102 protein-coding genes, 1 tRNA gene and 1 pseudogene (2 of these 104 running past the window's edge) are annotated in these 113,902 nt (G+C 72.6%); 62 read left to right on the forward strand and 42 right to left on the reverse strand.

The window, feature by feature from the left end; translation table 11 throughout:
• A protein-coding gene (locus AC230_RS26080; protein ID WP_422125641.1) for an AfsR/SARP family transcriptional regulator crosses the window boundary here: on the forward strand, nt 1-2,478 show its 3' portion. It extends 510 nt beyond the left edge of the window; only the last 2,478 of its 2,988 coding nucleotides appear in the window; its start codon lies off the left edge, out of view; the stop codon is at nt 2,476-2,478.
• A 75-nt stretch (nt 2,479-2,553) separates the two neighbouring features.
• Here the strand turns inward: AC230_RS26080 and AC230_RS26085 are convergent, their stop codons facing one another.
• The 3 genes from AC230_RS26085 to afsR all read right to left on the reverse strand — a co-directional run bounded on the left by AC230_RS26085 (nt 2,554) and on the right by afsR (nt 6,367).
• On the reverse strand, nt 2,554-2,766 hold the full coding sequence (locus AC230_RS26085; protein WP_049718730.1) for a hypothetical protein: 213 nt from the start codon (nt 2,764-2,766) through the stop codon (nt 2,554-2,556).
• A gap of 250 nt (nt 2,767-3,016) precedes the next feature.
• Entirely contained in the window at nt 3,017-3,202 is a 186-nt protein-coding gene (locus AC230_RS26090; protein ID WP_049718731.1) for a hypothetical protein, read from the reverse strand.
• Nucleotides 3,203-3,436: 234 nt separating this feature from the next.
• Complete coding sequence (gene afsR / locus AC230_RS26095) at nt 3,437-6,367, reverse strand: SARP-family global regulator AfsR (protein ID WP_049718732.1); 2,931 nt, start codon at nt 6,365-6,367, stop codon at nt 3,437-3,439.
• Between the two features lie 653 nt (nt 6,368-7,020).
• On the opposite strand from afsR, the gene AC230_RS26100 reads away from it, so the two are divergent.
• Entirely contained in the window at nt 7,021-8,568 is a 1,548-nt protein-coding gene (locus AC230_RS26100) for an APC family permease (protein WP_078871566.1), read from the forward strand.
• Here the strand turns inward: AC230_RS26100 and AC230_RS26105 are convergent.
• Complete coding sequence (locus AC230_RS26105; RefSeq protein ID WP_049718733.1) at nt 8,556-8,930, reverse strand: hypothetical protein; 375 nt, start codon at nt 8,928-8,930, stop codon at nt 8,556-8,558. The genes AC230_RS26100 and AC230_RS26105 overlap by 13 nt on opposite strands.
• Before the next feature lie 143 nt (nt 8,931-9,073).
• Here AC230_RS26105 and AC230_RS26110 point away from each other — a divergent pair, with 143 nt between their 5' ends.
• Nucleotides 9,074-9,850: a MerR family transcriptional regulator gene (locus tag AC230_RS26110; RefSeq protein WP_241833365.1), complete on the forward strand. Its 777-nt coding sequence runs from the start codon at nt 9,074-9,076 to the stop codon at nt 9,848-9,850.
• Complete coding sequence (locus tag AC230_RS32780) at nt 9,847-10,005, forward strand: hypothetical protein (RefSeq protein ID WP_157868663.1); 159 nt, start codon at nt 9,847-9,849, stop codon at nt 10,003-10,005. Before AC230_RS26110 ends, AC230_RS32780 begins: the two co-directional genes overlap by 4 nt.
• A 103-nt stretch (nt 10,006-10,108) precedes the next feature.
• Here the strand turns inward: AC230_RS32780 and AC230_RS34100 are convergent.
• A pseudogene (locus tag AC230_RS34100) lies at nt 10,109-10,252 on the reverse strand (transcriptional regulator); the annotation flags it as partial.
• Nucleotides 10,253-10,426: 174 nt separating this feature from the next.
• The gene (locus tag AC230_RS26120; protein WP_198535608.1) at nt 10,427-11,893 is read right to left on the reverse strand and encodes a CehA/McbA family metallohydrolase; all 1,467 of its coding nucleotides are present in this window, start codon (nt 11,891-11,893) and stop codon (nt 10,427-10,429) included.
• 228 nt (nt 11,894-12,121) lie between these two features.
• Here AC230_RS26120 and AC230_RS26125 point away from each other — a divergent pair, with 228 nt between their 5' ends.
• From AC230_RS26125 to AC230_RS26140, 4 genes are all read left to right on the forward strand, one after another.
• On the forward strand, nt 12,122-12,979 hold the full coding sequence (locus tag AC230_RS26125; protein WP_049718736.1) for a TIGR03619 family F420-dependent LLM class oxidoreductase: 858 nt from the start codon (nt 12,122-12,124) through the stop codon (nt 12,977-12,979).
• A gap of 112 nt (nt 12,980-13,091) precedes the next feature.
• Nucleotides 13,092-15,689 carry a bifunctional FO biosynthesis protein CofGH gene (locus tag AC230_RS26130; protein WP_049718737.1) on the forward strand — a complete coding sequence of 866 codons (2,598 nt, stop codon included), beginning with the start codon at nt 13,092-13,094 and terminating at the stop codon, nt 15,687-15,689.
• A gap of 204 nt (nt 15,690-15,893) precedes the next feature.
• The gene (locus tag AC230_RS34105; protein ID WP_241833366.1) at nt 15,894-17,237 is read left to right on the forward strand and encodes a DUF8017 domain-containing protein; all 1,344 of its coding nucleotides are present in this window, start codon (nt 15,894-15,896) and stop codon (nt 17,235-17,237) included.
• An 84-nt stretch (nt 17,238-17,321) separates the two neighbouring features.
• Nucleotides 17,322-18,440, forward strand: coding sequence for an ADP-ribosylglycohydrolase family protein (locus AC230_RS26140; RefSeq protein ID WP_049718738.1), 1,119 nt, complete (start codon nt 17,322-17,324; stop codon nt 18,438-18,440).
• Nucleotides 18,441-18,513: 73 nt separating this feature from the next.
• On the opposite strand, the gene AC230_RS26145 is transcribed toward AC230_RS26140, so the two are convergent.
• The 3 genes from AC230_RS26145 to AC230_RS26155 form a co-directional block, all read right to left on the reverse strand.
• On the reverse strand, nt 18,514-18,708 hold the full coding sequence (locus AC230_RS26145) for a DUF397 domain-containing protein (RefSeq protein ID WP_049718739.1): 195 nt from the start codon (nt 18,706-18,708) through the stop codon (nt 18,514-18,516).
• A gap of 206 nt (nt 18,709-18,914) precedes the next feature.
• On the reverse strand, nt 18,915-19,772 hold the full coding sequence (locus tag AC230_RS26150) for a helix-turn-helix domain-containing protein (protein ID WP_078871596.1): 858 nt from the start codon (nt 19,770-19,772) through the stop codon (nt 18,915-18,917).
• 421 nt (nt 19,773-20,193) lie between these two features.
• On the reverse strand, nt 20,194-20,970 hold the full coding sequence (locus AC230_RS26155; protein WP_049718741.1) for a GOLPH3/VPS74 family protein: 777 nt from the start codon (nt 20,968-20,970) through the stop codon (nt 20,194-20,196).
• A 192-nt stretch (nt 20,971-21,162) separates the two neighbouring features.
• On the opposite strand from AC230_RS26155, the gene AC230_RS26160 reads away from it, so the two are divergent.
• Both AC230_RS26160 and AC230_RS26165 read left to right on the forward strand, forming a co-directional pair.
• Nucleotides 21,163-23,571, forward strand: a complete 2,409-nt coding sequence (locus AC230_RS26160; RefSeq protein ID WP_241833367.1) for a D-alanyl-D-alanine carboxypeptidase — start codon at nt 21,163-21,165, stop codon at nt 23,569-23,571.
• A gap of 134 nt (nt 23,572-23,705) precedes the next feature.
• Nucleotides 23,706-25,580 (forward strand): MFS transporter, encoded by a 1,875-nt coding sequence (locus AC230_RS26165; RefSeq protein WP_422125636.1) that lies wholly within the window; start codon nt 23,706-23,708, stop codon nt 25,578-25,580.
• On the opposite strand, the gene AC230_RS34410 is transcribed toward AC230_RS26165, so the two are convergent.
• Entirely contained in the window at nt 25,577-25,708 is a 132-nt protein-coding gene (locus AC230_RS34410; protein WP_277816931.1) for a hypothetical protein, read from the reverse strand. The two genes, AC230_RS26165 and AC230_RS34410, sit on opposite strands and share 4 nt — an antisense overlap.
• 118 nt (nt 25,709-25,826) lie before the next feature.
• On the opposite strand from AC230_RS34410, the gene AC230_RS26170 reads away from it, so the two are divergent.
• Nucleotides 25,827-26,387, forward strand: coding sequence for a hypothetical protein (locus AC230_RS26170; protein WP_049718744.1), 561 nt, complete (start codon nt 25,827-25,829; stop codon nt 26,385-26,387).
• A 64-nt stretch (nt 26,388-26,451) separates the two neighbouring features.
• Nucleotides 26,452-27,114 carry a class F sortase gene (locus tag AC230_RS26175; protein ID WP_049718745.1) on the forward strand — a complete coding sequence of 221 codons (663 nt, stop codon included), beginning with the start codon at nt 26,452-26,454 and terminating at the stop codon, nt 27,112-27,114.
• Nucleotides 27,115-27,163: 49 nt separating this feature from the next.
• Here the strand turns inward: AC230_RS26175 and recQ are convergent, their stop codons facing one another.
• The 8 genes from recQ to AC230_RS26215 all read right to left on the reverse strand — a co-directional run bounded on the left by recQ (nt 27,164) and on the right by AC230_RS26215 (nt 36,829).
• Entirely contained in the window at nt 27,164-29,038 is a 1,875-nt protein-coding gene (gene recQ / locus AC230_RS26180) for a DNA helicase RecQ (RefSeq protein WP_049718746.1), read from the reverse strand.
• A 76-nt stretch (nt 29,039-29,114) separates the two neighbouring features.
• Nucleotides 29,115-31,169, reverse strand: coding sequence for a restriction endonuclease (locus AC230_RS26185; RefSeq protein ID WP_198535609.1), 2,055 nt, complete (start codon nt 31,167-31,169; stop codon nt 29,115-29,117).
• A 137-nt stretch (nt 31,170-31,306) separates the two neighbouring features.
• Entirely contained in the window at nt 31,307-32,518 is a 1,212-nt protein-coding gene (locus AC230_RS26190) for a cytochrome P450 family protein (protein ID WP_049718924.1), read from the reverse strand.
• Entirely contained in the window at nt 32,518-33,750 is a 1,233-nt protein-coding gene (locus AC230_RS26195; protein WP_053161384.1) for a cytochrome P450, read from the reverse strand. The genes AC230_RS26190 and AC230_RS26195 overlap by 1 nt, the downstream gene beginning before the upstream one ends.
• Entirely contained in the window at nt 33,747-34,349 is a 603-nt protein-coding gene (locus AC230_RS26200) for a GTP-binding protein (RefSeq protein ID WP_049718747.1), read from the reverse strand. The genes AC230_RS26195 and AC230_RS26200 overlap by 4 nt, the downstream gene beginning before the upstream one ends.
• Complete coding sequence (locus AC230_RS26205) at nt 34,330-34,680, reverse strand: DUF742 domain-containing protein (protein WP_049718748.1); 351 nt, start codon at nt 34,678-34,680, stop codon at nt 34,330-34,332. Before AC230_RS26205 ends, AC230_RS26200 begins: the two co-directional genes overlap by 20 nt.
• Nucleotides 34,677-35,096, reverse strand: a complete 420-nt coding sequence (locus AC230_RS26210; RefSeq protein WP_049718749.1) for a roadblock/LC7 domain-containing protein — start codon at nt 35,094-35,096, stop codon at nt 34,677-34,679. The genes AC230_RS26205 and AC230_RS26210 overlap by 4 nt, the downstream gene beginning before the upstream one ends.
• Nucleotides 35,093-36,829, reverse strand: a complete 1,737-nt coding sequence (locus tag AC230_RS26215) for an ATP-binding protein (protein WP_049718750.1) — start codon at nt 36,827-36,829, stop codon at nt 35,093-35,095. The genes AC230_RS26210 and AC230_RS26215 overlap by 4 nt, the downstream gene beginning before the upstream one ends.
• 288 nt (nt 36,830-37,117) lie before the next feature.
• Here AC230_RS26215 and AC230_RS26220 point away from each other — a divergent pair, with 288 nt between their 5' ends.
• Nucleotides 37,118-37,837: a Crp/Fnr family transcriptional regulator gene (locus tag AC230_RS26220; protein WP_049718751.1), complete on the forward strand. Its 720-nt coding sequence runs from the start codon at nt 37,118-37,120 to the stop codon at nt 37,835-37,837.
• A 120-nt stretch (nt 37,838-37,957) separates the two neighbouring features.
• Here AC230_RS26220 and AC230_RS26225 read toward each other — a convergent pair whose 3' ends face one another.
• Complete coding sequence (locus AC230_RS26225; RefSeq protein WP_049718752.1) at nt 37,958-38,452, reverse strand: Pycsar system effector family protein; 495 nt, start codon at nt 38,450-38,452, stop codon at nt 37,958-37,960.
• Between the two features lie 349 nt (nt 38,453-38,801).
• On the opposite strand from AC230_RS26225, the gene AC230_RS26230 reads away from it, so the two are divergent.
• Genes AC230_RS26230 through AC230_RS26245 form a run of 4 tightly spaced genes read left to right on the forward strand, consistent with a single transcriptional unit; the run spans nt 38,802 to nt 44,836 of the window.
• Nucleotides 38,802-39,551 (forward strand): hypothetical protein, encoded by a 750-nt coding sequence (locus tag AC230_RS26230; RefSeq protein ID WP_241833368.1) that lies wholly within the window; start codon nt 38,802-38,804, stop codon nt 39,549-39,551.
• Nucleotides 39,548-41,731 (forward strand): hypothetical protein, encoded by a 2,184-nt coding sequence (locus tag AC230_RS26235; protein WP_157868664.1) that lies wholly within the window; start codon nt 39,548-39,550, stop codon nt 41,729-41,731. Before AC230_RS26230 ends, AC230_RS26235 begins: the two co-directional genes overlap by 4 nt.
• Before the next feature lie 53 nt (nt 41,732-41,784).
• Nucleotides 41,785-43,509 carry a hypothetical protein gene (locus AC230_RS26240; RefSeq protein WP_049718754.1) on the forward strand — a complete coding sequence of 575 codons (1,725 nt, stop codon included), beginning with the start codon at nt 41,785-41,787 and terminating at the stop codon, nt 43,507-43,509.
• The gene (locus AC230_RS26245; protein WP_049718755.1) at nt 43,499-44,836 is read left to right on the forward strand and encodes a DUF4407 domain-containing protein; all 1,338 of its coding nucleotides are present in this window, start codon (nt 43,499-43,501) and stop codon (nt 44,834-44,836) included. Before AC230_RS26240 ends, AC230_RS26245 begins: the two co-directional genes overlap by 11 nt.
• Nucleotides 44,837-45,539: 703 nt before the next feature.
• Here AC230_RS26245 and AC230_RS26250 read toward each other — a convergent pair.
• Complete coding sequence (locus AC230_RS26250; RefSeq protein ID WP_049718756.1) at nt 45,540-46,298, reverse strand: GntR family transcriptional regulator; 759 nt, start codon at nt 46,296-46,298, stop codon at nt 45,540-45,542.
• A 192-nt stretch (nt 46,299-46,490) separates the two neighbouring features.
• Between AC230_RS26250 and AC230_RS26255 the strand changes: the two genes are divergently transcribed.
• The 15 genes from AC230_RS26255 to AC230_RS34110 all read left to right on the forward strand — a co-directional run bounded on the left by AC230_RS26255 (nt 46,491) and on the right by AC230_RS34110 (nt 56,444).
• Nucleotides 46,491-46,820 (forward strand): SCO3933 family regulatory protein, encoded by a 330-nt coding sequence (locus AC230_RS26255; protein WP_049718757.1) that lies wholly within the window; start codon nt 46,491-46,493, stop codon nt 46,818-46,820.
• Nucleotides 46,821-46,822: 2 nt separating this feature from the next.
• Complete coding sequence (locus AC230_RS26260; RefSeq protein ID WP_049718758.1) at nt 46,823-48,163, forward strand: FtsK/SpoIIIE domain-containing protein; 1,341 nt, start codon at nt 46,823-46,825, stop codon at nt 48,161-48,163.
• Between the two features lie 78 nt (nt 48,164-48,241).
• A complete protein-coding gene (locus tag AC230_RS26265; protein WP_049718759.1) occupies nt 48,242-48,433 on the forward strand; it encodes a hypothetical protein in 192 nt (63 codons plus the stop codon).
• A 5-nt stretch (nt 48,434-48,438) separates the two neighbouring features.
• Complete coding sequence (locus tag AC230_RS33190; protein WP_198535610.1) at nt 48,439-48,606, forward strand: hypothetical protein; 168 nt, start codon at nt 48,439-48,441, stop codon at nt 48,604-48,606.
• Nucleotides 48,607-48,685: 79 nt separating this feature from the next.
• Nucleotides 48,686-49,351: a DUF2637 domain-containing protein gene (locus AC230_RS26270; protein WP_049718760.1), complete on the forward strand. Its 666-nt coding sequence runs from the start codon at nt 48,686-48,688 to the stop codon at nt 49,349-49,351.
• Nucleotides 49,352-49,371: 20 nt separating this feature from the next.
• Nucleotides 49,372-49,560, forward strand: a complete 189-nt coding sequence (locus tag AC230_RS26275) for a mobile element transfer protein (protein WP_030067617.1) — start codon at nt 49,372-49,374, stop codon at nt 49,558-49,560.
• Nucleotides 49,561-49,574: 14 nt separating this feature from the next.
• Nucleotides 49,575-49,730, forward strand: a complete 156-nt coding sequence (locus AC230_RS32255; protein WP_086083352.1) for a hypothetical protein — start codon at nt 49,575-49,577, stop codon at nt 49,728-49,730.
• Between the two features lie 14 nt (nt 49,731-49,744).
• Entirely contained in the window at nt 49,745-50,056 is a 312-nt protein-coding gene (locus AC230_RS26280; protein ID WP_049718761.1) for a hypothetical protein, read from the forward strand.
• Nucleotides 50,057-50,147: 91 nt separating this feature from the next.
• Entirely contained in the window at nt 50,148-50,330 is a 183-nt protein-coding gene (locus AC230_RS26285; protein ID WP_049718762.1) for a hypothetical protein, read from the forward strand.
• Between the two features lie 5 nt (nt 50,331-50,335).
• Complete coding sequence (locus AC230_RS33195) at nt 50,336-50,506, forward strand: hypothetical protein (protein ID WP_198535611.1); 171 nt, start codon at nt 50,336-50,338, stop codon at nt 50,504-50,506.
• A gap of 11 nt (nt 50,507-50,517) precedes the next feature.
• A complete protein-coding gene (gene repSA / locus AC230_RS26295) occupies nt 50,518-51,894 on the forward strand; it encodes a replication initiator protein RepSA (RefSeq protein WP_049718926.1) in 1,377 nt (458 codons plus the stop codon).
• Nucleotides 51,894-52,106: an excisionase family DNA-binding protein gene (locus AC230_RS26300; RefSeq protein WP_030966898.1), complete on the forward strand. Its 213-nt coding sequence runs from the start codon at nt 51,894-51,896 to the stop codon at nt 52,104-52,106. The genes repSA and AC230_RS26300 overlap by 1 nt, the downstream gene beginning before the upstream one ends.
• The gene (locus tag AC230_RS26305) at nt 52,106-53,230 is read left to right on the forward strand and encodes a tyrosine-type recombinase/integrase (RefSeq protein WP_049718764.1); all 1,125 of its coding nucleotides are present in this window, start codon (nt 52,106-52,108) and stop codon (nt 53,228-53,230) included. The genes AC230_RS26300 and AC230_RS26305 overlap by 1 nt, the downstream gene beginning before the upstream one ends.
• A 709-nt stretch (nt 53,231-53,939) precedes the next feature.
• Nucleotides 53,940-55,034 (forward strand): SLATT domain-containing protein, encoded by a 1,095-nt coding sequence (locus AC230_RS32785; RefSeq protein WP_198535612.1) that lies wholly within the window; start codon nt 53,940-53,942, stop codon nt 55,032-55,034.
• Between the two features lie 525 nt (nt 55,035-55,559).
• Entirely contained in the window at nt 55,560-56,444 is an 885-nt protein-coding gene (locus tag AC230_RS34110; RefSeq protein ID WP_241833369.1) for a GIY-YIG nuclease family protein, read from the forward strand.
• Between the two features lie 186 nt (nt 56,445-56,630).
• Here AC230_RS34110 and AC230_RS31545 read toward each other — a convergent pair whose 3' ends face one another.
• Both AC230_RS31545 and AC230_RS26315 read right to left on the reverse strand, forming a co-directional pair.
• The gene (locus AC230_RS31545) at nt 56,631-56,861 is read right to left on the reverse strand and encodes a DUF397 domain-containing protein (RefSeq protein WP_078871568.1); all 231 of its coding nucleotides are present in this window, start codon (nt 56,859-56,861) and stop codon (nt 56,631-56,633) included.
• Nucleotides 56,858-57,727, reverse strand: a complete 870-nt coding sequence (locus tag AC230_RS26315; RefSeq protein ID WP_049718765.1) for a helix-turn-helix domain-containing protein — start codon at nt 57,725-57,727, stop codon at nt 56,858-56,860. Before AC230_RS26315 ends, AC230_RS31545 begins: the two co-directional genes overlap by 4 nt.
• Nucleotides 57,728-57,989: 262 nt before the next feature.
• Between AC230_RS26315 and AC230_RS26320 the strand changes: the two genes are divergently transcribed.
• The 8 genes from AC230_RS26320 (at nt 57,990) to AC230_RS26355 (ending at nt 65,300) form a co-directional block, all read left to right on the forward strand.
• Nucleotides 57,990-58,472: an ATP-binding protein gene (locus AC230_RS26320; protein WP_157868665.1), complete on the forward strand. Its 483-nt coding sequence runs from the start codon at nt 57,990-57,992 to the stop codon at nt 58,470-58,472.
• A 215-nt stretch (nt 58,473-58,687) separates the two neighbouring features.
• A complete protein-coding gene (locus AC230_RS26325; RefSeq protein WP_078871600.1) occupies nt 58,688-59,983 on the forward strand; it encodes a UDP-N-acetylglucosamine 1-carboxyvinyltransferase in 1,296 nt (431 codons plus the stop codon).
• Nucleotides 59,980-61,218 (forward strand): bifunctional UDP-sugar hydrolase/5'-nucleotidase, encoded by a 1,239-nt coding sequence (locus AC230_RS26330; RefSeq protein WP_049718766.1) that lies wholly within the window; start codon nt 59,980-59,982, stop codon nt 61,216-61,218. The genes AC230_RS26325 and AC230_RS26330 overlap by 4 nt, the downstream gene beginning before the upstream one ends.
• On the forward strand, nt 61,215-61,751 hold the full coding sequence (gene dcd, locus AC230_RS26335) for a dCTP deaminase (RefSeq protein WP_049718767.1): 537 nt from the start codon (nt 61,215-61,217) through the stop codon (nt 61,749-61,751). The genes AC230_RS26330 and dcd overlap by 4 nt, the downstream gene beginning before the upstream one ends.
• Nucleotides 61,748-62,284: a dCTP deaminase gene (locus tag AC230_RS26340; RefSeq protein WP_049718768.1), complete on the forward strand. Its 537-nt coding sequence runs from the start codon at nt 61,748-61,750 to the stop codon at nt 62,282-62,284. The genes dcd and AC230_RS26340 overlap by 4 nt, the downstream gene beginning before the upstream one ends.
• Nucleotides 62,281-63,390: a glycosyltransferase family 4 protein gene (locus tag AC230_RS26345; protein ID WP_049718769.1), complete on the forward strand. Its 1,110-nt coding sequence runs from the start codon at nt 62,281-62,283 to the stop codon at nt 63,388-63,390. The genes AC230_RS26340 and AC230_RS26345 overlap by 4 nt, the downstream gene beginning before the upstream one ends.
• An 83-nt stretch (nt 63,391-63,473) precedes the next feature.
• Nucleotides 63,474-64,517, forward strand: a complete 1,044-nt coding sequence (locus tag AC230_RS26350) for a serine hydrolase domain-containing protein (RefSeq protein WP_049718770.1) — start codon at nt 63,474-63,476, stop codon at nt 64,515-64,517.
• A gap of 114 nt (nt 64,518-64,631) precedes the next feature.
• Nucleotides 64,632-65,300, forward strand: coding sequence for a hypothetical protein (locus AC230_RS26355; protein ID WP_049718930.1), 669 nt, complete (start codon nt 64,632-64,634; stop codon nt 65,298-65,300).
• A gap of 115 nt (nt 65,301-65,415) precedes the next feature.
• Here AC230_RS26355 and AC230_RS26360 read toward each other — a convergent pair whose 3' ends face one another.
• The 5 genes from AC230_RS26360 to AC230_RS26380 all read right to left on the reverse strand — a co-directional run bounded on the left by AC230_RS26360 (nt 65,416) and on the right by AC230_RS26380 (nt 71,021).
• Nucleotides 65,416-67,125, reverse strand: coding sequence for a relaxase/mobilization nuclease domain-containing protein (locus AC230_RS26360; protein WP_049718771.1), 1,710 nt, complete (start codon nt 67,123-67,125; stop codon nt 65,416-65,418).
• The gene (locus tag AC230_RS26365) at nt 67,122-67,685 is read right to left on the reverse strand and encodes a MobC family plasmid mobilization relaxosome protein (protein WP_049718772.1); all 564 of its coding nucleotides are present in this window, start codon (nt 67,683-67,685) and stop codon (nt 67,122-67,124) included. The genes AC230_RS26360 and AC230_RS26365 overlap by 4 nt, the downstream gene beginning before the upstream one ends.
• A 345-nt stretch (nt 67,686-68,030) precedes the next feature.
• A complete protein-coding gene (locus tag AC230_RS26370; protein ID WP_049718773.1) occupies nt 68,031-68,888 on the reverse strand; it encodes a DUF2637 domain-containing protein in 858 nt (285 codons plus the stop codon).
• Between the two features lie 421 nt (nt 68,889-69,309).
• Nucleotides 69,310-70,596, reverse strand: coding sequence for a DUF3631 domain-containing protein (locus AC230_RS26375; RefSeq protein ID WP_049718774.1), 1,287 nt, complete (start codon nt 70,594-70,596; stop codon nt 69,310-69,312).
• Nucleotides 70,597-70,826: 230 nt separating this feature from the next.
• Nucleotides 70,827-71,021, reverse strand: coding sequence for a hypothetical protein (locus AC230_RS26380; RefSeq protein WP_049718931.1), 195 nt, complete (start codon nt 71,019-71,021; stop codon nt 70,827-70,829).
• A gap of 131 nt (nt 71,022-71,152) precedes the next feature.
• Here AC230_RS26380 and AC230_RS26385 point away from each other — a divergent pair, with 131 nt between their 5' ends.
• Both AC230_RS26385 and AC230_RS26390 read left to right on the forward strand, forming a co-directional pair.
• Entirely contained in the window at nt 71,153-71,830 is a 678-nt protein-coding gene (locus tag AC230_RS26385) for a helix-turn-helix domain-containing protein (RefSeq protein ID WP_049718775.1), read from the forward strand.
• Nucleotides 71,827-73,500 (forward strand): site-specific integrase, encoded by a 1,674-nt coding sequence (locus tag AC230_RS26390; protein WP_049718776.1) that lies wholly within the window; start codon nt 71,827-71,829, stop codon nt 73,498-73,500. The genes AC230_RS26385 and AC230_RS26390 overlap by 4 nt, the downstream gene beginning before the upstream one ends.
• Before the next feature lie 45 nt (nt 73,501-73,545).
• Here AC230_RS26390 and AC230_RS26395 read toward each other — a convergent pair.
• From AC230_RS26395 to asnB, 8 genes are all read right to left on the reverse strand, one after another.
• Nucleotides 73,546-73,618, reverse strand: a tRNA-Arg gene (locus tag AC230_RS26395).
• Between the two features lie 154 nt (nt 73,619-73,772).
• The gene (locus AC230_RS26400) at nt 73,773-75,212 is read right to left on the reverse strand and encodes a hypothetical protein (protein ID WP_049718777.1); all 1,440 of its coding nucleotides are present in this window, start codon (nt 75,210-75,212) and stop codon (nt 73,773-73,775) included.
• 2 nt (nt 75,213-75,214) lie between these two features.
• Nucleotides 75,215-76,156, reverse strand: a complete 942-nt coding sequence (locus AC230_RS26405) for a site-specific integrase (RefSeq protein ID WP_198535613.1) — start codon at nt 76,154-76,156, stop codon at nt 75,215-75,217.
• Between the two features lie 408 nt (nt 76,157-76,564).
• Nucleotides 76,565-77,290, reverse strand: coding sequence for a hypothetical protein (locus tag AC230_RS26410; protein WP_049718779.1), 726 nt, complete (start codon nt 77,288-77,290; stop codon nt 76,565-76,567).
• 236 nt (nt 77,291-77,526) lie between these two features.
• Complete coding sequence (locus AC230_RS26415) at nt 77,527-78,009, reverse strand: hypothetical protein (RefSeq protein ID WP_049718780.1); 483 nt, start codon at nt 78,007-78,009, stop codon at nt 77,527-77,529.
• A gap of 497 nt (nt 78,010-78,506) precedes the next feature.
• Nucleotides 78,507-79,724 carry an IS110 family RNA-guided transposase gene (locus AC230_RS26420; RefSeq protein WP_049718781.1) on the reverse strand — a complete coding sequence of 406 codons (1,218 nt, stop codon included), beginning with the start codon at nt 79,722-79,724 and terminating at the stop codon, nt 78,507-78,509.
• Nucleotides 79,725-80,218: 494 nt separating this feature from the next.
• Nucleotides 80,219-80,749, reverse strand: a complete 531-nt coding sequence (locus AC230_RS26425) for a MarR family winged helix-turn-helix transcriptional regulator (RefSeq protein WP_157868666.1) — start codon at nt 80,747-80,749, stop codon at nt 80,219-80,221.
• A 40-nt stretch (nt 80,750-80,789) separates the two neighbouring features.
• The gene (asnB, locus tag AC230_RS26430) at nt 80,790-82,625 is read right to left on the reverse strand and encodes an asparagine synthase (glutamine-hydrolyzing) (RefSeq protein ID WP_049718783.1); all 1,836 of its coding nucleotides are present in this window, start codon (nt 82,623-82,625) and stop codon (nt 80,790-80,792) included.
• A gap of 295 nt (nt 82,626-82,920) precedes the next feature.
• On the opposite strand from asnB, the gene AC230_RS26435 reads away from it, so the two are divergent.
• The 10 genes from AC230_RS26435 (at nt 82,921) to AC230_RS26480 (ending at nt 94,142) form a co-directional block, all read left to right on the forward strand.
• Nucleotides 82,921-84,231, forward strand: a complete 1,311-nt coding sequence (locus AC230_RS26435) for a phenylacetate--CoA ligase family protein (RefSeq protein WP_049718784.1) — start codon at nt 82,921-82,923, stop codon at nt 84,229-84,231.
• Nucleotides 84,231-85,982 carry a prenyltransferase/squalene oxidase repeat-containing protein gene (locus tag AC230_RS26440; protein ID WP_049718785.1) on the forward strand — a complete coding sequence of 584 codons (1,752 nt, stop codon included), beginning with the start codon at nt 84,231-84,233 and terminating at the stop codon, nt 85,980-85,982. Before AC230_RS26435 ends, AC230_RS26440 begins: the two co-directional genes overlap by 1 nt.
• A gap of 58 nt (nt 85,983-86,040) precedes the next feature.
• Nucleotides 86,041-86,454 carry a hypothetical protein gene (locus AC230_RS26445; RefSeq protein ID WP_049718786.1) on the forward strand — a complete coding sequence of 138 codons (414 nt, stop codon included), beginning with the start codon at nt 86,041-86,043 and terminating at the stop codon, nt 86,452-86,454.
• A 34-nt stretch (nt 86,455-86,488) separates the two neighbouring features.
• On the forward strand, nt 86,489-86,791 hold the full coding sequence (locus AC230_RS26450; RefSeq protein ID WP_049718787.1) for an acyl carrier protein: 303 nt from the start codon (nt 86,489-86,491) through the stop codon (nt 86,789-86,791).
• Entirely contained in the window at nt 86,788-87,816 is a 1,029-nt protein-coding gene (locus AC230_RS26455) for a class I adenylate-forming enzyme family protein (RefSeq protein ID WP_049718788.1), read from the forward strand. The genes AC230_RS26450 and AC230_RS26455 overlap by 4 nt, the downstream gene beginning before the upstream one ends.
• 11 nt (nt 87,817-87,827) lie before the next feature.
• Nucleotides 87,828-89,240 carry an amidase family protein gene (locus AC230_RS26460; RefSeq protein WP_049718789.1) on the forward strand — a complete coding sequence of 471 codons (1,413 nt, stop codon included), beginning with the start codon at nt 87,828-87,830 and terminating at the stop codon, nt 89,238-89,240.
• A 33-nt stretch (nt 89,241-89,273) separates the two neighbouring features.
• A complete protein-coding gene (locus AC230_RS26465; RefSeq protein WP_078871572.1) occupies nt 89,274-90,812 on the forward strand; it encodes an aromatic amino acid ammonia-lyase in 1,539 nt (512 codons plus the stop codon).
• 45 nt (nt 90,813-90,857) lie between these two features.
• Complete coding sequence (locus tag AC230_RS26470; RefSeq protein WP_049718790.1) at nt 90,858-92,048, forward strand: 3-deoxy-7-phosphoheptulonate synthase; 1,191 nt, start codon at nt 90,858-90,860, stop codon at nt 92,046-92,048.
• A 115-nt stretch (nt 92,049-92,163) separates the two neighbouring features.
• Nucleotides 92,164-93,156 carry an aldo/keto reductase family protein gene (locus AC230_RS26475; protein WP_049718791.1) on the forward strand — a complete coding sequence of 331 codons (993 nt, stop codon included), beginning with the start codon at nt 92,164-92,166 and terminating at the stop codon, nt 93,154-93,156.
• Nucleotides 93,157-93,347: 191 nt separating this feature from the next.
• Entirely contained in the window at nt 93,348-94,142 is a 795-nt protein-coding gene (locus AC230_RS26480) for an SDR family NAD(P)-dependent oxidoreductase (RefSeq protein ID WP_049718792.1), read from the forward strand.
• 22 nt (nt 94,143-94,164) lie between these two features.
• On the opposite strand, the gene AC230_RS26485 is transcribed toward AC230_RS26480, so the two are convergent.
• Nucleotides 94,165-94,701 (reverse strand): MarR family winged helix-turn-helix transcriptional regulator, encoded by a 537-nt coding sequence (locus AC230_RS26485; protein WP_049718793.1) that lies wholly within the window; start codon nt 94,699-94,701, stop codon nt 94,165-94,167.
• A gap of 83 nt (nt 94,702-94,784) precedes the next feature.
• Between AC230_RS26485 and AC230_RS26490 the strand changes: the two genes are divergently transcribed.
• From AC230_RS26490 to AC230_RS31555, 3 genes are all read left to right on the forward strand, one after another.
• Nucleotides 94,785-96,278, forward strand: coding sequence for an MFS transporter (locus tag AC230_RS26490; protein ID WP_422125637.1), 1,494 nt, complete (start codon nt 94,785-94,787; stop codon nt 96,276-96,278).
• 134 nt (nt 96,279-96,412) lie between these two features.
• A complete protein-coding gene (locus AC230_RS26495; protein ID WP_049718795.1) occupies nt 96,413-97,096 on the forward strand; it encodes an LLM class flavin-dependent oxidoreductase in 684 nt (227 codons plus the stop codon).
• Nucleotides 97,097-97,669: 573 nt separating this feature from the next.
• The gene (locus tag AC230_RS31555) at nt 97,670-98,017 is read left to right on the forward strand and encodes a helix-turn-helix domain-containing protein (protein ID WP_157868667.1); all 348 of its coding nucleotides are present in this window, start codon (nt 97,670-97,672) and stop codon (nt 98,015-98,017) included.
• A 699-nt stretch (nt 98,018-98,716) separates the two neighbouring features.
• Here AC230_RS31555 and AC230_RS26505 read toward each other — a convergent pair.
• Nucleotides 98,717-100,015, reverse strand: coding sequence for a hypothetical protein (locus tag AC230_RS26505; protein ID WP_049718797.1), 1,299 nt, complete (start codon nt 100,013-100,015; stop codon nt 98,717-98,719).
• 74 nt (nt 100,016-100,089) lie between these two features.
• Here AC230_RS26505 and AC230_RS26510 point away from each other — a divergent pair, with 74 nt between their 5' ends.
• On the forward strand, nt 100,090-100,872 hold the full coding sequence (locus AC230_RS26510) for a glycosyltransferase (RefSeq protein WP_049718933.1): 783 nt from the start codon (nt 100,090-100,092) through the stop codon (nt 100,870-100,872).
• A 169-nt stretch (nt 100,873-101,041) separates the two neighbouring features.
• A complete protein-coding gene (locus tag AC230_RS26515) occupies nt 101,042-103,369 on the forward strand; it encodes a tetratricopeptide repeat protein (protein ID WP_107082237.1) in 2,328 nt (775 codons plus the stop codon).
• A 23-nt stretch (nt 103,370-103,392) separates the two neighbouring features.
• On the opposite strand, the gene AC230_RS26520 is transcribed toward AC230_RS26515, so the two are convergent.
• Both AC230_RS26520 and AC230_RS26525 read right to left on the reverse strand, forming a co-directional pair.
• Nucleotides 103,393-104,742, reverse strand: coding sequence for a UDP-N-acetyl glucosamine 2-epimerase (locus AC230_RS26520; RefSeq protein WP_049718798.1), 1,350 nt, complete (start codon nt 104,740-104,742; stop codon nt 103,393-103,395).
• Nucleotides 104,743-105,269: 527 nt separating this feature from the next.
• A complete protein-coding gene (locus AC230_RS26525; protein WP_049718799.1) occupies nt 105,270-106,529 on the reverse strand; it encodes a M6 family metalloprotease domain-containing protein in 1,260 nt (419 codons plus the stop codon).
• A gap of 211 nt (nt 106,530-106,740) precedes the next feature.
• On the opposite strand from AC230_RS26525, the gene AC230_RS26530 reads away from it, so the two are divergent.
• On the forward strand, nt 106,741-107,406 hold the full coding sequence (locus AC230_RS26530) for a TetR/AcrR family transcriptional regulator (protein ID WP_049718800.1): 666 nt from the start codon (nt 106,741-106,743) through the stop codon (nt 107,404-107,406).
• A 139-nt stretch (nt 107,407-107,545) separates the two neighbouring features.
• On the forward strand, nt 107,546-109,054 hold the full coding sequence (locus AC230_RS26535) for an MFS transporter (RefSeq protein ID WP_049718801.1): 1,509 nt from the start codon (nt 107,546-107,548) through the stop codon (nt 109,052-109,054).
• 262 nt (nt 109,055-109,316) lie between these two features.
• Here the strand turns inward: AC230_RS26535 and AC230_RS26540 are convergent, their stop codons facing one another.
• A complete protein-coding gene (locus tag AC230_RS26540; protein ID WP_049718802.1) occupies nt 109,317-109,823 on the reverse strand; it encodes a MarR family winged helix-turn-helix transcriptional regulator in 507 nt (168 codons plus the stop codon).
• 165 nt (nt 109,824-109,988) lie between these two features.
• On the opposite strand from AC230_RS26540, the gene AC230_RS26545 reads away from it, so the two are divergent.
• Nucleotides 109,989-110,747, forward strand: a complete 759-nt coding sequence (locus AC230_RS26545; protein WP_049718934.1) for a dioxygenase family protein — start codon at nt 109,989-109,991, stop codon at nt 110,745-110,747.
• An 85-nt stretch (nt 110,748-110,832) separates the two neighbouring features.
• On the opposite strand, the gene AC230_RS26550 is transcribed toward AC230_RS26545, so the two are convergent.
• A complete protein-coding gene (locus AC230_RS26550) occupies nt 110,833-111,297 on the reverse strand; it encodes a hypothetical protein (protein ID WP_049718803.1) in 465 nt (154 codons plus the stop codon).
• Between the two features lie 414 nt (nt 111,298-111,711).
• On the opposite strand from AC230_RS26550, the gene AC230_RS26555 reads away from it, so the two are divergent.
• Nucleotides 111,712-112,710 carry a sigma-70 family RNA polymerase sigma factor gene (locus AC230_RS26555; protein WP_049718804.1) on the forward strand — a complete coding sequence of 333 codons (999 nt, stop codon included), beginning with the start codon at nt 111,712-111,714 and terminating at the stop codon, nt 112,708-112,710.
• A 48-nt stretch (nt 112,711-112,758) separates the two neighbouring features.
• Here the strand turns inward: AC230_RS26555 and AC230_RS26560 are convergent, their stop codons facing one another.
• On the reverse strand, nt 112,759-113,721 hold the full coding sequence (locus tag AC230_RS26560) for a helix-turn-helix transcriptional regulator (protein WP_049718805.1): 963 nt from the start codon (nt 113,719-113,721) through the stop codon (nt 112,759-112,761).
• A gap of 94 nt (nt 113,722-113,815) precedes the next feature.
• On the opposite strand from AC230_RS26560, the gene AC230_RS26565 reads away from it, so the two are divergent.
• Nucleotides 113,816-113,902, forward strand: partial view of an MFS transporter gene (locus AC230_RS26565; RefSeq protein WP_241833371.1) — the 5' portion only. 1,419 nt of this gene lie beyond the right edge of the window; 87 of the gene's 1,506 nt are visible here — the first part of the coding sequence; it begins with the start codon at nt 113,816-113,818; its stop codon lies off the right edge, out of view.

Consider the following 113,902-nt stretch of genomic DNA (forward strand, 5'->3'; position numbering starts at 1 on the left):
GGGATCCCCGGGCCGTACGCCGAGGCCCAGCGGGCCCGGCTGGAGGAGTGGCGGCTCGGCCTGCTGGAGACCCGCCTCGACCTCGACGTCCGCACCGGCCGGCACGCCGCGGCCGTCCCCGAGCTCACCCTGCTGACCGCCGCGCACCCGCTGCGCGAACGCCCCCGCGAGCTGCTGATGCTGGCCCTGCACCGCAGCGGGCGGCAGGCCGAGGCGCTCGCCGTCTACAGCGACGCGCGGCGCCTCCTCGCCGACGAACTCGGCATCGGCCCCGGCCCCGGCCTGACCGGCCTCCACCGGCGCATGCTCGCCGCCGATCCCTCGCTGGCGGAGCCGGACGCGCCCGACGCCGACGCCGCCGAACGCGTCCGCCCGGCCCAACTGCCGCCCGGCTCACCGAACTTCACCGGCCGCGAGAGCCTGGTCGCCGACCTCGGCGCCTGCCTGGCCGCGGCCGCCGACCGCGACACCGTCACCGTCGGGGCCGTCGCCGGCATCGGCGGCGTCGGCAAGACCACGCTCGCCGTGCACGTGGCGCGGGCCGCCGCCGGGCACTTCCCCGACGGGCAGCTCCACGCCGACCTCCAGGGCGCGGGCCCCGGCCCCGCCGCCCGGCCCGAGGCGGTCCTCGGCGCCTTCCTGCGCGCCCTCGGCATGGCCGACGCGGCGATCCCCGCCGGTACGGACGAACGCGCCGCGCTCTACCGCTCGTTGCTCGCCCGCCGCCGCGTCCTCGTCCTGCTCGACGACGCCCGCGACGCGGCGCAGGTGCGGCCGCTGCTGCCCGGGGCGGCGGGCTGCGCGGCCGTCGTCACCAGCCGCAACCGGCTGGTCGGCCTGGAGAGCGTGCACCTCGTCGACCTCGACGTGATGACGCCCGACGAGGCCCTCGCCCTCTTCACCCGCATCGTGGGGGAGCGGCGGGTGGCGGCCGAGCGCGCCGCCGCGCGCGACGTCGTCGCGGCGTGCGGCTTCCTGCCCCTCGCCCTGCGGATCGCGGCGGCGCGCCTGGCCGCGCGGCCCGCCTGGTCCGTCGCCACGATGGCCCGCCGGCTCGCGGACGAGCGCCGCCGCCTGGACGAACTCCACGCCGGGGACCTCGCCGTCACCGCCACCTTCGACCTCGGCTACGCCCACCTCGCCCCCGACCAGGCCCGCGCCTTCCGCCTCCTGGGCCTCCCCGACGGCCCCGACATCTCCGCCACCGCCGCGTCCGCCCTCCTGGACCTCCCCCTCCCCGCCGCGGAACCCCTCCTCGAATCCCTCGTCGACATCTCCCTCCTCGAGTCCCCCGCCCCCGGCCGCTACCGCTTCCACGACCTCATCCGCCTCCACGCCCGCGCCCGCGCGGAACGCGACGAGCCGGCGGGGGAGCGGGAGTCGGCGCTGGGGCGGCTGCTGGATTTCTACCTGGGGTCGGCGGCGGGGGCCTATGGGGTGGAGAGGCCGGGGGATCGGCTGGTGGAGCACCTGACGCCGGTGCCGGGGCCGGGGCTGGCCTTCGCGGACGGCGCGGAGGCGCGCGACTGGCTCTTCGGCGAGGCGGCCTGCGTCCTGGCGCTGGCCCGCGGGGCCGCGGGGCGGCGCGGGATGCTGCGGCGGGCGGCGGACCTGCTGGTCGCCGCGAAGGACGTGTCGGAGGCCGGAGCCGCCCACCAGCTCTACCGGGAGGTCGCCGGCGAGGTCCTGGAGGCGGCCCGGAAGGAGGGGGACCACAGGGCCGAGGGCCGCGCCCGCACCGTGCTCGCGACCAACCTCGGCCAGAGCGGCCGCCTGGACGAGGCGGCGGAGCACGCACGGGTCGCCGTGCGGCTCGGCGACCTCGCCGCCGATCCGCTGGTGCGCTGTCACGCGACCAACGTCGCGGGCATCGTCGCGACCTATCAGGGCCGGTACCAGGAGGCCGCGCGGTGGCACCTGCTCGCTCTGGAGGCGTTCCGGGCCGTCGGCGACCGGCCCGGGGAGGCCAGCGTCCTGAACAACCTCTCCAGTGTCCAGCAGGAGTTGGGGAACGCCGACGAGGCGCTGCGGCTCGCCGAACGGGCCCTGTCGATCCACCGGAACGCGAGCACGTCCTCCTGGAGGCAGGCCAACAGCCTCTATTCGCGGGGAAGGGCGCTGGCCGGTGCCGGGCGTTTCGACGAAGCGGTACGGGACTTCACCGCCGCGCTCGGGATCTTCCGCGAGAGGCGCCAGCTCCGCTGGACGGGCTGGACCGAGTGGCGGCTCGCCGCCGCGCATCTGTCCGGCGGCCGTCCCCTGGAAGCCGTCCGCCACGCGGAGCGCGCCCTGGCCGTCCTGCGCGGCCTGGGAGGGGACACCTACCTCGGCGCCACTCTCGCGGTGCTCGGCCGCGGCCTGTACGAGCTGGGGCACCCGGGGCGGGCGCGGGTGTGCTGGGAGGAGGCCCTGGCGTCCCCGGGGCGGTTGAGCGGCGTGGAACTCGCCGGAATCCGGGGCCTGCTCGGTCGGCGGTGAGCGGCGTTCCCGGCACCACGCACGCGCGGACCGGACCCTCGGCATCCCCGAGGGGCCGGTCCGCGTGGGGAACGGTCAGAGCTCCATGCCGTTCGCGTGGTTATCGTCGGCACCCATGGGGGTGCTGACGGCGTCGCCGGAGGCGGCCGTCACCACGGGAGCGGGGATGTTCGCCAGGCCGGAGTGATGGTCCGCGGCGGCGGGCACGGTGCCCAGGGCGGCCGCGGCGCCGGCGAGGGCGAGGACGGCTAAGCCCTTCTTGGCGCGGGCTGCGGTGTTGGGGGTCATGGAGGCTCCTTCTGCTCGGGGGCTTGCAGGGTGCTTCCCGTCCTGGGAAGCCGCTCGGGGTGGCGGGGCCAGCAGAAGGGCCGGCATCGGCGGCTCCCCCTCCGTGTCGCCGATGCCGGCCTCTGCTGTGCTGACCGGCGAAGCCCCCTGACGCCCCGCGCTCCAGGGCCTCACCGTGTCCGGCCGGCCGGGGAGCTCCCGGAGTGTGCCGGGAGCTCCAGCCGTGCGTGGACCGGACCGAACGGTCGGATCAGACCGGTTCGGAACCGGCGTGGTTGTCGTTCGGAGAATCACCCAGCTGCTGGGTCTTGGGCTTCAGCGGGGCGGTACCGACCCCCGTTGCGTTCGCGGTACCGATCCCGGCGGCGCCGTTCGCGATCTGGCCGTCCTGCTGTGGTGCGGGCAGAGTGGTGCTGAGCTGGTTCTCGTCGCTCATGGTCGTTCAACTCCATCGGAAAGTGCGAGTCGTGCAGTACGACGGGGATTGCGACACCCGCCCGGCGACTCCCCCGAAGGCCGCCGGACGGGTGTTTTCAGGGCTGTTCACCCTAGTGGTGGCGCACCACACGACCCGCCTGCCCCCCGACGCGACGGATCGACATGAATCAGGATGTCGGGCCGCGATAAACGAATGATGAACGGACGCATGACGCGGGCGCGGACGGGCGCCCTAGACGCCGGCCGGCCTCAGCAGACGCCGTACTTCGGCGGCTTCCTTCTCGTATCCCAGCTGCTGGTAGACGGACAGCGCGTCCGTCCAGCAGGCGTAGGCGCGCTGCCGTTGTCCGAGCCGGTCGAGGCAGTGGCCGAGCACGGCGAGGATGTCGCCCTTGCGCCATTCTCCACTGATGCCGCGCAGCCGGGCCAGTGCCTGCTCGGCGTGGGCGGCTCCCTGGGCGTGGTCGCCCATGGCGTGGTGGATCTCCGCCATGCGGTAGAGGCTCCAGCCTTCCCACATCTGCTGCCGGTTGCTCCGGAAAATGGACAGCGCCTCCGAGAACTGTGCCAGGGCCTGCTCGTGCTGCGCGGCCCCGGCCAGGGCCATGCCGTAGGCGTAGCGGCCGTTGGCCAGCCGCCAGGAGACGTTGAGTTCGCGGTAGATGTCGAGGCTCTCCTGGGCGAGGCGGACGGCGGAATCCGTTCGTCCGGTATGCCCGTGGACGCGGGAGAGGTTGCTGAGCGCGCTGGCCGTGCCGTTGCGGTTGCCGTCCTCGCGGAAGGAGTTCAGGGCCTGGACGCAATGCTGCTCGGCGTCCTCGTACCGCTGCTGGTAAATGCCGATGATGGCACGGAAGTTGGAGGCCACGCAGAGCGGGAAGACGTCCCCGGTCCCGTGCGCGAGGCGCACGGCCTCGGCGGCCTCTTCCTCCGCGTCCGCGAACCGCCCGGCGAGGCTGTGGACGTGTGCGAGGACGGTGCGCGCCCGCCCCTCCGCCCAGGTGTCCCCCGTGTCCCGGGCCGCGGCCAGCAGGTCGGTGGCCGCGCTCGCGTACATGCGCGAGTAGGCGCCCGACTCGATGAGGTCGTTGAGCGCCTGCAGCAGGTCCACGGCCTTCCTCAGCAGGTCGCCGCGGTCCCCCGCATGGCGGCGTGCACATGCCAACATGCAGCCTGCCTCGGTGTACAGCCAGTCCGCCCCCGCCTGGCGGTCCGTGAAGGTGAGCCCGGGATGCCGCGTGGGCGTCAGGTGTTTCAGTAATTGGTCACCCGGCCGCTCCAGCACATAGACCCCCGCCGCCGTCGCCAGATAGAAGTCCAGCAGCCGCGACATCGCCGCCTCCCGCTCCTCCGGCGGCTGTTCGTCGCGTTCGGCGCAGGAGCGGGCGTAGAGGCGGACGAGGTCGTGGTAGCGGTAGCGGCCGGGGGCGGCGGATTCGAGGAGGGAGGTGTCGACGAGGGTTTCGAGGAGTTCCTCGGTCTCGTCGAGGTCCAGGTCGAGGACGGCGGCCGCGGCGGCGAGGGAGATGTCGGGGCCGTCGGGCAGGCCGAGGAGGCGGAAGGCGCGGGCCTGGGCGGGTTCGAGCTGGCCGTAGCCGAGCTCGAAGGTCGCCTTGACGGCGAGGTCGCCGGCGCGGAGCTCGTCGAGGCGGCGCCGCTCGTCGCCGAGCTTGCGGGCGAGGACGGACACCGTCCACGTACGCCGCGCGGCGAGGCGCGACGCCGCGATGCGGATCGCGAGCGGCAGGAAGCCGCACGCCGCCACGACGTCCATCGCCGCGTCCCGCTCCGCCCCCACCCGCTCCTCGCCCACGATGCGCGTGAAGAGGACGAGCGCCTCCTCGGGGCTCATCACGTCGAGGTCGACGAGGTGGGCGCCGGCCAGGTCCACCATGCGCGTGCGGCTGGTGACGAGGGCGGCGCAGCCCTCCGTCCCGGGGAGCAGGGGGCGGACCTGGGCCGCGTCCCGGGCGTTGTCGAGCAGGGTCAGGATGCGGCGGCCGTCGAGCGTGGAGCGGAAGAGGGCCGACCGTTCCTGCAGGCCCTCCGGGATCGCGGAGTCGGGCGTGCCCAGCGCCCGCAGGAAGGCGCCCAGGACCGCCTCCGGGTCGGCGACGACCGGCCCCGTACCCTGGAGGTCGACGTACAGCTGCCCGTCGGGGAAGTGGTTGCGGGCGGCGTGCGCCACATGCACCGCGAGCGTCGTCTTGCCGACCCCGCCGATGCCGGCGACGGCGGACACGGCCATGATCCGGCCCTCGGCGGTGGCCAGTTGGTGGCTGAGCTCCTCGACGAAGGCGGCGCGGCCGGTGAAGTCCGAGACGGTGGCGGGCAGTTGCGCGGGGCGGATGAAGGCCGGGCCCGCGGAGCCGCGCTCGGCCGGCAGGTGCAGGTTGAGGTCCGCGTCGCCGTTGAGGATCCGCTGCTGGAGCTCGGCCAGTTCGGGGCAGGGGTCGACGCCCAGCTCGTCGGCGAGGAGGCGCCGCGTGTCGGTGTAGACGGCGAGCGCCTCCGCCTGCCGCCCGCTGCGGTAGAGGGCGAGCATCAGCAGTTCGCGCAGCCGCTCGCGGAGCGGGTGCGCGGCGGTCAGGGCGGTGAGTTCGGAGACGGCCTCGGCGTGGTGGCCGAGTTCCAGGTCGAGGTCGAGGCGGGTCTCCAGCAGGCCGAGCCGCCACTCCTCCAGCCGGGCGCGCTGCGTCTCGGCGTACGGGCCGGGGATCTGCGCCAGCGGCTCGCCGTCCCAGACGGCCAGGGCATCGTTGATCAGGGCGCGGGCGCCCCCGCGGTTGCCGTTCGCGCGGGCCTTGTCGGCCTCGGCGGCCAGCCGCTCGGCGGTGTCGATGTCCAGGCAGCCGACGCCGGCCCGCAGCGCGTAGCCGCCCGCCTCGCTGACCAGCACGTCCGCGTCGGGACCGAACGCCTTGCGCAGCCGCGAGGCGTAGGTGCGCAGCGCGGCCAGCGCCGCGTGCGGCGGTTCGTCGCCCCACAGGGCGTCCACCAGCTCGGCCGCGGTGGCCGTCCGTCCGCCGCGCAGCAGCAGGGCCGCGAGCAGGGCCCGCTGCTGGGGCGAACCGGTCCGCACTGTCTCGTCGCCGCGCCACGCGCGGACGGGTCCGAGCACGGCGAAGCGCAACCGCTGCTCGTGCCCTGTGTCCCCGGCCATCGTGACCCCCTGCTCGTCCCCTCGGTCGCACCGGTCAGTCTGCCCTGTTCCGCCCCCCGGCGTCAGCACCGGTCCGGCCCTCTCCGAGGGGGCCTCCGGGCCGTGCGGCGCCGGTGGAACGGCGCGGTGGGCGGGCCGCGCGGGGCGCCGGCGGAGCGGCGCCCTCCACCGGCCGCGGCGCGTGCCCGGTGGATCCCCGGCGTCCGGCTGAACAGGACCACCGGCCACAACTCGCCTTATTCGGACCGGGCATTGTACGGCTCCGGCGCCGTCCCGGAACGGTGCCGGGCGGCCGTTCCGCGCGACGGCCGGCCCCGCCGCGGGCGTGCGCCGCCGGTGGGTCCATGCCGATTTGTGCGGTGCGCGCGAACGGCCGGATAACGACGTTCCGGCCCGCCGCGGTGTGACGCGGACCTCTCCCGCGAACCCCGGCGCGGAAAATTTGGAACCGGGGCAAAAGGGGCGGTGCTGCGAATTCCGTACCTCCTCGAACGGCCCCTCCCACCTGGGCGTTACCTCCCGTAACCCGTATTGCCCCTTCAATTGCCAGGTGAACTCTTCGGTAAAGGCGCCAAGTTAAGGGGAGGTGACGGTGAAGGCGGCGGCGGTGCAATCCGTCCGTCGCGGAAACAGCAGGACCTAACGTCCCGGTCATGGTGGATGCAGCGGCGCGGGAGCGCCCTCCGCGCGGCGGGGAGACGACAGGCGGCGGTGCCGGCGGTGTCCGCGCCAAGGGACTCGGCCGCGGCTCCGTCGGCCTGCTCGGCAGCGCGGTCATCGGCGTCTCCACCGTCGCCCCGGTCTACTGCCTGACCTCCACCCTCGGCCCCACCGCCGCCCAGGTCGGCGTGCGGACGCCGGCCGTCTTCCTGGCGGGCTTCCTGCCCATGCTGCTGGTCGCCTTCGCCTACCGGGAGCTCAACCGGGCGGTCCCCGACTGCGGTACGTCCTTCACCTGGTCCGTACGCGCCTTCGGGCCGCGCGTCGGCTGGATGTGCGGCTGGGGGCTGGCCGTCGCCACGATCATCGTCCTCTCCAACCTCGCCGGCGTCGCCACCTCCTTCCTCTACCTCCTCCTCGGCCGGCTCACCGGCAGCGAGGCCGTCGCCGCCCTCGACGGCGACCGGACCGTGCACGTCGTGACGTGCCTCGCGCTCATCGCCGCGGCCACGGCCGTCAGTTACCGCGGGATGACGGCGACCAAGGGCGTGCAGTACGCGCTGGTGGGCCTCCAACTCGCCGTCCTCGCCGCCTTCGTGGCGATGGCGTGGACGACGTCGCCGCCCACGGCCCCCGGCTTCTCCTGGAGCTGGCTCAATCCGTTCGCCGTCCCCTCCTTCGCCTCCTTCACCGCCGGACTCTCGCTCTCCATCTTCATGTTCTGGGGCTGGGACGTGTGCCTGACCGTCAACGAGGAGACCGAGGGCAGCGACCGGACGCCCGGCCGGGCCGCCCTCCTCGCCCTGGCCGTCCTCATCGGCTCCTACCTGCTCACCGCCGTCGCCGCCCAGCGGTACGCCGGCGCGGGCCTCGGCGACCCGCGCACCGCCGACAACGTCTTCGCCGCGCTCGCCGAACCGGTCATGGGCCGGGCCCTCGGCGCCCTCCTCTTCGTCGCCGTCCTCGCCTCGGCCGCGGCCGGCCTCCAGACCACCTTCCTGCCCGTCGCCCGCACGGTCCTCGCCATGAGCACCTACGGTGCCCTTCCGCGCTCCTTCGCCGCCGTCCACCCCCGCTTCCGCTCCCCGGGCCGGGCGACGGTCGCGGCGGGCGTCGCCACCGGGGCCTTCTACGCCGTGATGAGCCTGCTCAGCGAGCACGTCCTCGTCGACACCATCTACGCGCTCGGCCTCATGATCTGCTTCTACTACGCCATCACGGCCTTCGCCTGCGCCCGCTTCTTCCGCGCCGACCTGCGCCGTTCACCGCGCGACGCGCTCCTCAAGGGCGTCCTGCCGGTGCTCGGCGGGCTCGCGCTGACGGCCGTCTTCGCCAAGACGCTCTACGACATGCGCGACCCGGCGTACGGGACGGGCAGCTCGGTCCTCGGCGTCGGCTCCGTCCTCGTCATCGGCGCCGGCCTGCTGCTGCTCGGCGCGGTCCTCATGGAGGTCATGCGCCGGCGCAGCCCCGCCTTCTTCCGGGACGGCTGCCCTCCGGGGGCGCCCGGAGGGCACTCCCGCCCTCCTCACCGGGTGTAGAGCCACCACCACCAGTGGTACTCGTCGTGGTCGTAGTGCTTCTGGCACTTGTACTCGCGCCACTTGTGCTGCTCCACGCCGGCCTTGCCCGCCTTCCGGCAGGACTGCTCACTGGGGTAGTGGCCGCGCTTCACCCAGTGCGCCTTCGCGAGCTGCTCGGTCTCCTGCTGCGCCTGCTGCTCCTCCTGCTGGCTCGGGGGGCTGCTCGTGTCACCGGCCGGTGATCCGCCGGACGCGCTCGTGCCGGACGGGCTCGGGGAATCGTCCGGCGGAGCCGCGGCGGCCGTGCCGGCCGTGCCGGCGAACAGCAGCCCCGCGGTGACCACCGCCACCGGTGCGAGGCGGAAGGCCCTCGACTTCATGAGGTTCCCTCTCTGTCGGTCATCTGCCCTGATAGTGGGCGCGGAACGGCGGCCCCGGAACGGGCGCGCGGGAGCGGGATCCGCCCGTCGCCCCGCGCGGGCGGGCTTGAACCTCACGCGGCGTGAGGAGGGAGGATCGGGCCGTGCACACCACCTGGAAGACGGGCGCGCTCGCCGAGGCGTCCGGCCTGACCGTGCGCACCCTGCACCACTGGGACGCCATCGGCCTGCTCACCCCGTCCCGCCGCACGGCCGCCGGCCACCGCGTGTACACCGGGAACGACCTCGCGCGCCTCTACCAGATCCTCGCCCTGCGCGGTCTGGGCCTCGACCTGGAGACGATCGGTGCCTGCCTCGACGCGGGCGTCGACCCCGTACGCCTGGTCCGCGACCACCTCGCGGAGGTCGACTCCGCCCTGGCGGCTCTGGAGACCCTGCGCACGCGCCTGTCCCGCCTCTCCGCCGAACTCGCCCAGGACGGCGCGGTGTCGGGCCCCGCGCTCCTGGACGCGCTCCACGCGACGGGGCGCGCCGCCGCGCAGGCCACCCTCCGCCGCCATCTGAACCCCGCCTCCGTACGGGAGTTGGCCGGCCGGGCCGCCTCCCTCGGCCCCGCCGCCCACTACCACCTGCACGTCGAATGGCCCGAGCTCTACCGCCGCGCCGCCCGGCTCCGCTCCGCCGGCACCCCGCCCTCCGACCCGGCGGTGCGGCGGCTGGTCGCCCGCATGGACGAGCTGGCCGCCCTGTTCACGGGCGGCGACGCCGGCATCTCGGCCGGTGTACGGGCCGCTTGGCGCGAGGCCCCGCACACGATGTCCGGCGACCCCGCCGCCGACCCGGCCGACTACCGCGAGCCGGCCGCCTACCTGGACGCGTCCCGCACCACCGCCCCGACACCGGAAGGACCCCACCCGTGATCACCCGAACCCTCCCCCTGCTCCTCCCCTACGCCCTCTGCTGCCTCCTGGCCTCCACCGGCACCCTCCCGACGGGTGTCCTGGTGGCGGTGCCGGTGGCGTGGGCGCTGTACGTCCTGGCGACGTCCGCGCGGCCGCGCGGACGGGGCAGGTGAGTCCTCATCAACCTGCATCGCGCGTGACCCGCCGGCGCTGGCGCGCAGGGGCGTCTGTCATGGTCGGGACTGTAGAAATCGTGGCGCCGGCGGAGCCAGGGACGCACACTCGGTAGTGGAGCACCGTTTCCTCCAGAAGCAAGGCGAACCGATGGTCGCCCTCCTGCACGACGCGGGAGCGGTCCAAGCGAGCCCGTACCGCGTCCGGCACATCGTCCGGTGTTCCTTGGAAGTCGGTGATGGACCCACACGGCAGGAGATCCGTGGTCCCCCCCCGACTCCGGGTCCTTCCCGATGAACCGCGAACCCGATGGAGGGGGACGCCGATGGGGCGTCACTGCAAGGAGCCCACGGTTCCCAGGCATGCCGTTCCGCGCCGTTCCCGGCGCCTGCCGGGGCTCCGGCCGCCTGAACCCCCGCGTCAGGCAGGCGCGTCGTCCAGGAAGACGGGGTTGGTCAGCGCCACCAGCGCCCCGCCCCGGCGCCGCACCTCCGCCCGGACGTAGGCCGAACGCGCGGGCGTCGTCCGCCACTCGACGCGGCCGTCCGCCGGGACGGGGACCGTCAGCATCGGGCCCTGGTCCGTGATCAGCGAGGCGGTGCAGCCGGACGGGAGGCCCCCGGTGGTGAGGCGGATCAGGGCGTCGGGGGATCTGAGGCGGCCGCCGATGCCCGCGTGGGCACCGTGCGATCCCTGGGCCTCGAAGGAGAGGCGGACGGAGGAGGATTCGGCGATCCAGCTGCGGCCGGCGCGGAGGGCGGAGAGGAGGGCGGGGCGGGAGAGGTCGTCGGCGAGGACGACGGTCTGGGGGAGGCCGACGGGCTGGGGTTCGCGGTGGGAGTCGCTGTTGCCCATGGCGGGGAGCCAACGGCCGCCGGTGCGGGGGAGCATGGCGTCCCAGGCGGCGACGGCCATGTCGTCGTCGGGGGTCCACGGGCCGTTCCAGACCTCGACCGCGTCCGCCGCGTCGTAGCCGAACTTCCAGTTGCACGCGGGGCAGGTGGCGAACGGGTGGGCGGGGACGACGAGTCCGCCGGCGCGGCGGACGGTGCGGGCGAAGCGGGGGAAGACGCCGTCGCGGGCGCGGTAGCGCCAGTCGACGAAGACGCCGGGGTCGGTGCCGAGGGCGAGGACGTGCCCGTTGCGGGTGGTGACCTCCTCGCCGGTGAGGACGAGCAGGTCGTCACCCCAGAGACCCTCCCAAGCGCCGTGCGCGGACGTCGTGTTGTGCTCGGTGCTGACGATCCAGTCGAGGCCGGCGGCCCGCGCCGCCGCCGCGATCTGCGCCGGCGTGCGGAGCCCGTCGGAGTGGACGCTGTGGAGGTGGCCGTCCCCCCGGTACCAGGCCCGCCCCCGCCCCCGGGTCCGCTGCGGCGGGAAGACGGGGACGGCCGGGGCGCCCGTCGGCCCGTACCGCAGCGTGACCGTCACCTCGTACGCCAGCCCCTGCGGCGCCACCGTGTACGGGCCGAGGACGACGTGCCAGGTGCCGGGGCGGACCGGGCCCGCCAGATAGCCGGGGGTCGCGCGCTCGGCGCCGACCGAGAACTCCGTCCGGGCGCCGCCCGACCAGCCCCGGAACCCGGCACCGCCCAGCCCGGTGCCGCGCTCGTCGAAGATGCCGATGTCGCAGGCGTTGCCGGGCACGCCGGCGGGGACGGCGGGTCTGTCGTACGCGTACGAGACGGCGATCTCCCGGACGCCGCGCGGGACTTCCACGGGGAGGTAGACGTAGTCCGGCGCGCCGGCCGGAAGCCGGCCGGTGATCCTGAGGGTCTCGCTGCCGCCGGCCCGGGCGGCGGTGGAGGGCACGCCTCCGAGACTAAGGGCGGCGGGCGCGCCCGTCGCCCCGGCGGCGGTCAGTTTCAGGACGTTCCGGCGGTCCATGCGGCCTCCTTCGGGGACCGTGCGTCGGGGACCGTTGTACGCCCGCCCGGCGGGCGGCGGAACCTACGCCGGCTGACGGTTGTGTGTCGGCTGTTCGACATGGGTCACGGGCGACCCTCCAGGGCTTACCGTGGGTAGCCTGCCGTGCCGCACGCGTCGCAGGCGCCACGCGACCGCACGGCGCGGCCCGTACGGCACATCCGCCCGCCCCGCCACGGAGGTTCTCGCATGCGCATCGCGACCACGGCCTTCCTCACGGACGAGACGATCACCCCGGTCCGGCTCGCCCGCGAGCTCGAACAGCGCGGTTTCTCCGGCCTCTACCTGCCCCAGCACACCCACATCCCCGTCAGCCGCGACACGCCCGCGCCGATGGGCGAGCCGCTGCCGCGCGAGTACGGCCGGGCGTACGACCCGGTGGTCGCGCTCGCCCAGGCCGCCGCCGTCACCCACCGGATCGCGATCGGCACCGGCGTCGCGCTCGTCGCCCAGCACGACCCCATCGTCCTGGCCAAGCAGGCGGCCTCCCTCGACCACCTCAGCGGCGGGCGCTTCACCCTCGGCATCGGCTACGGCTGGAACGTCGAGGAGGCCGCCGACCACGGCGTCGAGTGGCGCACCCGGCGCGCCCTGGTGCGTGACCGGATGGCGCTGATGCGGGCCCTGTGGGCGGCCGAACCGACCGCGTACGAGGGCGAGTTCGGCTCGGTGCGGGCGAGCTGGGCGTATCCCAAGCCGCTGCTGCCGCCGCGCGAGCGGGTGGGCGCGCCGCCGCTCGTCGGGCCGCGCACGCTGATCGGCGGGGCGGCCGGGCCGGGGCTGTTCGCCGCCGTGGCGGAGTACGCGGACGGGTGGCTGCCGATCGGCGGGGGCGGGCTGGGGGAGGCGCTGCCCGAGCTGCGGGCGGCGTGGGCGGAGGCGGGGCGGCCGGGCGAACCGCTCGTCATCCCGTACGCGGTGCACCCGTCGGCGGGGAAGCTGGCGCACCTGGCGGACCAGGGCGTCGAGGAGGTCGTGGTGGGGCTGCCGGCGGCGGGGGAGGGGGAGGTGCTGCGGGCGCTGGACGCGCTGGCCGAGTTCCTGTGACGCGGCGTCGGGAGACGGCGCCGGAGGGGGCCTCCGGATCGAGTGATCATACCCACACCAACCCGGCGCGATCTCCTCTGGTGCCCGGTGCGCCCGCTCGTATGCTCGGGGAATGACTTCGAGCGCACCACGTCCCGTACCGGAGGCACCGACCGCGAACGCCATGCGGAGAGCCCTCAAACGGGCCCGTGACGGCGTCGCGCTGGACGTCACGGAGGCGGCCGTCCTCCTGCGGGCGCGCGGCGACGACCTGGAGGACCTCTGCGCCTCGGCCGCCCGGGTGCGGGACGCGGGGCTGGAGGCCGCCGGCCGGCCCGGCGTCATCACCTACTCCAAGAGCGTCTTCATCCCGCTCACCCGCCTCTGCCGCGACAAGTGCCACTACTGCACCTTCGTCACCGTCCCCGGCAAGCTCCGCCGGGCGGGCCACGGGATGTTCATGTCCCCGGACGAGGTCCTGGCGATCGCCCGCCGCGGCGCGGCGATGGGCTGCAAGGAAGCCCTGATCACGCTGGGGGACAAGCCGGAGGAGCGCTGGCCCGAGGCCCGCGAGTGGCTGGACGCGCACGGCTACGACGACACGCTCGCGTACGTCCGCGCCATCTCCGTCCGGATCCTGGAGGAGACCGGCCTCCTGCCGCACCTCAACCCCGGCGTGATGACCTGGAGCGACTTCCAGCGGCTCAAGCCCGTCTCGCCGTCCATGGGCCTGATGCTGGAGACCACGGCCACCCGGCTGTGGAGCGAGCCCGGCGGCCCGCACTACGGCTCGCCCGACAAGGACCCCGCCGTCCGGCTGCGGCACCTGGAGGACGCGGGCCGCAGCTCCGTCCCGCTGACCAGCGGGCTGCTGCTGGGCATCGGGGAGACGTACGAGGAGCGCGCCGAGTCGCTGTTCGCGCTGCGCCGCGTCGCGCGGGCGTACCACGGCATCCAGGAGCTGATCCTGCAGAACTTCCGCGCGAAGCCGGACACCGCGATGCGCGGCATGCCGGACGCGGAGCTCGACGACCTCGTCGCCACCGTCGCCGTCGCCCGGCACATCATGGGGCCCTCCGCCTGCCTCCAGGCGCCGCCGAACCTCGTGGACGCCGAGTTCGGCCGGCTGATCCGGGCCGGCATCGACGACTGGGGCGGCGTCTCGCCGCTCACCCCCGACCACGTCAACCCCGAGCGGCCCTGGCCGCGGATCGACGAACTCGCCGAGCGGTCCGCCGCGGAGGGGTTCGTCCTGAAGGAACGTCTCGCCGTCTACCCGGAGTTCGTGCGGCGCGGCGAGCCGTGGCTCGACCCGCGCGTCCTGCCGCACGTGCGGGCGCTGGCCGACCCGGAGACGGGCCTCGCCCGTGAGGACGCGGAGGTGCGCGGGCTGCCGTGGCAGGAGCCCGAGGAGGTGTTCGTCCCCTCCGGCCGCACGGAGCTGCACCGCACCATCGACACCGAGGGCCGCACCACCGACCGGCGCGACGACTTCGACGACGTCTACGGCGACTGGGACGCCCTCCGCGAGGCCGCCGCGCCCGGCATGGTCCCCGAGCGGCTCGACGGCGACGTCCGCGCGGCGCTCCGGCAGGCGGCCGACGACCCGGCGCGGCTGACCGACGCCGAGGCGCTCGTCCTGCTCCACGCGGACGGGGCGGCGCTGGACGCGCTCTGCGGCATCGCCGACGGCCTGCGGCGGGACGTGGTCGGCGACGACGTCACCTACATCGTCACCCGCAACATCAACTTCACCAACGTCTGCTACACCGGCTGCCGTTTCTGCGCCTTCGCGCAGCGCCGCACCGACGCCGACGCGTTCACCCTCTCGCTGGAGCAGGTCGCCGACCGGGCCCAGCAGGCGTGGGAGGTCGGCGCCGTCGAGGTGTGCATGCAGGGCGGCATCCATCCCGACCTGCCTGGTACGGCGTACTTCGACATCGCGCGGGCGGTCAAGGAGCGCGTGCCCGGGATGCACGTCCACGCCTTCTCGCCGATGGAGGTCGTCAACGGGGCGTCGCGGACGGGGCTTTCGGTGCGGGAGTGGCTCACCGCGGCGAAGGAGGCCGGGCTCGACTCGATCCCCGGGACGGCGGCCGAGATCCTCGACGACGAGGTGCGGTGGGTGCTCACCAAGGGCAAGCTGCCGGCCGACACCTGGATCGAGGTCGTCAGGACCGCCCACGAGCTGGGCATCCGCAGCTCCTCGACGATGATGTACGGGCATGTGGACCAGCCCCGGCACTGGCTCGGGCACTTCCGGACGCTGGCGCGGGTGCAGGAGGAGACGGGCGGTTTCACCGAGTTCGTGACCCTTCCGTTCATCCACACCAACGCGCCGGTCTACCTCGCCGGCATCGCTCGCCCCGGACCGACCATGCGCGACAACCGCGCCGTCACCGCCATGGCCCGGCTGCTCCTCCACCCGCACATCCCCAACATCCAGACGAGCTGGGTCAAACTCGGCACGGAGGGCGCCGCGGAGATGCTCCGCTCGGGGGCGAACGACCTCGGCGGCACGCTGATGGAGGAGACCATCTCGCGCATGGCCGGCTCGTCGTACGGCTCGTACCGCTCGAGCCGCGACCTGGAGGCCATCGCGGAGGCCGCGGGACGGCCCGCGCGGGCCCGCACGACGCTCTACGGCGAGGTGCCGGAGGAACGCCTCAAGGCGGCCGTCGCCTCGGACGGCCATCTTCCGGAGCTGCTGCCGGTGTTGGGGGAGGGCTGAGCGGGCCGGGAGGGGGCGGTCGGGGTCGGGGGGCGCGAGGGTTCGGGCGGGGCCTTCGGGCCGGGGCCCGGGGCCGGGGCCCCGGCCGTCCCGGGCCGGGCCGGGTGCCGGGCCGGGCCTGCGGCCGGGGCCGCGGCGGAGTGTTGCCGGACTGTCGCCCGGCCTCGATCGGACGGCGACCCTCGCCCGCATAGGGTGTCCCGCATGTCTTGGCCCCAGAACCCCCCACAGCCTCAGCAGCCCGAGCCGGTCGATCCGGCCGGCCCGAACGGCCCGAACGGCCCGAACGGCCTGGCCGGTCCGGCCGGTGCCGCGCCGCAGTACGGGCAGCAGCGGACGCCCGCGCAGCCGGGCCCGCCGCCCCCGCCCCAGGGCGGCCCCGGCGGCCAGGGCGGCTTCGGACCCGCCCCGACCTGGGGGCCGGAGGGCACGGGGCACGCCCAGCAGACGATGGCGTTCCCGGCGGCGGGGCCGAACGGGAACGCGGGCGCCGGCGCGGTGCCCCCGCCGCCCGGGCCCGTGCGCGGGGCGGGCGCTGCGGGGGCCGGCCGTGCCGCGGGCGCGGTGCCCCCGCCGCCCGGACCCGCGCCGCGCGGCGGTGCCGTGCCGCCGCCGCCCGGACCCGTCCCCGGCGCGGGGCCCGGCGCCGTACCGCCGGCCGGGCCGGCGCACCCCGGCGGCGCGGCGCCCTACGGGCAGATGCAGCCGCAGCCGCAGATGCAGCCGCCCCAGCCGTCCGCGCCGCGCAAGAACAAGACGCTCCTCGCCGTCGTCGGCGGTGTCGTCGCGCTCGCCGTCATCGGCGGCGGGATCGCCTACGCGGTCATCGGCGGCGGTGACGACAAGAAGGACGAGCAGGCCAAGGGCGACGGCAAGGGCGGCGCGTCCGGCGCGCCGCAGACGCCCGGGGCGTCGGGGGACGCCAACTCCCCGGCCCCGTCAGGCTATCGGCCCCCCGCCGGCTGGCAGACCCAGACCTACGAGCGCCACGGCTTCAGCTACGACGTCCCCGGCCAGGACGCCAAGTGGAAGCTGCTGCCCGGCGACACGATGATCTCGTACACGGAGAAGGGCAAGCCGGTCGTCGCGATGACCGGAACGGCCAACTTCCGCGAGGGCGGCTGCGCTTCGAACCCCAACCCCGACACCTTCGGCGAGGCCGGCAAGGGCCAGCTCGCCACCGTCGGCACCACCGGCGGCGGCAAGGACGGCACGCTCCAGGACAACGCCCGCAACTGGGCGGGCAACTGGGGCGTGATGGCCTACGGCGGTCTCGGCGCCAACAAGCCGAAGATCCAGGTGAGCCAGGCGACACCCTGGAAGCACAACGGCGTCGAGGGCTACACGGCGACCGCCAAGGTCACCGTCACCCACCGCCCCAGCAGCTGTGTCCCGCCGACCGCGATCGTCAGGAGCATCGCGCAGAAGCTGCCGGACGGCACCTTCCACGGCTGGGTGATCTACGCCGACCAGGGCGTCCCGAACGCCCTCCCCGAGGCCGAGATCGACAAGATCATGAACACCGTGCGCCCGGCCAGAACCCCGTAGGCACTCACGGGCGGTCGCCTACGGTCGAGCCACGGGACCGCGAACCGCAAGTCAGGAACGGACATCGAGCCGGGAGGCCGGAACGTGACCACGACCGCGGAAACGCCCCTGTGGGGCCGGGCCGAGCAGCAGGACTTCCGCGCACGGGTGCGCGGCTGTCTGCTGGGCGGCGCCATCGGTGACGCGCTGGGCGCGGGCATCGAGTTCGACTCGCTGGAGGCGATCCGCTCGGCCCACGGGCCGCAGGGCGTCGAGGACTACGTCCCGGCCTACGGCCGCCGGGGCGCCGTCACCGACGACACCCAGATGACGCTCTTCACCGCCGAGGGGCTGATACGGGCGCTGGTGCGCCGGGACACCGGCGCCTGGCACCCGCCGACGGACGTCCACCGCGCGTATCTGCGGTGGGCGGCCACCCAGCGGGACTGGGGTCCGGACGAACGGGAGCCGGACGCCGGCTGGCTGGCCCGCGAGGAGTGGCTCTACTCCCGGCGGGCGCCCGGGAACGCCTGCCTCTCCGGGCTGGCGGACGAGCGGATGGGCACCCTCGGCGAGCCGAGGAACCCCGACTCCAAGGGCTGTGGCGCCGTGATGCGCTCGGCGCCGTTCGGGCTCCTGGTCGGCTGGGAACCGGAGCTCGTCCTCCAACTCGCCCTGGAATGTGCCGTGCAGACGCACGGCCACCCCACCGGGGCGCTCGCCGCGGGGGCGTTCGCGCTGATCGTCCACGGCGTCGCCCGCGGTGAGTCGCTGGACGCCGCCGTCCAGCGGACGCTGACCCTGCTCGCCGGCCGCCCGGGACACGAGGAGACCAGCCGGGCCCTCCGGCAGGCCCTGGGCGCGGTGCGCCAGGGACTGCCGACGCCGGAGCGCGTCGAGTCGCTGGGCCAGGGGTGGGTGGCGGAGGAGGCCCTGGCCATGGGCGTCTACTGCGCGCTCGTGGCCGAGGACGTGCGCCACGGGCTGCTGCTCGCCGTGAACCATGGAGGCGATTCGGATTCCACGGGCTCGATCTGCGGCAACCTGCTCGGCACGCTGCACGGGGAGACCGCGCTGCCCGCCGGGTGGCTCGCCGAGCTGGAAGGACGGGCCACCATTCTCCAACTCGCCGACGACTTCGCCATGGAGCTGACGCAGGGGCCCTCGCTGCACGGCCCGGCCGGCTCCTCGGCCGCCTGGCTGGCGCGGTACCCGAGGGCGTGAACCCGGGCCCGGGGCCGTCCGGCCGCGCCAACCCCGTCCGGGGGGACGGGGCTTGCGTATGCCGGTCAGGGGCTCACTCCTCTCCGGTGGTGACGGTCGTCATGAAGGACGCCCACGCCTCCGGCGTGAAGCCGAGCTCCGCGCGGCACGTGGCCTTCGAGTCGCGCACCGCGACGGACCCGACGGTGAAGGAGGCGACCTCGACGCACTCGCCGTTGAGGGAGTAGGAGGACTTCCGCCAGGGGGACACGCCCTGCTGAATTGCCATGGTGTTGCTCCGTTGCCTGTGAGTGCTGCCTGGGTGGGACTGCCTGTCGGATTCGGGTGCGCCGGCTTCCCGAAGGTGCGACCGACGGTACGCGCCAACATGACCGGATGAGAGGGCTGTTCACCCGACCGGATGGCATATTCCAGGCGACTCTTCCCAGCGGGGCGGGGCCAGGTGTACCGTTCCGCCTCCCCGTCCGGCCGCCGTCAGTCGCGGTACTCGTCCGCGGCGCTCAGCAGGAACCGCCGCGTCTGCTCGGCGTTGAGGGCCTGCATCCGCAGGTGCTCGTACATCACGCTGTAGACCTGCACGTCCGAGGGCTTCTCCAGGTACAGGTCGCTGGTGATCCCCTCCAGGTAGACCGTGCTGGCGTCCTGCGGGTCGTGGAACTCCAGGATGCAGAACTTGCCGTACATCCCCGGGTGCGCGCCCACGTCGAAGGGCAGGATCTGCACGGTGATGTACGGCTGGAGGCTGAGCTGGACGAGGTGCTCCAGCTGTTCGCACATGGTGGCCCGGGTGCCGACGATGCGCCGCACCGCCGACTCGTCGATGACCGCCCACAGCCGCAGCGGGTTGTCGGGGTCGGTGATCCGCTCCTGGCGCCGCATCCGCACCTGCACGCGCCGCTCGATCTCCGCGGCGGTGGCCTCCGGCCACGAGCCCTCGGTGACGGCGGTGGCGTAGCCGGGGGTCTGGAGGATGCCCGGGACGACCGACGCCTCGTAGATGCGCAGCGACGCCGCGTCCGTCTCCAGCCCGATGTAGACGCTGTACGGAATGTCGCCGAAGGCATGCCACCAGCCTTGCTGCCGTGACTCTTTGGCCATCTGCATCAGCGAATCGACGATGCGGTGGTCCTCGACTCCGTACACCCCGCACAGATCGCGGACGTCGCGCTGGCTGATGCTGCGGCGGCCGTTCTCCAGGCGGCTGATCTTCGACTGGGACACCAGGAGCCGTTCGGCCACCTCCTCCGCCGTCATCCCTTTGAGCTCACGGAGCTTGCGCAGCTCCTGCCCCAATCGGCGCCGCCTTACGGTGGGGTTGACACTGGACGCCACGGGACGCACCTCCGGCTCCGTCATGCTGCTGTCTCCTGGTCCACGCAGCCTGCCACCACCGGCCGGGGCGGCGCTGGGAAATGCCGACACAGCGTCCTCCCGCGACGACCGGAGTCACGGTGCCGTACGGTCCTCGCCGGACGCGGGCGCGCCGGTGCGGGGCGGCGGCCGAACCACCGCCCCGCACCGGGCGTTTCGGGCGGACGCGGCCCGGTGCCGGGCCGGGGCGCCCGTCTCCTGCCCCATCGGGCGACCGGGTCGCTCACGTCACCGTGTCACCCGGATTCCGGTCGCGTCCGGTGGGTTCCGGTCGTTCCCGGTCGGCCGGGGACCGGTCCGCGTCACCGGAAAGCGTTCCGCCGCCGGAGGGCGTTCCCCCGCGGGAGGTCCCTCCGGGGCCGGGCGGCCCTCCGTCACGGCCTCAGGAGGCCGCCGCGCGGGCCATCATCCCGCCGCGGGACGCCACGGTCTGAGGAACGGTTTCAGCAGATGCCACCGCGCCCCGGACGGACGCCTTCCGGCGTCCCGTCCCGCCGTTGCCGCCGCCGGCCACCGCCGTGGAGCGGCGCGGCTGGGCGACCCCGTTCTGGACGTCGAGCACGGCGTGCGCCACGAGCCCGCCCATGGGGTCGTGCCGGATCAGGTCCCGCAGCCGGGACCTGGACGAGCGGCCCTCGTTGCCCGGGTAGAGGTGCTTGCCCAGGCCGACCGCGTGCGCCAGCGCGGCCAGCGCCGCCGTCCGCGGGTCCGGCGGGACGCCGGTGCGGATCGCGCTGTCCAGCCGGGCCCTGATCTCCCGGCTGATGGCCGTGTCCGTCGCCTGGTAACGGGTGGTCGGCAGCACCCCGCACATCTGGCCGGCGACGGCGTGCACCATGCCGCACCGCTCCAGGTGGGTGAGGTACGTCTGACGCAGCCCCAGCCGGGGCCCGCCGATCCAGTGCACCGCGCGGACCGGGCTGCCGCGGCGTCGCAGCAGCTCCAGCGCGGTGTCCAGCGTCGGATCTCCTGTGGGCCGTGGCATCACCACGGCGATACGATCCCCGTCCGGGGCTATCCGTCCGGCCAGAGCCAGCTCCACTAGCTGCGCTCCGGCGAGACCGAGGTCGAGCGACTGCGGCTGCGCCGTGGTCCCGGTGGCCGGGTCCAAGGCGAGCAGCAGAAGCTCCTCCGGAATTGTTCTGCGGCTCCTGCCCATCCATGCCTCCCCGCGTGGATGAGTGACAGGGTGACCCCTCTCACATTGGTCTGTCGAGAGTGCGTGGTGGCTTCGCGTGGGAACCGGTAGGTATGTCGTCTCGTCTTGCACATGGGTGAAGCCGTGGAAGCCGCTTGACGGGCGGTCGCGCGCTGGCACGCCGACGGCAGAGGACACTGGTAGACGTTGAGAATGTCCGGGACGCGGGGCGCCGAGCGCGCCCCGCTCTCGGCGTACGGCGCGGGAATCGAGGAGGCATCGGTGGCGGGCGAGTCCCCCGACAAGTCTGAGCAGGGGAAGCCGTCGGGGGAGACGGCTGGCGAGCGGGCCGCTCGCACGGAGCGGGCCATGCCCGCGGGGCGGGGCGGGGACGCCGGGACGGCGGTCGCCGCGACCGATGCGGATGCGAATTCCGCGAAGCGGGACGAAGCGGAGGATGCCCTTCCGAAGGGCGGTGCCTCCGGGGCGGACGCCGCCGCGCGCGGAGCCGACGAGGGCGCCCCGGCCGCCGGCCGGCCGGCGAAGGGTGCCGCCGCACCGGGCGGTGACGCCCGGCCGAAGGCCGCCGTGGCGTCGTGGGCCGCGCGCGCCGACGAGGAAGCGGGCGAGGACGACGCGCCGGAGCCGGCCGCGGAGTCCTCCGCGGACGACCGCCCGGCGGGGGCGGCCGCGGGCCGTTCCGCCGGCCCGAGCGGCGCCGACCAGCCGACCGCGCTCCTGGAGGCGCCCGCCGTGGACGCCGCGAAGCCCGCCGCGAACGGGACCGCCGGGGCGAAGCCCGCCGCGAGCCGTCCGGCCTCCGCCGCCTCCGCCGGCGCCGATCAGCCGACCGCGCTGCTGAAGGCGCCGTCCGGCGACGGCGCGAAGCCCGCCGCGAACGGCACCGCCGCCGCGGACCAGCCCACCGCCCTGCTCAAGGCGCCCGTGGCCGACGACGCGAAGGGCGACGCGAAGGACGACGGGAAGGGCGGCGCCGACAGCGGCTCCGCCGACCAGCCCACCGCCCTCATCAAGGCGCCCGAGGTCGAGACGCCCGAGATCAAGGCGCCCGCCACGCCGCCCAAGGGCGCGCCCACCGGCAACGAGCGGGCGAGCCGCTTCGTCCCGCTCAAGTCGGACGACGCCCCGGCCGCGCCCCCCAAGCCGGCCCGCCCGGCCGTGCCCGTCAAGGTCGCCCCGCCCGCCCCCGCGGCCCCGGCGGCGCCCGCCGCGGGCACCGACGGGCCGGAGCGGACGGCGCAGACGCCGCTGCCGGTCGGCCCGGACGGGGAGAAGCAGGCGCCGCTCGACCTGCTGGCGCAGCTGACCAACACCCCGCCGCCGCCGGACACGGCGGTCCGCACCACCGTCCGGCGCCTCAAGATCTACACGCCGATAGTGGTCCTGCTGCTCATCGTCTTCTGCGTCGTCCAGGCGTTCCGGCCGCTGCCGGACGCGAAGCTGGCGCTCGGCGAGAAGGCCGCGTTCACCTTCGGCGGCGAGAGGTTCGACATGAAGTGGCCCGGCGAGGGCCAGTCCGCGGCCAAGGTGCTGGGCGTCGGCGACCTGGGCACCTTCGGTGACCAGAAGCCCGTCCCGACGGCCTCCATGGCCAAGGTCATGACGGCGTACATCGTCCTGCGCGACCACCCGCTGAAGATGAGGAAGCAGGGCGGGACGGAGGTCCCCGAGCAGGGCCCGATGATCACGATCGACGCCCAGACGGAGAAGGAGGCCGGCTCCGGCGACGAGTCGCGCATCGAGTGGGTCAAGGCCGGCCAGTCGTACTCGGAGTACGACATGCTCCAGATGCTGCTGATCCCCTCCGGCAACAACATCGCCCGCCAGCTCGCCCGCTGGGACGCCGGTTCCGAGGCCGCGTTCGTCAAGAAGATGAACGACGTGGCCAAGGAGCTGGGGATGAAGCGCACCAAGTACACCGACCCCAGCGGCTTCGACAGGACGACCGTCAGCACCGCCTCGGACCAGGTGCTGCTGGCCGAGCAGGTGATCCGGAACCCGATCGTCCGGTCGATCACCACCAAGCCCAACTCCAAGATCAAGGACGGCGGGCAGATCAACAGCAACATCGACGATCTGCTGCTCAAGCGCACCGGCGTCCTCGGCATCAAGACCGGCTCGACCACCGCGGCCGGCGGCGCCCTGATGTGGGCGGCCCGCAAGCGCTTCGGCGACGAGGAGGTGCTGATCGTCGGCACCACCATGGACCAGCACTGGAAGAAGGGCCCGGACGTCCAGGCCCTGATGTCCCTGAAGATGGCCAAGGACGTCAGCTACGAGCAGATGTCGGCCGTCCAGAACGCCCTCCAGCAGGCCACCGTCGTCAGGAAGGGCCAGGTCGTCGGCTATGTGGACGACCAGCTCGGCGGCAGGACCCCGGTCGTGGCGACCAAGGACGTCAAGGGCTTCGGCTGGGGCGGCATGAAGGCGAAGTTCGCCCTCGAGCCGAAGGGCGCGTCCCTCCCGCACGCGGCCAAGGCCGGCACGGTCGTCGGCGACCTCGTCGTCGGCTCCGGCCCGGACGCCGTGAAGATCCCGGTGGCGCTGCAGAAGACCCTGAGCGAGCCCTCCTTCGGCTCCAAGCTCACGCGCCTGGGCTGAGCGGCCCGCGCAGCGTCCGGACGGCTCCTGGCCCGTACGAGTGGTCGGTACGGGCCGGGAGCCGTTTCGCCGTGCGGGCCGTCCCGGCGGCGCGTGCTAGCGTCGCGGGGCTCGCCCGCGGCCGTTCCGGGGGCATGAGTGAAGATGGGGGAAGAACTGGGGGAGGACGGGGAGTAGCCGCAGTGACCACCGTGGGCCCGGCGCGGGCCGGAAAACCGGAAGAACGGGACAGGGCAGGCGCCGCACGGAGAGTGCCGGGCGCCCCTTCGCGCTGGCCCGGTGTCCGCGAGGTGGTCACCGGCACCGTGCCCCTCACCCTGTTCGTGGCCGCGGTGCTGCACGTCGTCTGGCGGTTCGTCTTCGCCAACAGCGGCGGCGACCTCGCCGCGCAGGACGCCTGGGCCGAGTTCGCCCTCCAGCACCCCGCCTCCGCGTACAACCTCGCCTGGTACGGCGGCATGCACCCCGTCTCGTACAGCGCGATCTCGCCGTACCTGATGGCGCAGCTCGGCGTGCGCCCGACGATGATGATCGCGGGCACCGTCTCGGCCGGGCTGATCGCCCTGCTGCTGGTGCGCAGCCGCGCGGTGCGGCGGCCGCTGTGGCCGGCGCTCTACGGCGCGTTCGCCATGGCCTGCAACGCGATCTCCGGGCGGGTGACCTTCGCGCTCGGCGTGATGTTCGGCCTGGCCGCCGTCGCCATGGTCTTCGCCTGGCCGGTGCGCTGGCGCGCCGCGGGCCGGTACCGCTGGCTCCGGGCGTGCCTGGCGGCCCTGATGGCCGCCCTCGCGACGGCGTCGAGCCCGGTCGCCGGCCTGTACGTGGGCATCGTCGCCGCCGCCCTGTGGCTGGGCAAGCGGCGGCCGGCGTCGTACGCGCTGGGGCTGACCCCGGTGGCGGTGGTGGCCCTCTCGGCCTGGCTGTTCCCCTTCTCCGGGCAGCAGCCGATGTCGTTCCTCTCGACGATCCTGCCGCTGCTGTCCGGTGTCTTCGCGCTGGCCTTCACGCCGAGGCACTGGCAGACCGTCCGCATAGCGGCCGGCCTGTACGTGGTCGGCGTGCTGCTGGTCTGGCTGATCCCCTCGCAGATCGGCACCAACATCTCGCGGCTGGGCATGGTCTTCGGCGGCGTGGTCCTCCTGGCCGCGCTCCAGGAGCGGCGGCGGCCGCCGCGCGCGGAGTGGCTGCGCTCCGGCCGCACGTGGACGGCGTCCGTCCTGGCCGTGGTCACGATCACGGTCTGGCAGGCCACCAACTCCATCTCCGACATCGTCCACACCACCCCCGCCGCCTCCTGGGCGCGCGAGCTGGCCCCGCTCATGGACCGGCTCCAGAAGGTGGACGCCGGGCGCGGCCGGGTCGAGGTCGTGCCCGCCCGCAGCCACCGCGAGGCGTCCGCCCTCGCCCCGTACGTGAACCTGGCCCGGGGCTGGAACCGGCAGGCCGACATGAAGCGGAACCCGCTCTTCTACAAGGAGGGCCTGCTCGACGGGAAGAGCTACCGCGAGTGGCTCGACCGCTGGGCGGTCCACTACGTCGTCCTGCCGACCGACGAACCCGACAACGCGGCCGTCAAGGAGGCCGAGCTCGTCGCCGCGGGCCAGCCGTACCTGAAACAGATCTGGTCCAACGCCAACTGGCAGCTCTACGCGGTCAAGGACCCCACCCCGCTCGCCGCGCCCCCCGCCGAGGTGCTGAGGGCCGACGCGGACGAGCTGACGGTCCGTGTGAAGTCCGCCGGCCCGGTGCTCATCCGCATTCCCTACACGCCCTGGCTGGGCCTGATCGACGAGTCCGGCAAGCCGGTCGAGCCGCCGAAGGCCGGCCCGCACGGCGAGCCGCCGGTCAACGAGCGGGGCTGTCTGACCAAGCGGATCGGCGAGGCGTCGGAGGACCAGCCCGAGGACGACTGGACGGTCCTGCACGCGCCGGGCGCCGGCACGTACCGCATCGGCGCGCCGTACAAGCTGCCGCGCGGCACGGGCTGCCCGGACGACCTGGCGCGCTAGCCCCGGCGCACCAGCAGGCCGAGCACGCCCGTCAGGTCCTCGCCGCCGTCCTCGCCGCCGTCCTCGTCGCCGTCCTCGCCGCCGCCCTCGCCGCCGCCCTCGGCGGCGGGCGCGGCGGCGCGCGTCACCCGTTCGTCCTCGTACGGAATGCGTCGGCCCCGGAACACCGGTTCGCTCGAAGGTGCGCGGAGCCCCCACCTTGCTGCGGCACATCGGTGTGCCGCGTCCGCGCACGGAGGAACGAGCATGCGTACTGCACGAGTGCTGGCCGGCGCCGTCCTGACCATAGCCGTGGCCGGGCTGCCCTGCGCCCCCGCCTTCGCCGGGGACTTCGAGAAGCTGGAGATCGAACCGGGCGCCGCCTCCGCGGGCGCGACGGTCACGGTGAGCACCCCGGCCTGCGGCAAGCAGGGCGTGGGCACGGGCGACGCCAGCGCCGTGGGAGGCCCCTCCGCCTTCGAGCTCAAGCCGGGCGCCCACAAGGAGCTGGTGGTCGGCCAGTTCAGGATCCCCGACGTGGCGAAGGCCGGTACGTACGGCATCGGGGTCAAGTGCAAGAACGGCAAGGAGGCCACGGGTGACGTGGTCGTCGGCACGGGCGGCAGGGACGGCGGCGGAGCGTCGCCCGCGCCCATGAAACCGGGCAAGGCCGTCAGTCCTCCCAAGGGGCCGGTGAAGACCGGCGCCGGTGGTACCAGTGAGGGCTCCGGCACGTCCGAGATCGTCGCCGGGGCGGCGGTCCTGGCCGTGGCGGCGGTCGGCGGAACGCTCTTCCTGCGCCGTCGTTCGGGCGGCGGCCGGGCCTGAGCGGTTCCGGTTCCCGGCCGTTCCCCGGCGGCCGGGAACCGGGCCCCGCGGAGGACTGACTCCGATGCCGCCGACCCGTGTCACCGCCGCGGCCCTCGTCTTCGCCGCCGGCGCGTTCACCGGAACCTGGCTCCTGGACACCGGCGCCCGGGCCCCCGCGCCCCCGCCCCAGCCGTCCCCCTCCGAGGCGTTCGCCTCCCACGGGGCGCTCACCCCCCGCCACCGCGAGTCCCTGGTCCGCCCGCTGCCGCCCGCGACGCCCGTCCGCCTGCGCATCCCGCAGATACGCGTCGACGCCCCGCTGCTGGGTCTCCGGCTCCTCCCCGACGGGTCGTTGGCCACCCCGCCCGTCAACGACCGCCGTATCGCGGGCTGGTACGAGGCGGGCACGAAGCCGGGCGCCATCGGCACCGCCGTCGTGGCCGGCCACGTCGACACCCCCGACGGCCCGGCCGTCTTCTACAACCTCGGCGCCCTGAAGAAGGGCGACTCGGTCGAGGTCCTCCGCGTCGACGGCCGCACCGCCGTCTTCACCATCGACGCCATCGAGGTCTACTCCCGCGCCGACTTCCCCTCCCGCAAGGTCTACGGGGCCTCCGGGCGGCCGGAGTTGAGACTCATCACCTGCGGCGGCGGCTTCTCGGAGGAACAGCACGCGTACCTGGGGAACGTGGTGGTCTACGCGCACCTGGCGAGGGTGGCGGGGCGGGAGGGCGCACGGGGGTGAGGCCCCCGCGGACCCGCAACCCGCCCGCCACGGCGCCGAGTCTGCCCCGTCAGGCGGGTGCCTGCGCCCGGGCCGACTCCGCCAGCACCTCCAGGATCCGCTCGCCGTACTTCGCCAGCTTGTTCTCGCCGACGCCGCCGACCGTGCCGAGGGCGTCGAGCGATTCCGGGCGCAGGGTGGCGATTTCGCGGAGGGTCGCGTCGTGGAAGACGACGTAGGCGGGGACGCCCTGCTCCTTCGCCTGGGAGGCGCGCCAGGCGCGGAGGGCCTCGAAGAGGGGGACGGCGGCCTCCGGGAGGTCGGCGGGGGCGGCGGCGCGGGGCTTGCCGGGGGCCGAGCGGGCGCGCGAGGGCTTCTCCGGCTCGCGGCGCAGCAGGACGTCGCGGCGCCGGCCGAGGACCTCGCCGCTGGCCTCCGTCAGGACGAGCGTGCCGTACTCGCCCTCCACCGCCAGCAGGCCCAGGGCCAGCAACTGCCGTACGACGGCGCGCCATTCGGCGGCGCCGAGCTCGGTGCCGATGCCGAAGACGGTGAGCTGGTCGTGGTCGTGCTGGATGACCTTGGCGGTCCTCTTGCCGAGGAGGATGTCGATGATCTGGCCCGCGCCGAACTTCTGCCGCCGCTCGCGGGCGAGGCGGTAGACGGCGGAGAGGAACTTCTGGGCGGCGATGGTGCCGTCCCAGGTGACGGGCGGGGTGAGGCAGGTGTCGCAGTTGCCGCAGGGCTCGGGGAGGCGCTGGCCGAAGTAGGCGAGGAGGCGGGCGCGCCGGCACTCGACCGCCTCGCAGAGGGCGAGCATCGCGTCGAGGTGGGCGGTCAGCCGGCGGCGGTGCGCGTCGTCGCCCTCCGAGCCGTCGATCATCTTGCGCTGCTGGACGACGTCCTGGAGGCCGTAGGCCAGCCAGGCCGTGGACGGCAGGCCGTCGCGCCCGGCGCGGCCGGTCTCCTGGTAGTAGCCCTCGACGGACTTGGGCAGGTCGAGGTGGGCGACGAAGCGGACGTCCGGCTTGTCGATGCCCATGCCGAAGGCGATCGTGGCGACCATCACCACGCCGTCCTCGCGGAGGAAGCGCGCCTGGTTGGCGGCGCGGACGCGGGCGTCGAGGCCCGCGTGGTAGGGGAGGGCCGCCACGCCGTGGGCGACGAGGAAGTCGGCGACGTCCTCGACGCTCTTGCGGGAGAGGCAGTAGACGACGCCCGCGTCCCCGGCGTGCTCGCCGTGGATCAGCTCCAGGAGCTGCTTCTTGGGGTCGTTCTTGGGGACGATCCGGTACTGGATGTTCGGCCGGTCGAAGCTGGCGACGAAGTGACGGGCGTCACCGAGCTGCAGCCGGGCGGCGATCTCCTTGCGGGTGGCCTCCGTCGCCGTCGCGGTCAGGGCGATGCGGGGGACGTCGGGCCAGCGCTCGTGCAGGGCGGACAGCGTCAGGTAGTCCGGGCGGAAGTCGTGGCCCCACTGGGCGACGCAGTGCGCCTCGTCGATGGCGAAGACGGAGACCTTGCCGCGGTCGAGCAGGCTCATGGTCGACTCCAGGCGCAGCCGCTCCGGCGCCAGATAGAGCACGTCCAGCTCGCCCGCGAGGAACTCGGCCTCGACCATGCGGCGCTCGTCCAGGTCCTGCGTGGAGTTGAGGAAGCCGGCCCGGACGCCGAGGGCGCGCAGGGCGTCCACCTGGTCCTGCATGAGCGCGATCAGGGGGGAGACGACCACGCCGACACCCGGTCTGACCAGGGCCGGGATCTGGTAGCACAGCGACTTGCCGCCGCCCGTGGGCATCAGGACGAGCGCGTCGCCGCCCGCGACGACGTGCTCGATGATCTCTTCCTGCTCCCCGCGGAACGCGTCGTAACCGAAGACGCGGCGCAGGACCCCCAGCGCCTCGCTGGACGCGCCGGGCTCGCTGTTCTCAGTGGGGTCGGCCATCTGGGCAGTGTACGAGGAACCGCGGATCCCGGCCGGGGCCTGTGGAAAACCCCGCGGCCGCAGGAGCGGGCCCGGCTCAGGCCACCTCTATCCCGTACTCCTGCACCAGCGCCTCCAGGCCCCCCGTGTACCCCTTGCCGCCCACCACGAAGTCCCAGTTCCCGCCGGAGCGCTTCCGGAAGGAGCCCAGGACCAGGGCCGTCTCGCCGGGCCGCCCGTCGGACACCTCCAGCCGCCCCAGCTCGGCCCCCGCCGCGTCCGCGAGCCGGATGCGGGCGTCGGTGAAGAGGGCGAGGTCGGCCTCCGGGTTGACCTCGGGGTCTATGGCCGCCGCCAGCACCAGCCGGTCCGCGGCCTCGGGCAGCGCGTCGAAGGCGACCCGCAGGGCGGCGCGGTCGCCGGAGCCGGCCGGCGGCTCGGCGGCGCTGACGGTGCCGTCGGGGGTGCGCGGGTTGTTGTAGAAGACGAAGTGGTCGTCGCTGAGGACGCGGGTGCCCCGGCAGACCAGGGCGCAGACGTCCAGCGCGACGCCCCCGGACCAGGACATGCCGAGGACGTTGTGCCCGCCGGGCTCCGCGGCCGGGCCGGCAGGGGCCGGGGACGGCCGCTCCCCGCCCGGCCCCAGCCGCCCCCGCAGCCCGTGCTGCGCCAGCAGCCCCACCAGCTCCTCGCCGGACACCAGGGTCAGCGGCTTGCCGTTGGCGAAGGCGTACGAGCCGGGGCCGAAGCGGGAGGTCGTGACGAGGACGCCCTTGTTCGCCCCGGCCCCCTGCACCGTCCCGTACAGGTCGCGCACCGCCGTCGGCGGGACGGTCTTGCGGTACCGCTTGACCTGCACGATGATCCGGCCGCCGCTGATCGGGTCGGGGTCGAGGGCCTCGACGTCCACCCCGCCGTCGTTGGACCGGGTCGTCATCACGGCCCGCATGCCGCGCGCCCGGAACAGCTCGGCGACCAGCGCCTCGAAGGCGACCGGGTCCATCTCGAACAGGTCCGGGTCGTCGTCCTCCCCGCCGCCGTGCGAGACGACGCCCCGGCCCACCTCGTCCGGCCGCCGCTCCGGCCGGACGGCCGTGCGCTGGTCCGGCCGGGCCGACAGCCGCCCGCCCAGCGCCTCCGTCAGGCACTCCGGCGCGCTCACCTGCTCCAGGTGCAGCCGCCCGAACGCGGCCCGGTCCACGGTCACCGCCGCGAGCACCAGCCGGGCCCGCCGCCCGGTCGCCGGATCGTGGTCGTCCACGAAGCCGTTGAGGACGACCGACTCCAGCGCCCCGTACTCGTCCGCCGCGAACAGCTCCCGCACCGCCAGCAGCACGCACTGCGCGAGCACGTCCCGGTACAGCGCCCGGCGCTGCGTCACCGGACGCGCCGTCTCCTTCTCCTGGTCGGCGGCCGGCATGTAGCGCACCGCCTTCACCTCCGGCACCACCGAGAACCCCGGCAGCTCCCAGTCCAGCACGAGCCGGCGGGCGCCCGGGTCGTAGGCCGCCGATATCTGGTGCGGGAACTCCTCCGGCCAGGCCGTCGACGCGTACAGCGCGGCCGAGAAGTACTCGACGACCGCGTCGGGATCACCGGCCCGCAGCGCCGCGACCAGCTCCTCGACCCCCGCGTTGTGCTGCCGCACCTGCGCGAGCCGGGCGGCCGCCCACTGGTCGTACTGCCGCCGGTACGCGGCCAGTTGACGCTGCCGCTGCGCCTCCGCCGCCTGTGCCGCGCGCAGGTCCGCCTCGTACTGCCCCCGCCGCCCGAAGCCGTACCGCCCCGGGTCCGGCATGAGCGTCGGCTGTCCCAGGTGCCCCGGGGCGAACGGCTCCAGCACCTCGGACTCCCGCATCCGCGCCGCCGAGAACCCCGGCGCCGCGCACCCCGCCCGCAACAGCCCCTCCAGCGCCGCGACCCGCGCCTCGATCTCCTCCGTCCGCCGCCGCGCCCCAGCCTCCCGCCCCTGCCGGTAGGCGGCCCGCCGCTCCCGGTCCAGCCGCGCCGCCTCCCGCGCCGCCTCCCGCTCCAGCCTCTCCCTCTCCCGCCGCTCCCGCTCCAGCTCCCGCTGTCTCAGCTCCTGCTGCCGGTACCGGTCGCGCTGCGCCTCGGCCCAGATGCCCATCAGACCGTTGGAGCGACGAGTCATGGCGGAATCAGCCCTCCCCCCGAGACTGCTTCCGTCCCGGAACCGCGTGACGTACTGGCTGCGTGACCAGCGGTGACCTGTCAACTTTAGTCGCCCGGACGGATCTTTCCCGGCCGGTCGTCAGGACGGCCCGACCGTCAGGACCCGAGCAGCACGGGAAGGGTGCGGACGCTGTTGCTGATGAAGGAGGGGAGGGGGGAGAGCGAGGCGGGGTCGGTGGCGAGGGAGAGGTGGGGGAAGCGGGCGAAGAGGGACGGGAGGGCGACCTCCGCCTCCTGGCGGGCCAGGGCGGCGCCCACGCAGAAGTGCGCGCCGTGGCCGAAGGTCAGGTGGCGGACCGGGGCGCGGCCGAGGTCGAAGTCGTCGGCCGTCGGGCCGTAGTGGGACGGGTCGCGGCCCGCCGCGGCGTACGAGGCGAGGATCGCGTCGCCGCGCCGGATCACCTCGCCGCCCAGCGGGATGTCCTCCGTCGCGTACCGCATGGGGAAGTGGCCGACCGGGGAGTCCCAGCGCAGGACCTCCTCGGTGACCGCGGACCAGGGGCGTTCGCCGGAGACCGCGAGCGCGAGCTGGGCGGGGTGGGTGAGGAGGGCGCGGACCGCGTTGGTGACCAGGTTGAGGGTCGTGCCGTGGCCCGCCACCAGCATGAGGAGGAGGGTGCCGATCAGCTCCTCCTCGGAGAGGCGGTCGCCGTCCTCGCGGGCGGCGATCAGGTCGCTGGTGATGTCCTCACCGGGGCGCGCCCGCTTCTCCGCGACGAGCCCGGCGAGCAGCGCGAGCATCCGGCGGCGGGTGGCGACGACCTCGTCGGGGCCGGTCGCGCTGCTGGTGAGGCTGGCGGACAGGGCGCGGAACTCGTCGTGGCGCGCGGGCGGGACGCCCAGCAGCGTGCCTATGGTGCGCATGGCGAGCGGATAGGCGTAGTGGAGGCGCAGGTCGACGGGTTCGGCGGACGGGTGCCCGGCGAGGCCGTCGAGGAGGGAGCGCACGGTCGCCTCCGTGTGCGGGCGCATGCAGGCGATGCGCCGGGGCGTGAAGGCCTGGGAGACCAGGGCCCGCAGTCTGCGGTGGTCGCCGCCGTCGGCCGTGATCATCCCCGCCGGGGCGACGAAGTTGACGAGCGGCCAGCCCTCGGGGACGCCGCCGGAGGCCAGCAGCTCCCAGTGGGCCGGGTCCTTGGCGACGCGCGGGTCGGTGAGCAGGTAGCGCAGGAGGTCGTGGCGGGTGACCGCCCAGGCCGGCACGCCGCCGGGGAGTTCGACGCGGACGACGGGGCCGCGGGCGCGCAACTCCCTTATCTCGCCGTGCAGATCGGAACCGGTGGCGTCCAGGCGGAACGGCGCGTTCATCAGTGACCTCCCACGGGGACCTCGGGGACCGGGGTGAACCGTACGGGCAGCGCCGTCAGCGCGCGAGCCCACGGCGACGGCCGGTACGCCAGCTCCCCGGCCGGCACGGCGAGCCGCAGGTCGGGCAGCCGGTGCAGGAGCGTCTCGACGGCCGTGTGCGCGATCAGCCGGCCCGGGTCGCGGGCCGGGCAGGTGTGCGGGCCCGCGCCGAAGGCGAGGTGGGAGCGGTTGCCCGGCACGATGTGCCCGTCCGGCGGGCGGACGGCCGGGTCGCGGTTGGCGGCCGCCAGCCCCAGCAGCAGGGCGTCGCCCTCGCGGATGTGCTGTCCGCCGAAGCGCAGGTCGCGGGTGGCGTAGCGGCCGGGGAAGTTCTGCACGGGCGCGTCCCGCCACAGCACCTCGTCCAGCGCCGCGTCCACCGTCAGCCGGCCGCCCGTGACGTGGCTGCGGAAACGGGCGTCCGTCAGCAGCAGCCGCACGGTCGCGGCCGTCCAGTTGGCGGCCGGGCCGTTGCCCGCGACGATGATGACGGCGAGGTGGTGCAGCACCTCCTCGGGCGACAGCCCCTCGGGGTGGGCCAGCAGCCAGGACGTGAGGTCCTCGCCGGGCCGCGCCTGCTTCGCCCGCACCAGCTCGGTGAGGATCCGCTGGAGGGCCGCGTTGCCGGCGGGCGCGTCCGGGCCGCTGTCCACCATCGCCTGGACGGCGCCGACGAGTTCGGGCGCCACGTCGTCCGGCAGGCCCAGCATGCGCGAGGCGGCCCACAGCGGCAGCTGCCGCGCGTAGTCGGCCACCAGGTCGGCCCGGCCGAGCGGGGCGACCGCGTCCAGCAGCATCCACGCGAGCTCGGCGACGCTGCGCCGCAGCGCGTGCTGGTCGAGGCGGGCGAAGCCGTCGCCCACCGCCCGGTGCAGCCGCCGGTGTTCGGCGCCGTCGGCGAAGAGGACGGTCGGGCGGTAGCCCATCATCGGCAGCAGCGGCGACCCGGGGCGCACCAGCCCCTCGCGCAGCGCCCGCCAGCGGCGCGAGTCGTGCGAGAAGCAGTCCTCGTTGCGGGTGACCTCCAGCACCTCGCGGTAGCCGAGCACCAGCCAGGCGGGCACGCCCGGTTCGAGCTCGACGGGCGCGACCGGGCCGTGCTCGCGGCGCAGCCGCTCGTAGAGGGCCTCCGTGTCGCCGGTGAGGACCGCTCCGTGCAGCGCCGTCGGGGACGCCGGGGACGCCGGCGTCATGAGGCGGGCGCTTCCGGAGCGGCGGCCGTGGCGAGGAGGTGGTCGACCAGGGTGATGAGGGACGAGGCGCAGGACGAGCGGTCGCGGGCGTCGCAGAGCATCACCGGGGTGCCGGGCAACAGGTCGAGGGCCTCGCGCAGTTCCTCCGCCGGGTGCACCGGCGCGTCCGGGAACGCGTTGGCCGCGACGGCGAACGGCACGCCCAGCTCCTCCAGATGCCCCAGCACGTCGAAACTCGCCTCCAGCCGGCGCGTGTCGACGAGCGCCAGCGCGCCCAGCGCGCCGTGCGTCAGGTGCCGCCACATCGGGAAGAACCGGGGCTGGCCCGGGGTGCCGAACAGGTACAGCACGCGGCGCCTGTTGAGGGTGATCCGCCCGAAGTCCATCGCCACCGTGGTCGTGGACTTGCCGGGCAGCACGTCGTCCACGCCCTGCCCCGCCTGCGTCATCGTCTCCTCGGTCCGCAGCGGCGGGATCTCGCTGAGCGAGCCGATGAAGGTGGTCTTGCCGACGCCGAGCGGGCCCGCGACCACTATCTTGACGGACGTGCGGACCGTGGAGGGCAGATAGCGGGCGCCGTCAGAGCTGACGGAGTCCATCGAGTACCTCTTTCAGGAGCGAGGGGTCGTGCCGGTCGGCCGCGGTGATCGGGGGCCGGACGCGGACGAGGCCGGCGTCGAGCAGGTCGCCGAGGAGCACCTTGACCACGGTGACGGGCTGGCGCAGATGGGCGGCGACCTCCGCGACGGACAGCAACTGGACGCAGAGGTCCAGGATTTCGGCGGCCTCGGGCGTCAGGTCCGCCGCGGGGTCCGCCGAGCGGTCCGCCGGCCGGCCGGCCGCGACCACCAGCGTCTCCAGCGCCAGGGAGTCGCGGGACGGGGCCGCGCGTCCGCCGGTGATCACGTACGGGCGTACGGGGCCGGTCACGGCGCGGGGGTGCCCGTGCGGTCGCCGGTGCCGCGGGGCGGGCTGCTGAGGTGGCTGCCGATGCGCACCACCAGGTGCTGCATCTCCCGCGCCACCAGGCCGGCGTCCACGTCCGCGGCCGTGGTGACGGCCAGCGAGGCGCCGGGGCCGGCGGCCACGAGGAACAGGAAGCCCCCGTCGAACTCCACCATCACCTGGCGCGGCGCGCTGTCCGCGCCCGCCAGCTGGGCGGCGGCCTCGTGGCCGAGCGAGAGGAGGCCGGAACAGATCGCCGACAGCCGGTCGGCCTCGTCGGCGGATATCCCGGGGGAAGCGGCGAGCTGCAGGCCGTCGCGGGAGACGACGAGCGCGTGCCGCACCGCGGGCACCCGCAGGACGTCGGCCAGCAGCCACTCCAGATTCCCGTTCGTACTCAACGCGATTCCCTTTCCCTGTCTTCCCTGTCGTTGCGCGCGGGGGCCTCTGCGGGGGCCGCCGCCGCGGGGGCCTCTGCGGGGGGCTCGTGGGCGGCCCGTGCGGCCTGGGTGTCCGCCTGGGTGTCCGCCGCCGGTCCGGCCGCGTTCCCCGCCGCCCGTGCGGCCTCCTCCCGGCCGATCCGGGTACCGGCCTGGAGGCTGCTCATGAAGTCGGCGGTCTGCTGCGCCGAGCGGGGCGGCGGCCCGCCGGGGGCGCTGACGTCCGGGGTGGCCGTGGCCGGGGCCGGGGGCGTCTTGCCGTGGGGCTGGCCGCTCCGGGGGTGCCCACCCTGGGCGGTAACCGTCCCGGTGGGTGCGGCGCCGCCCGCCGTCGTGCGACGGCGGCTGCGACGGCGGGGGAGGGCGCCGGGGGCTGCCTTGGGGGCGGCGGGGGGCGGGAGTTGGGCGCCCGGGATGTCCTGGACGTCCGGGGTGCCCGGGGCGCCCGGGGCGTGCGGGGTACCCAGGGTGCCAGGGGTGCGCGGCACCGCCGCGGGCGCCGGCGCGTCCGGTGCCACGCCGGCGTCCCGCACCACGTCCGCCGCACCCGCTGCCCCGTCCGCCCCCGCCGCCGGGTGCGTGTCCGCCGCCGGGTGCGTGTCCGGCACCCCGGCCCCCGCCTGCGCCCCCGGCGCCCCCGGCGCAGGCGCCGGTACCGCCGTCGGGGCGACCGTCCCGGACGCCGTGAGGAGGGCGGACGGGACGAGGACGACGGCGCGTACGCCTCCGTACGCCGAGGGCGAGTCGAGCTTGACCGAGAAGCCGTACCGCCGTGCCAGCAGCCCGACCGCCGACAGGCCGAGCTGGGGATTGGGGCCCCAGCCCCGGCCCCGGGCCGCCTCCTCGCCGGCCAGGCGCAGCGCGGCCTCGGCGAGGGCCTGTTCGGTCATGCCGAGCCCGCCGTCGTCGATCTCGATGACGGCGCCGCTGTGCACCGGCCGGATCGCCACCAGCACGGAGACCGTCGGGGGCGAGTAGCGCGTCGCGTTGTCGAGCAGTTCGGCGACGGCGTGGATGAGGGCCTCGACGGCCCCCGGCCGGACGGCGGTGTCCCGCGCGCCCTGGACGCGGACGCGCTGGTACTCCAGGATCCGCGACTGCGCCCCGCGCACCACGTCCAGCAGCGGGACGGGCTCCGGCCACTGCCGGCCCGGCCAGGCGCCGCACAGCACCTTCATCGTCTGCGCCTGGCGGGCGAGTTGCGCGGCGGCGTGGTCGGCCCGCATCAGCCCGGCCATGAGGACGGGGTCCTCGGCGGTCTGCTCCAGGACGTCCAGGCCCTGCTGCTGGGCGAGCGCCATCACCTGGATGCGGTCGGCCATGACGAGGAACGCGGCCCGCGCGGACTCCTGACGCGTCCGTACGGCCGCCACGGCGGCGCCCGTCCGCTCCAGCAGCGCCCGCTGCCAGGCGTCGAAGACGCTGCCCGCCAGCTCCCCGTGGCGCAGCCCCGGGGCCGGCGCCTCCCCGTCGAGAACCGCCGGCAGCCGCTCGGCGGCCAGGTGCTCCAGCTCGTCCTCCCAGGCGCGCTGACGCGCGGTCAGCGCCCGGTTCTCGCCGACGGCGGCGTCCCGTTCGTCCCGCAGCCGCGCGGCCGCCCGCCGGGCGCGCACCAGCAGCGGTCCGGTGATCAGGGCGGTGACGGCCGTGCCCGCGACCACACCCAGGGACACGGCCTCCGGTATCGGCATCATCAAGCGGTTCCCCGGGGCGATCTTCAACTGGAACGAGGCCGTCAGGGTACGGGGCGGGACGGAGGTGGCGGAAGTCGAGGGTGTGTCTTGGTGGTTGGTCGCTTTCGCGGCGTTCGGGCGGGATGCCGGCATACCTCCGGCAAGGACGCGAACGTCCCGTGGCGCCGCCCGCCGGGGCCCGGTGGAACCGGTGGATCCCGCCGATGCCGCACCCCGCCCACTCCGCTCCCACTACGGTGCTGGCCACCGAGGCGCCGGTGCCGAGACCGCCTCGGCGAGGAGGACGGCATGAACGCACCGTACACGTCCGGGCGTTGGCCCGAACGCAGTCTGCTGGGGATGCTGCCGGAGCCGGCGCGGCGGGAGCTGCTCGGGCTGGGGGTGGAGGTGCGGTACGACACGGGGGACGTGCTGCTGAGCGAGGGCGCGCGCGACCGGCACGTCCTGCTGCTGCTCTCCGGCTTCGCCAAGGTGACCGCCACGCTGGAGAACGGGCAGGTGACGCTCCTCGCGGTGCGGGTCGGCGGCGAGACGGTCGGGGAGATGGCGGCCGTGGACGGGGCCGGCGGCCCGGGGGACGCCGTCCCCCGCTCGGCCACGGTGACCGCCTGCGGCCCGCTGGCCGCCCGCCTGCTCCAGCCCGCCGTGCTGCGCGAGCTGCTGATGCGGCGCCCCGAGGTGGGCCTGGCCCTCACCCGCATCGTCTCCGACCGGCTGCGCTGGGCGAACCGGCGGCGGATGGAGTTCCGGGGCTACCCGGTCAAGGTGCGCCTCGCCCGGCTCCTGCTGGAGCTGGCGGCCGCCTACGGGCAGCCCGGGGAGGGCGGCGGCGTCGTGATGGGCTGCGGGCTGACCCAGCCGGAGCTGGCCGCGCTGACCGGTGCCGCCGAGACCACCGTCCACAAGGGCCTGCGCGAACTGCGCGAGGAGGGACTCCTGGAGACCGGCTACCGCTCCACCACCCTCCGCGACCTCGCCCGGCTGCGACGGGTCGCGGAGCTGGCCTGAGAGGCCGCGGCACCGGCCGAGCCCGCATCGACCGGAGCCCGTACCAGCCGAGCCTGGATCGACCGGAGCCCGTACCAGCCGAGCCTGCATCGACTGAAGCCCGTACCGGCCGAGCCCGCATCAGTCGAGCAGCGGCCGCAGCACCGCCCACAGCCCCGCGCTCGCGCCCGTCACCGCGGTGCACGCCACCGCCCCCGTGACGCAGCGGTACTTGACGACCGCGACACGGGCCAGGAAGCGCAGGACCAGGACGAGTTCGGCCGTGTCCGCATCCTCCGCAGCCGGCAGCGAGCCGCCCGACGCGAAATGGACGAAGCTGTAGCGGTTGGCGGCGGACGGCCGCCACACCCGCGGCCGCAGCGCCGCCGCCAGGCACCCCACCCCGCCCAGCAGCCCGCACGCGAACAGCGCGAGCAGGGCCCCGGCCGCCACGCCCGCCCAGCCGCCGCGCCGGCAGAGCTCGGCGGCGTGCCCGCTCCACGTCCCCGCCGTGCCCGCCAGGGCCGCCTGGGCCGCGGCCAGGATCCCGGCCTTGGTGTCGGCGTGCTGGTGGGCGCTCTGCAACGAGGCCAGCAGGTGCGGGCCGGACGCGTCCAGCGGTGTCGTCGGTGTCATCGGAACCCTTCCCACGGGAGAGGTGCTACGGCGCGGCCGTCACGGCCGCCCGCCGCCCAGTAACCCCGCAACAACGCTCCCCGACCAGCCACTTGTACGGATTCCCGCATCCCGTACTTCCACGGGGTGCGCCGCCGCCCGGCGGCGTACGACTGGGGTGACCGGCGCCCGGACCGGGGGGAACGGGCGCCGGCGCACCCACGGGATCCGGAGCGCACCGAACCGCGACGCTTCTGTGGACGACTTGTAACACCGAAGGACGGACGGGGAGTTGGGGTGTGCGGCATCCTTTCTCTCTTCCGCGCGCGGCGCACGGGACGCGGGCGGCGCACAGGGAGGTGCTGTAGTGGTGAACGGCACGTTCGGCCGGAGACTCCTGCTGGCCGTCGACGCGAAGGGGTACGGGCGCGCCGACGCCCTGCGCCAGGGCACGTTCCAGGAGGCCGTACCGCGGCTGGTCCGCGAGGCCGCCGAGGCCGCCGGGCTCGGCCACGGGCGGTGGGAGGTGCAGCGGGGCGGCGACTCCCAGCTCGCGGTGCTGCCCGTCGGGGCGTCCGAACCCGCCCTCGTCGACCCCTTCATGCGCGCCCTGGACGCGGGGCTGCGCGCCTTCAACCACGACCGGGTGCCCGAGGGACGGCTGCGCCTGCGGGCGGCCGTGCACTTCGGCACGGCGTCGCCCGGCCCCAACGGCTTCCTCGGCCGGGCCCCCGTCGAGATCGGCCGGATCCTCGACAGCGCGGCCCTGCGCGGGGCCCTGGCCGCGAACCCGGACGCCTACCTGGCCGTCGCGGTCTCCGCCACCGTCTTCGACGACGTCGTCCGCGAGGCGCACACGACCCTGCGGCCCGAGGAGTTCACCGAAGTGCGCGTGGAGGAGAAGGAGTTCACGGGCCAGGCCTGGATCTGGATCCCCGGGACGGGGACGGGGGCCGGGGCGCGCGGCTCGCTCCCGGTGGCGGGAGCCGGCCGGGCGGAGGCGTCCGGAACGGACGAGCCGGCGGGGGGCGGGGCACCCGCAGGAGCCGCCTCCCCCGTCGTGCAGCACTTCCACGGGACGGTGAACGCCGCCGGCGCCGTCTTCGGTGTGTCCAGGTGACATCCGCAGCGCAGGGGCCGCACGGGCCGCAGGGATCTCAGGGTCCGCAGGGGCCGCACGGGGGGCCGCAGGAGCCGCCCGGGCCGGAAGGACCGGAGCACCCCCCCGGCCCACCCGCCCAAACGCCCCCAGCACCCCCAACGTCCCCAGCACCCGCAACACTGCCAACACCCCCAACACCCCCAACACTGCCCACCGGCCACCACCACACCTACGTCAGCCAGGTCTTCCACGGCCCCCTCCACGCCCCCCAGGCCCACTTCGGCGTCGGCCCCGCCGCCCCCTCGACCGCTGCCCGGCGGGCCACCGGACGGCTGGACTCCGAGGAGATCGCCGCCGTCCTGGGCCCCTACGTCGCGCCGCCGTGCTTCGCCGAGGCGGCGGACGCGCTCGCCGCGGACACCGTGGTCGCCCTCGTCGGCCCCCCGGGATCCGGCAAGCGCTCGGGTGCCGTCGCCCTCCTCAAGGAGGTCGCGGACAGCACGGCGTACGTGGTGCTGTCCCCGGACACCGGCCTGGAGCAGCTCGCCGAGCGCACCTTCGACCGCGGGGTCGGCTACGTCGTGCTCGACCGGATGAACGAGGACGCCGAGGAGGGCGGGGCCCGCACGGCGGACTTCGACTGGCGGCGGGTGCGCGACCGGGTGCGCGGCCAGGGCGCGCACCTGGTGGTCACGACCGTCCACGAACCGGGCGGGCCCCCGTCCGAGGCGGTGCGGCACGTCCCCTGGCAGCCCCCGGACCTGCGGGAGGTCCTCCGCGTACGGCTGCGCGCCGCCGGGTGCGACGACGGCGGGCGGGCCGCCGGGGAGGCGGCGGGCCTGATGCCCGGGGGGTGCCTGGTCGCGGAGGTCGCCGCGGCGGCCGGCCGGATCGCCCGCGGGGAGGACCCGCGCGCGGTGTGGCGGGAGTACGGGAGCGGCGCGGCGCAGCCCGTGCGCGACTGGTTCGCGGCCGACCGCTCGCCGCGGGAGATCGCCGAGGTGACGACGCTGGCGTTCGCCACGGGGACGGGCCCCCGGGCCTTCGAGAAGCTCCAGCGGTCCCTGGAGCGGTCCCTTGAGAAGGCGTTCGGCGACCTGGACCCCGAGGGGACGCCCCCCGACCGCCGCCGTTCCCTGGCCCGCAACGCCCTTGTGGCCGCCGAGGAGCGGACGCACGGCGCCCCGGGCCGTACCGTCTGGGTCTTCGCGGCCCCGCACTTCCGCCCGTGGGTGCTGGAGGAGCTGTGGGCCAACCACTCCAGCGCCTTCTGGGACGGCGTACGCGGCTGGCTGACCGCGCTCGTCCGCGCGCATCCGGACGGCGAGCTGCGGAACTCCGTCGCCTCCGGCCTCGCCCTGCTGGCCCGTTCGGCCTTCGACGAGGTCGCCGACTGCTATCTGCGGCCCTGGGCGCGCGGCGAGGCGGGCCCGGAGGGGGAGGCCATGGCCGCGCACGTGCTGGGCTGGGTCTGCCTCGACGAGACCCTCGCCCCGGCCGCGCTGACCCTGGTCCGCGGCTGGGCGCACGGCGGTGACGCGGCGCTGAGGTCCGCCGCGGCGCGGGCGTTCGGCGGGCAGCTGGGCGTCCTTTTCCCGACCGATGCCGTGAAGCGGCTGTGGCACCTGGTCCACCAGGGGCAGGGCAGGCCGGCCGTGGCCGGTATGGCCTGCCTGTTCGCGACGCTGGCGGACGGGCGGGAGGACGCGGGCGTCGTCCTCGACGCCCTCGTCCACCGGCTGCGCAAGCAGTGCGCGACCCCGGTCGCCACCCGCGTCAAGGCCCTGACCCTCGACACCGTCCTCGCGGTCCTCACCGTGGCGGAGCCCCGCACCGGCCGTCCCGTCGTCGCGGCCCTGACCGAACGGCAGCCCCGGCTGGCCGCCCCGCTCGCCGAGCTGTGGGCGGGCGTGCTGCGCAACCGCCCCGTGCGCCAGGCGGCGCTGGCGGCGCTGCGGGACGTCCTGCACGCGCTGCCCGCCGCATGCCGCGCCCCCCGCGCCGCCGCCGGCCGCCTCGGCGGGGCGCTGGGCGCCGCCCTCCCGCCGGACGAACGGCCGCTCCTGGCCGCGGCGTTGGGACGCGACGCGGGACGGCGCCGCCGCCCCGACCCCGCCGTCCTGGCGCGCTTCCTCACGGCGCTGCACGGCGCCGCGGCGGCGCCCGCCCGTACGACCGCACCCCTCACCTCGAGTTGAGCGCACACCGGACATCGGACATCGGACACCGGACATCGGCACGAAGGAATGACATGGCCGACAGCTATCCCATCGTCGAACAGCGCGAGTTCGGCCGCCCGCCCGAACGCGGCACCTGGCCGCGCAGACACCGGAGCCGCGACGACGCGGACGTCCCCCGGCTGGCCGCGCACCAGGTGCTCGTCTGGCGGCGCGGCGAGGAGTACGTCGAGGACCACGGCCTGCTCGGCCCGGCCGACGAGACCGTGGTGGCGGCGAGCTCCGTCACCGTGGTCGACCGGCGGGCCGGGGTCCCCGTCCGCGTCGAACTGCCCGTACCGTCCGCCGACGCGGGCGACTTCACGCTGCGCGTCACGTTCCACTGCACGGTCACCGACGCCGCCGCGGTCGTGCGGAACGGGGTCACCGACGTCGAGACGCTGCTGGTCGGCCGCCTCCGCGGCATACCCGGGCTCCTCGAACAGGCCCTGGAGTTCCCGGTCATGGCCGTGGACCGGGCGCGCCTGAGACTCGGCGCGTACCTGGAGGCGTACCGCGAGACGGCCCCGCCGCCCGTCTCCGGCCTGCGGGCGGTGCCGGTCGCCGTCGAGGTGCTCACCCCCGAGCAGTACGCCGACCACCTGCGGGAGGTGGAGGACGCCCGGCTGCGGAAGGAGAAGGACCGGCTCCGCCGCGAGGTGGAGAAGGAGCGGGCCGAGGCCGAACACGCCATGCAGCAGTACATCCAGAGCCTCGAACGCGAGAAGGAGGAGGCCGCCCGCGCCAAGGAGGAGGCGGCCGCGCGCCACGCCCGCGAGCGCGCCGAGGCGGAGGAGGACCGGCGGCGCGAGCGCGAGCGGGCCGCGGCCGCCCGCCGCCTGAAGGAGGCCGAGGCCGAGGAGATCCGGCGCCGGGAGCGGGAGTTGCTGGAGGAGCGGCACCGCCAGCAGATCGACGAGCTGCGCGCCACGTACGAGCAGACGGCCGGCGCGGTGCGCCAGGACCACGAGCTGGGGCTGCGGCGGCGGCACAACGAGTACGTCCGCGAGGAGGTCGCCCAGGACGTCGAGAGCTTCGGCCGGGACCCCGTCGCCGCCGACGTCCACGCCTTCCAGCGCGGCGAGATCTCCGCCGACGAACTCTCCCGGCGCCTGCGGGAGCTGGAGGAGGGGCGGCTCGGGCGCGAGGAGCGGCTGGCCGAGCGCGACTGGGCGCGCCTGGAGCGCAAGGAGGCCCTGGCCCGGGAGGAACTGCGCCACCGCCTGGAGGCCGAGCGCGAGGACACCCGCTACCGCCTCGACCGCGAGGACCGCGCCCGGGAGCTCACCCGCAAGGACGCCCGCGAGGACGCGGCCGCGGCCCGGCAGCAGGCGCTGCTCCGGCACCGGGAGGAACGGGAGGACGCCGCGGCCCGCCGCGAGGAGCAGCGCGCGGCGGCCGCCGCGCTGCGGCAGGAGGAGGCCCGCCGCTGGGAGCTGGAGCGGGAGGACGCCCGGCGGCTGCGCGAGGAGGAGCGCGCCGAGGCGCTGGAGCGCCGCAAGGAGCAGCGCGAGGTGCGGGAGCGGATGCTCCAGAACCGGTACAACCTGACCAAGCAGGTCATCGACCGGGGCCACGGCGACGACGCGAACGTCGACGTCGGCGCCTTGATCAACAACGTCGGGGACGGCTGGCCCGCGGCCTACGCCCTGCGGGGCGGCGACGCGGTGCACCACGTGGAACGCGCGGACGGCGCCTCCGCCACCGCCGATCCCGACGACGACCTCGGCGACGCGGGGAGGGAGGAGCATGTCGGCTGAAGCCCCGCCCCTGACGGCCCTGCTCCCGGACGAACGCCCGGCGCCGCGCTCCCCCTTCCTCGCGGTCCGCCTGCGCCGCCTGACGGGCGTCGACGAGGAACTGCTCTCCCGGGCGCCGCAGGAACGCGCCCGCTACACCTGGTACGGGGCCATCGTCCTCAACACGGCGCTGCTGGGCGGCGCGTCGATGGGCCTGGCCTTCGCGACGGTACGGAACGGGCTGCCGCTCCCGGTCGTCGTGACGGTGGCCGTGGTGTGGTTCTGGGTGATCCTGTCCCTGGACGGCTGGCTGGTCTCCGGCACGCACGGCTTCCTGGCCCGGGGCCGGCTGAAGTCCCTGCTGCCGCGGCTGGCCCTGTCGCTGCTGGCCGGCGTGGTGATCGCCGAGCCGCTGCTCTTCCAGGTCTTCGACAGCGAGATCCACCAGCGGATCGCCGCGGGGAACACGGAGAAGACCGACGCCTACCGCGGCATGCTCGTCTCCTGCAACCCGCCGGACGGCCGCGACACCACCTCCCGCGCCGAGTGCGGCGGCTACCAGCTCAAGGTCCCCGGCTCCCCGGCCGAGGTCCGCCGCGCGATCGAGGAGAACGCCGCCCGCACCGCGGCCCTGCGCTCCCAGGTCGACGGGATCGACAAGACGCTCGCGGCCAAGCAGGACGCCGAGCGCCGCGAGTGCGACGACCCGGCCAAGTGGATCTACGGCGCGGACGGCCGCCACAGCGTGGGCGAGACCTGTCTGCGGGCCCGTGCCGAGAACGACGACTACCGCACCACCAGCCACATCAAGAAGTACGAGGCCGAACTCGCGGCCCTGACCGAGCGGTCCCGCACCCTCGCCGCCCAGGAGACGACGGCCGGTGACACCTACCGCCCCGCCCTCCAGAAGGCCATCGACGACAAGACCCGCGACCACGCCCGCCACCTCGACGACACCGGCATGCTCACCCGCGCCAACGCCCTCGCCGAGGTCGCCTGGTCCGACTGGTACGCCGGCTTCCTCGCCCTCGTCCTCCACCTCCTCCTGCTGGCCGTGGACGCCCTCCCCGTCCTGGTCAAGCTGATGAGCCCGGCCACGGCCTACGACCGCCTCCTCACCGCCCGCCTCGACGCCACCCGCCGCCTCCACGCCGCCGACCTCCGCCTCCACCACGCCTGCACCGACGCCACCCGCGAAGCCACCCTCCAGGAAACCACCCACCACACCACCGCCCACCTCTCCCGCCTCACCCACCACCTCAGCCTCGAACAGTCCGCCCGCACCGCGGAATTGCGCGCGACCCTGGAGGCGAGGGCATCCCGGATCGTGGCCGACCGCCAGGGGTGACGGAGAACACCGAAGGGGCCCTGCCGCCATCGGCAGGGCCCCTTCGCGCCGGTGCCCCCGGGCAGATTCGAACTGCCGACACCCGCTTTAGGAGCGAGGTTGGGTGATCAAGGGGATGACCTGCGGTTTCATGGCCTCAGTAGTACAACGGTGGGCGATCCGCTGTTCGCCGTGATTCCCCGCTGTTCCCCCTGGGATCTGGCACGGATGTGGCACGGGCTTCCGTCCTGCTTGCTGCACTTTCACCACCACCTCTACCCACCACTCGCCCCAGCTCCCATCCCGTCCGCCGTCGACCCACACACCGTGGAGCGGGCGTGGTCCATGGCGTCCAGGTGGAGCGCGCCACTGTACGAACGACCTGGACGCCATGGGCCGCGTCTGCTCGGCTCTGCCTGGGTCGACGGTGGGCGGGATGGGAGCACCCCGCGCACGCCCCTACGGACCCGCAGTCGGGAACGCCGCCCCCTCCATCCCGGTGCCGGCCGATCCCCCGCCGGAGGCACTGTTCTGACCGTCGCGTACGCGGTGATCGACTCATGGCCATCGGCCCTATCCACCAGTGGGCGCGCGTCGGTGCAGCGCGGGCGGAGCGGGCCGAAGGCAGGAGCGTCGCCCGCAGCGGAGCCGGGAGCGCGCCCGGCGGAGCGGAGCGCAGCCGGGGCTTGATGAGGTAGAGAAACCTGTAACAGCTCACGCTAGGTCACGCGTCGAAGTCGTACTCCAGGATGTACGAGGCGGCGTCAAGCGTCATTTCGTTGATCTCCACGGGGCGACCCTCGTCCGCGAACGCGGTCCGGCAGATAAGGATGACCGGAGTACCTGCGGAGATGCTCAACTGTTCCGCCTCGTCCTTCGTGGGCATGCGTGAGCGGATCTCTTCGCGGAAGTGCACTGGCTTGTACCCGAGTTCGGCAAGGCGGGCGTACGTTCCGCCGGGGCCCGTGTCCTCCTGAGTGATCGCCGACCCTGCGACCACCGACGTGGGGAGATAGCTCGTCGCGAGAAGAACGGGCTTCCCGTCCAAGACGAACCGCCGGCGTCGTACGCAGACAGTCTCCCCATCCCCCAGGTCCAGCACCTGCCCAATCCGCTCCGGTGCGGCCTCCTCCGACACTGCCACTTGATCCACCACAAGCGTGCGGTTCTCGATGTCGGCAGACCAGATGGACCGGCCGCTGCCCCACTGCTCCTGTGAAAGCCGCTGGATGCCGCGACGCCTCAACGGGCGGAAAGATCGAACGAACACGCCGGCACCCTTGCGGGACTCGGCTACGCCCTCATCCTTGAGCACGCTCAAGGCCTGACGGGCCGTCATGCGGGCCACGCCGTGCGCGGCCATCAGGTCGTTCTCTCCCGGAAGCCGATCACCAGGACCGTACTCGCCCGACTGGATCGCCTCGCGTAGGGAGTCCGCGATCCGCTGGTACTTCGGCCGACGGTCGTCGTCGGTGTTGGCCATTCCGGAGCCCTCCTCTCTTCTCTAGACAGCCTAGGCCATAGGTAGGACGCCCGCTCGGTGCGTGTAGCCGCAATCCGCCCTCCTCAACATCTCTAGACAGATTCCCTTGACGTCTCTAGAGACGTGCGCTCTACTGGAGATGTCTAGAGAGGTTGCGAAACGGGCGGCCTCCGAGAACTGAAGGATGTGCTCATGCCGTCGTTCAAGATCGACGTTTCGACCGCTGTGGTGTTCGTGGCGACCGCGCCGGAACCGAAGATGGTCAACAAGAAGACCGGGGAGCGGGCCGTGGACCGGGAGACCAACGCGAGCCTCTCGACCGTGGGTCTGCTGGTCTCGGACGAGGGGGAGGGGAACCTCTACCAGGTGACCGTGCCGGAGACGGGCCTCCCCGAGGGTCTGGCGCCGGGTATGCCGGTGAAGGTCATCGGCCTGAAGGCGCGTGACTGGGAGAACGAGTTCAACGGCCAGAAGCGGCACGGGATCTCGTTCCGCGCGGTCGCGATCACCCCGGCGGCCTGACCATGACTGACCTGACGATGTGGCTGGAGGGCGCGGGGGCCCTGGCCGGTGCCGGTGGTCTCGGCTACGCGAAGGTACGCGCGCCGCGCGTGTACTGGTCGCTGGTCGGGATGCCGGTCACCTGGGGCCGCTTCACCCTCTCCTACCGGTCGACCATGGACGTGTGCGGGCTGACGGTGCATCCGTCGGGCCTGCGGGCGTTCATGACCCGCAGCGTCGCCCGCCGTGAGGTTCAGCCGGTTCCGCCGAAGATCCGCCGGGTACGCGGCACCTCGACCGGGCTGCGGGTGACCCTGCGGCTTCCCGCCGGCCTGGAGCCTGCCGACGTGATCGCCTCCTCGGAACGGCTCCGGCACGCGTGGGGCGTCCACTCGGTGACCGTGGTCGAGACGAAGCCCGGTTTCGTCGAACTGCGGATGACCGGCTATGACGTGCTGCGCCGGGTGAAGATGCCTCGCAAGGCCCGCCCGCACGGCATGGCCGTTCCGGTCGCGGTGCGGGAGGACGGGACCGCGTTCGAGCGGGACTACCGCAAGGCACCGATGGCGCTCACCCTGGGCGCCAACCACTCCGGCAAGTCCATGTATCAGCGCAACCTGATCAAGGGACTGGCGCAACTGCCGGTGGCCCTGGTCGGGGTCGACTGCAAGCGCGGGGTGGAACAGTCCGCCTTCGCGTCCCGTCTGTCGGCGCTGGTCACCACGCCCGACGATGCCGCCTCACTGCTCGGCGTCCTGGTCGCGGAGATGGAAGACCGCTTCGACCTGCTGAGCCGTCACGGCGTCTCGGACCTGTGGGAACTGCCCGAAGAGCTGCGGCCGGTGCCGGTGGTCGTCCTGGTCGACGAGGTGGCGGAACTGTTCCTGATCTCCTTCAGGAAGGATGAGGAGCGCCGGGAACGGATCGTCACCGCGCTGATCCGGCTGGCGCAGATGGCCCGCGCGATCGGCATCTACCTGGAGATCTGCGGGCAGCGCTTCGGCTCCGACCTGGGTAAGGGCGCCACCATGCTCCGCGCTCAGCTCACCGGCCGCGTGGTGCACCGCGTCAACGACAAGCAGACCGCCGAGATGGGCCTGGCGGACGTGGCTCCGGACGCGGTTCCGGCCGCGAGCTTGATCCCGATGAACCGGCCCGGTACCGCTGTCGCGGCGGACTCCTCCGGTGGCTGGTCGAGGATCCGCACCCCGAACACCAGCCGCGATGAAGTCGTGGCGGTCTGCCGGGAGTTCGCCCACCTGGTCCCGGATCTGCCGTTCCTCGACTCGTTCCGCCCCTACGTGCCCGCCCCCGCGCCGGCGGCCGGTCCGTCGCTGGTCAAGCCCCGCCCGGTCGCCGAGTAACACCCGTACCGCCACGGTCGGCGCGACCGCTTCGCGCCAGGTCCCTACCCGAGCCATGCCGAAAACGGAGTGATCCCCATGCGTGACTCCACCCGCCGGGCCTTGGAGCGCTCAGCCGAACTGACCCGACAGAACCGGTTCGTTGAGGCTGTCGAGACCGCCGAGGCGGTGTTCCGGACCGCCGACTACGACGAACACCGCGAGATCGAAACGTGGCTGGTCGACCACGCCGACGACTACGTCCGCGCCCCCGCCACCGAGCGCGAGTGATCGCCATGGCGACGCGAAAGGCCACCACGCCGGAGCCCCCCAAGTGCCCGACCTGCAAGGGCACCGGGGAGGTCTCCCGCACCGTCCGCGTCGGCCGCAAGCGCCGCACCGTCGGCCAGCAGACCGGCCTCTGCCTGACCTGCCTCGGTTCCGGCGAAGCCCCCACCGACTGAACCCCCGCCGGGGCCGGGCGGCCGGACACCGCTCCCCGCCCGACCCTGGCCCGACTCCCCTTGAAGGGAGGTGCCCCGCATGCCCCGCTCGATCCGCCCGGATGCCGTACTCGTACAGGCCGTCATCGCCGGCGCGCTGTCCTTCGCCCACCTTCACGACCTGGCCGAAGCGGCCGGACAGACCGGCTGGAAGGCATGGGCCTACCCGGTCTCGGTCGACCTGCTCCTTGTCGCCGCCTGGCGCCGACTGCGCACGGCCCGCCGCGACCGCTCCGCCTGGACCTGGTTCGTCATCGCCCTGTTCGCCTCGCTCGGCGCGAACATCGCCACCGCCGGACTCCTCGACCTGGCCCACGTGCCCGCCTGGCTGTGCATCCTCGTCGCCGGCTGGCCCGCCCTGGCCTTCCTCGGCGGAACCCTCCTGGTCCACGCACCCACCGACCCGCCCGCTCCTGCACAGCCTGTGGACGAACCGGCGGCGCCGGAAGTCGAGATGCACCGCACCGACGAACCCGCACCCGACCCGGCCCCCGCCGTGACCGTGCCGGAGCTGACCCCCGCACCGCCCAAGCCCGTGCCCGGCGCCCCTGCTGTTCCGGTCGCGCTGCTCGACCACGCCCGGAAGATCGCCGACGCCCACCGGGCCTCCACCGGGTCCCCGATGCCCGCCGACGCCCTGTCCGCCCGGCTCCAACTGCCCGCCCCGATGGCCGACGCCATCGCCGCCGAACTCCAACTCACCTGACCAGGAAGGAGTAACCGCCCGTGACCGCCTATCGCCGCTTTCGCAACGTGATCCGCATCGGCCCGGTGCAGGTCGCCACGTCCTACGACGGCCGTGGCCGCGACAAGCACACCGCCGCCTGCACCGCCCCCGGCTGCGGCTTCGCCGCCGACTACGACACCCGTGCCGGCGCCGAACTCGCCGCCCGCACCCACCGCTGCAAGGCCTGACAGGAGACCACGCCATGGACGTTCCCCTCTGGCTCGCCCTGCTCGTCGTCGGATGGCTCGGCGTCAAGCTCGCCCGCCCGCCGTGGTGGCTGGTCGCCGTGCTCCTGGTCGGCGGCTACCTCGTCGCCGGAAGCTTCCTCGCCCCCGCCCTCGGCACCGTCCTCAAGTAGAAGGGATCACCCTCGTGTTCACGCCGAAGTACCCGCCACAGGACACCGCACCGCCCGCCACGGCCACGGCCCCGACCGCCTACACCCCGGCGCCCGTCCAGCCGTCGGCCCCGGCGCCGGTCCCGGTCGCCCCGGCTTCGAATCGGCCCACCGTCCAGCTCACCCCCGGCAGCGCGCTCGCCCTCGCCGCCGGCGGCGGCGCCGTGGTCCTCGTCGTCGGCGCGGTCCTGGTCTCGCTGCTGCTCGCGGTCGCCATCACCGGCGTCTCCGTCGCCGTGGCCGCGGTCGTCCTGCGTCTGCTCGTCAAGGACCTGCACAAGCACTGAACGGCCCCGGGGCGGCTCTCTCGCCAAAGATCCGCCGCCCCGGCGCCTGCACCCCTTCCAAATCCAACGGACCCGAAAAGGGAGCCCCATCATGCCTCAACACGCCCGGAACACCCGCGTCTGCCGCGACTGCGACGGCTTCGCCACCGTCGCCATCACCACCGGCGCCCGCCACGCCGACGGCACCCGCGCCACCCTCCGCGTCGCCTGCCCGACCTGCAAGGGCACCGGCCACACCGCCCCCGCCTCCGTGCTCGCCCACGTCGGGCGGTGACCGCCGTGGCCCTCCTGAACTGGCGCTCCGCCGACCACTACGACTCCACCGGCGACAAGCCGTGCGTGATCTGCACCAAGCCGACCCCGCTCCGCTCCGACCGGGGCAAGCCCGTTCACAAGGTCTGCGCGGAGGAGTGGATCGACCAGCACACCCGGAAGGAGAACGACGAGTGACGACCGCCACCATGGCGGGCCTGGACCCGGCCACCCTCGCCGACGTGCTGAGGGTCGCCGGGTCCGGCGACTTCGACCGCATCCAAGACCAGATCCGCCGTACCGGCGGCTGCTCCGACCCGATCCACCTGCAAGGCTCCACCGTCACGCGCGACGCTGCCACGGGCTATGTGCTGCACTCCTATTCGACCGACACCGAACCCGGCGGCCGACTCCGCATCGCCTGCGGCAACCGCCGTGCCTCGCGCTGCCCGTCCTGCGCCTGGACCTACGCCGGCGACACCTACCACCTGATCCGCGCCGGACTCGTCGGCGACCCCGACAAGGGCACCCCGCACACCATCCGCGATCACCCCCGCGTCTTCGCCACCCTCACCGCGCCCTCCTTCGGCCCTGTCCACAACCGCCCCGGCAACCGGCCATGCCGCTGCGGCGCCCGCCACAGTGAGGACGCGCCCGAACTCGGCACCCCGCTCGAACGCGAGTCGTACGACTACGCGGGCGCCGTGCTGTGGAACAACCACGCCTCCGACCTGTGGCGGTACTTCACGATCTACCTGCGCCGCGAGATCGCCCGACGCGCCGGACTCACGCAGAAGGACGCCCGCGAACAGTCCCGCGTCTCCTTCGGCAAGGTCGCCGAGTACCAGAAGCGCGGAGCCGTGCACTTCCATGCTGTGATCCGCTTCGACGGTCCCGACGGACCGGACAGCCCACCGCCGGCCTGGGCCACCCTCGACGTTCTCACCGATGCCATCCGCGCCGCCGCCGCCCGCGTCGCTGTCGACGTACCGCCCGTGGGAGAGGAGCCCGCCCGCGTGCTGCGCTGGGGCACACAGCTCGACGTACAGCCGATCGGCGCCTTCGGCCACGGCGAGGAGATCACCGAACAGGCCGTCGCCTCCTACGTCGCCAAGTACGCCACCAAAGCAGCCGAGACCACCGGCACCGTCGACCGCCGCATCGGCAACAAAGAGGCCCTCGCCCTGCTCGGCGTACCCGATCACCCCGCCCGGCTCATCGCCGCATGCCTCGACCTGCACGCCCTCTACCCGGACCGGAAGCTACGGGACTGGGCTCACATGCTCGGCTTCCGAGGCCACTTCTCCACCAAGTCCCGCCGCTACTCCACCACGTTGGGCGCCCTGCGACAGGTCCGCGCCGACTACCGCGCCGCACAGCAGCGCGCCGCCGTGGGACTGCCCGACCCCGACGACCAGGAGGCAACGACCCTGACCCTCGCCCACTGGACCTACGCCGGCCACGGCCACACCCCCGGCGAATCCTGGCTCGCCGCCAACATCCGCCGCGACATCGAACACAACCGCGAGACCGCCCGCGAAGCCCTGGCTGACATGCCGAATCACGAGATGGAGGGGGAGTGGTGATGGCTGATCAACTCTTGGACGTAAAGCAGGTCGCCGCTCGCCTTGGCACAGGCGTCCGCTTCCCTCGTCGGCTGATTGAGGAACGTCGCATCGCCTTCGTCAAGGTCGGTCGCAACGTCCGGATCTCGGAACGCGTGCTGAACGAGTACATCGCCGCGAACACCGTGCAGCCGGTGACCGTCCGTCCTGGTGTGCTCAGGAGGGTTGCCTGATGGCGAACAACCAGGGCAAGCGTCGCCGGTTCGGTTCGGTTAGGCAGCTCAAGTCCGGCCGTTGGCAGGTCCGCTACCGTGATCCGAACACCGGACAGCTCCGCAGTGCAGAGAAGACGTACGCCACCAAGACCGACGCGGAAGTCGCATTGGCCCTGATCGAGGCGGACATCACTCGCGGGCAATGGGCCGACCCCGATGCGGGCAAGGTCCATTTCGGCGAGTACGCAATGGCATGGCTCCGGGATCGCAAGCTTGAGGACCGGACGCGCGAACGGCATGAGTCGGTGATCCGGCTGCACCTGCTGCCCACCTTCGGCGAGCGTTCGCTGTCCTCGATCACCACGGCACAAGTGCGGGCCTGGCGTACGGAATGGCTCACCCGGACCGGTGAGCCGACCGTGGTCAAGGCGTACCAGATCATGAGGGCGGTCCTCAATACGGCCATTGATGACGAGTTGATCCGGCGCAACCCGTGCCGGATCAAGGGCGCTGACCGCTACGACGTGCCGGAGCGGCCGATCCTCAGCGTGGCCGAGGTGTTCGCCGTGGCCGACGCGATGACCCCGCGCTACCGGCTGCTCGTCCTGCTGGCTGCCTTCACCGGGCTGCGCTTCGGGGAGCTGGCCTCCCTGCGCCGGCGGGACATCGACATGGAGAACGGAGCGCTCATGGTCCGCCGTTCACAGGCAGAGATGCAGACCGGTGCTCTCTTCGACAAGGCGCCCAAGTCGGCTGCCGGTGTCCGTCCGGTGGCCTTTCCGACCGAACTCCTGGCGGATGTGACGGGACACCTGGAGAGCTTCGCCGGGGCCGGCCGTGACGGTCACGTCTTCGTCGGTCCCCAGGGCGGTCGGCTCCGGCGGAGCAACTTCCGGGATGACTGGATCAACGCGCGGACCAAGGCAGGTATCACGGCAGACGTACATTTCCACGATCTTCGACACACCGGGAACACTCTCGCCGCCTCCGGGGCGAGCCTGCGCGAGCTGGTGACGCGGATGGGCCACAGCACGCCCCGCGCCGCGCTGATCTACCAGCACATGGTCAACGGCCGTGACCGCGAGATCGCCGATCGGCTCGGTTCGATGATCCGCAAGGAACGGGGTGATGCGGACTCCTAGCGGACCTTGTGGCACGTGTGTGGCACGGCCGTGATCATGGCAAAGGGCCAGTTCGAGAGGATCAAGCCTCTGAACTGGCCCTTCGTCGTGTGCCCCCGGCAGGATTCGAACCTGCGACACCCGCTTTAGGAGTGGGATCGAATCCCTGACCGGGGGTGCCGGTTCATGCCGGGTGGTGCTGACCTTGCAGGTCAGCACCACCCGGCGGGCTGCCCGGTTCTGCGCCCTGGGGTCTGCTGCTGCGCCGTCCGCTCACGCATTGCTCACGCATGACGGGTAGCTGTCCTGCGTTCCGTTTGGACCGGCCCCTTTCGCGCTGCCGGTCAACATGAGCCGGCGGGACGGTGAGCGCTGGGCGGGATACCCGGCTGCGCTGCTCACGAAGCTGGCGCGGCCCTCGGGGTGGAAGCTGATGGCGGACCCGCTGTGGTTTGTGGGGCTCTCCGGTATGCGCCCGTCCGCTGCCTCTTCGTCGACCTGCGTGAGCGGTCACTCCCTCGGACCGTCGGCTGTCCCTCCCTCGACCCTCGACGGGGACCTTGCACCGCAACCTCGGGCAGATCTTTTCGGACACATACTGGCTGGATCTTCGACGTCCGAGCCTATCCGGGCATGAGTGTCAACTACTCTTCCGTCCCCGCGATGTTGCCGGGCCGGTACAGGTTCGCCGACGAACCGACGGTGTGATATCGAACCAACGAGGAAGGTCTTGGAAGCCGTCTACCCGATCCTCGCTGCTGTCGGAGTGGGGTCATTGACCACGCTTGCCGGTGCGGCCGGTGGCGCGTTCCTCGTCATTGCGGCCCAGCGAACCGCTCGTCCCGCTCAGCGCGAGCAGGATGCCGGTGCCCTGTCGGGTGACGTGGCGGCGGATGTGTCAGCGAACCACAGGCAGACCCCTGCAACTCATCTGCCCCCAGTGGTCCAACCCTCACGGAGAGAAAGGTCAGGGACGATGGAGGTCGCTCCACCGGATACGGCAGACAGAGTGGCTGCCCTCATCGCGCACAAGAAGGCCATAGCTGAACTCCGGGTCGCGTTACGGGTCAGGACTATCCAGACGGTCACCCGCTGGTCGGCTGGGCTCTTGGCGGTCGCCCTGCTCTTCGCTTTCATCGTCGCGAACGTAGCCGTCGGGTGGTCGGCTATCGCTCTCGCAAACAAGATCGCCATTCCCGTCTTCGTGCTCAGTGTGGGGACCTTCTGGCTGGTCCGTCTCTCGGAAGCGAAAGCGAAAGCGGAAGCGGAAGCGGAGGAAGGCAATCACTACGCCAAGAAGGCGTACGAGCTGAAGATTGAACTTGAGCAGGCCGAGGAGCTGCGCCTCTTGGACGCAGCTCGCCTGGGACTTCCGGTCTCAGACCGCCAGTACTCGTACAAGGACTCCATCCCGGTCGAGCTTGAAGCCTTGCGCAAAGACGGAAGAAAGTACAGAAGGAAGCATAACGTCGCCCAGTCCGTCATCATTGTCGGGTCGCTGGCTGGAACCGCCGTCTCCGCCCTCGCTGACACGCCTCCTCCCCTCAAGTACTGGGCGATGGGCATCACGTTCTCCGTAGGTGCAGCGGCAGGCTTCACTGGCTACTACAAGTGGCGTGAGCGGGCCTTCTACCTGCAGCAGACGGCAGACGACATCGAGCGCCACGCCACGGCTTTTGAGTTGGGCATTCACCCTTACGACGACCCGGACGAGGACGTCAGATTGGCCAAGCTCGCCAAGGAAATCGAGCTTCTCAGAGCTGAGCAGCGCAAGCGCGAACAGCAGCTTGACCAGCCACATGAAGGAAGCGTAGATGTCGTCTAGCGTGCTCCACAACTGGGTGAATGGCCATCTGCCCTGTATGGGTGAGGTGTTGCGGGGCTGAGTGTTCAAGAGGAGACGTTCACGGGCTGAGGTTCACGGTGGCTCCACCGGCTCAGGAGAGGGCCGTGCAAGCGGGATGAGGGCGATCCGTGGGCTGGCCGGTCCCGGACCCTGCCCCTCCCCCAGCGGGCGTCGACAATGATCTGCGTGTTCGTCAAGAAGCGGTAGCTATGGCTGAACGCGACCAGGCTGTGGTCGCACACCGGGTCGCCTGATGGCGGCCACTGCCCGGCGGGCGCCAGCCAACGCCGCGGCGCCCGCATGCACACCCTCGCCCTCACCGCATGACCGCCCGCTGGGACTGCCGGCGCCAGCCCACGCGCGTGCGCGTGGTGGCCTGTACAAGGTAGACCCCATCAAGGGACGTTGAGTTGCAGCCCACTGTCAGTGGGCTGTGGCACCATCCCTTTGCGTCGTCCGTCCGCGGCTGCCTTCCCGGGTAGCGCTCGCAGTCAGGGGAGTCAGGTGACCAGCCCAGAGTCCAGCCCCAACAACCAACGGCAATCCGGCGAGAAGGTAACCGCAGTTCTCGCATGGTTGCTTGCGGTCTTGATAGCTGTCATGGAAGGAGGTGTCTTCCTTCCGGAAGTCGTCAAGTATGGCACGGGCATGTTTGACACCGTGAGCCTCGTCGGGTCCTTTGCCATGATGATTGTTTCGTGGCTCACCTTACTTGGGTCGGAGCAGGTGAATCGCCATGAGCGTGATCAGGCGAGGCAAATTCGGCGGACGGGCTACGCAATCCAGTTGCTGGTTGTAAGTGCAGGAACCGCAAGTTGCTGGCATAAATCGCCGTGGTCAGGGATTGTCGTCGGCTTTATGGTGGTGATGTCGATGGTGACCTGGCACGGCTATATGGACTCGCTTGCCCTTCATCCAGAAGACCAAAAGGTTCTTGACGATATCATCGAACAAAAGCGAGCGCGCGAACGGGAGCGATTGATTGAAGAGCAGCGCCAGCGACGTGCTGCTCAGCTCGCAGAGGCGGCGGCCCGGTACGGCTACGACTTGGCGGAAGATCAAGTGAGGGATGAATCTCCGCCCAGTATTCGTTGGGAGATTCCCGCTCGCAAGCATCCGTCTCTGGTCTACTTCATCCGAAATGGAAATCGAGTCAAAATAGGCACGACTACCGATCTTCGCCGCCGCATACGTACCCTTGCGCTGCGCCCCGAGCATGTAGTTCTTATCGAGCGTGGCGGGCGCGAACTTGAGCGTGAATTTCACGAGAGGTTCGCGAAGTATCGCGACGGGAAAACTGAATGGTTCCGCGATGTGGGCGCGCTGAGCGAGTACATAGCCGAGCGTGTAGAGGCGATTCGGCAGCGGCAGAAACCGTCAGAAGGGTGAGTTCGACCACTACTGTCTGTCGCTGCGGGTGAGACAGCAGCAGGCGCGTCGTTGTTGCCTGCGGCGTGGGCGGAGAACCGCAGAAAGCCGTATGGAAGTCGTGTGGGGCAGATGTATGACGTGGCCGGTCCGAGCGGCCGCGTTGCGTTCGGACCGGCTTCCTTTTCGCCGGCAGCGTGTCGCAGGTCAGCTGCCGGTGGTTGCTTCCCTGGCCGCGCCATTGACGAAAGAAGCCCACTGGGCACGGTTGAACTGCAGGACGGGTCCACTGGGTTCCTTGGAGTCCCGGACGGCGATGACGCCGTCGGTCGCAGCGACTTCGACACACGCTCCGTTGCCGGAGCTGTAGCTGCTCTTGCGCCAGCAGACGCCGCTCAGGTCAGCCTCGCGAGCCGGTCGCCTGTCGTTGGTGCTCATGTCTTGTGCATCTCCCTTGCGATGTTCTCCAGGATGGCGGGGGTCTCCTGCGGGTCGGGTCCCGCGGCTCGTACGAGGTCGAAGGTCTGGATGAACTTGCGGACATCGCGTTCCTTCTCCAGGTACACGTTTCCGGCGATCGAATCGACGTAGACGATCGTGGTGGGCGCCGCCTTCGCGCTGAACTCCAGCAGCGAGAACGTCCCGGCCATGGCAGCGTGGGCGCCCTTGGCGGTCGGCATGACCTGGATCGTTACGTTCGGCCACGCGGCGGCATGGATCAGGTGCTTGATCTGGGCCGCCATCACCTCCTTCCCGCCGACCGGCCGGCGCAGGGCGGACTCCTCGACGACCACCCACAGCTGAAGCGGATCAGGCCGACGCGAGAGCAGGTCCTGGCGCTGCATGCGGAAGCGGACCAGCCGCTCGACCTCCTCGGGCTCGCCGGGTCGTACCGCCGCGATCACGGCTCTCGCGTAGTCCTCGGTCTGCAGCAGCCCGTGGACGAATATCGGCTCGTAGGCGCGGAGGGCCACCGCGTCGGACTCCAGCCCCGCGTAGGTGGCCATACCGGACGGCAGAACCTCCTCGTAGTGGGCCCACCAGCCCTGCTGCTGCGCGTCCTTGTGGATCTGCATCACGGCCTCCACCTGAACGGGGTCATCGACGCCGAACCAGGCGAGGAGGTCGCGCACGTCCCGGGCCTTGATCGGGGCCTGTCCGGTCTCCACCCTGCTGATCTTCGACATCGAGCACTCCAGGTGCTCGGCGACGTCCTCGATCCTCTTGCCGGCGCTCTCGCGCAGCCTCCGCAGCTCGGCTCCGAGCTGGCGCTTGCGTACGGTCGGTCCGCTGGCCGTGGCCATCACCCCTCCTCGAGACACCCCCGCTGGCGGCGGGTTGCCGTACGCAAGTGTGCCCCAACACGGCCAACTCCTACCGCCGGTCAAGCGTTTGAGTCCACGACCTTCGGCGCCGGGCAGGCATATGCCCACTTGTCTCACGCACTTGCGTGGGAGAAGTGCGCGGGGCCATTCTGAGAGCGCTTCACGATCCGTAGCCCTGCTGTCGCTGATCGTCGGTGGCTGGCGTGCGCGGATTCCGCCTCGGACGGAGGGAGCCCCGGCCATGCACGTGGTGCCCGGCCAACGGCGAGAACGACCGAAGGACGAAACCGACGACGAGGCGGTGGCGGCGGTGACCGCCCGCTCGTTGCACTTCTCCGTCCGCACCGTGGAGGCGGCTGTGCCGGCCGCCCGCCGCGAGGTTGCCGCCCAGCTCGGACTGTGGGGCCTTGGGCCCGGGGCCGCCGTGGTGGAAACGGCCGTGCTCGCGGTCAGCGAGCTGGTCACCAACACCGTTCGTCACGCCGCCGAAGCCTCGGCCCGGGCGGACATCCACCTCGGCATGGACCGTCGGCACCTGATGGTCGCGGTCCACGACCGCGACCCGCGCATGCCCCGCCGCCGGCAGATCCCGCACCTCGACGGCAGCGGCGGCTGGGGCCTGCACCTGGTGGAGGCCCTGGCCGCCGAAGCGGGAGGAAGAACCAGCACCCCCCGCGACCCGGACGGCGGCGGAAAGACCGTCACGATCCTGCTGCCGCTGTAAACCGCTCGTCGGCGGGCCGCGGCATGTTCCCGCAGAGGCGTCGCCGCTCGCCGAGCCGCACCACTTCTTCCCCACCCTGTGGTGCGGCAGGCGCCATCGCACCCCGTGGCGCCCCGGGGAGGCCGGTCCACGGGCCGGACCTCCCCCTCTGACTGCCCAGCATCTTCCTGCACTTGGAGGCCCTGGTGTCACCCCTGCCCGTAGCCGCCCCCGCGGTGACAGCCCCGCACGCGCTCACCGTCCGGCCCGCCGGCCCGCTCGGCGGCGTCGTGACGGTGGACGGCTCGAAGAACGCCTGCCTGGCCCTGCTGGCTGCCGCCGCAGCCACAGGAAGGCACGTGAAGCTGGACAACGTCCCCGCCAGTGCGGACGTCCAGCTGATGCTGGGCCTGCTCCAGCAGTGCGGCTTCCGCATCTCCTACCCGGTCGGCGAGAGGGGGAGCCTGATCCTTTGGCCCGGCACCCCGAGCCCGGCACACCCCGAATTGCCGCACGCCGCTTTCATCCGGGCCTCCTACTACCTCGTCCCTGCCCTGCTGTCCCGGTACGGCTCGGCGGTGCTGCCGTGGCCTGGCGGCTGCCTCATCGGCGAGCGGGGCATGGGCGAGCACTTCCGCGTCTACGAAACCTTCGGCGACAGCGTGCACAGCGACGACCGGCATTACCGCGTCACCGCCTCCGGCCGCCGGCTCGGGCAGGTCCGCCTCGACCTGCCCTTCCGCTCCCGCGGCGCGACGATCGCCGCCGTCCTGCGGGCCGTCGTGGCCGACTGCCGGCTGACGCTCGGCAACCCGAACCTCTCACCCGAGACCACCACGGTCCTGGCCGCCCTCCAGGAAGGCGGCTGGGACATCCACGCGAGCAACGAGAAGATCGCCCTTGCCCCGCCGCCGCAGTCTGCGGGCCACGGCCTCAGCTGGTGGGTGCCCGGCGACAAAGTCGAGGCCGGCACGCTGGCCTGTGCCCTCGCCGCCACCGGCGGCACCGGGCGGATCGAGGGCCTGCACGGCCCGGACCTCCGGCTGCTGGCCGACTTACTGAACCAGGCCGGCATCCCGGTCACCGTCGCCCCCGACGCGGTCACCGTGCACCCCGGCTCCCAGCGAGGCGGCCGCCCACTGCGGGCGATCGCCTCCCTCGCACCGGACGGCCTGGACGCCGACTTCGAACCCGCCCTGATGGCCCTGGCCTTGTCCCTGCCGGGCACCCACCTGTTCGGCGACTCCATCAACCCCGGCCGCCACACCAACCTCCTGCCCCAACTCGGCCGGCTCGGAGCCCGCATCGACGCCCTCTCGCCCACCCAGTGCCGCCTGACCGGCCCCCAGCGGCTGACCGGCGCCACGGTCGAGGCCACCGACATCCGCACCGGCTCCGCCCTGCTGATCGCCGCCCTGAGCGCCCGCGGCACGACCACCCTCACCGGCCTGGACCAGCTCCGGCGCGGACACGCCGACCTCCCCGGCAAACTCCGCGCCCTGGGCGCCGACCTCACCGAGCTGGCCCGGTGACCGGCACCCGGGTGCTGGAGCGGATCGTGGCCACCACCGACTTCCACTCCGCCATCGACCAGGCCACCGGCATGCTCGACCACCTGAACCAGGTGCGGTCCACCTCGCTGATCGCGGACTGCGGCGACTTCTTCGAGGGCAGCGGCTACTTCCGCCTCGGCGGCGGCACCATCGAGCGGACGCTGCTGGCCGGCCTGTATGACGTGATCGCTCCCGGCAACCACGGCTGGCCCCACCACTTCGAGCCCGAACCCCACTCCCTGACCGTCTGCGCGAACGCCGTCGACGAGGCCACCGGGCGGCACCTGTTCGACCGTCTGCGGATCTTCCGCATAGGGGGCAGGCGGGTCGCGGTCACCGCCGTCATCGGTCTCGACGCCTTCGGCGACATCCCCGCCCGCCAACGGCAAGGGCACCGGGCGACCGACCCAGTACGGGCCCTGCGGGAGGTGCTGCTGGCCCACCACCACGAGACTGACGCCTGGATGCTGCTGTCGCACTCCGGTTTCGAGGCCGATCTGGCCCTGGCGGCCGAGTGCCCGTTCCTGGACATCATCTTCGCCGGGCATTGCCACAGCGACCACTACGCGCCCGAGCCGGTCGGCGACACCCTCGTGGTCAAAGGCGGTGAGCTCGGCGTCGGGTATGCGCTGGCCGAGCCGGTCGGCGCCGGCTGGGCCGCCCACACCTGCACCTTCCCCACCCGCCACGCGACCTGGCCGAAAGCCCTCGCGGCCGCCGCCCAGCAGGCCGCGTCCCTGCGGGAGAAGCTGAACGCCCCGCTGGGATTCACCGCCGAGTCCTACCGCGGCACCGTGCCCGACCGCCACCACGTCCTGACGGAAGTCGCCGCCCGGCTCCGCTCCGGCCTGGGAGCCGACGCCGTCATCCTCAACGACACCGTGCTGCGGCCCCAGAAGCTGGGCATGGTCCTGACCTTCGGCGACCTGCTGGCCATCGAGCCGTTCTCCAACCAGCTCGTGCACGCCCGCATCCCCGACACCCACCGAGGCGACGCCGCCAGCCTGGTCGCCTACCTGAGCGAGCGCGTCGGCCCGCTGGTCACCGCCCCCGACCCGCTGCCCGCAGGGCTGACCGGCGTGCTGACCACCGGCTTCCTCGCCGAGAACTTCCTCGGCGGCCGGACCCACCAGGCCGGCATCTCCCTCGGCCAGGCCGTCCGCCACGTCCTGACCAGCCACGACCCCGTGAGCGAAGGAAGGCACCCGCGATGATCCTCACCGGACCCGAGATCACGGCCGCCGCCCTGGACGGACGGCTGCGGATCGACCCCTTCGCCCCCGAGCAGGTCAACCCCAACAGCTACAACGTCCGCCTCGGCAACCGCCTCGCCGTATACACCTCCCCGGTCATCGACGCCCACCACCCCAACCCCACGACCACCCACACCATCGGCAGCGACGGATACGTCCTCACGCCCGGCGAGCTCTACCTCGGCCACACCTTCGAGCAGGTCGGCTCCAACGTCTTCGTCCCCCTGCTGTTCGGCCGCTCCTCTGTCGGCAGGCTCGGCCTGTTCGTCGAGATCACCGCCCCCATCGGCGACATCGGCTTCCACGGCCAGTGGACCCTTCAGCTCACCCCCGTCCGCCCCCTGCGGGTGTATCCGGGCATGGAGATCGGGCAGATCATGTTCTTCGTCGCCACCGGCCCTGTCGACCTGTACGCGGGCAAGTACCAGGGCTCCCTCGGCCCCCAGCCCTCCCGGGCCTGGCAGGACCTCATCCCACAGGCGGCGGCCTCATGATCCTCACCAAAGCGGCCATCACCGCGGCCATCGCCACCGGCGAGATCAGCATCGACCCCTTCGACCCCGGCCGGCTCTCCCCGAACGCCTACGACTGGCGCCTGGGCGAGACCTTACGGATCTGCGACGGCCACCTCGACGCCGCCCGCCCCACCACCTTCACAGAGACCACCATCCCCGGCAGCGGCACCGTCCTCGAGCCCGGCGTGCTCTACCTCGGGGTGACGTACGAGAAGACGGGTTCGGAGACGTACGCGCAGATGCTCAACGGCGACCGCACCACGGGCAGTCTGGGCATCTGGGTGCACGTCTCCGCACCCCTGGGACACGTCGGGCACGCCATCCGCTGGACGCTGGAGATCCGCGCCACCAAGCCCGTACGCGTCTACCCGCGGATGACCTTCGGCAAGCTCATCTTCCTCGCCACCGCCGGCGACCGGGCCAGCTACCAGCACACCGGGGGCAAGTACGCGGCCACTGAGGGCATCGACATCTCCCGCCTCTACACCGAGCTCGCCGGAGACCCCCGATGACCCCCGTCGGCGGCCCGCTGGTCGCCACCGCCCTCGACCTGCCCGCCGGCAGCCCCGGTGGAAGCGTCGAACTCTTTCTCGACCTCTACACCGGCCCCAAGCCCCTCATCCCGGCCCGGCCCTTCATGCTCGCCCCCACCGGCCGCCGACCCCGCCAGCCCGCAGGGCTCGAACTGCTGCCGGTGGTCGGCAAGTGCCTGGACGGCCCGGCCTTCCACCGCTACATCGCCGCCCTCGGCCGGGCCCTGTCCGAGACGATCGACCCCGAACAGGTCGGTGTCCTGCACTTGCAGCACCTCACCTTCGGCGCCACCCCCGCGCTCCTGCGAGCCCTGCCCGACCGACCGAGCATCGCGCTCGTGCACGGCACCGACCTGCTCTTTGCCGCCGCCCACCGCCACCAGCACCAGATCCTGACCGACACCACACGGCTCGCCGACGCCATCGTCGTGCCCACAGCGGCCATGGCCGACCGGCTCCTGCAGATCGCCCCGACCACCGACCGCACCAAGATCCACCACATCCCCTGGGGCATCCCCGACCAGCTCCTCGCCCGGCCGCCCCGCCACACAGCCCGCCCCGCGGGCGGGCCCTTCCGGCTCCTGTACGCCGGACGGCTCACGCCGGAGAAGGGGGCGGACAACCTGCTGCGGGCCCTGGCCGCCGTCGCTGGCGTCGAGCTGAGCATCGCCGCCCCGAACGACCAGTTCCACACCCTCACCCCCACCCTGCGGACCTCCGGGGTAAAGATCCGCTACCTGGGCTGGCTCCGCCGCCCCCAGCTGTGGAGAACCTTCACCGACCACGACCTGCTCGTCATGCCCTCCACCACCCTGGAAGCCATGGGCCTGGTCGCCCTGGAGGCCCAGGCATGCGGCCTTCCCGTGATCTACCAGCCCGTCCCCGGCCTGGCGGAAGCCCTCGCCGCCTCCGGCACCGCGACCGACTTCACCCGCCCCGCCGTCCTCGCCCGCGATATCGACCGGCTCCGCACCACCCCCGGCCTGCTGCCCGCCCTCCGGCAGGCCGGACGGAGCAACGCAGCCCGCTACCCCCTCAGCGCCACCGCCAACGCCCTGACCGAACTCGGCCACCGGATCAGCTGACGCACCACACCACCTTCACCAGCCGGGCCCGCCCACGTCACTACGCTGACGGGCGGGCCCGCACACGATCACCGGAGATGCTCATGGCAGACAGCACCGAGACGATCAAGCAGCTCGTGGCGGACGGCGTCCGCGCCAAGGTCTACCCCGGCGCCGTCTGGGCCACCGGCAACGCCGCAGGCATCCAGTCCGGCGGCACCGCCGGCGTCCTCGACCCCGCCCAGCCGGACGTCGTCATGCGGCCGGACACGGTCTTCGACGTCGCCAGCCTCACCAAGATCCTCGCCGTGTGGTCCGCCATCGGCACCCTCTGGGAAGACGGCACCCTCCCGCTGGACGAGCCCCTCGACGGGTTCTGGACCGAGGTCAGCGGGCATCCGCTCGGCCAGGTCACCGCCCGCCAGATGCTGACCCACACCGCCGGTGTCCCGCTGCGGGCCCAGCTCAAGAACCTCTACGGCACCGACCCGGCCGCCATCCGGGCCGGCGTCCTCCACGAAGCCCTGCACCGGCCGCCGGGAGAGGCCGTCGAGTACACCGACCGGGCCGCACTCATCCTCGGCTACCTCGCCGAACACATCTCCGGCCAGAGCCTCGACCAGCTCGCCCACAGCCGCATCTGGCAGCCGCTCGGCATGACCCACACCCACTTCGGCCCTCTCCCGCCCGAGACGGCCGTGCGCTGTGCCCCTACCGAACTCGACGAGGACACCGGCCGCCACCTCAAAGGCGTCGCCCACGACTTCTCCGCCCGCCTCCTCGGCGGCGTCTGCGGCATCGCCGGAGTCTTCTCCGTCCTCGACGACCTCGCCCGCTTCCTGCGGTACATGCTCGACCCCGCCACAGCCCCCACACAGCCCGGGTTCGGCCCGAACTGGGTCGAGGAGTCCCTGACTGTCCACACCGGGACCTTGGAGCCCGCTCGCGGGCTCTTCTGGCATCCGGCCCCCGGCACTAACCCTGCCGACCGCACCTACGTCCACTACGGCTTCACCGGCACCGGCATGTGGATCTCCCCTAAGCAGGGCACCTGGGCCGTGCTGCTGACGAACAAGCTGTACTACACGCGCGACCGTCAGCGTCTTACCGAGATCCGCAACAGCTACCGTGAAATGATCTTCGGCTGAAGCTGTCGAAGCTGGAGTCTGGATTACCGACCTCCGCGGGCCACGTGAGTCGGCGAGCCTGGCATGGCGCACGTGGTCGACTGCTGCCTGGAGCTCTGGCGTACCTTCCGGCATATGAGTGAGCACCGAGTCGTCAACAACAGGGTGGACGGTCACGTCAAGGAGTCCGTGTTCCAAGCGGGATCCATGTTCGTGTCGGCCCCTTCCAAAACAGTCAACAACGTGATCAGGCATGTTCGTTCGTTGAATATCGTGGCGATGCTGTATCGGATGCTGTCGTCTCTCGCGGCCTTAGCGGCTGCCGGAGGAGCTGTCCATGGTGAGAGACCACTCGGCGAAGCGGCCACCGCATGCGAGGCACTGGCGCTGCCGTCCGGTTGGACGGCGCTCGCCGCAGGCTGGATCAATGGACGGGTCGACCTGGTCGGAGGAGTGGCGCTGGTATCTCTTGGGGCCAGTCTGCTGGCATTGCCCAAGCTGAGGGAGATGGGCTGGGATCTCGGACAGACGATGGAGTGGCGCGGGCCGGCGACAGCGGTGCTTTCCTTCGCGATCTTGGTGCAGTGCGGCTACACATGGAAAGCGCTACCACTGGTAGTGCTCCTCTCTGCCGTCGGCCTCCTGGTGCTCAGCGGGCGTGAGCATCGGAGACTCAGGTCGGATCATGTGACGGTGGCCGTAGGCGGCATCGTGCTTGCGGTGGGCTTCGCTCCTGTCTACGTGCTCGCCTTGCTCCTCGGCCGGGACGCGGGCGTTGCACCGTATCCGCCTGCTGATATGTGAGACAGAGCCCAGCGGAGACCAGCGAGGGAGAGAGCTGCCGATGAGCCGCATCCGAAAGTCGGTTCTCAAAATGGCTTCCCAACAGGGCCGGGCCCAGAACCAAGTCAGAACGTAGCTATCGGCGCTGATGGTGCTGCTCGGCGGGTCTTACCGTCGTCACTGCGGGCTGGGACACGGCCTGCTGGGCGGAGGCCGAGGTCATCAAGGTCGAGCGCCGGCGGGCTGCCTCCGCGCGGCGGTTGGGTACGGGATGGCGGGCGGTGTGCCGGATGCGGGTGATCAGGACGCGGGCTGGCTGGCGGGCGGTGGTCAGTTCGCGCTGAGCGGCGGCTTCCTTGAGGAGCTGGTGGGGCTTGTGGCCGCTGGCCTCGGCGTCGGCCAGGACGGCGGCGAGGGCCGGCCAGCCGGGGTCGGCGAGGATCCGCTCGGCGTGCTCGGGGACAGCTGCTCGTACGTCGCTGGCGAGCACGAGGCGGGTCTCCTTTCTGGGTGGGCGGGCTTGGAGGTCAGCGAGCAGCGGAGTCAGTGCGCGGTCGGCGGCAGCCTGGAGATGCTGTGCGGCCTGACGGGCGGCGTCGGCTTGGTGGGCGTGGCTCTTTGCCTCATGCCAGCGTTCGGCAACGATCGCAGCCCAGACGAGGGCTGCCAGAAGGACGGCGAGTGCGCTGCCGTCCGGTCCGGTCGCGGTGTTGGCGACGTCACGTGCCGCGTTGCGGAGGGCCCAGGCTGCTCGGTCGTCAGCCCGGATCCGGGAACGCTGGGCTCGGACGAACGCCTTCGAGGCAGCCTGAAGCTCGGCGTGCAGGCTGGTGGGGGCTGTCTGGGCGGTGGCCTCAAGGAGTTCGCCGAGGGCGGTGATGTGGGCCTGGGCGCGGGTGTCGTCGGTGAGGTCGGAGTGGAAGACGTCGAGCGCGTCGGTGGCCTGATGCCATGGTGTGTCCGGGTGGTTGCGGCGGGCGGTGGGATGCTCTTCGGGGCGGGCGGATGCGAGTCGGGCCCTGAGCTTGGGCAGGGAGAGGTCGGGCGCGATCTTCCCTCCGGGGTGAAAGATCTGCTCGCCGTCCTTGTCGAGGTCGCCGGGACGGCCGACGGCATACCCGAGAAGGTCACCTGACGGGCCGCGCCGGGCTTTGACCTCGATGCCGTCGGCTTCGAGGTAGGCGAGGAGTTCCTCGGCGTCCTTGGCGTGGGGGATCGCGGCGCGGATGCGGTCCTGCAGCCACTCGCGGCTGGTCTGTTCCCAGCCGAGGCGCTCGGCCTTGTGCATCTCGGCCTGGGTGGGGCGGCGGGTACCGGTGCGGTCGCCCTTCTTCAGGCGGCGCAGGCCGTAGTCCTTTTCGATCTGTCGGCACTCGTCGCCGACGCGGATACCGCTGTGGTGGAGTCTGGGGCGGCGGCCGTCTTCGCGGACGGTGGTGGCGAGGATGTGGATGTGGTCGTCGGCGTGGCGTACGGCGATCCAGCGGCAGGCGAGGTCGTCACCGGCGGGGGCGATACCGGCGGCCTGGACGATGCGCTGCGCGATCTCTCCCCATTCGGCGTCGGAGAGGTACCGGTCTTCGGGTGCGGCGCGGACGGGGCAGTGCCAGATGTGGTCGTTGATCTTCTTGCCGAACTCACTGTTGCGAAGGCGTACGGGCTCGTCGAGGTAGCGGGCCAGCTCGGTGAGAGTGGCGTTCTCGTCGCGGCCGGGGTCAGGCATGCCGAGCATGGCGAATCCGGCCACGATGTGCGGGTCGAGGTGTTCGTCGTGCCGGCCGGGACCGTAGAGGTAGGCGAGCAGGCCACGGGTGTTGGAGCCGGTCGGCTTTATGGCGGCGATCACGCGGCCAGATCCTCCGTCGGTTCGGCGGGCTGCCGCAGGGCCTCGGCGATCACGGTGAGCAGCTGGTGGAGTTCATCAAGGTGCCGGCGGAGGTCGGGTGGGGTGAGGTCACTGTTGAGAGCCCGGGCGATCTGGTTGACGTTGACGCCGATGCGGTTGAGCTGGCGCAGGACCTGGGCGCGGAAGACGTGGGTGCGGCGGCGGTCCTCGGACAGCGGGAGATTGGCTGTGAACCGGCCGGTGATGAAGGCGAGGACGACGTCGGCGGCAAAGCCGGATTCGCCCTTGTAGCCATGCTCGGCGGCGGTCTCTTTGAGCAGGATCATCTCGTCGGTGACGAACTGCAGGGGGCCGACGCGCTTGTCGCGCTTGGTGCCGGTGAAGCGGCGGATGGTGGGCTGGACGCTCTTCATGGTGGGCTCGCCGGCGGCGGTCACGGCGGAGGAGCGCACGGGGCGAAGGACGGCTTGCTGGACGGCGTGGAGCATGTCCGGGTCGGGGCTGCCTTCGGCCCCGCCCTCGTGGTCCGGCGCCCCCTGGCGCTGGGCCGTCTCCGCCACCCCTGGGGCGGAGATCCCCGAAGGCCGGCCTGGAGTCGGACTCGGGGTACTACTGGCTCCGCCAGGAGCAGCCTGTCCGAAGGCGCGGCGCAAACGCCCCATCAGCTTACGGGGCGTCGTCGGCGGCAGAGTCTCGTCGGGGGCATCTCCAGCGTAGGGGTGGTCATGTGACACGGGAGTGGATCTCCAGAATGAGGGGCGGGCAAAGCAGGCAGGCTGTGATGGAAGGTCTGCCGAGGGGGGTGACGCCGTCTCGTCCACAGCTGTGGACGAGAGCGCGGTGGGCGGGCAAGCGACCGGTTGACCGGTGACCGGAAGGGTTCCGGTCACCGGTCGGTGGTCGGGTCAGGCAGTGGCCGGACCGGTGTCCGCGTTGGCTTCGAAGTCAGGCCGGAGGATGGCCATCACCTCGGTCAGCCGTTTGCTGCTGACCGCGAGCCCCTTGTCGTCTATGGCCTTTCGGACGACGGCACGCGTGAGTTTCCCTTTCTCGGCTGCGGCGATCCGGCCGATTTCAGCAAGCTCATCGACCGTGGCGGCGGCTGGACGGCCGCCGCGCGGCGTGTCCTCCGGAGCCTGCATCGGTGACTCCAGCGGGTCGGGATCCGGCCGCTGGACGGATGCGGTTGCGGCCAGCTCGGGCGTCGCGGCCGGTGCTTTCCGCGCTGGGATGCCATCCGGTTCCCTGCCAGCCGGTACGCCGACCGGGTGCTCGACGAGTTGGTGGATCTGCCGCATCAGGACGCCGAAGGCCAGTAGTGCGGCGGTTGGGGGGACTGCGGCGACCACGTAATCGAGCAGTGGCACGGTGCGGGCGGGCCCTGTACCGCTGACCCCAGCCACATTGAGCGCGATGGACCCGACGGATCCGGTGGCCGTAAGGGCGATGGCCCATCCGTCAGTGACCTGACGCAGGCCGGCACGGAGCATGAGCAGCTCTCCGGCCACGATGAAGGCGTCCAGTGTCGCCGGCCAGGCCCAGCGACGCATGGGCGAAGCGCCCAGCCCGTGCTGTGCCGCGACCTCGGCCAGGTGTGCGTAAGACAGCCAGAACCCGCCAGCGGTGAGGGCCACGATGACGAGTCCGGCCGCGACGAACGCGTACCGCTCGGCCGAGTGCTTGGCCGTTGCCTGCTGTCCCACACAAGGCCGGCCGCCTGCCAGGTGGTGGTGCTGTGAGGTGGATGTGGAGAGGGTGGTCAAGCGGAATACTCCTGCGATGGCGGTGTGGTCCGTCTTTGCCGTCTTGGCCGTTGAAAGCGCAGGTCAGGCTGGGTACGGCAGTGGCCTTGGCCTCCCGTCCCGGCGGGCGCTGCCAGCGTCTTCGAATCTGCTGCGCGGGGCTCCGGCTGTTCGTGGTTGCCTGGGTCCCGATCTGGGACCGCTCTTTGCCCGGGACGGCGCAACCTGCTCCTCCCGTCCCGGCTGGCGAGGCTGTGACCTGCGGGGATACGGCAGAGACGCTGAGGACGGCACAAGACGGATGTGGGCGACGTCCCTTCAGTCAGGACGACAGTCCTGATCGTGTTGCCGTCTTGCCCCCGGTTGCCGTCTTGCTCACGCGCCGTTGACCTGCGGGATTACGGCAGGGACGGCAAGAACGGCAACCGGGGCGGGGCGGAGCTCAGTCCTCGCTGCGGGTGGTGCCGGCGTCGACCGGGTGGACGGTCGGGCAGTATCGCCGCCACGCGTCGAGGAACTTGTTGCGCGTGTAGCCCTTGCGCTGGGTGCCATCGGCGAGACGTACGTTGCCGGGCCTGATGTCGAAGTCGCGCAGCATCGCACCGAGGTCGCGCGGGCTCAGGCCGTTGCGTCCCCACTCCGCCCAAGGGCTCTCCAGGTCTTGGCGCAGATGGTGAAGGAGTTCCTCGGTGGAGAGGCTGTCGACCTCGCGCTGGGCGACGAAGACCCGGCGGATGTCGGCCAGGATCCGCGCTCCGCTGGGATGGTCCTCCTCGGTCGCCGCTTCGGCCGCGACCATCTGGGCGCAGGCCGCTCGGGCCAGGCGGGGCCAGGGCCCTGCGGCGAGGTCGGCGACTATCACCAGGGGTTCCCATGTGTCGGCGGCCCGGTCCTCGACCGGCATCGCCGGTTCCAGGTCGGCGGCCTCGTCGAGGAGCGGCCTGGCCCATGCGGCGATGCGCTTGCGCAGGTCGTGGAGGGCTGGGGTGTCGCGGCGGGACCGGAACGGTTTGACGCTCTCACCCTCGGCCCGGCGTCGCATGCGGATCACCACGGCCCGATCCATGATCGTGTCGGGTAGGTCGCCGATCCCGGCCAGGGCAGCCATGGCGAAGGTGGCGAACTTGTGCGGTGTGTGGTCGTTGCCGACGACACGGGTGACGTACCGGTTGCGCTGATGGCCGGCGTTGAGCAGGCCGCGCATCTCCTCGTTCTTCTCCGCCATCTTCGGGGTGCCGAAAATGGTGTCCGCCTCGTCCACCAGCAGGGTGGGCGGCTCATCGGTGATCGACCGGAAGACCGCCGCAGGTGTGGTGTTGACCGTGAGCATCGGCTCGTGAACCGTCTCGGTCAGCACGTCCAGCAGCCGCGACTTACCGCACCGCTTCGCCGGCCCCACCACCGCCAGACGCGGAGCGTGCTGCCATGCGGGCTGCAGATGTGTCGCCGCCACCCACAGCGTGACCGCGTTCAGAGCCTCCGGGGAGGGCAGGATCACGAACTTGGCGATATGAGCCCGCAGCTCGTCGAGCAGTGCCGAGCCGGCGGTCGGCGCTGGATCAGGTGCCGCCGTCTCGGCGGGCTGATCCGCCGAAACGGCGGCCGGCGCGCCACTGTTGGCGGACGCAGGGGCTTCTCCGGTGTGATGGCCGGGCCGGCCAGGGATGGCTACCGGCGGCCATGAAGGCTTGTCGTGTGCGGAATAGGGCTCGGTTCCCGTATGTTCCACGGGGCAGTTCCTCGTCTGGCGGTTGCGGGCTTGCGCGCCCTTGCCGCCGGGTTCGTTCACGCGTGCAGGGGAGTTGTCGGGGCCTCCGGCGTTGCGCCGCCGGGGGCCCTTCCTCTTCTCGCGGGCGTTTGGCCGCGGCGAGGGACCACGGACAGTACGTCCACGCCCCGCCACAGTCCAGCAATTCTGTGTCAGCTCAGCGCAGAACCGTTCGCTATGCGCCCGCACGGTCATGCGGCCAGGCCGAGCAGGTCCAGCAGGTCGGCAGTCACGACTCGGTACGCCTTGCCCAGGCGCAGGACCTTGCACGGGTACTCGCCGCGCTTGGCCAGCGCGTAGCCCTTGCTCCGCCCCAGCCCCAGTGCTCGGTTGCCTGTGTCCAGGTCAACGGCGGCGGGCAGGGCCAGAAGCTCCTCCCGCGTCATGCCCTTCGGCTGGTCGGTGATCTCGTTGTCGCGCACGCGGCGCTCCCTCCATGACTGAGCCCTCGGCGAACGCGCCCATCACGTCCGTCTCCAGGCGTGAGATCCACTGTGGCCAGAGCTACTGTGTCGGTATGACACAGACCTGGCGTGATGATGGAACCGAGGACGACGTGCCGGAGTGGGTGGACCAGGTCATGGCCACCGTGGCCGCCGAAGTGAGGCGCCGGAGGAAGGAGCTGCGCATGAGCGCCCAGGACCTGGCCGATGCCTGCGAAGAGATCGGCTATCCGATCCCGCGCAACGTGATCGCCAACATGGAGTCCGGCCGGCGCGCCACCCTGCCCCTGGTCGAGGTCCTCGTCCTGGCCGAAGCCCTGCGCACCTATCCGGTCTGCCTGCTCTACCCCGTCGGCTATGTGGACAGGGTCCAGCGTCTTCCCTTTCGAGCCTCCGAGCCGACCTGGGATGCCATGCGCTGGTTCACCGGTGACAAGGAAGGCTTTGGCGTGGAGGACAGCATGCTCCGCGCCTTCCGCGCCCACGTCAGCCACCAGCGCGCGGCCCTGGCGGCCCTGAAGGCCGAGAAGCACGAGCGCTGGAAAGCCGAGACGGCACCCAACCAGGCCGAACGCGAGGAAGCCGCCCTTGCCCAAGCCGATTACGCCGAAAGGGCCGTGCAGGCCAAGTACCGGCTCCGCAGCGCCCGCGCCTTCATCCGCGAGGACGGCGGCACGCCACCGCCCCTCCCGCCCGAACTCGCCGACGTCGACCCTCCCGTCGACAGCACCACCGAGGAGAACGATCTTTGAAGGGTTCCACCCACCGCCGCTGCTACTGTCGCGATCCCAAGACCGGCAAGCCGCTGGGCAAGAAGTGCCCCAAGCTCTCCAGCCGCAAGCACGGCTCCTACTCCATACGCCAGGAGCTCCCGCTTCGCGAGGACGGCACTCGGCGCTCTTTCAGCCGCGCCGGCTACGAGTCCCTGAAGGCCGCCCAAGCGGACCTCGACCATGTTCGGGCGCTGCTCGGCCTCGCTGACGCCTACGACGTCGAGGGGCTGGCTCAAATCGCCGAGCTGCTGGAGAAGGTGGCCGACGAGAAGGCGCCACTGCCTGACATCGAGGCGACACGCAAGCGCTTGAGCCACGGCCTCGACCTGACGAGCCGTCTCACGGTCGGCGAGTGGCTCGACATGTGGCTGGCCGGAAAGAAGGGGCGCCAGAGCGCCATCAGCCGCGACGAGAGCAATATCCGGGTGCACCTGAAACCGAGGATCGGGCATTTGCGGCTCGACCGGCTCCGGGTCACCCATCTGTCGGAGATGTTCGAGGCCATCGCCGAGGCCAACGTCGAGATCGCCGAGGGTAACGCCGCGCGTCGCAAGGCGTTCGAGGATCTCGCCCAGATCCCTTGGAAGGGGCGCGAGAACCGCGCCCGCCGCAAGGCGATGAAGGCGGCTATCGAGGAGATGGAGCCCTACCGCCGCATCGTGGGCCCGGCCACGCGGCAGCGTGTCCGCTCCACCCTGCGTGCCGCGCTCAACGCTGCGATCGCCCAGCAGCTCATCACCTTCAACCCGGCGGCCCACGTAGAGCTGGAAGCGGGCAAGCGGCCCAAGGCTCTCGTGTGGTCCGAGGAGCGCATCCTTCAATGGAAGCGCACGGGCGAAAAGCCGTCACCGGTGATGGTGTGGACCCCGGAGCACACCGGCCTCTTTCTCGACCACGTCGCGGACGACCGGCTGTACGCGCTCTTCCACCTGATCGCGTTCCGCGGACTGCGGCGCGGTGAGGCGTGCGGGCAGAAGTGGACCGATACCGACTTGGACGCCGGACTCATCACCGTCGCCAAGCAGCTCGTGGTGAACGGCTGGGAGGTCTACGAGGACGACCCCAAGACCGATGCCGGCGCGCGGACCATCGCGCTGGACTCCGACACGGTGCGGGCCCTCAAGCGGCACCGCGCCCAGCAGGACAAGGACCGCGAGCAGTGGGGGAGCGCCTGGGTCGAGACCGGACGCGTCTTCACCCGTGAGAACGGGGAACTGCTCCACCCCGCCAACGTCACGCGGCGGTTCATCGAGCTCTACGAGGAGATCGGCCTCCCACCGATCCGGCTCCACGACCTCCGCCACGGCGCGGCCACGCTGGCCCACGCGGCCGGAGCCGATCTGAAGGACATCCAGGAGATGCTCGGCCACTCCTCGATCACCATCACGGCCGACACGTACACGAGCCTGCTCCCCGAGGCGGATCGGGCGATCGCTGAGGCCGCAGCCCGGCTCGTGCCGCGTGCACGCGCAGCCTCCGAGAACATCGCTCCGGAAGCCGCGCCCGAGCGCGACGGTGCCGAGGATCACGGTCCCGAGTCCGTGCCGGATGGTGCTGATCCTCTGGGAGATATCCGGGAGATCAACTCCCCGTCCGCTCACGCACCGCTCACGCAAACGGCCCCGGACGAGGAGTCCGAGGCCGAATAGAGCGCCTCCCTGGGGAGAAACCCCAGGTCAGCGCGCACTGCAGTGTGCCCCCGGGCAGATTCGAACTGCCGACACCCGCTTTAGGAGAGCGGTGCTCTATCCCCTGAGCTACGGAGGCGGGGCTTGCTGGATTCCTTGATGAAAACCCTGGTGGATCTTCGTGGGGGATCAGCTCGCTCCTCGACCGCCGCGCGTGGTGCGTGCAGGGCGGTCGAGGACAGGTTAGCGGATGGTAGGAGACCGGCGCTGGTGGGTGTGGGTCCAGGTGCCGGTCAGGGCTGCTGGGGTGCGGGGTCTTCTTGGTGTCGGGCGGCGCTGGTGGCGTTCTGGGCGAGGAGGAAGCCGAGCATGACCAGGCTCTGGGCTTCGGCGCCGAAGGCGATGAGGCGGCCGTTCCAGAGGTGGCGGTCGAACTGGGCGAAGACGGATTCGGCGTCGTCGCGGTGGGAGTAGATCTCGTCGTGGGTCGTGGTGTTCGGGGGGATGGGGACGAGGTGCTCGGCGCGGTGGAACTTGCGCTCCACGTCGCTTTGTCCCGGTGGGCGTTCGCCGGGGGTGGTGGTGATGCCGACGGGTTCGCGGTGATGGTGCGGGCCGTAGCGGCAGGGAACGGTGATCTGGTGGTACCAGCGGTGGGTGCGTTCGCCGCGGCGTTGGAGGCGGGCGATGGGCAGGGGAGTGAGGGTGCTGGTGCCGTCGTCGCGGTAGGTGCGTTCGGTGACGCGGCCGCCGTCGGCCCACAGTTCGTGGCGGCAGCGGGAGTAGCCGAGGGTGTGCAGGGGGACGGGAGTCAGACCGTCGTGCTGCTTGTTGATCAGGTGTCGGCCGCGGCGGTGGAGGGTGTCGCGGTGGGTGCCGCGGCAGGCGCCGTCGTAGACGAGGCCCAGGCACCCGGCGGCGTCGGGGTGGTCGAGGATTTCGGTGGCGGCTTCGATGGCGGCGGCCGCTTCACCGCCGGGGTGGTGGTGGGGCACGTGCCGGTAGGAGATCAGGACGCGACGCAGGTATCCGGTGTGGCGGGCGGAGAAGACAACGAACTTGGTGCCGCGTACGGGGCGGCCGCCGCCCTCGGTCTGGGACCAAGCGGCGGGGTCGACGCGGCGCCTGCGGATCTCGCCGGTGGCTTCGTCGACGGTGTAGGGGGTGGTGGCGAGGGTGGGAGCCTTGGCGACGGTGCCGTCGCCGACCAGGAGCTGATGGCGCTCCGGGTGGCTCCAGCTGCGGGGTGCGCCGGGTGGGAGCAGTCCTTGGCGGAGGGCCTGCTTGAGGGCGAGGTCGCGGTAGGCGGCATTGAGGTCGTCGAGGCGGGGGATGAGAAGCGTGCGCTGGGCGTGCTGCCAGTGGTTGCGGCTGGGGCCCAGCTCGGGAAGGCGGGCGGCTTCGTCTGCGCCGAGGTGTTCTGCGATGCCCTTTTTGATCTCGGTCCAGATGCCGGGGTGCTGCAGGTGGCCGGCGGTGCCGCGGGCGGAGCCGTGGACGCCGCGGACGGCGAGGAAGAGCAGGTAGACGTAGGGCGGGTAGTGCGCCTTGCGCCCTCCTCGGTTGCGGGGGCGCTCGTCATTGAGGACGTGAGCGAGGGTGTAGAGATCGCTGAAGCGGGCGCAGTCGGTGATGCGCTGCGGGAAGGTGCGCCGGTCCGCTTCGCGGGCCCGGCGCTTGCGGCAGGGGCGTTCGGCCGGTGGCAGGGGGTTGCCGAAGAGGTCGTCGGGCATGGTCAGATCGCCTTTTCTCGCGTGTGGGGTGCGGTGGGTGGTCGCCAGTGGTGGCCGATGACAGCGGCGGCGCGGTCGAGGGAGGAGAGCCCGAGCAGGAGGGCTGCGTCCTCGATGCGGCCGGTGCGGGCGTGGAGGTTCCAGGCGGCGTAGGCAGTGACGGAGGCGGGGCGGACGGTGGGGTCGGCGGCCAGCCCGATGCGGCGCAGGAGGTCGCCGAGCGCGACGCAGGAGCGTGCTTGCAGCTGCTCATCGCTCCCTGTCCGGGAGGACACCGCGAGTTTCAGACCGGCCGGGTGCGTGCCCGGGGGTGCTTGGGCACGCACGTGCATGGCGCGTGCGGCCAGGACCCGCAGTTCCCAGGGCCCCAGGGGACACCAGCGGGGTGCGCTCTTGGACGAGCCGTGCATCCACACGCGGGCGCGGGGGATGTCGAGGTCGGTGAGGCGGGTGTGTCCGATCTCGCCGGTGTGGCCGCCGGAGAGGGCGAGGGCCGCAGCCGCGGCGTGCCTCGTCGGCCGGTCGGTGAACTCGGCGGCGTGCCGCAGGGCGATGGCCTCGTCCTCAGTGAGCGGCCGCGCCTGTCCGCGCGTACGGACCGGCAGGGTCAGTGCCCAGGTGGGGTCGTGGCCGCACAGTCCCAGTTCGCGGGCGGTGCGGAAGAACATCCGCAGCACGCTGCGGCGCAGGTGCCGGGTGGCCGGCGCCGCCTCGCCGGTGGCGCCGTGGCGGGTGCGGCCGGGGGCATCGATGAACGCCGAGGCCAGTTGCTCGGTCACCTCGGTGAGCAGGACCGTCTCGCGGGCCGTGGCATAGCGCTGGAAGCGGGCCAGGAGCAGGGCGAACTTCTCCAGGCTCTGCCGGGACATCTCACCCCGCCTGGCCATGGTCGCCCAGGCAGTCAGGACCTCGCCGACCGCGGCGTCCACGGCAACCTCAGCCACGGCCCGCCGCCGGACGGTACTGCGGTGGGGCCGGCACATGCCGGACAGGCGAAGGCCTGCCCACACAAAAACGGTGCATACATACACCGTGAGTGGGGTGGGGGCGTTCGGCCACCGCAGGCGGCCGAACCAGTGATCGCGATGGTGCGGGGCGGGTGGGACCGGGGTGTCAGCTCGTGGTGATCTCCAGGGGGTGAATGCGGGTCGGGCTGCCGGGTTGACGGACGGGGAGGTACAGGGCCGACGGGTGTAGTCGTGGCTGTGGTGGGATGGTCACGTGGATGGCAGGGGAGTCGAACCCCTCGCGCGCAGGTTCTACAGGCCGGGCGCGGGCACCAGCCGCCACCCCACGGGCGCCGGGCCGGCCTTCTTCGGGCCGGTCCGGCGCCCCCTTGGCGGGGCGTGGTCTCAAACGGGTGTGGCAGGAACGGTGTTGAGGGCCTCGATGCTCTGGGCGAGGCCGTTGAGGAGCCTGGCGAACTGCTCGTCGGGTAGCTCCCGGAGCTGGTCCATAGTCAGCCCCATGACCAGCGCCTCCCCGCCCCCTTTGGCCTCTTCCTGCCGGCCTCCACCTCTGGCGTCGCCGCCGGGCGCGCTGGCGTCCTGGGCGCTGTCCGCCGCGGAGGCGTCGTCGGCCGGGGGGAGGCTGACATGCAGGCGCTCATCGCGGTGGACGACCAGCGCGATGGCGAGCCACTCGACGAGGTAGATCCCGCGGCGCTTCTTGCCCCGTAGCCCCTGTTGCAGAAGCCGGGCCACCTCCTCCTGTGGCAGGGGGCCGTCCGCCAGGATCCGCACGGCCTCCCGGGCCGCCCAGTGGTCCTGGTAGAGACGGTTCAGCACCAGCCGGGCCCGCGCGGAGTCCGTGTCCCACAACGTGGCGAACTCCCGTCCGGCGGGCGTCGCCCGGTACTGGCCGAGGCCGCCCTCGGCCAGGCCCGTGCCGACCAGGTAGCCCAAAGTGCCCGTGACCGAGTCGGCATAGCGGCCCATGTGCCGGGCGAGATCGGCGTTCCTCACCGGCCGCGCCTCTTCGCCCGTCAGATCGGCGAGTGCGCACAGAACCTGGATCTGTTGTTTCACCTGGAGCCGGTCGGTCGGCAGGACCCGCTCCTGCGGCCAGATACCGCTCATCGCTGGCCCCCGGTCGGGCAGATGCGGTACGGCAAGGGCCGGGCGCGATTAACCCGTGGGAGGGAATCACACAGTCGCATGGTGAACCAATCCCGCGCCCGTACAGGCGCGTTGAGAACGGAGGGCTCACCGGGCGGTGCGGATCTGTGCCTACACTGCCGGTGGTGAGCCCATTCGCGGGCATACCTCAGCGAGGCCGCCGACGGGGTCCAAGCCACGGCGGCCTTCGCGTTTTCTTATGGTTCCGGGGCGGCCCGGGCACTCCTTTCGACATCGGAGATCTGCCACCAGCCGGGCTCGACATGCACGATGCGGCCCTGCCTTTTCAACCGTGTCAGTTCGGGGCTGACCGTGCTGTGGTCCGCATGCTTCCTGACGCTCTGTACGTGCGCGACGATTTCGTGAGTGGCGGCCTTCTCCCGCGCCGCCAGGAAACCGAGGATCGCTTCCACCGTTGTCGGGCCCTTTTCGTCTCGTGGCGCCCGGCTCTCTTCGTCCTTCCCGTCGGCCTTGTCGGCCGGTGAAGGCGTGAGGGCTTCCAGGCGCTGCTCGAGTACGCGCAGGGCGCTGAGGCTGGCTTCGGTCCGCAGCCTGGCTCCGGCAGCGTTACGCTTCGCGGCCTCCAGCTCGGCCTGCGCGCGGCACAGCCGGTTGTTGTCCTCCTCCAGCAACTGCTGCAACTGCCCGATCAGTCCTGCCACATACTCCCGGTGCAGCACCGCGCACCTCCCCTCGTCGACGCGTGCCGAAGAGTATGCGACCACGCATCCGCAGTCAGCCTGCTCCGCAGGGAAAATCGCAGGTCAGTCACAAGAGAAGGTGATCAAAGTTCCCCCGTTCGAGGTGCGTGGCCCGCACGGTGGACACTGCCGGGTTGCAAGCTCGCCCGAGGCCGTCTCTTTGCCGGCGCAGCGGGTTGTGCAAGCGTGGACCGCCGGTACTCTGGCCGCGGTGCCCGACTCGTCACGCAGTCCGCCCCGATTCTTTCGACCGAAGACGACAGTAATGCGCGGAGCAGCTGATCTTGTCGGGGTTAGATCACGCGAGCGACATCGTTGTCGCCCTTGGCGCGCAGGTGATCAGGCTGTTTCGCCTGACCGTCGACGAGGCGAGGCGGGGCCTGCTGGAGCGGCTGGACCGAGGGGAGAAGGGGGTGCCTCTATGTCCTTCGTCAAGGCATCCCTGTCGGGTTTGGGGTGGTTCGGGCCTGCTGGGGTCATGCGGCGAGCTCGACGTCCGCGGGCGTGCGGGATTCGTAGAAGGTGCCGTCGCGGAGCATGGCGAACAGGACGCTGATGCGCTGGCGGGCGAGGCGGAGGAGGGCCTGGGTGTGGGTCTTGCCGCGGGCGCGCTGCTTGTCGTAGTAGGTGCGGGAGGCCGGGTCGGCGTTCATGCAGGCGAAGGCGGAGAGGAACATGGCGCGTTTGAGCTGCCGGTTTCCTCCTCGTGGTGCGTGTTCGCCGTGGACCGAGGTCCCGGACTGTTTGGTGGTGGGGGCGAGGCCGGCGTAGGAGGCGAGGTGGGCGGCGGTGGGGAAGCCGGTGCCGTCGCCGACGGTGACCAGCAGGACGGCGGCGGTCCTGACGCCGACGCCGGGCATCGACGTCAGGACCGGGGAAAGAGGGTGGGCCTCCAGCAGGGTGTTGATCTGGGTTTCCAGGGCCCGGCGTTGAGTGTGGACGGCGGCCAGGGAGGCGGCCAGGGTGGGGATCACGATGTCGAGGGTGCCGGTGCCCGGGACGACGACGGTCTGCTCGTCCAGGGCGGTGAAGACGTCGTCGATGAGCCGTGCGGCCATGCGCGGGGCCTTGGGGCGGATCACCTCCACCAGTCGGCGGCGTCCGGCCTTGCGCAGGGCTGCGGGAGAGCCGTAACGCTCCAGGAGCCAGGTGACGGCCTGATGGTCGAGACGTGGGCCGAGGACGCGCTCCAGGCTGGGGTGGAACTGGGTGAGCAGGCCGCGGAGCCGGTTGCTGGTGCGGGTGGCTTCGGCGGCGAGGTCCTGGTCGAAGCCGACGAGGACGGTGAGTTCGGCGGTGATCTCGTCGGTGAGTTCGAGGGAGCGCAGGGTGTGGGGCATGGTGCGGGCGGCGTCCGCGATGACCGCGGCGTCCTTGGCGTCGGTCTTCGCCTCGCCGGGGTAGAGGTCCGCGATGCGGCGCATGGCCAGTCCGGGCAGGTAGGCGACCTTGCAGCCGGCGTCGCGGGCGACGGTCAGCGGGAGGGCGCCGATGGAGGCGGGCTGGTCCACGATCACCAGGACGGTGCCGAACTTTGCCGCGAGCTTGTCGAAGGTGGCCCGCAGTTTCGGCTCGCTGTTGGGCAGAGGCTTGTCGAAGACCTTCTTGCCGGCCGGGGTCAGCCCATGGCCGTGGTGAGCGGTCTTGCCGACGTCCAGGCCGAGGAACACGCCCACGTCTTCGGTGTCGAACATCGCGCCCTTCCAGGAACGTTGCCGGTGCCGGCCTCGGCGTCGGTGTCGTACGCGCGCATCCACGTTATGCAGACCTGCCGCCCACGAACGGCCTGGCGTTGCACCAGGCCAGGCTGGCTGCGACGGCGTTCAGCGGCTCCACGGTGACGGCTTCCACTGGCCCCGACTTGTGAAGGGACGGCCTGCCGTGGGCCCACGCCGTCAGTGCCCCGAGCTGGAGCAACTCCTGGGTGGGGCCAGCCCAAGCCGTTATCGATCTTCACGAAGTGGGACCACGGGAAGCCGTCACCGTGGAGCCGCTGAATGCCGTCACAGTCACCAGGCGGTAGTCGGACCTCTTATCAGCGTCTCCGACGGCACCTCCCGGGCCCGGTGACACCACCCCCAGGTCATCGACTTCGACAGGGGGCAACAGTCATGCCGGGCCCGGAGGCCAGCGGCCCTCTTGCAGGACCGCGAAAAACATAACGGGGCGGCGGAGAAGGGGGTGCGCCTTACTTTGCGGCGCGGGGCGGGTGGACGTTGGCCGGGCCCGCCGTCCTGTCGAACCAGACGGTCCAGCGGCGCATCAGCGCGGTCAGTTGCCGGTGCTCCTCCGGGGTGTAGACGTCGAGGAGGCTGCCCTCCCGCTCCATGAGCTCCCTGAGGGCCCGGTCGGCGAGCCTCTTGCCGGCCGGGGTCAGGGCGACGACGGTGCGTCGCTTGTCGACGGGGTCCACGACGCGCCGGACCAGCCCGGCGGCCTTGACGCGTTCGAGGCGCTGGCTGATCGCGCCGGCCGTCACGAGGCTGGCGCGTTGCAACGTGCCAGCCGACAGGCGGTACGGGGGGCCGGACCGGAGGAGCGCGGATATGACGTCGAGGGTGGGGAAGTCGGTGCCGAGTTCCGCGAGAACCAGTGCGCGATGGCGTTCCAGCCGGCGGGCGAGCTCCAGCACGCGGCCGATCACGCCGATCGACGAGACGTCCAAGTCGGGCAGTTCGGCTGCCCAGGCGGACTGGATGTCATCCACATGGTCCCTCAAGGTCAGCCCCTTCTCTCCCGTGCGCCTGGGCACACCTTAGTCAGGCCGACAGGCCCCCGTGGCCGCGCATCCATTCGTCGAGGAAGAGCGCGGTCTCCATGCTGTTCCGCCTCAACTGGGTGTTGAAGTAGCCCTCGGGCTGCCGCAGGAGCCGGGACAGGCCCGTGGCGTCCACCACGTCGAAGGCGGGGGACGACCGCCGCTCCAGCAGTGACCGGACGCGGGTGCGCAGGTCCTTCTCGTACAGCAGGTCGGCCGTGGTGGGGTACGGGCTCTTCCTGCGGTCGAGCACCGACCGCGGGAGCAGGTCGGCGGCGGCCTGCTTGAGCAGCCCCTTGGGCTCTCCGCCCGGGGCCTTGATGTGCCACGGGGTGTTGTAGACGTACTCCACCAGCCGGTGGTCACAGAAGGGGACCCGCACCTCCAGGCCCGCCGCCATGCTCAGCCTGTCCTTGCGGTCGAGCAGGACGGGGAGCCAGCGCGTGAGGTTGAGGTGGGAGATCTCCCGCATCCGGCGCTCGTGGGCGTCGTCCTCCGGCAGGTGCTCCACACCGTCGATCGCCTGCCGGTAGCTGTCGGCCCGGTGCTCGTCGAAGCGGGTGGCCGCGCGGAAGCCGGGTGCGAGGAGGTCGGGGGTGATCAGCTGCATGCGGCTGAGCCAGGGAAACCGGTCGGCGGCGATGGCGGCCGGATCGTGGAACCACAGGTAGCCGCCGAACACCTCGTCGGCCGACTCGCCGGACAGCGCCACCGTCGAGTGCTGTCGGATGCCCCGGAAGAGCAGGTGCAATGAGGTGTCCACGTCGCCAAAGGTGAGCGGGAGGTCATGGGCGCGCAGCACGGACCGGCGTGCATCGTCGTCCATGAGCTCGTGCGCCGCGAGCTCGATGACGCGGTGCTCGGTGCCCAGGTGCCGGGCCACTTCGAGGGCGTACGGGCTGTCCCGCTCGGGACGGAACTCGCTCGCGCGGAAGTCGGTGTCCGCGCCGACGAAGTCCACGGCGAAGGACCGGACGGGTTCGCCGCCGGAGCGGGCCTCGGCGGCGGACGCGAGGGCCGTGAGCACGCTGGAGTCCAGGCCGCCGGAGAGCAGGGAGCACAGCGGGACATCGGCGACCAGCTGCCGGCGCACGGTGTCCTCCAGCAGCTCCCGTACGGTGCGCGCCGCGGTGTCGAGGTCGTCGCCGTGGGGCTGCCGGGTGAGCTGCCAGTAGCGTCGCGAACGCAGTCCGTTCCGGTCGTATGTGACCACGTGTCCCGGCGGCACCTCTTCCATTCCCCGGAAGGGGGTCATTCCGGGGGATTTGATCAGTCCCAGCATGTCCGCGAGGCCGGTCGGGTCGACGGCCGCCGAGAACTCGGGGTGGGCCAGGATCGCCTTGGGCTCGGACCCGAAGAGCACCCCGCCGCCGAGCCTCGCGACATAGACGGGCTTGATGCCGAGCCGGTCGCGCACGAGCAGCAGCCGCTCCGCCCTTCCGTCCCAGAGCGCGAAGCCGAACATGCCGTTCAGCCGCTCCACGAAATCCGGGCCCCACTGAAGGTAGGCGCGCAGCACCACCTCGGTGTCGGACCGCGTGCGGAAGGTGTGCCCGTGGGAACGCAACTGCTCCCTGAGTTCCGGGAAGTTGTACACCTCGCCGCTGTAGCTCAACACCACTTCCGAGCCGCCGCCGAGCGGCTCGCTCATCGGCTGCCGTCCGCCCTCGAGGTCGATGATGGACAGGCGCCGGTGTCCCAGAACGGCATGTGTGCCGACGTTCATTCCCGAGGCGTCAGGGCCGCGGCAGGCCATCGTCCGTACCATCGCCTCCGCGCCGTCGGCCTCCTGGGTGAGGTCGCGTCCGAGGTCGGCCCATCCTGCGATTCCGCACATACGCAAAGCTCCGACAGGTAATTCGAACCGGGTTAGGTGAACTAGGTCTGCACAGTGCGTATGTGGGCGTTTCGTCCGGCCCCTGGGTGCGCCGTGCGACTCGGTGGATGGTACCTCAAATGGCTGGCAAGAGAGGAGAGTTATAGGCCACGTGGCGTGAACTGGCCCGAACAAAGTGTGGGTTGAATCTATACGCTTAAGCGCTATAGTTCCCTGGTCGGGACACCCCCGCCCTCCTGCCTCATCGGTTTCATGTGGCGGGCCACGGGCGGACCACCGTCATGAGCGAGGTCTTATGACCCTGCACACCGAGAAGAGCGTCGCGGCACTCCGTCGGGCCGAGAGAGAGATGAAGGAGAACCACCGGCGGGTCCCCACCGGTGAGTTCTACGAGAACAAGCTCTCGGAAGTCTGGCAGCGCGCCTGTGCGAGTCCCGCCTACAGGGGTATCGGCGCCTTCTCCATGGAACGTTTTCGACGGCTTCCCATAACACCGCGCGAGCATCTCAAGGCGCAGCCGTTGCGATATGCGACGGTGCGACCCGGAGACGCCGCGAAATACTACGAGACCACGGGCACCACTGGTGTGCCGACACCGACTCCACGGCTTGTGGAGGACATTGTCTGGAACACCGTGTCCGTCGCCGAGGCATGGCGTCCGCTGTTCGGTCCGGACGAACGTGTGGCCATCCTGCTCCCGTCGGACATCGTCCCGGTGGCCGACCTGGTCGCGGGCGTCTGCGAATATCTCGGTCTTGCCCATATTCGCGCGTATCCCTTTGCCACCGGTATCTCCGGATGGGACCGCCTGGAGTCGATGTGGAGCACCTTCCGCCCTACAACGGTGTTTCTGGCCCCGGGTGTTGCCCTCCAATTCACCCGGCTCCTCGCACAGCGCGGCAGGCTTGACGACATGCGTGGCTCCGTCGAGCGGCTGATGCTCCTCGGCGAGGTCAATACCGAACCGTTCCGGCGCCGCCTCGGCCAGTGGTGGGAGGCCGTCGCCTACGACGCCAGTTACGGCAGCACCGAGACCGGGACGCTCGCCGCCACCTGCCCCGAGGGTCGCCAGCATCTGCTCCCCGCCGCGACCTATTTCGAACTCGACACCGGCGGCGAGACCGTGACGCTGTGCGAGGCCGAGCGGGGCCGGCTCGTCGTCACCCCCCTCAACGCCCATGCCCGGCCGCTGCTCCGCCTCGACACCGGCGACGAGGTGTCGGTGCGCGAAGGCTGTTCCTGCGGCAGCGCGACACCGGTCGTCACCGTGCACGGCCGCGCCGCCGACGGGCTGAAGGTGCGAGGCGTCTCCCTGTCCGTCCGTGCCGTCGAAGAAGTCGTCTACGGCTCGACAGAGGCCACCGGCTACCTCATGGAGATGGACAAGTCCGGCAGTTACGCACGGCTCCTGCTGGAACGCGGCGTCGGCTGGAGCCGCGGCAGCGAGGACGAGGTCGGTCTGCGGGTGCAGCAGACGTCCCGCGACCTGCTCGGCCTGGAGTGGGACAAGGTCCTCTTCGTCAACACCCTCCCCGCCAACACCAAGAGTGGTGCTTCGCAGAAGAGCTGGAAGCGTTCCAACGTCCGTCTGGTGGAGGTCTCCTGATGACCGCAGTGACCACAGCCCCCAGGTCCCCCGAGGGCCTCGGCGCGGTCACCGGCGAGCCCGACCTGTGGTGCACCTACGCGGCCGTACGCACCCTGGCCTGGCTCGACCGCACCGACGACCTGGCGGAGCCCGACCTCACCGCGGCCTACCTGGCAGGACGCCGGAACGCCGACGGCGGGTACGCGTGGAGCCGGGGCATGCTCTCCGACGCCTGGGCTACCTTCTACTGCACCCAGGCTCTGCGGGACATGGGCCGGCCCGTGACCGGCCTCGAGGCCACCGCCGGGTGGCTGCGGCGCACCTGGTCCGGTGACGCCTACGCCATGCTCCCGGGCCAGGGGCCCGATGTGTGGGCCACCCACTTCTCCGTCCGCACCGCCGTCGAACTGTGCGGCACGCCGTTGCACGACGGCGGGCGACTGGTGCGCTGGCTGGCCGCGCTGCAGGGTCCCGACGGCGGTCTCGGCTGGACGCCCGAGGACGCCCGGCGCGGCAACGCCGATGTCCGGGCCTGCTATTACGGTGTGATGGCCTGGCGTGCCGCGGTCAGGGCCGGCGCAGCCGCGACCCCGCCCTGGAACGTCCCGGCGCTCGTCGCCTGGCTGCGTGACCGCCAGGGCGCCGAGGGCGGCTTCCGTTTCTCGCCCGCCGCCGAGGTCCCCTGTATGTGGGCGACGTACCGCGCGGTGGGCGCGCTCGAGGCGCTCGGCCATGCCCCGCGCGACGCCGAGGCCTGCCGGGCATGGACGATGCGGTTGCGCGGCCCATCGGGGGCGTTCGTCCGCTGGGAGGGGTACGACGTCGAGGACGTCTGGGCCTCCTTCTGCGCGGTCGGCACCCTTCGCGCGCTGGGTGCCCCCCTGGCGCCCGTCGCCGACGCGGTCGCGGCACGCATCGCCGCGTTCGGCTGCCCGCAGGGCGGGTTCACCTATCGCGAACCGCGGGCGGCCGCCGACGCGTTGAGCACCTCCGCCGCCGTACTGAAGGCCGTGCCCGGACAGGCCGATCCAGGCCTGGTCCGCTGGCTGGAAGGCTGCCAACTGCCCAACGAGGGCGGGGTGATGTACATGCCCGGGCGGGGCAGCGAGGTCCGCTGCACCCTGTGGGCCCTGGCGGCGGGTGCTTTCACCGGCGACGCGTCCGCCCGCGCCCGGATCGTCCGCTGGCTGGCCTCGCTCCAGAACCCCGACGGCGGCTTCGGGTACTGGGAGGGCCGGGGATCCGACATGGTCTCCACGGCGGCGGCCCTGGAGATCGTCACGCTCCTCGGGGCCACGGTCGGCGAGGTGGTCGACGCCGGGGCCGCGACGGCGTTCCTCGATTCCTGCCGGCGGCCGGACGAGAACGGGCTCGCCCACGGCAACGTGCCCGGCGCGACCGCGACCCTCCGCGCGGGTCTCCAGGCCCACCGGGCGCTGCGCCTGCTCGGCCGCGACACCTCCGGGGCGACCGCTTCGCTGCTGGCCCGGCACCGCGTGCGCGGCGGCGGCTTCGCCAACGAGGGCAACCGCGTCCCCGACCTGCTGTCGTCCTACGAAGCGGTCCTGGCCGCCGACAGGGCGGGACTACCGGTCGACACCGGGCACACGGCGGCCTTCCTCGCCCGAGTGGGGACTCCGGAGGGCGGGACCGCCTGGTCGCCGCTCGCGCCCGGCAGTGGAGGCCCGCTCGCTGACTGCCTCGGCACCCTGCTCGCCCGTCGGCTGGACGAACCGAAGGCCGCCCTTCCCGCCCTGGCCCTTTCCTGAAGCCCGCCCTGGCCCTTCCAAGGCTCTTCCTCGAATTCTCGGAGCTCGAAGCCTCACCATGCCCACTATCACCATCAGCAGCCCCCCGCTGCCCATTCCCCGCCGTCGTGCGGTGGCCCTGCGCCTCACCCGCTGGCTCAGCGACAGCGGTGTCGAGCCCGGCCATGTGGTCGTCCGCTTCGAGACCCCCGAGGAGGCGACCGTCTTCTCCGGCGGCCTGCCCCTGGAAGCGCTGCCGCACGACGGCACGGGCATCCACCACGCCTCGGTCACCTGCTGCGTCGGACCCAACCGCGACGAGGAGTTCCGCGCGGGCCTCGCCCGGTGCATCGCCGAGGCGCTGGGCGCCGGGGACGGAACTCCCTTCTTCTACCTGGAGTTCCGGCCGACCTCCCCGGCCGATGTCCACCTCGGCGGCGGGCGGCGCCTCCATCGCGCCGACCGCCCTCCCCGTCCCGAGCCGGCCCCGTGAGCCCCGAGCCGACCCCGTGAGAAAGGCATCCCTCATGAGCACCACCCCCGTACCGGCCATCGACGACCTGCGCACCCGGGTGCGCGCCGTTCTCGCAGCCCGGCTCGGCGACGCCTTCGAGGCCGTGCCCTCCGACGCCGATCTTCAGCAGGCCCTCGGCGAGCGCTACGACAGCCTGACGGCCATGGAGTGCATCTCCGCCGTGGAGGAGGAGTTCGGCATCGAGGTGGACTTCGTCGCCGACGACGTCCGTCACTGGTTCTCCACCGTCGACCTGATGGCGAGCTTCACCCATGACCGGCTGGAGGACTCGGCGGCCCTCATGGAGGGGCGTTGAGCGAGACCGTCTTCGCCACCTCCGGAACCACGGGGCCGGCGGTCGAATGGCTCCGCACCGAGGAACAACTGCGGGACGAGGTGCGACTGGTGGGCGAAACCCTCCTCGGCCGTGTAGACCACGTGGTGTCGTACGCCCCCACCGAGCACCTCTACGGACGGCTGTACGCCGAGGTGCTGCCGCGCCTGGCGGCCATTCCGGTCGAGCACCGGTGGCGGGATCCCTACGCCCCGCTCCGGCTGCCCACGGGGGCGCGCACCCTCATCGTCTGTCTGCCGTCGACCTGGCAGCTGCTCGCCCGCTCCACCGCCGAACTCGCGCGCCACGGCCAGGTGATCGCCCTGCACTCCACCGGCCCGGCCACCCCGGCCGCCCGCCGTGTCGTCGCGCGCCTCCGGGACACGGCCTGCACGGCCGTAGAACTGCTGGGGTCGACGGAGACCGGGGCGGTCGCCCACCGCCGGATCGCCGCCGACCACGAACACCCCCTGCCGTGGCGCCTGTTGCGGGATGTGCGGTGGCCGGACGCGCCGGTGGGCACGGAGCACCGGCTGCGGGTGAGCAGCCCCCGGCTGGCCCGTCGCCGGGACATGACCGCGTCACCGGACGCCTGGGAGCTGTCCGACCTCGTCGTCCGGACGGGGGAGCGGTCCTTCGAGCACGTGGGCCGGGCATCGCGGCTGATCAAGGTGAATGGCCGCCGGTGCGACCTGGCCGACGTCGAGGAGCTCGTCCGCGGCCGCGCCCCCGGGCTCGACGTGGCCTGCGTGGCCGTGGCCGACCCCTTCCGCGGGGAGCACTACGAGCTCTATTACGCGAGTACCGGCGCTGGCCCGGCCCCGGCGGACCTGCGCACCCGGCTCGCCGGGCTCCCCCGGGGGCTGCCCGCGCCCAGGGCGGTGCACCGGGTACGGGCGATCCCCAGGAGCGCCACAGGAAAAGTCCGGCTCGGGGACGTCGCGGGCGCCCGCTCCGCCGTACGGAGCGGATGCGCGCGGCCGGACCACGACCCCAACTGCCCCTGAGGAGAGTGCATATGTCTACCATCCCCGATGCGTCGGCCGTTCCCGCCCCGGCCGATGCCCTCGCGGCCTATGCCGCACAGGCGGCCTGGCCTTCGGCGAGCGCCGCCCGCGAACTGCCCGAACTCCTCCGGATCCCCCTCCCCGAGCGCGTCGCTCTGCGGCGGTCTGGTGACCTGGAGGCGGACACCTGGCGGACGGAGGAGCAGGAGTGGAGCGACCACGCCGACGCGCGATACCGGGCGACCGTCCAGCGCCGCCCCCTCGGGGACGCGGCGGCACCCGTCCGTGTCGGCGTCAAGGACACCGTCGACGTCGCCGGCTTCGCCACCCGCCTCGGGCTGCGCCACCACCGCCACCACCCCCGCGCCTCGGCCCCGGTCGTCGCCGGCTTGCCGGGCGAACTCGCCGAGACCACCGCCAAGGTGGTGTCCACCGAGCTCAACCTCGGCGTCGGCTCCGGCTGCGTCAACCCCTACGCTCCGCACATCGACCCGGGGGGCTCCAGCACCGGGGCCGCCGTGGCGGTGGCCGCCAACATCTGCGACATCGCACTGGGCACGGACGTCCTCGGCTCCGTCCGCTGGCCGGCCGGGCAGTGCGGCACCGTGGGTCTGCGCATGACGCACGACTCCGCGCTCCTGGATGGGGTGTTCCCCCTGTCACCCCCCATGGACGCGCTCGGCTGGGTGACCCGCACGGTCGCGGACCTCGCCTATCTGTGGCCGCGCCTCGGACTCGACCGTCTCGGCACCCAGCACGCGCCCGTTCCCGGCACCCGCAGGATCGGGGTGGTGACCGACGCCTTCGGCCCGTACGGCACCGCCGGTGCCGAGATGCGCGGCGCGGTGGAGATCGCCCGCGCCCATTTCGAGGCGGCCGGGCACGGTGCGACGGACGTACGCATCGACGCCCTCTGGGCGCTGCGCGGACCCGCGTGGGAGCTGTGCGCGCGCCAGGCGTGGGACGCCTACCGGCTGTGGCAGCAGTGGACGGCACCCCGGCTCGACGACACCACCCTCGCCTCCCTGGAAGTCGGCGCCAGGGTCGGTGACGACCGCTACGCGTGGATCCTCTCGGAGCTCGAAGGCTGCCGCCGCACGGTGGGGAGCGCCTTCGACGCGGCCGGCGTCGATGCCTGGCTGTTGCCGCTGGACCCCTGCCCGCCGCCGGACGTCGCCACCGTCATCGCCCGCGGGTCGACCATCCCCACGCCTGAGGACGACGACTATGAACAGCGCGTCGCCTACACGCCGATCGCCAGCGTCGCCGGGCTTCCCGCCCTCACCCTGCCCGTCGCCCGCGACGGACGCGGCGCTCCGCTGAGCGTCCAGCTCGTCGGTCGGCCCGGCACCGAGGCGACGCTGGTCGAGCTCGCGGGAGATCTCGCCGACCAGGTCGGCGACCTGGGCTTCCTCCCCAGCTGAACCCCTGCCGAAGCGCTTACCGAAAGGCCTCTCATGCCCGCCCACGGTCAGCAGTCCCACGACCGCATCCGCGCCCTGCTCCGCCGCAGCGACCGCGACGCACGGCTGGAGCCGACCGGCCCCGAGCGCCGTCGCATGGCCGCGGCCCGCCGGTCGCTGGCCGCCCTGGAGACCGGACGGCCGGTATACGGGGTCACCCATGGCTTCGGCCCCCTGGTTGGCCACCGCGCCGACGCCGACCCGGAAGCGCAGGGGCTCGGGCTCGTCCGTCATCTGGCAGTGGGGCAGGGCGAGCCCCTCCCGCCGGACGTCAGCCGGACCGCGGTGTGGCTCAGGCTGCGTGGCATGACCCTGGGCCACTCGGCCGTGGACCCGGCGGTGTGGCGGTCCCTCGCCGACCAGTGGAACGCGGGCTTCACTCCCGTGGTCCCGCAGGAGGGCAGCCTCAGCGCGAGCGGCGACCTCGTCCCCCTCGCGCACGCCGCGCTCGCGGCCGCCGGCGACGGCCAGGAGGCGTGGTGGCACGAGGCCGGTGCCTGGACCCGCAGGCCCGCCCGGGACGTCCTGCGTGACCTCGGCCGGGCCCCCGTACGGTGGGAGGCCCGCTCCGCGCTGGCGTTCGTCAACGGGAGCAGCGCCTGTCTCGCCCGCGCCCTCCACACCCACCGCGAGGCGCTGGCGCTCACCCGCGCCGCCGCCGCGGTCACCGGCCGGACCGTGGCGCTGCTCGGCTGCTCCGGCGAACCGTACGAGGACGCGCTCAGTCGCGTCCGCAACCAGCCGGGCCAGCGGACGGTCGCCGCCTGGATCCGGGAGGAGACGTCCGGGCGCCTGGAACCGGGCCCGGACCGGACGTTGCAGGAGCGGTACTCCCTGCGCTGCGCGCCTCAGGTGCTGGGTGCCGTGCTCGACCAGCTGGACCACCAGGGCCACGTCCTCCTCAACGAGGCCGAAGGGTGCACGGACAACCCAGTGTTCGTCGACGACCGGTTGCTGCACGGCGGCAACTTCCACGCGGCGCCCGTCGCCCTCGCCTCCGAGTCGCACGCCTCCTGCCTCCAGCAGGTCGCCTATCTGCTCGAACGGCAGCTCGCTCTCGTTCTGGACCCCGCAGCCAACGGCGGCCTGCCTCCCCTGCTCACGCCCCGGCCCGGAGCTGGCAGCGGTTTCGCCGGGGTCCAGATCGCCGCGACGTCCCACCTCGCCCGTCTCCGCCAGCTCGGCCACCCGGCGTCCTTCACGGCCGTCCCGACCAACCTCCATAACCAGGACCACGTCCCGATGGCGCTGAACAACGCCAACGCCGTCGCCGGCATGACGGACCGGGCCTGGTGGATCCTCGGGTCGCTGCTCCTGGCCGTCAACCAGCTGACCCGTCTGACCCGGGGCCCGGCCGGCACGGGGCTCTGGCCGCGCCTGCTCCACCGGTTCCCGCCCCTGGACCGGGACCGGCCGCTCGCCGACGAGGTGGCCGCCGCCGCGGAGGCGGCGCGCTCGTACTTCCTGGAGCCGGAGCCGGGCGCCCCTCTCCGGTCCGCGCCGCACGGCACGCCCGTACCGGCCACGACATGACCCATGTCTCTTCCCCGACCCGGACTTCCGGCCCATGGAGGAACCATGCTCCCCACGCGCCTGCTCATGGTGGCCCGCGCCCAGCAGCAACCCGAGTGGTCCTCGCTCGACGAACTCAAGCGCGTCCTGCACGTGCTGGCTACCAGCCCGCAACTGGTGGACGCTTCCGTCTGTGCCGACCTCACCGGCGAGCTGGCCCGTGCCGCGCAGGGTGAGGCGTTCGTCCTGCAGCTCGGCGAATGTGCGGAACGCTTCCACGACGCCACTCCCGTCGAAGTCCTCGCCAAGGCCGGACAACTGCACGCCCTGGCCGACGATTTCGCCGGGATCAGCGGGCTCCCCGTGGTCAGGATGGGCCGCATCGCCGGCCAGTATGCCAAACCCCGCTCCAGCGCCATGGAGACCCTGGACGACGGCACGGTCCTGCCCGTCTACCGCGGGGACGCCGTCAACGCACCCGATCCGACCCCCGAGGCGCGCCGTGCGGATCCCAGCAGGCTCCTGCGCGCCTACCACCATGCCCAGACCACGCTGAGCACGCTGTTCGAACGCGATCTGGGGCTGCTCGGCCACGCGGACCCCCGGCGTACATATGTCGGCCACGAGGCGCTGCTGCTGGAGTTCGAGGACGCCCTCGTGCGGCCGCTGCCCGACGGCCCGGGGGTGTACGGGTCGTCCGGCCACTTTCTGTGGATCGGCGAACGCACGCGGCAACCCGACCACCAGCACGTGCAGTTCGCGTCCGGCATCGACAATCCGGTGGGTGTGAAGGTCGGCCCAGGGGCGACCGCCGACGAGCTGACGGCCCTCGTTCGTCTGCTCAACCCCCGCCGCAGGCCGGGACGGCTGTCGTTCATCGTGCGCATGGGCGCCGCGCAGGCCGGTCGGAAGCTTCCCGCGCTCCTCGGTGCCCTGGGGGACGCGGCCGCCGACGCCGTCTGGATCTGCGATCCCATGCACGGCAACACCAAGGCCAACGGCGCTGGACAGAAGAGCCGGGCGGTGGCCGACATCCTGGCCGAGATCGAGGCGTTCGTCGCGGCACTGCGCGGCCACGGGCTGCCCCCGGCCGGGCTGATGCTGGAGACCGCCCACCGGCCCGTGACCGAGTGCGTCGCCACCCCCGGCGACCTGGCCCTGTCCGTTCCGCTCCCCTGCTACGAGTCGGCCGTCGACCCCCGGCTGAACCCGGAACAGGCCCAGGAGGTCGTCGAGTTCACGGCCGGCCTGCTGTGAGTGGGGCCGCTGTGAGCCGGTCTGCTGTGAGCGGGGCGGGCCCCCCGGCCCGTGGACCGCCGCCGGCCCGCACCCCCGGCACCTCCAACGACTCACCAGAAAGCGACGGACATTCATGGAATTCCGCACACTCGGCGGCAGCGGTCTGGTCCTCAGCGAGATCTCCTACGGCAACTGGATCACCCATGGCGCCCAGGTCGACGAGGACACCGCCCACGCGTGCGTCCGGGCGGCGCTCGACGCGGGCATCACCTCATTCGACACGGCCGACGTCTACTCCGAGACCCGGGCCGAGAGCGTGCTCGGCAAGGCGCTCGCCGGTGAACGCCGTGAGGGGCTCGTCCTGGCCACCAAGGTGTGTCACCCCGTGGGCCCCGGACCCAACGACCGGGGTCTCTCCCGCAAGCACATCATCGAGGGCTGCGAGGCGTCGCTGCGCCGCCTGAACACCGGCTACGTCGACCTCTACTACGCCCACCGCCACGACCCCGCCGTCTCCCTCGAGGAGACCATGCTCGCGTTCGCGGATCTGGTCCGGGCCGGAAAGGCCCTGTACATCGGCGTCAGCGAGTGGACCGCCGACCAGATCACGCAGGCCGCCGGGCTGGCCCGGGAGCTGCGGGTCCCCCTGGTGGCGAGCCAGCCGCAGTACTCGATGCTGTGGCGGGTCGTCGAGTCCGAGGTGGTGCCCGCGTGCGACCGCGAGGGCCTGGGGCAGGTCGTCTGGTCCCCGCTCGCCCAGGGCATCCTCACCGGCAAATACCTGCCGGGCACGCGGCCGCCAGCCGGTTCGCGTGCCACCGACCCCACAGGGAAGGGCTTCGTGGACGCGCTGGTCGGCCACTGGCTGCGTGACGACAGGGTTCTGCGGGCCGTACAGGAGCTGAAGCCGGTCGCCGCGGACGCGGGGCTGACGCTCAGCCAGCTGTCCATCGCCTGGGTGCTGCAGAACCCGTCGGTGACGTCCGCCATCATCGGCGCCAGCCGTCCCGAGCAGGTCAAGGAGAACGCCGCGGCGGCAGGTGTCCGGCTGGACGAGGGCATCCTGGCCCGGATCGACGCGGTTCTCGCCGATCACATCGAGCGGGACCCGGCGCGCACGGGCTGAACCGAGCACGTTCCGTCGGCTCGCCCCCCCTGTCGGTGTGCGAGCCGATTCCCGTACCGCCCCTCCCCGGGACCGGGAGCCGTGCCCCGGCGCGCTGCCCGTGACCGGCCACGGGAAGGGGCGGGGAAGAACCGCCGGGACACGCCTCCGGGCCGTCCCGGCCACGAGCCGATACCGAGGAGGCCGTCACGGTGGCGGACAAGACCGGATCCTGCCTGGCCCTGGCTGGACGCAAGGTGCTGGTGACCGGCGGCACCCGGGGGCTGGGGTACGCGACCGCGCGCCGCCTGGCGCAGGAGGGCTGCGACCTGGCCCTGTGCGCCCGCGATCCCGCGTCTGTGAACAAGGCGGCCGACGAGCTGCGCACCTGCTACGGAGCGACCGTGCACGCCGCGTCCCTGGACGTCCGGGACGAGACGGCACTGAACGCCTTCGTCCAGCGCTCGGTCGAGGTGCTGGGGAGGGCTGACGCCCTGGTCGCCTGCGCGGGGGGAGCCGTCGGCGGCGGCTTCTTCGACGCCACCGCCCGCGACTGGGAGGAGACCTACCGGCTGAACGTGGGCCACTCCGCACAGGCGTTGCGCTCCGCGGCCCCTCACCTCGCCCGGACGCGTGGCAGCGCGGTCCTGGTCGCGTCCGTCTCCGGCTGGAAGCCCGCCCCGCCCGCGCAGTACGCAGCCGCCAAGGCCGCCCAGATCCACCTGGCCGCCTCGCTGGCCCGTGAACTCGGGCCGCACGGCATCAGGGTCAACGCGGTGTCGCCCGGTTCGACGCTGGTCCCCGGCAAGGGCTGGGACCGCCTCCGCCGGGAGGAGCCGGAGGCGTACCAGGCGTTCCAGCGGGAGTTCCCCATGGGCGAGTTGATGGCCCCGGAGGACGTCGCCGCGGTGATCGCCTTTCTCCTCTCCGACCAGGCACGCGCGGTCAACGGCGCGAACATCCCGGTGGACGGGGGGCAGAACGCGCCGAGCGCGTACGGGTATTGAGGGTGGCCGTGGCCCGCGACGGTCAGTCGTGGCCCACGTGGGAGATCCCGCGCCCACCCAGCCGTCGCTGCACGTCGTGGAGGAGCTCGCGCAGCATGTCCGTGAGGGCTTCCTGCTGCCCGGCATCCAGCGAGGACAGCAGCTCGGTCTCGCGGGCGAGCACCTGATCGACGGTCCGCTCGACGAGCTCGTGGCCGGCGCCCGTGAGCTCCACCAGGACCGTCCGTCTCCGCCCCGGGGCGGGCCGCCGGGTAACCAGGTTCTCGCGCTCGGCGCGCGCGACGCGCTGGGAGATCGCCCCGGCCGTGACCAGCGACCGCTCGGCCAGTTCCCGTGTGCTCAGGGTGTACGGGGGGCCGCTGCGCCGGAGCGCGCTGAGCAGATCGAGGGTGGCGGAGTCGACACCGGCCTCGGCGAGGAGGTGACGGCGGTCGTCGCCGAAGAGTTTGGCGAGTTGCCAGAGGCGGGTGACGATGCCGATCGAGGACACCGGTGTCGGCGGCCGCTCCCGGTGCCAGGCGTCGGCGATGGCGTCGACCGGGTCCTGTGCGGGCTTCATGGACTCCCTCGCGAGTGCTACATTTAGATCTAAATTTAGGGCTAAATGGAAGTAGGGAACCTCAGTATGACATGGGGGCAGCGATGGATGCCTTAGCGAAGCAGGGAAGTGCGGAAGGGGCCGTCGGCGCGGCCGCGGCTCATGATGCGACGCCCCCCACCGCACGCGACTGGGCGGGACTCGTGGTGGTCCTGCTGGCGATGTTCATGAGTCAGATCGACATGTTCATCGTGAATGTCGCGGCCCCGGTCATCCAGGATGATCTGCACGCGGGGTTCGGCCAGTCACAGTTCGTGATCGACGGCTATGTCATCGCCTATGCGGCGGGCATGGTCGCCGGAGGCCGGCTGGGCGACCGCCACGGCCGCAAGAAGATGTTCCAGTACGGCGTCGCCGCGTTCACCGCCACCTCGCTCCTGTGCGCGCTGGCGTCCTCGGCGAACCTGCTGATCGCGGCACGTGTCCTCCAGGGGCTCTCGGCCGCGCTGATGACGCCTCAGGTGCTGTCCCTGATCCGTTCCCAGTTCGTGCGCGACCACGACAGGGCCCGGGCGGTCAGCGCCTACGGCGCGGCGATCGGCCTCGGCGTCATCGCGGGGCTGGTCGGAGGAGGGCTCCTGCTCGATCTGGACGTGGCGGGGCTGGGCTGGCGCATGATCTTCCTGATCAATGTGCCGATCGGCATCGTCATTCTCGCGGCAGCGGTCCGTACGGTGGGCGAGAGCCGCAGCGCCGACTCGCCGCGCATGGACTTCGCGGGAGTGGTCTTCACCGGGCTGGTGCTGCCGGCGGCGCTGATCCCGTTGACCGTCGGCCCCGAGAAGGGCTGGCCCTGGTGGACCTGGCTGTGTCTCGCCCTGAGCGTCGCGCTGATCCTGGTCTTCCTCCGCTGGGAGCGGCGCCTGGAATCCCGGGGCGGCGACCCGCTGCTGCGGGCCCGCCTCCTGAAGGCCAAGGGCTTCGGGCTCAGCATGGCCGCGGTGCTGATGTTCTTCGCCGGCAACGCGGGGCTGTTCCTGGTGCTCACGTACCACTTGCAGTCCGGCATCAGCCTCTCGCCGATGAAGGCGAGCCTGGTCTTCGTCCCCTTGGGCGTCGGCTTCATCATCGGGTCCGCCGCCTGCCGGAGGTTGGCCGCCCGCTTCGGCATCCGGGTGTCGGTGGCGGGGGGCGTCATCATGACCGTCAGCCTCTGCGCGGTCCCGGCCGTCACGGGCATGGCCTCCGGGAGGCAGAGCGTGCTCCTCGCGGCCGTCATGGGGGTGTCCGGGCTGGGGCAGGGCCTGGTAGTGACGCCGCTGGTCGACACGGTGCTGTCGCGGGTCCACCAGGACGACGCGGGCGCGGGCTCCGGAGTGCTGAACACGGTCACCCAAGCGGGCATGGCCTTGGGGGTCGCCGCGATCGGCGCCCTCTACACCGCGGTCCTGGGCTCCAATCCGCAGGACCCGGCCCCGGGCGTCTCGGTGGCGGACTTCGCGCACTCCTTCGACGTGACCAGCTTCGTGCTGGCGGGACTGGCGCTGGCGGCAGCGGCGCTGTGTGCTCTGCTGGGAGCGCGGCCCAGAACCTGTTGATCCGCGCACCTCGGTGCGAACTCCCCCGGGCCGCAGGACGTTGCCCGCCGCACCGGGTGGCCTGGCGTCAACTGCGTTGACCCAGAAGGAATCCCGCCGATAGCGTGGGCGCCCGGTCGCGTCGGGGAGGGACTGTGGATATCGGGGTGATCGGCGGGGAGGCCGTGCTCACGGCTGTGGAGACGGCCGTGTCGGCCGCGTTGAGCGGGGCCGCCGGGGAGGTGGGCGAGGAGCCGTCGAGGGGCTGCTGGGGCTGCTACCGCTACCGGAAACTGCGGATCAACGGCAGGCTCCCTGGGCGCCTCCTGCCGCGCATCTTCGTCCCGGGGTCGTCCGAGGCGAGTCGGAGCCTCGTCGATCGAATCGGCCACGTCACGCTCACCCACCCTGAGCCCGTCGACCGGTTCGCCGAGAACTTCGCGGCCGCTCGCAAGGCCTCCGGTCTGGAGATGGGCATACGCGTCGGACTGATCGCACGACGCACGGCCGAGGAAGCCTGGGCCGCTGCCCTGGAGAACCACCGGGTGGACCGGGCGGCCCGGCTGAGAACGCTCCTCAAACGGGAATCCGAGTCCGACTGGAATCGGCGGCTGGCCCGGCTGGCATCCGAAGCCGACGTCCACGACGGCGTCTACTGGACCGGTCTCTACAGCGCCGGACGGACAGGCGCGCCCCTGCTGGTCGGCAGCTACGACCAGGTGACGGAATACCTTGAGCGGTACATCTCCCTCGGTGTCACGAAGCTGTTGCTGACCAAGGTTGATACGGAGGAAGAGTTTCGCCACGCCCGCACCGTCCTGACCCGGCTCGACAAGTAGGGCACCGGGCGAGGTAAATCAATGGCGCCGCCTTCACACAAAAGCCGCGTGTCAACGGCCAACTCATTCTGGTTCTGGCAATCTGACGGATGCTGAGGAACGCAGCTACGCCCGTCGGCACACCGAAAAGGGCACCGTTGGCCCGTCAACGGAGCGGTCTTCGCAACGCCGTCGAACTGCGGTGACTGTGACGGCATTCAGCGGCTCCACGGTGACGGCTTCCCGTGGTCCCACTTCGTGAAGATCGATAACGGCTTGGGCTGGCCCCACCCAGGAGTTGCTCCAGCTCGGGGCACTGACGGCGTGGGCCCACGGCAGGCCGTCCCTTCACAAGTCGGGGCCAGTGGAAGCCGTCACCGTGGAGCCGCTGAACGCCGTCGCAGCCAACTGCGGGGTCATTCCGCGCCCACGGCTGAAGCCGCATGGGTCGAGTGGCTGTTCGCCCCGTCCTCGCATCGGCAACCCGGTCCAAATACCGGCGTGGGGGCTGCCGAGAGCTAGGGGTTCGGTTCATACTTGCACCAAAGCCTGATGAGCGGTGAGAGGGCCTCGCGGAGGCGGAGGGATGGACCCATGGGTGCGTGGGATGATCTCGGCATGCCCAGGAGCAGTAACGACAAGGTGCCGGCCGAATATGTGGTGGATGGCACCTGGCCGCATGCCGTCCTTGCAGACGACGCTCCTGTCGGTGCGCACTATGGGCAGGCGTTTGCGCGCAACCTGGAGCTGGCGTTGGCTCGGACAAACCAAAGCCTTCGCACGTTGGCGGAAGTGACTGGGTTGAATCATTCGACCATCAGTCGTGTGGTGAACGGGAAGGTCATGCCGGATCTCGGGACACTGGCGCGTTTGGAGGTGGCTCTCGGGTTTCAGCTGTGGCCCGGACTTGCGGCGCTGCCTCCAGGTCGTCCGCCCTCCTGAAGTGCCCAGTTGAGGGGCAGGTTCGAGGCGTCCCTCGCCCTGACGCCCCCTTGCTACTGGCTGGCGGAGGTTTTTCTGTGTGCATGTATGCACCGCGCCTGCGTCGTGAAGCGTTCCTCGTCTGTTTTGGGCACCGACATATGGTCGCCTTGGTGCCTGCAGCTCCACCCTCGGTTCCCGGCGTTCTCACACTGCCGGGGTCCGGGCTGCGGGAGGGCGAGACATACGAGGAAGCGATGCGGCGGATCACGGTTGGCGCCATCCCTGCGACTGCACTGCACCTGGGTGACCTCGTCGGGCGCGTGGAAGCGACGTTGCCGGATGGCGGGGCGGAGCCCCGCAGGGAGGCTCGCCTCTTCCTGGCGCACCTGGGAAGCCCGCGCCCCTGTCCCGCTCGGTCGAGATGCAGCGAGCCCATCGAGTGGGTTCCTCACACGGAAGTGGCCCAGGTCATTGCTTCGCTCGGTATCCCGGAGCTGGGTGCCTTCATCGAGGGGTACGTCGACGGCTGGATCCCGCCAGGCTGGATCACTCTCGGTCCGTAGCTCTTGACCTGGGGTGATATCGGCGGCGTTCCCGAAAATGAGGCCAAGCGTTCCGAAGGTTCTCTGGTGAACCACTACTGACCTGCGGTTTCGAGGTTTTCATCAAGCCCCACGGAGGCGAGGACCCGGTCCGGGGACGGGGTCCGGGGTCAGCCTACCGGGTTCCGGGGGGTCGGGGGAGATCGGGTCGGTCGCGGGGGCGGGTGATGAGCCAGGTGCCGCCGACGACGAGGAGGGCGAAGAGGGCGAGGCCGGCGCAGAGCTCGGCGATGAGCCAGAGGCGGTCGTGGAGGGAGAGGGCGCCGTTGAGGGTGATCTGGAGGGAGCCGACGGCGAAGGCGATGGCGGCGGTGAAGACGGCGACGAGTTCGACGGCGCGGACGGCGTTGGCGCGGGCGGTTTCCTGGAGGGCGCGGTGGGCCTGGGACTGGCGTTCCTCGCGGGCGCGGAGGTCGGCCTCCAGGAGGTCCCAGCGGCGCTGGTGCTCGGCCTCGCGTTCGGCGAGGCGGCGGGTGTGTTCGGCGTCGAGCCGGGCGCGGGCCCGGGCGGCCAGGATGTCGTCGCGTCTGCGCAGGTACTGGCCCTGGAGGAGTTCGTGGCTGCCGCGGCTGCCGATGGCGGGGAGGAGGCGGAGGGCCCGGTCGACGGTGGACAGGGCGGCGTCGTGGTCGCCCGTCTCGTGCTGGCCGCAGGCCAGGCGGAAGCGGAACATGTGGTCGTGCGGGTGGGCGCGGACGGCTTCCGCCGCGCGGTCGCGGAGGAGGGCGCCCTGGCCGTCGAAGGGGGCGGCCATCTGGATGCCGTTGAGGCAGATGTCGATCACATGACGGGTGCGGCGCGGGGAGTTCCACGCCTCGTCCAGCAGCGCGGTGGCGTGTTCGGTGGTGAAGGCGCCGTGGGCGAAGGCCGCGAAGGAGCGCAGGGCGGTGAAGAGGGGGTCGCGCCGGTGCGGCCCGGCGGCGAGGGCGAGGAGGGAGGAGTCGAGGAACTGGTGGAGCTCCTCGGCCGCGAAGTTCGAGCGGAGCTTGCCCGCGTGGTAGAGCGTGGCGAAGTACGCGATGTCGCCGGCGGGCGCGTCGCGGCCGACGACGCCTTCGGCCGCCTCGGCGAGTTCGCGCGGTGACTCGACGGTGTCCTTGGTGATGAAGGCGTAGCCCAGGCTCCACTTCTCGCGCACCTCGGTGCGGTGCGCGGCCGCGACGTGCGCGCCGAGCCAGGCGGCGCAGTCGGCGGCGGTGCGGATGCTCGGCAGGGCCAGGAAGCGCAGCCGCCAGTAGCGGTCGGCGCAGATCAGATACGGGTCGGCGGCGAAGTCGGCGGAGCGGACGTCGAAGGGCGGCTCGACGCCGTCCCGCAGGAGCGCTGCGGCGGCCTCCTCGCAGACCCGGTCCAGTTCGCGCGAGTCGGACGCCGGGACCGCGCCCAGCCGCGCCGTGACCGATGCGGAATCCATGGTTCCCCCCAGGTTGCCGAATCGGCTCCTCCCTATCATGTTCACGTCGATCTCGGGGTCATATCATGCGGATCATGCTGGTGAACGTGGTGACGGCCGTCCACGCGCCGCACGCCGCGTTCCTCCCCGCCGCCTGGGAGTCGCTGCGGCGGCAGAGCCATCGGGACTGGGTCTGGCTCGTCCAGATCGACGGTCCGCAGGACGCGGTGCTGCGGGCGCTCGCGGAGTGCGGTGCGGCCCGGGACGGCCGGGTGGACGTCGCGGCCAACGGCACCGGCGAGGGACCGGCCGTCACGCGCAACGTGGCCCTCGGCCGCGCGGAGGCCGAGTTGGTGCAGAACGCCGACGCGGACGACGAGTTGGAGCCCGACGCCCTCGCCCTCCTGGCCGGCGCCCTCGCCGCGCACCCCCGCGCCGGATTCGCCGTCGGGCACGCCCGTGACCTCCTGCCGGGCGGCGCCCTGCGACCGCACCAACTTCCGATAAGCGACGGGACGTTGCCGCGCGGTGTCCTGCTCGACGCCTGGTCCACGGTCGGCGAGGGCGGCTACCGGCTGCCGGTGCACCCGGCGGGGGCCATGTGGCGCCGTGAACTGCTGCTCGCGCTCGGCGGGTGGTCCGCGCTGCACGGCATGGAGGACACCGGGCTGTTGATGGCGGCCTCGGCGGTGGCCGAGGGGGTGCTCGTGGACGCGCCCACGCTGCGCTACCGCAAGCACACCGGGCAACTCTCCGCGCGGCGCGACGATTTCGTCGGGGGGGGGCCGCAGATAGAGATGGTGCGGCGGCGCGCCGCCGTCCTGCGCGCCCTCCCCGGCTGGTGCGCGCCGGACGCCGTCGCCCGGCCCGCCTGCTGACGGGCGGTCGGCCGCCCCGCTAGCGTGGGCGCCCGGTCGAGTCGGGGAGGGGCTGTGGATCTCGGGATGATCGGTGGGGACGCGGTGCGGGCCGCGGTGGAGGCGGCCGTGTCCGCCGCGTTGAGCGGGGCGTGCGGGGGAAGCGGGGCGCAGGGTCGTCGAGGGGCTGGTGGGGCTGCTGCGGCGTGGCGGGACGGGCGAGAGCGGGACGGGCGAGAGCGGGACGGGGGAGGCGGACAGGCTGCCGGTCACCGCCGACGAGCGGGCGCGCGTCGCCGAGGAGCTGCGGGCCCGGGCCCTGGCCGCTCCCGAGTACGCGGAGGCGCTGCTGCGGTGGGTGCGGGAGGCGGAGCTGCTGGGGGCGGGGACGGGCGTCCGGCCCGTACCGCGGATGCTCCCGGCGGAGAGCGGGGTGTTCACCGACCGGGGCGATGTCCTGGCCGGGCTGGAGGAGCTGCTGGCGGCGCCGCGGACGGGCGGGGCGGCCGTCGCGGTGATCAGCGGACCGGGCGGGATCGGCAAGTCCGCCACCGCCGTGCACTGCGGGCACCGGCTCGCGGAGCGCTTCCCGGACGGGCAGCTGTACGTGTCGCTCGGCGGCGGGACGACGCCGTCCGACGTGCTGGCCGAGCTGCTGGCCCAGCTCGGGGAGCCCGCCGCGACGGCCCCCGCCGACCTGGCGCGGCAGGGCAGCCGCTACCGCGAACTGACCGCCGGGCGGCGGCTGCTCGTCCTGCTCGACGACGCGCGGTCGGAGGCGCAGGTCAGACCGCTGGTCCCGGCCGCCGCCGGATCCCTGGTCCTGGTGACCGGCAGGCATCGGCTCGGCGGGCTGGCCGGCGACCCGGGGGCGCGGTTCTTCGCGCTGGACCCGCTGCGGGAGGACGACGCCGTCCTGCTCCTCGAACGGGTCGTGACGGCGGCCGGCCGGCGGCCCGCCGCTCGGGACGCGGCGGGTGCGGCGGGCGCGGCGGCCGTGGCGCGGGGGTGCGGCGGCGTGCCGCTGGCGCTCTGCGAGGCCGGTTCGGTGCTCGCCGTGCGCACCCACCTCAGCTGGGAGACGGTCGGCGCCAGGCTCTCCGGGCACGAGGGGAGCGAGGGGAGCGAGGGGCGTGAGGGGAGCGAGGGGCGTGAGGGGAGCGAGGGGCGTGAGGGCAGCATGGACGGCCGGGGTGGGCACGACGGGCAGGAGCTCGGGACCGGCGCCGTCCGGCGCGGGCACGACCTCTCGTACCGCGAGCTGAGTCCCGAAGCCGCGCGCCTCTACCGGCTGTTGGCCGGCTGGCCCTGGCCCGGCATCGGGCCCGGCGCGGCGGCGAAGGCGGCCCAGACCACCGAGGGCGCGGCCCGGGTGCTGCTGGAGGAGCTCGCCGGCGTGCACCTGCTGGAGGAGGTGGGGGAGGAGCGCTACCGCTTCCACGACCTCGTCCGCGAGCACGCCGAGCGGCGGGCGCGGGCGGACGAGCGCCCGGCGGACCGCGCCGCCGCCGTGCGCCGCGTGGCCGGCTGGTACCTGTCGTTCGCCGCGGCCGCCGACTTCCGTGTGATGCCGGGGCGTTGGCGGCTCGGACGCGCGTACGCGGGGCTCGCGCTGCCCGCGTCGCGCCCCCCTTCCGACGCGCGCGACGCGCTCTCCGCCCTGCGGCGCGAGCGGGAGGGCGTCGCGGCGGCGATCCGCGCCGCCGACGCCCATGGGGCGGACGAGCTGGTCTGCGGGCTGTGCGAGGCGAGTTGGGCGCTGCACCTGCGGCTGGGCTTCCACGACCAGTGGCTGGACGGCCACCGGCTCGGTATCGAGGCGGCCCGCCGCCTCGTGGAGGAGGGGACGGGCGACCCTCGCTTCCTGGGCCGGATGCTCGTCCAGTCGGCCTTCGGCCACATGGGCCGCAGCGCGTGGGCCCGGGCCGAGGCCGCCCTGGACGAGGCGGTGGCGGCGGAGGAGGCGGCCGGGCACCTGCGTGGCCTGGCCACCGCCGCCGAGGCGCGCGGGCTGCTGCGGCTGCGGCAGTGGCGGTGGGCGGCGGCCGGAGAGTGCTTCGTCGCGGCCCAGGGGTTCTGGCGGCGGATCCGGCCCGGCGGGGACGGCGAGGAGGACGTGCCGCGCGGGCTGGCGCTGCTGGAGGACCACATCGGCCGCGCCCTGCGCGGCGCGGGCCGCCACGGCGAGGCCGTCGCCCGGCTGAACACGGCCCTGGCCATGTTCCGCGCCCTCCCCGTACGGGACGTGTACAACGAGGGCCGCGTCTACATGAGCCTCGGCGAGACCCACCTCGACGCGGGCGATCCGGCGGCGGCCCGGGTCTGCCTCGACGACGCCCTCGCCGTGATGGACCGCGAGGGCGCGGAGCTCCAGCACGCCGACGCGGCCGAGCTGCGCGCGTCCTGCGCGACGGGTCCGCAGGAGCGGACGTCCTTCCTGCGGAGGGCGGAGGAGCTGTACGCGAAGGGCGGGGACGCGGCGGGCGCGGCCAGGGTGCGGGCCCGGCTGGAGGGGTAGGCGGGCCCGGCCCGTCCGGCGGGCTACCGCGCCCCCGCGTCCGCACCCGCCGCGAGCCGCTCCACCCCCACCCGGTGCCGGGCGCGGCCCGTCACCACCACCAGCTCCGTGTCGCCGGGGCCGAGCGCCTTCCCGCCGCCGCCCGTCCAGGCGTACACCGCCGACGCGTACGCCGCCGGGTCGCAGAGGCCGGGGCGGCCGTCCGGGCCGGGTGCGGCGGTCAGGCGCAGGAGGTCGCCGGCGCGGGTGCGGAGGGTGCAGCGGCCGGGGGCGGTGAGGTAGGCGGCGACGCCGCAGTGGGGGTGGCGGGTGAGCACCTCGGCGGTCCAGGCGGCGGGCGGGCCCAGCCGGGGGTCGTCCTCGGGGGCGGTGCGGACGATCACGTCGGCGAGGGTGAGGAGCCCGGCGTCGCGGGTGTCCTCGGCCACGGCCGTGTGCGCCTCCTCGGCCCAGGGGTCCTCGGGTTCGTACGGGGCGTCGGCGTAGCGGGCGAGGGTGACCTCGGGCGGGGCGGAGGGGCGGAGGCGGGTCAGGACCCGTACGGGCGCGGTCCGTTCGGCCGGCTCGTGGGCCGGCAGGGGGAGCGGTTCCAGCAGGGCGGGGACGCCGGCGGGCTCGGGCAGGTCCATGATCCGGTAGAAGGTGCGGCGCAGGAGTTCCGCCGAGCGGCCCGGCGCGGACGTCGTCCGCTCGGCCAACGCGGCGTAGCGCAGGGGGTCGTGGGTCTCGACGGCCCGGTCGATCTGGGCGCGCAGATCGTCCTCGGGGCGCAACCTCGGTGCCGTGCGCCCGAGTTCGGCCACGGGCGAGTGCGGGTCGAGGTCGCCGGCGGGGAACGCGCCGAGGAGGACGGGCCTGCCGATCGCCGCCGCGTAGTACGTCACGCTGCCGTGGTCGCCCAGGACGCAGTCCGCCGCGACGAGGGCCTGCCGCCAGCCGCCGAGCGGATCGACGAGGGTGAGCCCGGCCCGGCGGGCGCGGTCCAGCCAGGCGCGGAGCTGCCCGGGGCCGTGCCCGTACCAGATGTTGGGGTGCAGGACGGCGGCGACGCGGTATTCGTCGGCGGGCAGTTCGGCCGTCAGCCGGGGGAGGAGACGGGGCAGGACGTCGTCGTCGCCGAAGAGCGAGCGGGGCGCCCAGGTCGAGTTGAGCAGGACGAGCCGCTGTCCGGGGCCGACGCCGAGCGCGCGGCGGAAGCGGTCGCGGTGCGGGAGCGCGTCGAGGACGCGGTCGTAGCAGGGGTCGCCCGCGAGGACGGCGGTCGGGGCGGCCTCGGGGCAGCCCGCGCGGAGCCGTTCGAGCTGCTCGGGGTGGGAGAGGACGGTCGCGGTGGCGAGGGGCCGGCCGTCGTGGAGGAGCCACTCGGGAGACATCCCGAAGACGGGCGCGGGGGCGGGCGCGGAGCCGGACGTCCGGTGTCCGGTGTCCGGTGTCCGGTGTCCGGTGTCGCGAGTCTCTTATTGTAGCCAATGCCGTGCGAGAGGACGGCCAACTTCCCGGCGAAGGACTCCAGTTCACCGCCGTAGCTGGCGGACACCGCCAGGTCGACCGGCAGCCGCCGCGCCTGCTCCCACGGCACCACCGGCAGCCCGGCGTCCGCCAGCAGCTCGGGCACGCCCGCGAGGAACGGCGACGACCCGGTGCAGGTCGCGAGCGACTGGACGCGCAGGTCCTCGGCGATCAGCGGCAGGACGTCCAGCAGGCGCGTGGCCGAGGTGACGTTGTGCACGACGAACAGCGCGTGCCGGCGCACCCGTCGCGTCACCCACCGCCCGGCGTCCGCACCGACCGGAACGCGAAGCTCCGCCCGTACCCCGTCCCGTATGCCGCCCGTCACGTCCGTACCTCCCCGCCCTCGCCCCGAACGTTACTGGCCGGGACGGGGCGGGGGGACGGGTGGTCAGTGGGTGCGGCGGCCCCGCGTCACCCTGACCCGCCAGTCCCCCCGCGCGTCCCGGCCGAGGACGTCCACCGTGACGCCCTCGACGGTGGCGCGGCGGCCGACGGTGAACGGGGCGTCGCTCAGGCTCGCCGTCACATTGGGGTCGGAGGTGTAACAGCCGCGGCCGCGCGGGGTGGAGTCGACGGCGCGGATCGGGCCGGAGCCGGACGGGCGGTCGGTGGCGACCGTGGTCACCAGGACGCCGGACCGGCAGACGGCGTGGTCGAGGGGGCCGGGCGTGCGGACCTCCAGCGTGACGGCGCGGTGGCGGGAGACCGGGACGACGGCCAGCTTGGTGCCGCCGCGCACCGAGGTGGGGCTGAGGGTGAGGGTGCGGCTGCCCGCGACGCTGACGCACTGCACCTGCCGCGGCGCCAGCCAGCCGAGCTTCCACTTGTGCCAGGCGAGGAAGTCGTTGGAGGGGCCCCAGTCCTCGTCCATGGGATCCCAGTGGCCGACGGGGGAGGAGGTGCGGTCGCCGCGGCCGGTGGCGTAGAGGTCGGGGAGGCCGAAGCTGTGGGCGTTCTCGTGGACGAGGACGCGGTAGGGGCTGTCGCCGGTCTGCCGGCTCCAGATGAAGGAGACGTTCTTCAGGGCGGCGCCGTGCCGGGTCCGCAGGCCCGTGGGCGCGCCCGCGAAGGTCACCGAGCGGACGTCCTCGGTGGCCGGCGGCCCGGCCTCCGGGCTCGCCAGGACGTTGACCAGGTCGTAGCGGCGCAGGTCCACCGAACCGTCGACGGCGGCCAGGATCTCCCGGGCGAGCGCGTGGTAACCGGTGTCGCTGCGCGTGTCGAAGGGCGTGCCGCGCCGGATGCCGTACTCGGCGTACGGGCGGGACATGCGGATCCAGCGCAGCACCGGCGTGGAGCGGTAGTCGAGCCGTCCGTAGGAGCTGGTCCGGTAGAAGTCCGCGACGGCCGGGAAGAACTCGGCGTACCGCTTCCGCGGGTGGTCCCGGGCGGGGGCGTCGGGGAAGTCGATGAAGAGGGTCACGGCGCGGACCGTCCCGCTGGAGCGGGCGTAGCCGCCCGGGGTGCGGGCGCTCTCCGAGACGGTCCGGCCGGCGGTGCGCAGGGCGCAGGCTCCGGTGGGACGCCGGCCGGTGGGGTCGGGGAGGGCCGGGAGCGCCACCGGTTCGTGGGCGCCCGCCGGGCCGACGGCCGGTGCGGTGAGGGCGAACAGGGCGATCGCCACCACGGGGACGGCCAGGATTCTCATGCCGGTCACCTCCTGCTGGCTGACTCTCACCCTGGGTCGTCGCACGCCCGTACGCCTTCGGGGGTACGGCGTTCGGGTGACGCACGCCACAGGGCGGCCCGGAAATATCCGGGGACCTTCTCCCCGTTTGACCTCACGTCCTCGCACAACCGGGGAGTCGTTCCCCGCTTACGGAGCCTCGGCTCCGAGGCCCTCACGAAGGAGCACGTCCGTGTCAGCCAGCCAGCCGCGCCTGCGGGCGGACGCCCGGCGCAACCGGGAGCGGATCATCGCGGCGGCCCGCGAGGTGCTCGTCGAGGACGGGGGCGACTTCTCCTTCGACAAAATCGCTCGACGTGTCGGCGTCGGCAATGCCACCCTGTACCGGCACTTCGCGGACCGCCGCGAGCTGATCCACCATGTCACCCTCTCGGTCATGGCCCGCATCGCGGAGCAGGCCGAGGCGGCACGAGTCGAGGAGACCGATGCTTTCCGCGCGCTGAGGCGGTTCGTCCACGCGGCCGCCGCCGAACGGGTGGGCGCGCTGTGCCCGTTGCTGGAGGGCTACGTCGACCATGACCATCCGGACCTCGTGGCCGCGCGCGAGCGGCTGGAGTCGCGGGTGCAGTCGCTGATGGACGCGGCCCACGCGTCCGGGCGGCTGCGCGCCGACATCGCCCTGGGGGATCTGATGGTGGCGATCACCCAGCTGACCAGACCGCTGCCCGGCAAGGGCTGTCCGGAGTTCGACCGGTTCGTCCAGCGGCACCTGCAGCTCTTCCTGGACGGACTGATGAACCCGCCCCGCTCGGAACTCCCCGGCCACGCCGTGACCTTCGACGAGCTGCGCCGCAACGGGGGCCGGGCCGGGGCCGGTTGTCAGACCCCCCTGCCATAGTTCGTCGACGTACCGAACGCCGTACTCCCCAGACGTACCGAACGCCGTACCCCCCACCCGACTTCCCCACCGATCCGCCCGTTCCGCCCGTTCCGATCCGCCCGTTCCGCCTGATTCGCACCACGAGGTAGGCCCCTCCATGCCAGAAACCCCCCTCCCCGACCCCCGGCGCTGGAAAGCGCTCGTCTTCATCGCCCTGGCCCAGCTGATGGTCGTCCTCGACGCGACCATCGTGAACATCGCGCTGCCCTCCGCCCAGGCCGACCTCCACATATCGGACGGCAACCGGCAGTGGGTCATCACCGCCTACGCCCTGGCCTTCGGCGGGCTGCTGCTCTTCGGCGGCCGCATCGCCGATCTCTGGGGCCGCAAGCGGGCGTTCGTCACCGGTCTGATCGGCTTCGCCCTCGCCTCCGCCTTCGGCGGTGTCGCGGTCAACACGGCGATGCTGCTGTCCGCCCGCGCCCTGCAGGGCGTCTTCGGCGCGCTGCTCGCGCCCGCCGCGCTGTCGCTGCTCGCCGTGACGTTCAGCGAGGCCAAGGAGCGCGCCAAGGCGTTCGGCATCTTCGGTGCCATCGCCGGTGGCGGCGGCGCCCTCGGCCTGCTGCTGGGCGGCGTGTTCACCGAGTACCTCAACTGGCGCTGGACGTTCTTCGTGAACATCCCGATCGCCGTGATCGCGGTCGCCGGTGCGGTCGCGGTCGTCCGCGAGCCCGCGGGCAGCCGCAACTCGTCCCGGCTCGACATCCCCGGTGTCGTCCTCGCCACGCTGGGCCTGGTCTCCCTGGTCTACGGCTTCACCCGCGCCGAGACCGACGGCTGGACGGCCGGGCTGACGCTGGGCCTGTTCGTCGCGGCCGCGGTGCTGCTGGCGGCGTTCGTGGTCGTCGAGAGCAAGGTCGCCTCGCCGCTGCTGCCGCTGCGCGTGGTGGCCGACCGCAACCGCGGCGGCGTCTACGCGGCGCTGGGGCTCGCGTCGATCGGCATGTTCGGCCTGTTCCTCTTCCTCGTGTACTACCTGCAGGGGGTCAAGCACTACAGCCCGGTCTCCAGCGGCCTGGCGTTCCTCCCGATGATGGCGATGATGATCATCGGTTCCACGCAGATCGGTGCCCGGCTGATGATGCGGGTGCCGGCCCGCTGGCTGATGTTCCCCGGCTTCCTGCTGGCCGCCGCCGGCCAGGCGCTGCTGACGGGGATCGACGTGGACACCCCGTACGCGACGGGCATCCTGCCCGGTCTGCTGATCATGGGCCTCGGCATGGGGACGGCCTTCATGCCGGCCATGAGCCTGGCCACGCACGGCGTGCAGGCCCGGGACGCCGGTGTCGCCTCGGCGATGGTCAACACCTCGCAGCAGGTGGGCGGCGCGATCGGCACCGCCCTGCTGAACACCATCGCGGCCAGCGCCGTGACGGACTACCTGAAGTCGCACGCGTCCGAGGCGGCGGCGTCGCCGCAGGCCGCGAAGCTGCTCGGGCTGAACGCGACGGTGCACAGCTACCAGACCGGCATCACCTGGGCCGTCGGCATCCTGACCCTGGCCGCGGTCGTCTCGCTGGTCTTCGTCAACGCCGGCCGCCCGGACGCCGCCCAGGGCGCCAAGGCCGAGAGCGCGGAGGACGCGGTTCCGGTCATGGCCCACTGATCGGCGGGCGCGGCCGGCCGGCCGGCGCGGCCGCGGCCCGCCGACGGCGGCACGCGACGGAGGGCGAGGGCCTGCCTGCCGTACGACGTGGGAGGCCCCGCACGGGCAAGCCGTGCGGGGCCTCGCGCGTGCTCGGGCCCCGGGCCGATGTGCCCGGCCTCGTCGCCGCCGGGGCGCCCGCGCCGGGACGACCCGCGCCGGGGCGCGCCCGGCTTCCGGCCGGCCGGGGCGGGCAGGGGCGATGCCCGTGTGCCGGGGCGGGTCAGCGCAGCCAGGGCAGGTCCGCGCCCGCCGGCTGGAGGCCTGCCGCGATCGTTCCGCAGATCTCGCCCAGTTCGGTGACCTGCTCGGGGGTGAGGCGGTCGAAGATGGCCGCCCGGACGGCCGCGACGTGCCCGGGGGCCGTCCGTTCCAGCACCGCGAACCCCTCGTCCGTGAGCACGGCGAGCTGGCCGCGCTTGTCGGAGGGGCAGTCCTCCCGGCGCACCCAGCCGTTCTTCTCCAGCCGGGCGACGGCGTGCGAGAGCCGGGACCGGGTGATCTTGGTCTGCTGGGCGAGTTCGGTCATCCGCATCCGCCGCCGCGGGGCCTCGGAGAGCTGGACCAGCAGCGCGTAGTAGATGTGCGGCATGCCCGCGTCGCGCTGGAGCTGGCGGTCCAGGTGGTCCTCCAGGAGCGTGGTGGCGTGGAGGTAGGCCTGCCAGGCGGCCTGCTCGCCGGCGCTGAGCCAGCGCGGTTCCGCCGGGTCGGGTGCGGGTTCGTTCGTCATGACATCCACTGTTCCACTCACCGCTCGCCTGCCGCTCAGTCCTTGAAGTCTAAATAAAATCGCTCTGAAGTCGAAGAGAAGAGCTTGAAAGTTCAAGCAACCTGCGCAACGCCGAGGCCGACTGGAGCGACCGTGCCGTCCACCACCGAGTCCACCGCCGGGCGCATGCCCGTCCTCTTCCTCTCCCACGGCGCGCCGCCGCTCGCGGACGACGCGCTGTGGCCCGGCCAGCTCGCCGCGTGGTCCGCCGGACTGCCCAGGCCCCGCGCCGTCCTGATGGTGTCGGCGCACTGGGAGGAGGCCCCGCTCGCCCTGGGCGCGACCGAGACCGTGCCGCTCACCTACGACTTCTGGGGCTTCCCGGAGCACTACTACCGCGTCCGCTACCCCGCCCCGGGCGCGCCCGCGCTCGCGGAGCGGGTGCGCAAGGCGCTGCGCGGCCCGGGGACGCCCGTCCACGACGTGCCCGGCAGGGGGCTCGACCACGGCGCGTACGTCCCGCTGGTGGAGATGTATCCCGGCGCCGACGTCCCGGTGCTCCAGATCTCCCTGCCCACGCTCGACCCGCGGCGGCTGATGGCGGTCGGCCGCCGGCTCGCGCCGCTGCGCGACGAGGGCGTGCTGATCGTCGGCAGCGGCTTCTTCACCCACAACCTGGCCGCGCTGCGGCACGGGGGCGGGACGCCGGGCTGGTCCGCGGAGTTCGACCACTGGGGGCGCGAGGCGCTGGAGGCGCAGGACGTCGACGCGCTGCTGGACTTCGCGGACAAGTCCCCCGCCGCCGCCCTCGCGCACCCGCGCACCGAGCACTTCGCCCCCCTCTTCGTCGCGTTGGGCGCCGCCGAGGGTGAACTCGGCAGTGCGCGCAGCGTCATTGACGGGTTCTGGATGGGACTGGCCAAGAGGTCGGTGCAGTTCGGCTGATCATGGGGCCACGCTAGGCCGCCGGGCGGCGGGCCGGAACGGTCTGCGGTCTTACGCCTCCGGACCGGGGCCGGGGCGGCCCGCGTCAACGGCGCATCGGGTACTGGTTCCAGTGGAAGACGTCGTACGACAGCAGCCCCACCAGCACGCCGAAGCCCAGGCCGATGCCGAGCGAGCGCAGCCAGCTGCCCCCGGAGACGCTGTGCAGGAAGCCGATGGTGATGCCGGCGAGCGCGCCGTACGAGAGCGCCCGTACCTCGGGGATCATCGCGTTCCGCTCGCGCACGAGCACGTAGCCGATGCCCGTGGCGACCGCGGCGACGACCAGTCCGAGCAGCCAGCCGCCCGCCTCGGAGAAGCCGTTGTTGTGGGAGAGGAAGACGGTGTAGAGGAAGAGGACGACGCCCAGGCCGACCGGCACGGCCCAGGCGGGGCGGCTGCGGTCGGGCACCGGGCCGGCCTGCGTCCGGCGGGCCGGCAGCGGGGTGCCGCGGAGGACCGGGCCGGGGGCGTCGTGGGCGTGGTGCGGCAGGATCGAGTGCGCCGGCATGGCGGGCTCCTCTCGTTCGCCCCCCGGGGATACCAGCCGTCGATACCAGCGCACACCCGTGCCCGTGCGGGGGCAAATCGATCAGTGCCGGCCGTCGTCGCGCAACCGGACGCCGGAAAGCGGCGTCCACACCATCGGAGGCCGGTCGGTCAAAGGTGACGGTCGTCTCATCGGTCCCCCTCGGGCGCGGGCGGCCACCGGCTCCGCGCGGGCCGCGCGGCCGGTCCGACCAGGGCGTACGCCGGCCCTCCCCGCCCTGTGGCCCGCAGTCGGCCGGGCAGGGTACTGCATGATCGTAAAAAAGAAGACGTCCTCGGGGAATTCTGTCCGGATTCCGGCCGTTCTTTCCTTCGGACGGGTTCGCAGCGCGAGCCCCCCACCATCCCGCGACCGTCTCATCGCAAGGGAGTACGCATGGCAACCCGTGCCGTCGCCCGTCGTCAGTCCGCTACCAAGGGCTCAGGCGAGGCAAGCAGTGTTCGCGCCTCGGCCGGGGAGATCGCCGATCGCGACCTGGTCGGCATGTACCTGGACGAGATAGCGCGTACGCCCCTGCTCGACGCCGCCGAGGAGGTCGAGCTGTCGCAGGCCATCGAGGCGGGCGTCTACGCCCGGCAGATCCTGGACGGCCTGGAGTCCGGCGGCCCGGAGGACGCATCGCGCGAGGAGCTGGAGGCCATCGCCGCCGAGGGCGCCCGCGCCAAGGACGTCTTCATCAAGTCGAACCTGCGCCTCGTGGTCGCCGTCGCCCGTCGCTACCCGCGCAGCGGACTGCCCCTGCTGGACCTGATCCAGGAGGGCAACGCCGGTCTGGTGCGCGCGGTCGAGAAGTTCGACTACACCAAGGGGTTCAAGTTCTCGACGTACGCGACCTGGTGGATCCGCCAGGCGATCACCCGCTCGATCGCCGACCAGTCGCGCACGATCCGTCTCCCCGTCCACCTCGTCGAGGAGCTCGGCCGCATCCGCCGGGTCCAGCGCGAGTTCAACCGGGAGAACGGCCGCGACCCCGAGCACGCGGAGATCGCCGAGGAGCTCGGCACCACCACCGAGCGCGTCGGTGACGTGCTGGACTGGGCGCGCGACCCGGTCAGCCTCAACATGTCCGTGGACGACGAGGGCGAGACCCAGTTCGGCGACCTGCTGGAGGACACCTCCGCGGTCTCGCCGGAGCAGTCCGTCATCGCCCTGCTGCGCAGCGAGGAGCTGGAGAGCCTCATCGGCCGCCTCGACCAGCGCACGGCGTCGATCATCAAGGCGCGGTACGGCATCGAGGACGGGCGGGAGCGCACGCTCACCGAGGTCGGCAAGCAGCACGGGCTCACCCGCGAGCGGATCCGCCAGATAGAGAAGCACGCGCTGCTGGAGCTGAAGAAGATGGCCCACGCCACCGGCTTCGACGCGGCGGCGTGAGCCACCGGAGCGAGGGCTCCCGGCCGGGCGGCCGGGAGCCCTTCGCCGTCACGCGTCCGCCGCCCGGCTGATCCGCGCGCCCAGCGCCCGTATGCGCTCGACCAGCTCCGGCGGCTCGTGCACCGTGAACTCGCAGTCCAGCATGGCCAGCCGGTAGGCCATCCACTCCGGCGGGTCGGAGACGTCCGCGTCCAGCCGGCAGCTGTCCTCGTCGACCGCCACCGGCGTGCCCATGGTGGCGGGGAGGCGGGCCGCGACCGAGGCGGCGGGGGAGCGCAGCGTCACCACGACGCGGTAGGCGGGCCGGTCGCGGGAGAGGGAGCCCCTGACGAACGCCGCCGCGTTCTCGGCGGGCAGCTCGCGCGGCTCGAAGCGGGCCCCGGTGGGGAACGGCTCGCTCACCCGGTCCACCCGGAACGTCCGCCAGTCGTCGCGGTCGATGTCGAACGCCACCAGGTACCACCGGCGTCCCGTGCTCACCAGGCTGTGCGGCTCCACCAGCCGCCGGGTTTCCGTGCCGTCCCCGGAGCGGTAGGCGAATCTCAGCCGTTCCCGGCCGGTGACGGCCGAGGCCATCGTGGTCAGGGTGCGCGGATCGACGCTGGCGCCGTCGCCCGAGGTCAGGGGCACGGTGGCGGCCTGAAGAGCGGTGACGCGGTGGCGCAGCCGGGACGGCAGCACCTGTTCGAGCTTGGCGAGGGCGCGGACGGACGCCTCCTCGATGCCCTCCACGGCGTGGCCCGCGCCCGCCCGCAGACCGACCGCGATGGCGACCGCCTCCTCGTCGTCCAGCACCAGCGGCGGCATCGCCGCGCCCGCGGCCAGCCGGTACCCGCCGACCGCTCCCATCGTTGCCTGTACGGGATATCCGAGGTCGCGGAGCCGTTCGACGTCCCGCCGGATCGTCCGGGTGCTCACGCCGAGCCGCTCGGCGAGCTCGCTGCCCGGCCACTCGCGGGGGGTCTGGAGGAGGGAGAGCAGGTTCAGCAGCCGTACGGGTGTGTCGGTCATGCGCCCAGCCTGCCAGGAATGTAGGACACCGTTTGACCTAGTGGCTGGATAACGTGGGGCACGCCTGGAAATCGACAGTGGAAGGCCCTGCCCCGTGAGCTCCGTGAGCACCGATCCGCCCCTCGACCGCCGCCGCTGGATCGCGCTGGCCGTCGTGCTGACCGCGTCCTTCATGGACCTC

The sequence above is a fragment of the Streptomyces caatingaensis genome, assembly GCF_001187435.1.
GTDB classification, from domain to species: Bacteria; Actinomycetota; Actinomycetes; order Streptomycetales; family Streptomycetaceae; genus Streptomyces; species Streptomyces caatingaensis.

Bases quoted from the DNA above. Each gene is read 5' to 3' on its own strand.
- AC230_RS26085 (WP_049718730.1), bottom strand. From the start codon at position 2,766: ATGACCCCCAACACCGCAGCCCGCGCCAAGAAGGGCTTAGCCGTCCTC.
- AC230_RS26090 (WP_049718731.1), bottom strand. From the start codon at position 3,202: ATGAGCGACGAGAACCAGCTCAGCACCACTCTGCCCGCACCACAGCAG.
- afsR (WP_049718732.1), bottom strand. From the start codon at position 6,367: ATGGCCGGGGACACAGGGCACGAGCAGCGGTTGCGCTTCGCCGTGCTC.
- AC230_RS26100 (WP_078871566.1), top strand. From the start codon at position 7,021: ATGGTGGATGCAGCGGCGCGGGAGCGCCCTCCGCGCGGCGGGGAGACG.
- AC230_RS26105 (WP_049718733.1), bottom strand. From the start codon at position 8,930: ATGAAGTCGAGGGCCTTCCGCCTCGCACCGGTGGCGGTGGTCACCGCG.
- AC230_RS26120 (WP_198535608.1), bottom strand. From the start codon at position 11,893: ATGGACCGCCGGAACGTCCTGAAACTGACCGCCGCCGGGGCGACGGGC.
- AC230_RS26125 (WP_049718736.1), top strand. From the start codon at position 12,122: ATGCGCATCGCGACCACGGCCTTCCTCACGGACGAGACGATCACCCCG.
- AC230_RS26130 (WP_049718737.1), top strand. From the start codon at position 13,092: ATGACTTCGAGCGCACCACGTCCCGTACCGGAGGCACCGACCGCGAAC.
- AC230_RS34105 (WP_241833366.1), top strand. From the start codon at position 15,894: ATGTCTTGGCCCCAGAACCCCCCACAGCCTCAGCAGCCCGAGCCGGTC.
- AC230_RS26145 (WP_049718739.1), bottom strand. From the start codon at position 18,708: ATGGCAATTCAGCAGGGCGTGTCCCCCTGGCGGAAGTCCTCCTACTCC.
- AC230_RS26155 (WP_049718741.1), bottom strand. From the start codon at position 20,970: ATGGGCAGGAGCCGCAGAACAATTCCGGAGGAGCTTCTGCTGCTCGCC.
- AC230_RS26160 (WP_241833367.1), top strand. From the start codon at position 21,163: ATGTCCGGGACGCGGGGCGCCGAGCGCGCCCCGCTCTCGGCGTACGGC.
- AC230_RS26165 (WP_422125636.1), top strand. From the start codon at position 23,706: ATGAGTGAAGATGGGGGAAGAACTGGGGGAGGACGGGGAGTAGCCGCA.
- AC230_RS26170 (WP_049718744.1), top strand. From the start codon at position 25,827: ATGCGTACTGCACGAGTGCTGGCCGGCGCCGTCCTGACCATAGCCGTG.
- AC230_RS26175 (WP_049718745.1), top strand. From the start codon at position 26,452: ATGCCGCCGACCCGTGTCACCGCCGCGGCCCTCGTCTTCGCCGCCGGC.
- recQ (WP_049718746.1), bottom strand. From the start codon at position 29,038: ATGGCCGACCCCACTGAGAACAGCGAGCCCGGCGCGTCCAGCGAGGCG.
- AC230_RS26185 (WP_198535609.1), bottom strand. From the start codon at position 31,169: ATGACTCGTCGCTCCAACGGTCTGATGGGCATCTGGGCCGAGGCGCAG.
- AC230_RS26190 (WP_049718924.1), bottom strand. From the start codon at position 32,518: ATGAACGCGCCGTTCCGCCTGGACGCCACCGGTTCCGATCTGCACGGC.
- AC230_RS26195 (WP_053161384.1), bottom strand. From the start codon at position 33,750: ATGACGCCGGCGTCCCCGGCGTCCCCGACGGCGCTGCACGGAGCGGTC.
- AC230_RS26200 (WP_049718747.1), bottom strand. From the start codon at position 34,349: ATGGACTCCGTCAGCTCTGACGGCGCCCGCTATCTGCCCTCCACGGTC.
- AC230_RS26215 (WP_049718750.1), bottom strand. From the start codon at position 36,829: ATGATGCCGATACCGGAGGCCGTGTCCCTGGGTGTGGTCGCGGGCACG.
- AC230_RS26220 (WP_049718751.1), top strand. From the start codon at position 37,118: ATGAACGCACCGTACACGTCCGGGCGTTGGCCCGAACGCAGTCTGCTG.
- AC230_RS26225 (WP_049718752.1), bottom strand. From the start codon at position 38,452: ATGACACCGACGACACCGCTGGACGCGTCCGGCCCGCACCTGCTGGCC.
- AC230_RS26240 (WP_049718754.1), top strand. From the start codon at position 41,785: ATGGCCGACAGCTATCCCATCGTCGAACAGCGCGAGTTCGGCCGCCCG.
- AC230_RS26245 (WP_049718755.1), top strand. From the start codon at position 43,499: ATGTCGGCTGAAGCCCCGCCCCTGACGGCCCTGCTCCCGGACGAACGC.
- AC230_RS26250 (WP_049718756.1), bottom strand. From the start codon at position 46,298: ATGGCCAACACCGACGACGACCGTCGGCCGAAGTACCAGCGGATCGCG.
- AC230_RS26255 (WP_049718757.1), top strand. From the start codon at position 46,491: ATGCCGTCGTTCAAGATCGACGTTTCGACCGCTGTGGTGTTCGTGGCG.
- AC230_RS26260 (WP_049718758.1), top strand. From the start codon at position 46,823: ATGACTGACCTGACGATGTGGCTGGAGGGCGCGGGGGCCCTGGCCGGT.
- AC230_RS26265 (WP_049718759.1), top strand. From the start codon at position 48,242: ATGCGTGACTCCACCCGCCGGGCCTTGGAGCGCTCAGCCGAACTGACC.
- AC230_RS33190 (WP_198535610.1), top strand. From the start codon at position 48,439: ATGGCGACGCGAAAGGCCACCACGCCGGAGCCCCCCAAGTGCCCGACC.
- AC230_RS26270 (WP_049718760.1), top strand. From the start codon at position 48,686: ATGCCCCGCTCGATCCGCCCGGATGCCGTACTCGTACAGGCCGTCATC.
- AC230_RS32255 (WP_086083352.1), top strand. From the start codon at position 49,575: ATGGACGTTCCCCTCTGGCTCGCCCTGCTCGTCGTCGGATGGCTCGGC.
- AC230_RS26285 (WP_049718762.1), top strand. From the start codon at position 50,148: ATGCCTCAACACGCCCGGAACACCCGCGTCTGCCGCGACTGCGACGGC.
- repSA (WP_049718926.1), top strand. From the start codon at position 50,518: ATGGCGGGCCTGGACCCGGCCACCCTCGCCGACGTGCTGAGGGTCGCC.
- AC230_RS26300 (WP_030966898.1), top strand. From the start codon at position 51,894: ATGGCTGATCAACTCTTGGACGTAAAGCAGGTCGCCGCTCGCCTTGGC.
- AC230_RS26305 (WP_049718764.1), top strand. From the start codon at position 52,106: ATGGCGAACAACCAGGGCAAGCGTCGCCGGTTCGGTTCGGTTAGGCAG.
- AC230_RS31545 (WP_078871568.1), bottom strand. From the start codon at position 56,861: ATGAGCACCAACGACAGGCGACCGGCTCGCGAGGCTGACCTGAGCGGC.
- AC230_RS26315 (WP_049718765.1), bottom strand. From the start codon at position 57,727: ATGGCCACGGCCAGCGGACCGACCGTACGCAAGCGCCAGCTCGGAGCC.
- AC230_RS26320 (WP_157868665.1), top strand. From the start codon at position 57,990: ATGCACGTGGTGCCCGGCCAACGGCGAGAACGACCGAAGGACGAAACC.
- dcd (WP_049718767.1), top strand. From the start codon at position 61,215: ATGATCCTCACCGGACCCGAGATCACGGCCGCCGCCCTGGACGGACGG.
- AC230_RS26340 (WP_049718768.1), top strand. From the start codon at position 61,748: ATGATCCTCACCAAAGCGGCCATCACCGCGGCCATCGCCACCGGCGAG.
- AC230_RS26345 (WP_049718769.1), top strand. From the start codon at position 62,281: ATGACCCCCGTCGGCGGCCCGCTGGTCGCCACCGCCCTCGACCTGCCC.
- AC230_RS26350 (WP_049718770.1), top strand. From the start codon at position 63,474: ATGGCAGACAGCACCGAGACGATCAAGCAGCTCGTGGCGGACGGCGTC.
- AC230_RS26355 (WP_049718930.1), top strand. From the start codon at position 64,632: ATGAGTGAGCACCGAGTCGTCAACAACAGGGTGGACGGTCACGTCAAG.
- AC230_RS26380 (WP_049718931.1), bottom strand. From the start codon at position 71,021: ATGACGCGGGAGGAGCTTCTGGCCCTGCCCGCCGCCGTTGACCTGGAC.
- AC230_RS26385 (WP_049718775.1), top strand. From the start codon at position 71,153: ATGACACAGACCTGGCGTGATGATGGAACCGAGGACGACGTGCCGGAG.
- AC230_RS26400 (WP_049718777.1), bottom strand. From the start codon at position 75,212: ATGCCCGACGACCTCTTCGGCAACCCCCTGCCACCGGCCGAACGCCCC.
- AC230_RS26410 (WP_049718779.1), bottom strand. From the start codon at position 77,290: ATGAGCGGTATCTGGCCGCAGGAGCGGGTCCTGCCGACCGACCGGCTC.
- AC230_RS26420 (WP_049718781.1), bottom strand. From the start codon at position 79,724: ATGTTCGACACCGAAGACGTGGGCGTGTTCCTCGGCCTGGACGTCGGC.
- asnB (WP_049718783.1), bottom strand. From the start codon at position 82,625: ATGTGCGGAATCGCAGGATGGGCCGACCTCGGACGCGACCTCACCCAG.
- AC230_RS26435 (WP_049718784.1), top strand. From the start codon at position 82,921: ATGACCCTGCACACCGAGAAGAGCGTCGCGGCACTCCGTCGGGCCGAG.
- AC230_RS26440 (WP_049718785.1), top strand. From the start codon at position 84,231: ATGACCGCAGTGACCACAGCCCCCAGGTCCCCCGAGGGCCTCGGCGCG.
- AC230_RS26445 (WP_049718786.1), top strand. From the start codon at position 86,041: ATGCCCACTATCACCATCAGCAGCCCCCCGCTGCCCATTCCCCGCCGT.
- AC230_RS26450 (WP_049718787.1), top strand. From the start codon at position 86,489: ATGAGCACCACCCCCGTACCGGCCATCGACGACCTGCGCACCCGGGTG.
- AC230_RS26460 (WP_049718789.1), top strand. From the start codon at position 87,828: ATGTCTACCATCCCCGATGCGTCGGCCGTTCCCGCCCCGGCCGATGCC.
- AC230_RS26465 (WP_078871572.1), top strand. From the start codon at position 89,274: ATGCCCGCCCACGGTCAGCAGTCCCACGACCGCATCCGCGCCCTGCTC.
- AC230_RS26470 (WP_049718790.1), top strand. From the start codon at position 90,858: ATGCTCCCCACGCGCCTGCTCATGGTGGCCCGCGCCCAGCAGCAACCC.
- AC230_RS26475 (WP_049718791.1), top strand. From the start codon at position 92,164: ATGGAATTCCGCACACTCGGCGGCAGCGGTCTGGTCCTCAGCGAGATC.
- AC230_RS26485 (WP_049718793.1), bottom strand. From the start codon at position 94,701: ATGAAGCCCGCACAGGACCCGGTCGACGCCATCGCCGACGCCTGGCAC.
- AC230_RS26490 (WP_422125637.1), top strand. From the start codon at position 94,785: ATGGATGCCTTAGCGAAGCAGGGAAGTGCGGAAGGGGCCGTCGGCGCG.
- AC230_RS31555 (WP_157868667.1), top strand. From the start codon at position 97,670: ATGGGTGCGTGGGATGATCTCGGCATGCCCAGGAGCAGTAACGACAAG.
- AC230_RS26505 (WP_049718797.1), bottom strand. From the start codon at position 100,015: ATGGATTCCGCATCGGTCACGGCGCGGCTGGGCGCGGTCCCGGCGTCC.
- AC230_RS26510 (WP_049718933.1), top strand. From the start codon at position 100,090: ATGCTGGTGAACGTGGTGACGGCCGTCCACGCGCCGCACGCCGCGTTC.
- AC230_RS26520 (WP_049718798.1), bottom strand. From the start codon at position 104,742: ATGTCTCCCGAGTGGCTCCTCCACGACGGCCGGCCCCTCGCCACCGCG.
- AC230_RS26525 (WP_049718799.1), bottom strand. From the start codon at position 106,529: ATGAGAATCCTGGCCGTCCCCGTGGTGGCGATCGCCCTGTTCGCCCTC.
- AC230_RS26535 (WP_049718801.1), top strand. From the start codon at position 107,546: ATGCCAGAAACCCCCCTCCCCGACCCCCGGCGCTGGAAAGCGCTCGTC.
- AC230_RS26540 (WP_049718802.1), bottom strand. From the start codon at position 109,823: ATGACGAACGAACCCGCACCCGACCCGGCGGAACCGCGCTGGCTCAGC.
- AC230_RS26545 (WP_049718934.1), top strand. From the start codon at position 109,989: ATGCCCGTCCTCTTCCTCTCCCACGGCGCGCCGCCGCTCGCGGACGAC.
- AC230_RS26550 (WP_049718803.1), bottom strand. From the start codon at position 111,297: ATGCCGGCGCACTCGATCCTGCCGCACCACGCCCACGACGCCCCCGGC.
- AC230_RS26555 (WP_049718804.1), top strand. From the start codon at position 111,712: ATGGCAACCCGTGCCGTCGCCCGTCGTCAGTCCGCTACCAAGGGCTCA.
- AC230_RS26560 (WP_049718805.1), bottom strand. From the start codon at position 113,721: ATGACCGACACACCCGTACGGCTGCTGAACCTGCTCTCCCTCCTCCAG.